The following is a 113,756-nucleotide window of genomic DNA, read 5'->3' on the forward strand; positions in this document are numbered from 1 at the left end:
GACCTTCATGCACGGCGCGCAGCTCCCCGATCCGGACAAGCTGTTCAACGACGGCCTCGCCGGCAATGCGCGCCGCGCGATCGATCTGTTCGAAGGCGACAAGCTCGACAAGCGGGCGTTGAAGAGTCTCGTGCGCGCGGCGATCGAATACAACCGTACCCATCTGAAGAAGAACGCACGAACCGGCGCGGGTGCGAAAGCGCGAGGCGACAAGGCGGCGTAACGCGCTCACGCAAAAAAGTTCATCGCGGATTGCCGGGGAGCGCGGGGAAGACCGTCGGCGTTCGGCCATCTTCAGCCGGTCACTCGCGCGCTCGGATGGGCACTCAAATGTCGGCTCTACGCATCACGATGGCCCTTCCCCTATCGAGCTCGACCAATCGCATCATCGGCCTTCGGATCGCTAACACTGACCTGCGTTAGCGACAATTTTCGGTTCGAGTATGGCGCGAATCTGGGAACTCTACGTCCTCCTTGATTTCCAGCGCCCTCGCGACGCCGCAGGGAATCACGTCGTCGAATCGAATGATCCCATCCTTTTTTCAAGTCACGCGGATGCGCAACGTCTGGCCATCCTGTGTAAGCAGAGATGATCTCGACGCCTCCAGGCACTTCGTATTGCACGGCACCCGGACAGCCCGCCGATCCGTCGCGGGCAACGCCGCCAGCTCGACAGAGCGTGGTGCTCCTGGAGACGCGAGATTCATCAAGCCCAGCGCAAACCAGAATCCCTTGACATTGAGAGCACATGCTCCTATATTTCGCTCAAGGGAGCATATGCTCTCACTTTCGAATGGAGCGAAGCGATGAACGAGGCTGAAATTCTTGTGAGCGGTGCAACCGGACGGACGGGAGGTATCGCTATCGACGAACTGCTCAAGATGGGCAGACGGGTGCGGGCGTATGTGCGCACAGATGACGATCGGGCGTCCGCGCTGAGGCAGCGCGGAGTCGACATTGCGGTCGGGGACTTTACCGACATCGATGACATCCGCGCAGCCATGGAAGGAATCCGCTCGGCCTATTTTCTTCATCCGATCGCGCCGGGGATCATCGGGGCGGCGGCTTATTTCGCTCAGGCCGCCAAGGAAGCGGGCGTCACGGCGATCGTCAACATGTCGCAGATTTCCGCGCGCCGGGAGTCGACGAGCCACGCAGCACAGGATCATTGGGTATCCGAACGGGTCTTCGATTGGTCCGGCGTTCCGACTACACATCTGCGGCCCACCTTCTTTGCCGATTGGCTCGTCTATCCGCATTTCGCGAAGGAGATCTGGGCCAGCAAGAAGATTGAATTTCCGTTCGGAAACGGCCGTCACGCACCCATCGCCACCGACGATCAGGGGCGGGTCATCGCGCATGTCCTGGCCAACCCCGAAGGTCACGAGGGCAAGACCTACGCGCTCCATGGCCCCGTCGAGATGAACCATACCGAGATCGCCGCCGCGATGAGCGAGGTTCTCGGCGCCCGGATCGAATACGCGCCGACTTCCATCGAGGCATTCCGGATCAAGATGGAAACCCTCTACAAGTTTCCGCCGTTCCTCACGCAGCATCTGGTCGAGGTCGCGCAGAACTACCGCGACGGTATCTTCTCGGGCACCAACGATGCCGTCGAGAAGATCACCGGAAAGCCGGCGCTTTCGGTCCAGCAGTTCGTCGCCAAGAATCGGGCCGCATTCGCATGAACCTGTCCTTAAGCGAATCGAGGTTTGAAAATGTCACACACACAAGATGAGCGTCACCCGTTTCTGGACGATCTGACGGACGACGCAGAGTTGATCAGCTCAGTGTTGCGCGGTCCCGTGATCGGGCGCGACGAAATCCGGCTCGCCGTCAACGCGGTCGGAACCTTCTACGCGTCGCAGTCGCCCACGTTTCTTCAGGCTGTCGGCTCGCGGCTCTTTCTTGAATACGCGGCCGTTCTGACGAGCGGCGAGAAGCTGAGCGCGGTCGTCGTCGTTGACCGCAACGCCGACGGATCGGTGCCGCGAGTCAGCGTGCGGATGAGCCCGCTCGGCGCCGTGCTGACGCTCGCCACCCATTTGCGGGAGGCGCTTTCGACGCAGTTGCCGGAAAAATTTTTTCTTTGAACCGAATGCCCGCAGGCCAGCGACGGAAGTTGAATCCCCCGGCATGCGGTTTTGGAAAAGGAGTTGGTCATGGATGTCAAAAACGCCACTGTCTTCATCACCGGTGCCAATCGCGGCCTGGGCCTGGCTTTCGCACGAGAGGCACGTCGGCGCGGGGCGGCGAAGATATACGCCGGCATGCGCAATACGCGTGATTTCAACGAGCCGGGCATTGAACCTGTCCGAATCGATGTCACGGACAAGGCGTCGATCGCCGAGGCCGCGAAGCTGGCAGCGGATACGACTCTGCTGGTCAACAACGCAGGCATCGCCGCGCTGATCGACGGGCCTCTGGCGGCGGACGTCGAAGCGCAATCAACCCGCCTGTTCGAGACGAACTACTACGGCGTAGTGCGCGTCACGCAGGCCTTCGAGCAGATATTGGTGGCCAAGCCGCATGCCGCCATCATCAACGTGCTTTCCGACATCGTGTGGCTCCCACGGCCCTATCTGACGCCCTATGCCGCGTCAAAGGCAGCAGCGTGGAGTTATACGAACCAGCTTCGCTTTCATCTACAGGCGCGTAGCATTCAGGTTCTCGGCCTGCACGTCGGGTTTGTGGATACTGACCTGACCAACGGCATTGACGTGCCTAAAGCCAGCCCGGAGGACGTCGTGCGACAGGCGTATGACGCCCTCGCCGCCGGCAAGAGCGAGATTATGGCCGACGCGGGGACAGCGGCGCTGAAGCGCACGCTTGCGGATGAGGTACCGGGCTACATCACGCCGCCGGCAGGGCTTTGAACACCGCCGATGACGAGAACCGGATTGGGGAGCCAGACATGAGGCGCGCAGATTACTCTGACGCCAGCGCTTTCGGTGCTGGCTTTCATCGAAAGATACCGGGGTACCCTCGCGTGACGCAATGCGCGTTGCGTTCTGACGATCAACCGAAATAAGGAGTGGAAAACAGATGTTGCCGGTCAACCAGCCGCTTGGCATCGATCAATGCAACTGCTTCGCCGTGAGGAAGGCGAGCAGGCAGATCTCCCGCCTCTACGATAGTTATCTTGAGCCCGCGGGCCTGCGCATCACGCAATTCCTCACCCTGGCGGCGCTGAATGAGGTGGGAAGTGCGGCAGTCAACGCCCTTGCCGAACGGCTCGATATCGAACGGACAGCAATGGGAAAAATGGTTGGCTTCCTGGAACGGGACGGCTTCGTCACGATTAAACCGTCGCCCGCGGACGGCCGAAGCCGCCTGATAGCACTTACCGAGGAAGGACGGCGCCTGCACGAAAGAGCGGCCCCGCTCTGGCGGGAAGCGCAACAGAAATTCGAGCAACTGAACGGTGTGGAAAATGTCACGACACTGCGGGAGGGACTGAGAGGGGTGGTCGTCGGCGACGTGACGATGCATTCATCCAAAGACTGAGCCTTCAGATGAATGGCGGCAACAGCATGAGATCGCGTCTGCCTCGGACGATACGACAGGTCACCGCTCATTCAGCTTCGATCGGATAAAAAGCCGTTCCCGGTCGGTTCGGCGTCGCTGTCGATTGCAAACGCCTGCCCGTGGTCAGAGTCCGTTGGACAGCCTCACGCGGCCATCCCGGTGCTGTATTGGCTAGTGGCGGCTGTGGATCGGCAAGCGACATCCACGAAATTCCACGAAGAACCCAAAAAAAAGCCCGACACGAGGTCGGGCATCCAAATCGGCCGCAACCGCCCGCGAGGCGGCTGCGGCACCTGCAACGGCCGCGCGCTTACGCTGCGAGCAGCGAGCGCAGCACGAACGGCAGAATCCCGCCGTGCTTGTAGTAGTCGACTTCGATCGGCGTATCGATGCGCAGCAGCACCGGCACGCGCTGCGTTTCGCCGTTCTTGCGGTGGATCACGAGCGTGACGTCCTGCTGCGGCTTGAAGTCGTCGCCGAGGCCTTCGATGTCGTACGTCTCTTCACCGGTGATGCCGAGTGACTGGACGCTGTCCGCGCCCTTGAACTGCAGCGGCAGCACGCCCATGCCGACCAGGTTCGAACGGTGGATGCGCTCGAAGCTGCGTGCGATCACCGCCTTCACGCCGAGCAGTTGCGTGCCCTTCGCGGCCCAGTCGCGCGACGAGCCCGTGCCGTACTCCTCGCCCGCGAACACGATGGTCGGCGTGTCAGCCGCGATGTACTGCATGGCCGCGTCGTAGATCGACTGCTGTTCGCCGCTCGGCTGGTGGATCGTCAGGCCGCCTTCGACGCGCGTGCCGTCCGCCTTCACCGGGATCATCAGGTTCTTGATCCGGACGTTCGCGAACGTGCCGCGCATCATCACGTCGTGGTTGCCGCGGCGCGAGCCGTAGCTGTTGAAGTCGGCCTTCTGCACGCCGTTCTCCTTCAGCCACTTGCCTGCCGGCGAGTCTTCCTTGATCGAGCCTGCGGGGCTGATGTGGTCGGTCGTGACCGAGTCGCCGAAGATGCCCAGTGCGCGCGCGCCCTGGACCGTCGGGATCGATGCAGCCGGCTCCATCGAGAAGTCGTTGCCGAAGAACGGCGGCTCGGCGATGTAGGTCGACTTCGGCCAGTCGTAGACCTCGCCCGATTCGCCCTCGATCTTGCTCCACAGGTCGCCCTTCTTGGTCAGCTTCGCGTAGTTGTCCTCGAACTTCTTCGGATCGAGCGCGAACTTGAGCAGCGCGTGGATTTCGTCGCTCGTCGGCCAGATGTCGCCGAGGTAGATGTCGCGGCCGCCCTTGCCCTTGCCGACCGGCTCGGTCATCAGGTCGCGCGTGATGTTGCCGGCGATCGCGTACGCGACGACGAGCGGCGGCGACGCGAGGAAGTTCGCGCGGATGTTCGGGTGGATACGCGCTTCGAAGTTACGGTTGCCGGACAGCACGGCCGCCGCGACGATGTCGTTCTTCGTGATCGCTTCGTTCAGTTCCGGCGTCAGGTCGCCCGCGTTGCCGATACAGGTCGTGCAGCCGTACGCGGCGACTTCGAAGCCGAGCTTCGACAGGTAGGGCAGCAGGCCCGTCTTCGTCAGGTACTCGGTGACGATGCGCGATCCCGGCGCGAGCGAGGTCTTGATCTTCGGATCGACCGTGAGACCGGCCTCGACCGCCTTCTTCGCGAGCAGGCCCGCAGCCAGCAGCACGCTCGGGTTCGACGTGTTCGTGCACGACGTGATCGCGGCGATCAGCACGTCGCCGTTCTTCACGTCGACGCCGTTGCTCGTCGTGTACTGCGTGTTGAGATCGTCCGCCTTCTTCGCGAAGCCGTTCTCCGCGACCGGCTTCGAGAACAGGTCGGTGAACGTCGACTTGACGTGGCCGATCTCGATGCGGTCCTGCGGGCGCTTCGGGCCGGCCAGCGACGGGGCGACCGTCGCCAGGTCGAGCGTCACCGTCTTCGTGTAGTCGATGTCGCCGGCCTTCGGAATGCCGAACAGCTTCTGCGCCTTGAAGTAGTTTTCGAACGCGGCGATTTCGGCCTTCGTGCGGCCCGTGCCTTCGAAGTAGTCGATCGTCTTTTCGTCGACCGGGAAGAAGCCCATCGTCGCGCCGTATTCCGGCGCCATGTTGCCGATCGTCGCGCGGTCCGGCAGCGACAGCGACTTCGTGCCTTCGCCGAAGAATTCGACGAACTTGCCGACGACCTTCTCCTTGCGCAGCATTTCGGTGATCGTCAGCACCAGGTCGGTGGCCGTCACGCCTTCGCGCAGCTTGCCCTTCAGCTCGACGCCGACGACGTCCGGCGTCAGGAAGTACACCGGCTGGCCGAGCATGCCGGCTTCCGCCTCGATGCCGCCCACGCCCCAGCCGACCACGCCGATGCCGTTGATCATCGTCGTGTGGCTGTCCGTGCCGACGAGGGTGTCCGGGTAGTACACGGTGTCGCCGCCGTCCGTCTTCTTGTGGACGCCGCGTGCCAGATACTCAAGGTTCACCTGGTGGACGATGCCCACGCCCGGCGGCACGACCTTGAACGTGTCGAACGCCTGCATGCCCCACTTCATGAACTGGTAGCGCTCGTTGTTGCGCTGGAATTCCAGCTTCATGTTCAGGTCGAGCGCGTCCTTCTGGCGGAAGTAGTCGATCTGGACCGAGTGATCGACGACGAGATCGACCGGGACCAGCGGTTCGATCTTCTTCGGGTTCTTGCCCGTGCGTTCGGCGACGCCGCGCATGGCCGCGATGTCGGCGAGCAGCGGCACGCCCGTGAAATCCTGCAGCACGACGCGCGACACGACGAACGGAATCTCGTCGACGCGCTTCGCGGTCGGCTTCCAGTTCGCGAGCTGCTCGATGTGCTCCTCGGTGATCTTCTTGCCGTCGTAGTTGCGCAGCACGGACTCGAGCACGATGCGGATCGACACCGGCAGGCGTTCGATCTTCGTCTTCAGCTCCTTGCCGAGTTGCGGCAGCGAGTAGAACTTGCCTTTGCCGGAACCGCTGTCGAATTCCTTGAGGGTCTTGTGGAGATTGTGGGCCATGGTGATTTTCCTGGGTTTAAGGCTAGGAAACAAAGAGTCCTGTAGATGACGGCTATATCACATACAAGTCGACGTACTCATCGACCGGCATCGCTTCGAGCTTTGCCTGGTCCAGCGACACGTCGAGAATCGCTTGTTGCTGCTTGGCCGGGAAACGGCGGGCGAGGTTGGTCCGGAATTTATCGACCAGCAGCGGGATGCCGTCTGCACGGCGCCGCCGATGGCCGAGCGGGTACTCGACCGCCACTTCGGCAAGCTTCGATCCGTCCGTGAACTCGATCGTCAGCGCATTCGCGATCGATCGCTTGTCCGGATCGTGATAATCCTTCGTGAACTGCGGATCCTCGACGCACACGGTTTTCGCGCGCAGCGCGTCGATGCGCGGGTCCGCCGCGGCCGAGTCTTCATAGTCGGCCGCGGTCAGCCGGCCGAACAGCAGCGGCACGGCGACCATGTACTGGATGCAGTGGTCGCGGTCGGCCGGATTGGCGAGCGGGCCCTGCTTGTCGATGATGCGGATCGCGGCCGCGTGCGTGCGGATCGTGATCCGGCTGATGTCGTCGGTCGTGCGGCCCGCCGCGGCGAGCTGCGCGTGCAGCTGCAGCGCGGCCTCGGCGGCCGTCTGCGCATGGAATTCGGCGGGGAACGCGATCTTGAACAGCACGTTTTCCATCACGTACGTGCCGTACGGGCGCTGGAAGCGGAACGGCTTGCCGTCGAACAGCACGTCGTAGAAGCCCCAGGTCCTGGCGGTGAGCGCCGACGGATAGCCCATTTCACCCGTTTTCGCGATCAGCGCGAGGCGCACCGCGCGGGACGTGGCGTCGCCGGCCGCCCAGGACTTGCGCGAGCCGGTGTTCGGCGCATGGCGGTAGGTACGCAGCGCATGGCCGTCGACGAACGCGTTGGACACAGCGTTGATCAGCTCGTCGCGCGTGAGCCCGAGCAGCCGGCCGACGACGGCCGTCGACGCGACTTTCACGAGCAGCACGTGGTCGAGCCCGACCGCGTTGAACGAGTTCTCGAGCGCGAGGCAGCCCTGGATCTCGTGGGCCTGGATCATCGCGACCAGCACGTCGCGCATCGGGAGCGGCTTCCGGCCGGCCGCGCGGGCCGTGCGGGAAAGCCAGTCGGCCGTCGCCAGGATCCCGCCGAGGTTGTCGGACGGATGACCCCATTCGGCGGCGAGCCAGGTGTCGTTGAAGTCCAGCCAGCGGATCATCGCGCCGATGCCGAACGCGGCCTGGACGGGATCGAGCTGGAAGGACGTGCCGGGCACCTTCGCGCCGTTCGGCACGATCGTGCCGGGCACGACGGGGCCGAGCAGCTTGGTGCAGGCAGGGTAGGACAGCGCCTCGAGTCCGCATCCGAGCGTGTCGATCAGGCAATGACGCGCCGTCTCCAGCGCGAGCGCGCTGTCGATACCGGCGTTCAGCACGTAGTCGACGATATCGACGAGTACCGTATCCGGAGCAGGGCGGACGTTGGAGACCGGGGCGGACATCGAGGGGCCGGGGGGAACGCGCTTAGTTCGTTGCCGGCTTCAGCTCGTTCGACTGCGTCGGTGCTGCCGTGCCTTGCGCCATTTCCGGCGTCACGCATTCGTCCGCGAGGCGCTCGCCGCCGTTTGCGTCGGAGAACAGCATCGCCTTGGTCGGGATCACGACCAGCTTGAAGCCTGCGGCCGGATCGTAGAACGTGTCGGCGCCCGTCGTCGTGGTCTGACGCGGCAGCTTGTAGTTCTTCTTCGCCCAGTGAACCGTGACGACCTGGTCGCGCTTCATGTCGCCGGCGAGGTCGAACGACAGACCTTCCTTACAGGACCACTTGACCGCGCCGTCCGGTACCGGATCGACCTTGGCCGCTGCGCGCGCCTGCGCCTTCTTGCTGCGCGGGATGATGCGCTTGGCCGGCGCCGGGCGCTTGGCCGTTGCCTTCTTCGCGGTCGTGGTGGCCGTACCCTGGGCAAACGCGCTCGGAGCCGACACCAGCATCGTGGCGGACAAGGCGCCGATGGCGGTAGCGATCAGGAGTTTCTTCATGGAGTCAGAACCTTTCGATAATCAGTTGACAAGGGCCGGCAATCGAAACTGCCGGCCGGTTTGAAACTGCACGCGCCCCGAAAGCGCGCAGCGGCCGCTATTTTCACCTATTTGGCCGCGCATATATCAGGTTTTCGGGCTCCGTTACGTTTTTTGTCGTTTCGCAAACCTCTGTCCGGCTTGCGTCCCGGCGAATGCATGAAACGCGTGTATCGGCCGGCGGCGCGCACTCACGGCGCAGCGCCCGCGGCGGCCGGGCCGAACAGCGGCGCGGCCTCGGCCGGTACGGGCTGGCCGGTGGCCTGCGCACGGCGCAGCACCGACCAGTAATAACGATAACTCGCGCGATCGTGCAGCGTATCACCGTGGCGCGTCGGGCCCCAGTCGGCGGCCTGCGCGGCCAGCAGGATCTCGGCGGCCAGCGTGACTTCGTCGGTACGCGGTGCGAACGCGTCGACGATCGGGCGGATCTGCGCGGGGTGGATGCTCCACATCCGCGTGAAGGCGAACTCGTCGCGCGCGCGGCGTGCGTCGCCGGCGACGACGTTCATGTCGCGCACCTCGGTCGTCACGTTGTGCGACGGCGTCTTGCCGTGCGCGTGACAGGCCGCGGCGATTTCCAGCTTCGCGCGGCGCACGAGCGGGTGGTCGAACTGGCCGGGCGAGCGCATCGCGGCATCGGGAATCGCGCCGTGGTGCGCGGAGACGAAATCCATCAGCCCGAAGCTCAGCGTGCCGACCGTCGGCAGCGCGGCGAGGGCGGCCGCCTGCGCGAGCGCGCCGTGCGTCTCGACCAGCACGTCGGCCGGAATTGGCTGCGCGATGCCGAGCTCGCGGCGCGTGCCTTCGATGAATGCGGTCATTTCGGCCGCGTCGGCGGCGCTCGCGACCTTCGGCAGCGTGATGTAGGCCGGTGCGCGCGCGGCGCGCAGCACGATGCGCACGTCGTCGCGCCAGTGGGGATGGGAAAAGTCGTGGATGCGGACGCCGACGCGGCCGAAGCGGTTCTCGGCGCTGCCGAGCAGATCGGCGACGAGCGCCGCGTGCGCGGCTTCCTGGCCGACGGCCGCGCCGTCCTCGCAGTCGAGCGTGAGGTCGAACACGGGACCCAGTTCGGCCTGCAGCGCGAGCGATTTGCGCATCAGCTTCTCGCTGCCCGCGTAGTGATCGCAGCAGGGCAGGATCGCGGGCGGTGACGCCCCGTCGTACAGCACTTGTGCAGGAGTGAGCGCGGCCATCTCTTCTACGTCAGGGAAGCGGGTCAACGTGGAGAAAATCGGATTCGGGCAGGTTCTGGGCCGGTGCGCGGCGGGCGCGGGGCGGCAAAACGTGCGCGGATCGGATCGATCGGCAGGGCCGGCGGCATGCCGGCCCGTGCCGAAGCCGGACGCCCCGAAGGCCGCCCGGCATGATGCGTGATGCTTAGTTCTTCAGCAGGTGGGCGACGCCATCGCGCTCTTCGAGCAGCTCGGCCAGCGTGCCGTCCATCTTCTCGCGCGAGAACGCGTCGATTTCCAGGCCTTCGACACGCTTGTACTCGCCGTTTTCGCAGGTGACCGGCACGCCGTAGATGATGTCTTCGGGGATGCCGTACGAGCCGTCCGACGGGATGCCCATCGTGACCCACTTGCCGTTCGTGCCGAGCACCCAGTCACGGACGTGGTCGATCGCCGCGTTGGCTGCCGATGCGGCCGACGACAGGCCGCGCGCTTCGATGATCGCCGCGCCGCGCTTGCCGACGGTCGGGATGAACGTGTCGCGGTTCCACACGTCGTCGTTGATCAGCTTCAGCAGCGATTCGCCTTCGGCGGTCGCGAAGCGGAAGTCCGGGTACATCGTCGGCGAGTGGTTGCCCCACACGGCGAGCTTCTCGATCGACGCGACCGGCTTGCCCGACTTGGCGGCGAGCTGCGACAGCGCGCGGTTGTGGTCGAGGCGCAGCATGGCCGTGAAGTTCTTCTTCGGCAGATCCGGCGCCGATTTCATCGCGATGTACGCGTTCGTGTTCGCCGGGTTGCCGACGACCAGCACCTTCACGTCGCGGCTCGCGACTTCGTTCAGCGCAGCGCCCTGAACCGTGAAGATTTCGGCGTTCGCCGACAGCAGGTCCTTGCGCTCCATGCCCTTCGAGCGCGGACGCGCACCGACCAGCAGCGCGACGTCTGCATCCTTGAATGCGACCTTCGGATCGTCGGTGATCACGACGCCGGCGAGCAGCGGGAACGCGCAGTCGTCGAGTTCCATCACGACGCCCTTGACGGCGCCTTGGGCTTGCGGGAGGTCGAGCAGTTGCAGGATGACCGGCTGGTCCTTGCCGAGCAGGTCGCCGTTCGCGATGCGGAACAGCAGGGAGTAAGCGATTTGACCTGCGGCGCCGGTGACGGCAACGCGCTTTGCGGGCTTAGCCATTGAAAATCTCCAGGACGGGTGAAGCGTTGGACGCGAGCGAAAACGCCATTCTATGCGCGTTGTGCGTAGCGTTGCATTGAAGCAGGGCGGAGGACTCGCGATGGCAGACGCGGTGAACCTGGAGACGGCCGTGGCACGTAGCCGGGGACGCGCTGTTGCACCCGCGAACCCTTGCTCGACCGGGAGTGTAGGAGCCGTCACGCGCAAAGTCAAACGGTATCATATGTCTTATATAAGACAGATGTTTTGCGGAAATTGAGTGGACGAAAAAGTGCGGTTTGTGATGAAATGCGCGCCATGACATCGAACCAGGCGAACACCGCGAATCAGACCGGCGCAGGCGGCCCAGGGCAGCCGGGCGCGGGCGATCCCGCAGCCTCGCCCGCGGCGTCCGCGTCGCCGACGTTCAGCCCGTTATACCAGCAGATCAAGTCATTGATCACGCAAAGTCTCGAATCCGGCGAATGGAAGCCGGGCGAGATCATCCCCAGCGAAGTGGAGCTCGCGGCCCGTTACAAGGTCAGCCAGGGCACCGTGCGCAAGGCGATCGACGAGCTGGCCGCCGAAAACCTCGTGGTCCGGCGGCAGGGCAAGGGTACTTTTGTTGCAACGCACAACGAGGATCGCGCGCAATTCCGCTTCCTGCGTCTGCTGGCCGACGACGGCGCCGAGCACCCGCACGTGAGCCGCCTGCTCGAATGCCGGCGCCTGCGCGCGCCGGCCGAGATCGCGCGGCAGCTCGACCTGAAGCCCGCCGATCCCGTCGTGCAGGTGCGCCGCCTGCTGGAATTCGACAGCGAAGTGACGGTGCTCGACGAGATCTGGCTGCCGGGCGCGATGTTCCGCGGGCTCACGTTCGAGCGCCTGAGCGAGTACAAGGGGCCGCTCTACGCGATGTTCGAGACGGAGTTCGGTACGCGGATGATCCGCGCGACGGAGAAGATCCGCGCGGTCGCGGCGGAGCCGGCGGTGGCCGACCTGCTGCACGTGCCGGCCGGCTTCCCGCTGCTGTCGGTCGAGCGCGTGTCCTATACGTACGGGGACCGGCCGGTGGAAGTGCGTCGCGGCTGGTATGTCACAACCGGGTACTACTATCAGAATGACTTGAGCTGACGACGTTCGGCTCAACCGCGTGCATTCGCGTTTCCCACGCTCGCGAAGCACGTTTCGGGCCGCCTTTGTTCTTGTTCGCGCAATTATCCAGAGCAGACTTTCGCTGCAGCGCGATATAAAAAGGCGCTAAAATCGCGGATTAGTGTGACAACATAGTAGGGGTCTAGCATGACTGACGCAGTAAGAAAGCCGAGGCCGGAATACCGGAACATCGGAATCGGCGACATCACGTTGAAATATCGCATGCCGCTGGCTGCGACATTGTCGATTCTCCATCGAGTCAGCGGCGCGCTGCTGTTCCTGTTCCTGCCGTTCCTGCTGTTCCTCTTCGACCAGAGTCTCACCTCCGAGCTCAGCTTCGAAGTCTTCAAGGCTTTCCTCTCCAACATCGTCGTCAAGCTGATCGTCCTCGCATTGTCGTGGGCCTTCTTCCACCATTTCTGCGCCGGCATTCGCCACCTGCTGATGGACGTCAACCACGACGCCGTCACGAAGGAAGGCGGCAAGCGGACGGCCGTCGTCGTCTTTGTCGTCTCGATCGCGCTGACGATCGCCATGGCACTCAAACTGTTCGGAGCATTCTAAGAAATGGCAGCCAATAACCGAATCGGCTCGAAGCGCCTCGTCGTCGGCGCACACTACGGCCTGCGCGACTGGCTCGCGCAGCGCGTCACCGCCACGATCATGGCGGTCTACACGGTCATTCTGCTCGTCCTGTTCTTCGGCGCGCACGATTTTTCGTACGAAGGCTGGGCATCGATCTTCGCCGCGCAATGGATGAAGCTCGCGACCTTCGTGATGCTGCTTTCCCTCTTCTACCACGCATGGGTCGGCGTGCGCGACATCTGGATGGACTACGTGAAGCCCGTCGGTGTGCGCCTGCTGCTGCAATCGCTGACCATCGTCTGGCTGCTCGCATGTGCGGGCTACGCCGCGCAGATTCTCTGGAGAGTGTAAAGAATGGCTGCAATCAAAACTTCCCTCCCGCGCCGCAAGTTTGACGTCGTGATCGTCGGCGCAGGCGGCTCCGGCTTGCGCGCAGCGCTGCAACTGTCGCGCGCGGGCCTGTCGGTCGGCGTGCTGTCGAAGGTGTTCCCGACGCGTTCGCACACGGTGGCCGCGCAAGGCGGTATCGGTGCGTCGCTCGGCAACATGAGCGAAGACAACTGGCACTTCCACTTCTACGACACGATCAAGGGCTCCGACTGGCTCGGCGACCAGGACGCGATCGAATTCATGTGCCGTGAAGCGCCGAACGTCGTGTACGAACTCGAACACTTCGGCATGCCGTTCGACCGCAACGCGGACGGCACGATCTACCAGCGCCCGTTCGGCGGCCACACCGCGAACTACGGAGAGAAGCCGGTCCAGCGCGCTTGCGCGGCCGCCGACCGTACCGGTCACGCGCTGCTGCACACGCTGTACCAGCAGAACGTCGAAGCGAAGACGCAGTTCTTCGTCGAATGGATGGCGCTCGACCTGATCCGCGACGCGGACGGCGACGTGCTCGGCGTGACGGCCCTCGAGATGGAAACGGGCGACGTCTACATCATGGAAGGCAAGACGACGCTGTTCGCGACGGGCGGCGCAGGCCGGATCTTCGCGGCATCGACCAACGCGTTCATCAACACCGGCGACGGCCTCGGCATGGCGGCGCGTTCGGGCATCGCGCTGCAGGACATGGAGTTCTGGCAGTTCCACCCGACCGGCGTGGCCGGCGCGGGCGTGCTGATCACCGAAGGCGTGCGCGGCGAAGGCGGTATCCTGCGCAACGCGAACGGCGAGCGCTTCATGGAACGCTACGCACCGACGCTGAAGGATCTGGCGCCGCGTGACTTCGTGTCGCGTTCGATGGACCAGGAAATCAAGGAAGGTCGCGGCGTCGGTCCGAACAAGGATCACGTGCTGCTCGACCTGTCGCACATCGGCGCCGAGACGATCATGAAGCGTCTGCCGTCGATCCGCGAAATCGCGCTGAAGTTCGCGAACGTCGATGCGATCAAGGAACCGATCCCGGTCGTCCCGACGATCCACTACCAGATGGGCGGCATCCCGACCAACATCCACGGTCAGGTCGTCGGCACGTCGCGCGATCACAAGGAACCGGTCAACGGCTTCTACGCAGTGGGCGAATGCTCGTGCGTGTCCGTGCACGGCGCGAACCGCCTCGGCACGAACTCGCTGCTGGACCTCGTGGTGTTCGGCCGTGCGGCCGGCAACCACATCGTCGAGCACGTGAAGAACCAGAAGGAACACAAGCCGCTGCCGGCCGATGCAGGCGAATACTCGCTGGCGCGCCTCGCGAAGCTCGACAAGTCGACGTCGGGTGAATACACGCAGGACGTCGCGAACGACATCCGCGCGACGATGCAGAAGCACGCGGGCGTGTTCCGCACGTCGGAATTGCTGAAGGAAGGCGTCGACCAGATGGCCGGCCTGGCGGCCCGCGTGGAAAACATCCACCTGAAGGACAAGTCGAAGGTGTTCAACACCGCGCGCGTCGAAGCGCTCGAGCTGGAGAACCTGATCGAAGTGGCCCGCGCGACGATGGTGTCGGCGGAAGCGCGCAAGGAAAGCCGCGGCGCGCACGCGCACAGCGATTACGAACACCGCGACGACGACAACTGGCTGCGCCACACGCTGTGGTACAGCGAAGGCGATCGCCTCGACTACAAGCCGGTTCAAATGAAGCCGCTGACGGTCGAATCCGTGCCGCCGAAGCCGCGCACGTTCTAAGCCGAGTCAAAGGAATCCGAAATGGCAAAACGCATTTTTGAAGTCTACCGCTACGATCCGGACAAGGACGCAGCGCCGCGCATGCAGACGTACGAGCTCGATATCCAGCATGAGCGCATGCTGCTCGACGCACTGGTCAAGCTGAAGGCCCTGGACGAGACGTTGTCGTTCCGCCGTTCGTGCCGTGAAGGCGTGTGCGGTTCGGACGCGATGAACATCAACGGCAAGAACGGTCTCGCGTGCCTGACGAACCTGAACGACCTGCCGCAGAAGATCGTGCTGCGTCCGCTGCCGGGCCTGCCCGTCGTGCGCGACCTGATCGTCGACATGACGCACTTCTTCAACCAGTACCACTCGATCAAGCCGTACCTGATCAACGACGCGCCGCCGCCGGAGAAGGAACGCCTCCAGTCGCCGGAAGAACGCGACGAACTCGACGGCGTGTACGAGTGCATTCTGTGCGCGAGCTGCTCGACGTCGTGCCCGAGCTTCTGGTGGAACCCGGACAAGTTCGTCGGTCCGGCCGGCCTGCTGCAGGCTTACCGCTTCATCGCGGATAGCCGCGACACCGCCACCGGCGAGCGTCTCGACAACCTGGAAGACCCGTACCGTCTGTTCCGTTGCCACACGATCATGAACTGCGTCGACGTTTGCCCGAAGGGCCTGAACCCGACGAAGGCGATCGGCAAGATCAAGGAACTGATGGTTCGCCGCGCGGTTTAAGGCCGGGTGCAATGAGCGACGATTCGCATCAATCCGACCCGCACCGCCGCGCGCGCCTTCGCTGGCGCGCGCGGCGGGGTCTGCTGGAAAACGACATCATTTTCGAGCGTTTCTTCGGCAGATACGAGCATGACCTCACCGATGCAGACGTAGGCGCGTTGTCGCGCCTGCTCGATCTGAGCGACAACGACCTGATGGACTTGCTCCTCGCGCGCAAGGAACCAGAGGGCGACCTAGACAGCCCGGAGATTCACCGGCTGTTGGAGATGCTGCGCAACGTGTAACGCCAATGTGTAACCCGTTGTGCCCGTTATCGAATCCCGTTTCTTTATTTCGATTGAGGATGTGCCATGACTCCGTCTGATGTTAAAGCCACGCTATCGTTCAGCGACAACTCGCCGAGCGTCGAACTGCCGATCTACAAGGGCACGATGGGCCCGGACGTAATCGACATCCGCAAGCTGTACGGCCAGACCGGCAAGTTCACGTACGACCCGGGCTTCATGTCGACGGCAGCTTGTAATTCGGCGATCACGTACATCGACGGCGACAAGGGCGAACTGCTGTACCGCGGCTACCCGATCGACAACCTCGCGCAAAACGCGGACTTCCTCGAAAGCTGCTACCTGCTGCTGAAGGGCGAACTGCCGAACGCCGCGCAGAAGAAGGAATTCGTCGACACCGTCACGAAGCACACGATGGTGCACGAGCAGATGCACTTCTTCTTCCGTGGCTTCCGTCGCGACGCGCACCCGATGGCGGTGCTGGTGGCGGCCGTCGGCGCGCTGTCGGCGTTCTATCACGACTCGCTCGACATCAACGACCCGCGTCACCGCGAAGTGTCGGCGATCCGCATGATCGCGAAGCTGCCGACGCTCGTCGCGATGGCGTACAAGTTCAGCATCGGCCAGCCGTTCGTCTATCCGAAGAACGAACTGTCGTACAGCGCGAACTTCATGCACATGATGTTCTCGAACCCGTGTGAAGAGTACAAGGTCAACGACGTGCTGGTCCGCGCGCTCGACCGCATCCTGATCCTGCACGCCGATCACGAGCAGAACGCATCGACGTCGACGGTCCGCCTGGCCGGTTCGTCGGGCGCGAACCCGTTCGCGTGTATCGCGGCCGGTATCGCGTGTCTGTGGGGCCCGGCGCACGGTGGTGCGAACGAAGCCGCGCTGAACATGCTCGAGCAGATCGGTTCGCCGGACAACATCCCCGAATTCATCAAGCAGGTGAAGGACAAGAATTCGGGCGTGAAGCTGATGGGCTTCGGTCACCGCGTGTACAAGAACTACGACCCGCGTGCGAAGCTGATGCGCGAAACGTGCTACGAAGTGCTGAACGAACTGGGCCTGCACGACGACCCGCTGTTCAAGCTCGCGATGCAGCTCGAGAAGATCGCGCTGGAAGACGAATACTTCGTGTCGCGCAAGCTGTACCCGAACGTCGACTTCTACTCGGGCATCGTCCAGCGCGCGCTGGGCATCCCGACGTCGATGTTCACGTGTATCTTCGCGATGGCACGTACGGTCGGCTGGATCGCACAGTGGAACGAAATGATTGCCGATCCGGAACAGAAGATCGGCCGTCCGCGCCAGCTGTTCGTCGGCGATACGCCGCGCGAAGCGAAGCCGCTCAACGCACGTTAAACCGTGTGCGGCGCGAACGGCCGGCAGGCCGCTCGCGTCGGGCAACGGCAACGCCACGACACCCCGACGGGTCAGCCCGTCGGGGTGTTTTCATTTGTGCGGCCGGCGTTGGCCCGATCCGGCGCGGGGCTCCAGCGACGGCGGCCGGGTGCCGAGCGCCGGCGCATCGTCGTCGGGTGCGCGGCCGTGCTGCTTGAAGAACTGCCGGTACGCGCCGGGCGTCGTGCCGCGCGCGGCGAGGAACTGACGATTGAAATTCGCGGCATTCGGAATGCCGCAGCGGGCGGCCACCGTCGCGATCGGCCAGTCGGTGCCGACGAGATGGCGGCAGGCGTGCGCGAGCCGCAGCCGCTGCACGTAGCGGCCGACGCTTTCGCCGAGATGCCGGACGAACAGCCGCTGCAGCGTGCGTTCGGACAGGTGCGCGACGGCGGCGAGTGCGTCGATGCGCAGCGGCTCGTGGAAGTGCCGGTCGATCGCGTCGAGCACGCGATCGAGGCGTTCGGCTTCGGGCGCGGCCGGGTCGGCGGGCGATGGGGCGCCGTCGGGCCGGTCGTACGCCTGCGCGGTGGCGAGCGGTTCGCCGCCGGCTTCCGCGAGATCGGCAAGCGTATCGAGCGTGGCCGCGAGCCGCACGCGCGGCCACGGATCGAGCAACCGCGGCAGTCGCGCACGCATCGCGCGGGCCGTCTCCACGTCGAAGCGCAGGCCCGGCGCCGCGCGCCGCAGCAGCGAGCGCAGCGGCGCGTATTCGGGACAGCAGTCGGCCAGCCGCCGCACCCAGTCTCCGTCGAACCAGACGACGAGCGCGACCTCGGGCGCGTCGCGATCGATGCGCGCGTTCGACGACCACGTATGCGGCAGGTTGGGCGGCACGAGCACGAGATCGTCGTCCGCGTAACGCGCGACGTGATCGCCGATGAAGCGCTGGCCGCGGCTGTTGAGCGTCAGCGTCAGTTCGTATTCGGGATGGCGGTGCCATTCGAACGGAATGCGCGCGAGCTGGCGGTGATAGACGCGGATCGAACAGCCGGACGCGAACGTCACGTGCTCGTATTGCGGTTTCATCGCGGCCTCCGGTAGGGGCGGGCAGCGCGTCGTGGCATGATCGTGAGCAATCATCACCACGGAGCGATGCCATGTTTTCACATGTTTGCGTGGGCGTCAGCGATACGGCGCGCGCCTACGATTTCTACGCGCCGCTGTTCGCGGAACTCGGGCTGCGCCTGAAATTCCGCGAACCGGACGGCTGGTCGGGCTGGATGCCGGCCGACGCCGAGCGGCCGCTGTTCTTCTTCGGCAAGCCGCTCGACGGCCGTGTGCCCGAACCGGGCAACGGCCACACGATCGCGTTCGATGCGCCGACCCGTGCGCACGTCGATCGCTGCCACGCGCTCGCGCTGCGACAGGGCGGTACCTGCGAAGGGCCGCCGGGCCTGCGGCCGCACTATCACCGCGACTACTACGGCGCCTATTTTCGCGACCCGGACGGCAACAAGCTCTGCGTGGTCTGCCATCGTCGCGAGTGACGCATGATTGTCAGGATTGTATCGATCATTGACCGGATAGTGGTGATAGCGGCGATGTGCCGGCCGTACGCTGACAGCACATCACGACACGCTTCAGCGAGGAGACGACGATGCAACTGACGATTGACGATCTGCCGGCCGCGATCCGCGCGGCCAAACGGGCGCTGCGCGCCGACTTGCCCGGTTACGCGGCCACGTTCCGCGAGCTGGAGGGCGACATCGCGCGGCAGGTCGACGCGATCCGCCGCGCGCACGCGCACGGCCATGACGTGATTCCGGTCGTGCCGTTCGCGGATATCGCGGGCGGAAAGGTCGATCCGCACGCGATTGCCGCGATCCGCACGCATGGCGCGGTCGTGATCCGCGGTGTGTTCGACGCGCGGCAGGTGCATGACTGGAACGACGAGATCGGCGCGTATCTGGATGCGAACCGTTTCACCGAGCGGCTGGATGCGCGCGCGGAAGACCGCTATTTCGGCAACCTCGCGTCGGGCAAGCCGCAGATCTACGGCGTCTACTGGTCGAAGCCGCAGGTGGCCGCGCGCCAGTCGCCGGCGCTCACGCAGGCGCGGGTGTTCCTGAATCGCCTGTGGCGGCATGCGGACGGCGCACGGACGCATTTCGATCCCGACCAGGTGCCCGCGTATGCGGACCGGATTCGTCGCCGGCCGCCCGGTTCGACGTCGCTCGGTTTGTCGCCGCACGTCGACGGCGGCTCCGTCGAGCGCTGGCTCGGCGCGAATTTTCGCCAGGTCTATCGCCATGTGCTGGCCGGCCGCTGGCGCGATTACGATCCGTTCGATGCGGCGTTCCGCCCCGACGTCGAGGAGATTCCGTCGCCGGCCGTATGCTCGATGTTCCGCACGTTCCAGGGCTGGACCGCGCTGACGCCGCAGGGGCCCGGCGACGGCACGCTGCAACTGATCCCGGTCGCGAACGCGATGGCCTATGTCGTGCTGCGTGCGCTGCAGGACGACGTCGCCGACGACGACCTGTGCGGCGCGCGTCCCGGCCGCGCGCTGTCGATCCGCCCCGAATGGCACGCGCTGCTGCTCGACGCGCTGGTGCCGATCCCGCACATGGCGCCGGGCGACGCGGTGTTCTGGCACGGCGACGTCGTGCATGCGGTCGAGGATGCGCATCGCGGCAGCGGCGACAGCAACGTGATGTACATCGCGGCCGCGCCCGGCTGTGCGAAGAACGACGCGTACCTGCAACGCCAGCAGCTCGCGTTCCTGCGTGGCGACAGCCCGCCCGATTTCCCGGCCGATCATTTCGAGGTCGATTTCGACGGCCGCGCGCGGGAGGGCGAGCTCACGGCGCTCGGCCGTGCGCAGATGGGATTCGAGCCCGGCGCGTAACGTGCGTGCGGCGAGTGAAACGGCCGTTCGCGAGACGGCGAGCGGCCCGTCTGCCGAATCCGCTGCGTGGTGCGCGCAATTCGACGCAATCGGCTGTCGGCGCCGCCGAAATCGACGCGAATTGCGCAATTTGGCTTCCGATAATGGTCCGGACACAACGCCGCCGGCCCGTGCGCCGCACGGAGGCGGCGCAGACCATGGAGGAGTCGATGCAATTCACGCAAGCGATCGTTCGCCGTCCCGCGCCGTCCTGCGGCGCGGGCCTGACCACCGCCGAACTCGGCGCACCCGATTACGACAAGACGCTGACTCAGTTCCACGCGTATTGCGACGCGCTGCGCGGGCTCGGCGTCGAGTTGACCGAGCTGCCGCCGCTGGACGCCTTCCCCGATTCGCATTTCGTCGAGGACGTCGCCGTCGTCACGCCGGAATTCGCGGTGATCACGCGCCCCGGCGCGCCCGCCCGGCGCGGCGAGACGGCTCATATCGAAGCGGCGCTCGCCGCGCATCGCGACCTGCTGCCGATGCAGTCCGGCCGCCTCGACGGCGGCGACGTGATGCTGGTCGGCAAGCGCTTCTTCATCGGCCTGACGAGCCGCACCGATGCGGAAGGCATCGCCGCGTTCGACGCGCTGGTGTCGCGCCATGGCTATTCGGTCGTCGCGGTGCCGGTCGGCGCCGGCCTGCACCTGAAATCGGTCGTCAACGCGCTCGGCGACGACACGCTGCTCGTGACCGATGCGCTGGCCGCGCATCCGGCGTTCGCCGACTATCGCCGGATCGCGATCGCGGCCGCCGACGAATACGCGGGCAACACGCTGCGCGTGAACGGTACGCTGATCACGCCGGCCGGCTATCCGCGCGTGCATGACGCGATCGCGTCGCTCGGCATGCCGCTGCACGTGATCGACACGAGCGAGTTCCGCAAGATGGACGGCGGCCTCACCTGCCTGTCGCTGCGGTTCTAGCCGATTGGCGCGCGGCCGCTTCGGCCGGATAATGTGGCCCCCGCGCGGTACGGCAGACGTTCCGCGCATGAGCCACGACCCGACCGGAGCGAACGCGGATGACCGACAAGAAGATGCAGCTCGACAAGATCGATCTCCGGATCCTCGACATCCTGCGTACCGACGGGCGAATTTCGTACCGGAAGCTGTCGGAGCGCGTGAACCTCACGCCGCGGCCGTGCCAGGCGCGCGTGGAGCGGCTCGAGGCGCTCGGCGTGATCGAAGGGTACCGCGCGGTGATCAAGGCGCCGCGTGCGACCAAGCCGATCGTCGTGATCGCGCAGATCGTGCTGGCCGACCACGGGCGTTCGCAGACGCCGTTCGAGGAGGAAATGCGCGCGAACCCGGCCGTGCTCGATTGCTGGCTCGTCAGCGGCACGTTCGACTTTCTCGTGCGGCTCGCGTGCGAGGATCTCGACGAGTACCGGCGGATCGCGAACGCGTGGCTGGAAAGTCCGCGGTTCCGGATCGAGAAGATCGTGACGACGGCCGAACTGCAGGCGATCAAGCGCAGCGTCGTGTGATACGGCCGGCCCGGCAGGGCCGGTTTCAACGCGAATGATCGGGTCAATCGATTTGCATTCCAAACCAAATCGGCGAGCCGGATCACAATCAGGGTGAACACTATGGATGCTATGCAAGCGGCAGCGGAGACGGCCGCGCCGTCCGGGGCGACGCTGAAGCGCCGTCTGCAGGGCCGCCACATCGCGATGATCGCGATCGGCGGTTCGATCGGCACGGGGCTGTTCGTCGCGTCGGGCGCGTCGGTCGCGCAGGCGGGGCCGGGTGGGGCGATCGCCGCGTATCTCGCGATCGGGATCATGGTCTACTTCGTCGTCACCGGGCTCGGCGAGATGGCTGCGCTGATGCCGGTATCGGGCTCGTTCGCGATCTACGGCGAGAAGTACGTCGACGAAGGCTTCGGCGTCGCGCTCGGCTGGACCTACTGGTACAGCTGGGCGGTGACGATCGCGATCGAGCTGGTCGCCGCGCAGATCGTGATGCGCTACTGGTTTCCATCGGTGCCGGGCGTGTGGTGGGGCGCGGGCTTCCTGGTGCTGATCTTCCTGCTCAATACGCTGTCGGTGCGCGGCTTTGGCGAATCGGAATACTGGTTCTCGCTGATCAAGGTCGTCACCGTGATCGCGTTCATCGCGGCCGGGCTGCTGATCGCGGCCGGCGTGCTGGGCGATGGGCATTCCGTCGGCTGGCGCAACTTCACGACCGGCGACGCGCCGTTCGTCGGCGGCGTGCACGCGATGATGAGCGTCGCGCTGATCGCAGGTTTTTCGTTTCTCGGCACCGAGCTGGTCGGCATCACGGCCGGCGAATCGGAAAACCCGCGCAAGACGATTCCGCGCGCGGTGAAGCAGATTTTCTGGCGGATCATGCTGTTCTACGTGCTCGCGATCTTCGTGATCGGCCTGCTCGTGCCGTACACCGATCCGAACCTGCTGAAGAGCGACGTGACCGACATCGGCGTGAGCCCGTTCACGCTCGTGTTCAGCCACGCGGGGTTCCCGCTCGCGGCCGGCGCGATGAATCTGGTGATCCTGACGGCCGTGCTGTCGGCCGGCAATTCCGGCACCTACGCGGCGACGCGGATGCTGTACAACCTCGCATCGGAAGGGCGCGCGCCGGCCATGTTCGCGACGCTGTCGCCGGGCGGCGTGCCGCGCAACGCGCTGTACGCGACGATGGCCGTCGGCGGGTTGTGCTTCCTCACGTCGTTGACCAACAACCAGCGCATTTATCTGTGGCTGCTCAATACGGTCGGCATCACCGGCTTTATCGCGTGGCTCGGCATCGCGGTCTGCCATTACCGGTTCCGCAAGGGGTTCTTGAAGCAGGGCTATCGGCTCGATCAGCTGCCGTATCGCGCGAAATGGTTTCCGTTCGGGCCGCTGTTCGCGATCGCGGTCTGCATCGTGATTTCGCTCGGCCAGGATTACCAGGCGTTCTTCGCGGCGCGCATCGATTGGATGGAAGTGCTGTCGATCTATGTGTGGATTCCGCTGTTCGTCGTGATCTGGTGGGCGTATCGCCGTGCGCGCAAGAGCCGGCTCGTGCGCTACGAGGAGATGGACATCGGGCCGTGGCTCACGCGCTCGGTCGAGGCCGTCGACGCGGCCGCCGCGCAGCACGGGCAGCCGCACTGATCGCCGGCGGGCGATGCGCGGTAACGGGAGCCGGCCGCATCGCATGGTCGGCTCCCGTTGAAACGAGCCGTGCCGCACCGCGCGTTCAGCACCCCTGCTGCAACTGCGCCTTCATGAAGTCCACCCACGCGCGCACTTTCTGCGGCACGTGCCGCGTCGCGACGTACAGCGCATAGACGTTCTGTTGCGGAAACCGGTACGCGGGCAGCGCGTCGACCAGCGCACCGCTGGCGAGATCGTCGTGCACGAGCCATTCGGGCAGCAGCGCGACACCGCTGCCCTGGCGCGCCAGTTCGCGCAGCACCGACGCGTTGTCGACGACGATGCGCGGCTTCGCGTGCGGCCGGAACGCATGCTCATGGCCGGCGCGATCGGTGAGCGTCCATTCCGCGATTCGCTCGAGCCGGCTGTGGCCGAGCTGCGGCAGGCGCGCGAGGCCGTCCGGCGACGCCGGTTGCGGAACGCCGGCCCGCGCGGGCAGGTCGGGCGCCATCACGGGCAGCACGTCGTACGTGCCGAGGCAGACGCCGCGATACGGCAGCTCGCGAAAGTGCTCGTGGCGCCCGAGCCGGATGGCGACGTCGAAGCGGTCGCGCACGAGATCGGCCTGCGACGTATGCGTTTCGAGCCGCACGCGCAATGCGGGATGCCGCGCGGTAAACGCATGCAGCGCCGGCGCGAGTACACGTGCCGCGTATTCGACCGTCGACGTCACGCGCAGGATGCCCTCCATCCCGCCATGCTCGCCGCGCACCTCGTCGATCGCGCCTTCGGCTTCGTCGAGCACGCGCAGGCAGCGCCGGTAGAAGCGCTCGCCGGCATCGGTCAGCTCGACGCGCCGCGTGGTCCGCGTGAGCAGCGTGACGCCGAGCTCGGCCTCGAGCTGCTTGTTGTTGAAGCTGACGGCCGCGCGCGCCTGGTTCAGCGCGGTCGCGGCGGCCGTGAACGAGCCCGCGTCGACCACGGCGCGGAAGACGACGAAACGATCGAGGCTCACCATGGTCGGGGCGCGGGTCCTGTCGGTGCGTGGAATCGCCCGAAGGGTACCCGAATGCGCGGCCGCGTGCGACGCGTCGAGCGTCGCGGCGGGGCCGGCGCGTGATCCGATTGTCAAAATTTTTCGACCGGACTGGTCGAATCCGGCCGCTTACCGGCCTGGCCGCCGGCCTCTACACTGCGGCGTTTCGTGATGCCCCGGCCGCTGCCATGCCAGACCGTTCCAGAATCGCCGCCGTCTATCTGCTCGGCTTCGCGATCGATCTCGCGAACATGTTCATGCTGAACGCCGCATATCCGGCGCTGCAGCGCGAACTGCATGCATCGGTCGCGCAGCTTGCGTGGGTCGGCAACATGTACGTGCTCGGCCTGACCGTCGTGATTCCGTTCGGCACGTGGCTCGCGCGGCGCTGCGGCGAGCGGCGCGTGTTCGGCGCATCGTTGCTGCTGTTCGGGGTCGGCTGCGCGGGCGTCGGCGCGTCGCCGTCGATCGACGCGCTGCTCGTGTGGCGGTTGGCCCAGGGGCTCGGCGGCGGGCTGCTGATTCCGGTCGGACAGACGATCGCCTATCGCGCGTATCCGCCGCACGCGCATGCGCGGCTCACGTCGATCGTGATGATGGTCGCGCTGCTCGTGCCGGCATTGTCGCCCGCGATCGGCGGCGCGATCGTCGATCGCGGATCGTGGCGTGCCATCTTCTTCGCGATGGTGCCGCTCGCGGCCGCGACCGGCGCGCTCGCGTTGGCATGGCTGCCGCGCGACGGCGCGCGCGAGCGGCCTCCGCGGCTCGACTGGCGCGGGCTCGGGCTGAGCGCGGCGGCGCTCGTCGCGTTGCTGCTCGGGCTGACCGCGGCGGGACAACCGGGCGGCGCGGCATTTCCGCTGGCGATGCTGGCGGTCGCGGTGGCAGCGGGCATCGGTTACGTGCGGCATGCGCGCCATGCAGCCGCTCCGGTGCTCGACCTGCGCCTGCTCGCGCAGCCGTTGTTGCGGACCGGTGCGGTGGTTTATCTGTGCGTGCCGGGCATCTTCACCGGCGTCAATCTCGTCGCGTCGCTCTACCTGCAGAACGCCCTCGGGTTGAGCGCCGCGCATGTCGGCGCGCTGATGCTGCCGTGGGCGATCGCGGCGTTCTTCGCGATCGCGACGACACGCCGCTGTTTTCCGCGCCATGGCGCGAAGCCATTGTTCGCGTGCGGAATCGCGCTCGATTGTGCCGGCATCGCGCTGCTCGCGACGCCGTGGGCGAGCGTCGAAGCCGTGCGCATCGCGGCGTTCGTCGCGATGGGGTTCGGCGCGAGCCTGTGCACGAGCACGTCGCAAAGTGCGACGTTCGCCGACGTGCCGGCCGACCGGATGGGCGATGCGAGCGCGCTCTGGAACATCAACCGCCAATTGAGCTTTTGTGTCGGCGTGGCCGTGCTCGGCAGTGCGCTGAATGCGTTGCTTGCATTCGATGCAGGCACGCCGTCGCCGGCCCCGTACCGCTGGTGCTTCGGGCTGGCGGTGCTGCTGACGTTGCTGCCGCTCGGCTTCATCGTGCGGCTTCCCGCGCATCGCAGGCCGGCCGTGCAACCCGTTTCATCCCGCTGTTGAGAACCTGAGAGACCCATGAATCTGCCGAATCCGTTTTTCACTGAAATCGTCGACGCGCACGTGGACATCGAACGCTGGCTGTCGGGCCGCGCGGAGCCCGGGAGGCTCGCGACGCTGATGGCGCGTTTTTCGCCGGGATTTTCGATGATCACGCCGTCGGGCACGGTGCTCGATTACGCGGGTGTCGATGCGCTGTTTTCACACGGGCACGGCGCGCGGCCCGGGCTCGTGATCGGCATCGACGAATTGCGCGCGCTTGCCGTGTGGTCCGACGGTGCGACGGTCGGCTATCGCGAGACGCAGACCGACGCACAAGGGCGGCGCACGGTGCGGCGCTCGACGGCGTTGTTGCGGCGCGAAGCGGACGGCGTGATCGTGTGGCGCCATCTGCACGAGACGCTGGTGGCCGCGTGAACGGCGAGCGCACCGGCGGCCGTTACGTGTCCAGCTCCGGATAGTGCCGGAAGATCCCCATGTCGTTGAACGGGATGCGGCGCTCCGACTCGAGGTAGCGCGCGACCGGCGGGTGCTGCGCGACGCGATCGTGCAGCGCGACGAGCGCCGCGACCTTGCGCTCCGCGCGCTTCATCGCTTTCGGGAACGCATAGCGCAGGCCCTCGATCAACTGGAACATCGTCAGGTCCGCATAGCTGAGCGCGCTGCCCGCGATATAACCGCGCTTGTGCGGGTTCTGTTCGAGCACGCGATCGAAGTAGCCGAGGAATTTCGGCAGCCGGTTCTCGAGGAAATCGGCCGCGCGCTCGGCGGCTTCCGCTTTCTGGTCCTCGTAGTACAGGCCGCTGCCGATCGGATGGTGCGTGTCGTGGATCTCGGTGATGAAATCGGCGGCGGTCAGCTGGATCTGATGGACCCACAGCCGGCCGGCTTCGTCGTCGGGCGCGAGCCCGAGCCGCGCGCCGAGAAACAGCAGGATGTTCGCGGTCTGCCCGACGACCACGTCGCCCGCCTTCAGGAACGGCGGCGCGAACGGCACGCATTCGGCCTTCGAGCTGTCCATCATGCGCATCATGGCGGACACGCCCATCCCGCGCCCCGATTCGCGCGCGACGTCGACGTAGTCGGCTTCAGCCGCCTCGAGCGCGAGCCGCACGTACTCGCCGCGGCCCTGGATCTCGGGCCAGTAATAGAGTTCATATCGCATGCTGTTCTCCTGTTCGTTGCATCGAATGCCGCCGGCTGCGTGACGGCGGGCGGCCGTGCGGCGCCCGCTGCGAATAGACAGTCTAGGAGATCGCCGGAAAAGTTCCGTGTGCGTCGTGCGTCGTGTGTCGTGCGTCACACGCCGCGTTCGCCGCCTTCGGGGCCGTAGAAGAACACCCACGTCGAGAAATCGTCGGAGAAGCCGGTGAAGCGATGCTCCGCGTGCGCGGGGACGAATAGCGCGTCGCCGGCCGCGACGTCGCATTCGCGCCCATCGACGACGAAGCGCGACGTGCCGGCGGCGATCACGTAGACCTCGTCGCGCACGTGCGGCGTTTGCCGGTCCTCGATGCGCGGCCGGTACAGCTCGACGTCGAGCGTGCCGTGGCGAAACAGCGTCGTGAACGGCGTGCCTGCGTCGTCGAGGCGCGCAAGCGATTCCTTCAGGCCGAGTTTCATCGGAGCCTCCGGGTCCGGATCACGGGAACGTGCGTTGCGCCATCGTAGCGCGCGCGTCGATACGTCGAAACCCCGCGCTGGCCACCGGCGAAACAAAAGTGCGATGCGCTCGCCACGGATGAAACGAATTCGTCCATCGGCGAAACGAAGCGGCGGCCGAACGGATTCGACCGGCGTTTTCACCGCAATTTAACCAACGCCGCCTACCATCGCGCTTCACCAGCCGGCGATGCGTCGCGATGCCGATGCGTGCGTGGTTGCCCGATGGACTTTCCCCTTGATCCCGCGAAATCCGGCGGTCGTGCCTGTCGTCAGGCGCGTTCGTCGTTCGCATCCTTTCGTCTCGCACTCATGAGTCAGCATGCTCCGGCTTCGTCCCGCAGAACGTTCCTCTCCGTCGCGCCGGCCGCCGCGGCGGCTTCATTGCTCGGCGCATGCGGCGGCGACGACGTCACGTCGGCGCCGATCGGCGACGCCGCGCTCGCCGCGCAGATGTCCGCGAAACTGAACGCCCAGCTCGGCGATGCGGCGACGGTCGATGCGATCGTGCCGGCGATGACCGATGTCGGCTTCACGTGGGCGCTGCCGACGGTGCCGGCCGCACAGATCGGCGCGATCGTCGCGTACAGCTTCGGCAACCGTCCGAACGCGGCGAGCGGCAATACGTCGAGCAGCGGCGGCAACCAGTCGGCGCTGCCCGATCCGGGGCCCGTCAACGAAGCGCTCGCGGACGCCGTGTACCGCATCCGCCAGTTGAAACCCGTCAAGGTCTACGCGCAGTGGGAAATCGCGCGCTTTCTCGTGTCGAAATACGGGCTGGGTGCCGACGTGCTGTCGTCGATCGAACCGGTGATCGCGAGCGACGGCTCGATCGTGTACCTGAGCACCGCGGGTGTCGCGGCCGTGGCCGTCTCGCGCGCGGGCGGCGCGGCGGCGATGGGCACGGTCGCGGTGGTCGGTCATCGCGATCATGCGAAGCGCTGCATCCAGACCTCGCAGCAGGCGGGCATGCACGCGGCTGCCGTCGCCGAGGTGCCGCTGCCGACGACGTACGACCCACAGTCGGGCCAGCCGTGGACGCGCAACCGCAGCCTCTATCTCGTGCACGACATGTATGCACAGATGCTGACGCGCGCGATGACCGCGACGATGCAGGCGTTCCCGAAGGGCTGAGGCCTTCCGTTGTTTCTCATTCGAATCCCGTGACCATGACGAACCGCCGCCATTTCCTGGCTTCCACTTCATTGCTCGCCGCATCGTGCGCCGCCGCTGCGCCCGCTTTCGCTGCCGACGCCCCCGTTTCCGACGCGGAACTGCAGCGTCAGATGCTCGGCAAGCTGACCAACGAACTGAACGATCGCGCGACCGCCGCCGACGAAACCGGTTACCTGCTCGACACGTTTTTCTCGTGGACGCCGCCGACCGTCGATGCTGCCGCCATCAACACGATTGCCGCGTTCGGCTTCGGCAGTCGCGCCGGGGCATCGGCCGCTGCGCCGGTATCGGGGCCCGTGAACGAGGCGATCGCCGATGCCGTGTTCCAGCTTCGGCAGAAGGTTGCGGCGCCGATCTTCGCGCAGCAGGAAGTCGCCAGCGTGCTCGCGTCGAAGTACGGACTGACGGCCGGCGTGACGTCGATCGCGACGCCCGCCGCGGCCGCCGGCAGCCCGATACCGACGCCCGACGGCGTGGCCGCCGCGATCGTCAGGCAGGCCGGTTCGGCCGCGGCGCTCGGCAAGGTCGGCGTGGTCACCCATCGCGATCAGGCGTCGATCGCCGTGCGCGTGTCGAACGCGGCGGGGATGCAGGCCGCGGTGCCGGCGGGACTGTCGCTGCCGGGCGCCTACGATGCATCGGCGCAGCAGCCGGCGATGCGACGGCGCGATCTTTACCTGATGAGCAACGCCGGCATGCAGCTCGCGATGCTGCGGCTCGACCTGATCAATCGCGAATATCCGAACGGCTAGGGCGCGGATACGGGCACCGCACGCGCGATCGTCGCGTGCCCCCGTTTTGCCGGGTAATGCCGATACAGGTATTGGCACTACCAGCCAAACCACTGTTTTTAATGGGTTTTTTCGCGTCCGGGCTGCGCCGTGGCGCGTTCTGCGTGGCATAATCGACCGCATCCGCAAGGCTTGTAGTCACAACGACCCCGCATACCCATGGCACAGACTCTCTACGACAAACTGTGGAACACCCACGTGGTCCACACCGAGGAAGACGGCACGACCCTGCTCTACATCGACCGTCAGCTGCTGCATGAAGTCACGAGCCCGCAGGCGTTCGAAGGGCTGAATGTCGCGCATCGTCCGGTGTGGCGCATCAGCGCGAACCTGGCCGTGTCGGACCACAACGTGCCGACGACGGACCGCAGCCACGGCATCGCCGATCCCGTCTCGAAGCTGCAGGTCGACACGCTCGACGCGAACTGCGACGCATTCGGCATCACGCAGTTCAAGATGAACGACGTGCGCCAGGGCATCGTCCACATCATCGGGCCGGAACAGGGCGCGACGCTGCCGGGCATGACGATCGTGTGCGGCGATTCGCATACGTCGACGCACGGCGCGTTCGGCGCGCTCGCGCACGGCATCGGCACGTCGGAAGTCGAGCACGTGCTCGCGACGCAAACCCTGCTGCAGAAGAAGAGCAAGAACATGCTCGTGAAGGTCGAGGGCGACCTGCCGCGCGGCTGTACCGCGAAGGACATCGTGCTCGCGATCATCGGCAAGATCGGCACCGCGGGCGGCACGGGCTACGCGATCGAATTCGGCGGCTCGACCATTCGCGCGCTGACGATGGAAGGCCGCATGACCGTCTGCAACATGGCGATCGAGGCCGGCGCGCGCGCGGGCATGGTCGCGGTGGACGACACGACGATCGACTACCTGAAGGGCCGTCCGTTCGTGCCGACCGGCGCGGAATGGGATCAGGCCGTCGCATACTGGCGCCAGTTCAAGTCGGACGACGGCGCGCAATTCGACCGCGTGGTCGAGCTGAACGCCGCCGAGATCGTCCCGCAGGTGACGTGGGGCACGTCGCCGGAAATGGTCACGTCGATCGACGGTCGCGTGCCCGATCCCGAGCGCGAGAAGGATCCGGTCAAGCGCGACGCGATGGAGCGCGCGCTGGCCTACATGGCGCTCGAGCCGAACACGCCGATCGAGTCGATCAAGGTCGACAAGATCTTCATCGGCTCGTGCACGAACGCACGGATCGAGGACATCCGCGCGGCCGCGTACGTCGTGAAGAAGCTGAACCGCCGCATCGCATCGAACGTGCGGCTCGCAATGGTCGTGCCGGGCTCGGGCCTCGTGAAGGCGCAGGCCGAGCGCGAAGGGCTCGACAAGGTGTTCATCGATGCGGGCTTCGAATGGCGCGAGCCGGGCTGCTCGATGTGCCTCGCGATGAACGCCGACCGGCTCGATCCGGGCGAGCGTTGCGCGTCGACGTCGAACCGCAACTTCGAAGGCCGGCAGGGCGCGGGCGGTCGCACGCACCTCGTGAGCCCCGCGATGGCGGCGGCCGCGGCGATCGAAGGTCACTTCGTCGATATTCGCCAGCTGGGGTAACGCGTGACGGCATCGAAGCTCATCGCGCGGCTGGTTGCCGCGCTGGCGCTGGCGGGGCTGGGCTTCGGCCTGGCCGGCTGCAATACCGTCCGAGGCTTCGGCGAGGACGTCCATGCCGCCGGCAATGCGCTGCAGCGCGCCGCGGACTGACGCCGCCCCGAGAATTTGTCGATGTGTGCCGGCCGCGTGCCGGCCCTTCAACCGGATAGACGGATCATGGAAAAATTCACTGTACATACCGGCGTCGTGGCGCCGCTCGATCGCGAGAACGTCGACACCGACGCGATCATCCCGAAGCAGTTCCTGAAGTCGATCAAGCGCACGGGCTTCGGTCCGAACGCGTTCGACGAATGGCGCTACCTCGATCACGGCGAGCCGGGCCAGGACAACTCGAAGCGTCCGCTGAACCCGGACTTCGTGCTGAACCAGCCGCGCTACCAGGGCGCATCGGTACTGCTGGCACGCAAGAATTTCGGCTGCGGCAGCTCGCGCGAGCACGCGCCGTGGGCGCTGCAGCAGTACGGCTTCCGAGCGATCATCGCGCCGAGCTTCGCGGACATCTTCTTCAACAACTGTTACAAGAACGGTCTGCTGCCGATCGTGCTGACCGAGCAGCAGGTCGATCACCTGTTCAACGAGACGGTCGCGTTCAACGGCTATCAGCTGACGATCGACCTCGACGCGCAGGTCGTGCGCGCGGGCGACGGCCGCGAGTATCCGTTCGAGATCGCCGCGTTCCGCAAGTACTGCCTGCTGAACGGCTTCGACGACATCGGCCTCACGCTGCGCCACGCGGACAAGATCCGCCAGTTCGAAGCGGAGCGGCTCGTGAAGCAGCCGTGGCTCAACACCAAGCTGGTCGGCTGATATCGCCTTCGAGGCGGGCGCGCGTTCCGCGCGTTCGCCGGCCTGCTTCCATAACCTACCCAGTCAGGAATTTCGCATGAAGATTGCAGTGCTGCCCGGCGACGGCATCGGTCCGGAAATCGTCAATGAAGCGGTGAAGGTGCTGAACGCACTCGACGAGAAGTTCGAACTCGAACAGGCGCCGGTCGGCGGCGCGGGCTACGAGGCGAGCGGCCATCCGCTGCCCGACGCGACGCTTGCGCTCGCGAAGCAGGCCGACGCGATCCTGTTCGGCGCGGTGGGCGACTGGAAGTACGACTCGCTGGAGCGCGCGCTGCGCCCCGAACAGGCGATCCTCGGGCTGCGCAAGCACCTCGAGCTGTTCGCGAACTTCCGCCCGGCGATCTGCTATCCGCAGCTCGTCGATGCATCGCCGCTGAAGCCGGAGCTCGTCGCGGGCCTCGACATCCTGATCGTGCGCGAACTGAACGGCGACATCTACTTCGGCCAGCCGCGCGGCGTGCGCGCGGCGCCGGACGGCCCGTTCGCCGGCGAGCGCGAAGGCTTCGACACGATGCGCTACTCGGAGCCGGAAGTGCGCCGCATCGCGCACGTCGCGTTCCAGGCCGCGCAAAAGCGCGCGAAGAAGCTGCTGTCGGTCGACAAGTCGAACGTGCTTGAGACGTCGCAGTTCTGGCGCGACATCATGATCGACGTGTCGAAGGAGTACGCGGACGTCGAGCTGTCGCACATGTACGTCGACAACGCGGCGATGCAGCTCGCGAAGGCGCCGAAGCAGTTCGACGTGATCGTCACCGGCAACATGTTCGGCGACATCCTGTCGGATGAGGCGTCGATGCTGACGGGCTCGATCGGCATGCTGCCGTCGGCGTCGCTCGACAAGCACAACAAGGGCCTGTACGAGCCGTCGCACGGTTCGGCGCCGGACATCGCGGGCAAAGGCATCGCGAACCCGCTCGCGACGATCCTGTCGGCCGCGATGCTGCTGCGCTACTCGCTGAATCGCGCGGAGCAGGCCGATCGCATCGAGCGCGCGGTGAAAACGGTGCTCGAACAGGGTTACCGCACCGGCGACATCGCGACGCCGGGCTGCAAGCAGGTCGGCACGGCCGCGATGGGCGATGCGGTGGTCGCCGCGCTGTAAGCGGACGGAAATGAAGTGCGGTAATTAATGTGGAAAAGGGCGCGAACGGGCCGCAAAATCGGCCGGTTCGCGCGCGGTTGGCCGTTGTGCGGGCCACCGGCTTTGTGTAGACTCGAACGATGGCGCTGATTTCCCTGATCTCCCCGGTCCTGAAACTCCACGGCAACACTGCCCGTGCGGGTGCGCGCGCCATCGTCATCACGAAAACCATTACCACGAAAACGATCATTAAACGCTGATCGCCGTCGTGCCCGCCTGTTTCCCCGCGCGGTCACGCGGGGACGGAAATGGCGGGGAAGCTCCATTCAAAGCAAAGGGTTAGTCATGAACGTAGGTCTCGTAGGTTGGCGCGGCATGGTCGGCAGCGTCCTGATGCAGCGCATGCAGGAAGAGGGCGATTTCGACCTGATCGAACCGGTGTTTTTCAGCACCAGCAATACGGGCGGCAAGGCGCCGTCGTTCGCGAAAAACGAGACCACGCTCAAGGACGCGACCAACGTCGACGAGCTGAAGAAGTGCGACGTGATCATCACGTGCCAGGGCGGCGACTACACGAACGACGTGTTCCCGAAGCTGCGCGCGGCCGGCTGGAACGGCTACTGGATCGACGCGGCATCGTCGCTGCGGATGCAGGACGACGCGGTCATCATCCTCGATCCGGTCAACCTCGACGTGATCAAGGACGCGCTCGTCAAGGGCACGAAGAACTTCATCGGCGGCAACTGCACGGTCAGCCTGATGCTGATGGCGCTCGGCGGCCTGTTCCGCGAGAACCTCGTCGACTGGATCACCGCGATGACGTACCAGGCCGCATCGGGCGCGGGCGCGCAGAACATGCGCGAGCTGCTGTCGCAGATGGGCACGCTGAACGGCGCGGTGCAGGAACAGCTCGCCGATCCGGCTTCCGCGATCCTCGACATCGACCGCCGCGTGCTGGCCGCGATGAACAGCGATGCGATGCCGACGAGCCACTTCGGCGTGCCGCTCGCCGGTTCGCTGATTCCGTGGATCGACAAGGATCTCGGCAACGGGATGTCGAAGGAAGAGTGGAAGGGCGGCGCGGAAACCAACAAGATCCTCGGCAAGCCGGCGATGGGCGAGCCGGGTTCGATCCCGGTCGACGGCCTGTGCGTGCGGATCGGCGCGATGCGCTGCCACTCGCAGGCGCTGACGATCAAGCTGAAGAAGGACGTGCCGCTCGACGAGATCAACGGCATCCTCGCATCGGCGAACGACTGGGTGAAGGTCGTGCCGAACGAGCGTGAAGCGTCGATGCGCGACCTGTCGCCGGCGAAGATCACCGGCACGCTGTCGGTGCCGGTCGGCCGCCTGCGCAAGCTCGCGATGGGCGGCGAATACCTGTCGGCGTTCACGGTCGGCGATCAGCTGCTGTGGGGCGCGGCCGAGCCGCTGCGCCGCATGCTGCGCATCCTGCTCGACAAGTAAGCACGCTGGCTGTCCGGCCCGCGGGCCGGGCTGCACGATACGACGCGCCGCGTCGGCCTTGGGATTCAGGGCCGGCGCGGCGCGTTTTTCATGCGCGGGTCAACGCAGGTTCAGCAGCGTCTGGTCGACGGCCTGCTGCGTCTTGATCGTCTGCGCATTCGCCTGGTAATTGCGTTGCGCGGTGATCAGGTTCACGAGCTCGGTCGTCAGGTTGACGTTCGAGTTTTCCAGCGCGCTGCCCTGCAGCGTGCCGTGGTTCGTGCTGCCCGGCGCGGCGATCTGCGGCACGCCCGACGCGGCCGTTTCTGCATACTGGTTGCCGCCGATGTTCACGAGCCCGTTCGGGTTGTTGAAGTTCGCGAGCGCGATCAGGCCGAGCACCGCGCTCTGGCCGTTCGAGTAGTTGCCGGTCAGCTTGCCGTCGGTGCCGATCGAGAACGTCGTCAGCGTGCCGCTCGCGAAGCCGTCCTGCGCGAGATTGTTCACGCCGTCCTTGCCGCCGTACTGCGTCGTGCCGCCCAGGTCGAGCGTCAGGTTCTGCGGATTGGCGCCGCCCGTCGTGTTCGGGATCGAGAACGCGAACTGGCCGAGGCTCGCGGTCGGCTGGCCGGTCGCGGCCGACGTCGTCGAGCTGATCCGGCCCGATGCGTCGAACGTGACGGTGCCGAGATTCGTCGGCGTCTGGCCTTGCACGCCCGCGTAGGCCTGCCACGTGCCGGCCGCGCTCTTCGCGAAGTACATCGTGACCTGCTGCGAGCCGCCGAGCGTGTCGTAGACCTGGATCGACGTGTTGTAGTTGTAGGTCGTGTTGTCGGTCGCGTTGAACGGCGTCTTGGTCGGCACCTTGTCCTGCGCGTTCAGGTTGAACTGGCCGGTGATCCGGTTCGTCGCGCGCGGCGCGATGTTGCTGGTCGGCGCCTGCAGCGGCACGGTCTGCGCGGTGTTGATCACGCCGCCGGCGCCTGCCGCATAGCCCATCAGGTTGCGGCCTTGCGCGTCGACGATCGCGCCGTTCTTGTCGCGGTGGAACGTGCCGTCGCGCGAGTACGTGGTCGCGCCGTTGCTCGACATCTGGAAGAAGCCGTTGCCGTTGATCGCGACGTCGAGCGACGACTTCGTCGAATTGATCGTCCCCTGGCCGAAATTCTGCTGCACCGACGCGAGCCGCGTGCCGATGCCGATCTGCGTGTTGACCGACGTCGCGACCGAATTCGCGTACATGTCGGCGAAGTTCGCGCGTCCCTGCTTGAAGCCAACCGTGTTTGCGTTCGCGATGTTGTTGCCGATCACGTCGAGATTGCTCGACGCGCCGGCCAACCCGCTCAAACCCTGCTGATAGCCCATGTTCGTCCCCGTAACGAGCTGGTGAGTGAATGCAGTCGTGCGACTGCGCGATGACCCTCCGGTACTTCACGGCATCAGCCTGGCCAAGCGCGCGCCCGCCTTTCCGGCATGGGCAAGCGCGAGGTCGAAACGTGCCGATTCCTGTTTGAAGACGATCGTATCGGCGGTAATTATTTAATCTGTGTAATTTTGTGTAATGGAATTGAATTGATGCAGAAACGATCGTTTTTGTATGAGCAATGGATCGTGTGGAAGGCGGCGAAAGCCTTACAGGGCGGGGATTTGGCGGTGTAAATTTTCATTTATTCGATAAGAGAGGGAAATTGCCTTCTTATCGACGAATTGGAATTGATTGGAGCGGGATTGATCGCCGGTCGGGATTTGTTTTGATTTCCGGCTGTTAATTCATTAACGGCGGGCGGGGTGGATTGTTGAGGGCGCGCTTGCGATTCTGTCGTCGCGATCCTGCGGCGTACACGCGGTGAACATCAGAAAGCCGCATCATTCGAACGGTGGGGCGATGCTGCTGCGAGACGGCTTTCGACTGCGCGAGCAGGTTCGCTTTGATCGATCGGAGGCGTGGGCTGCGGCAGGCGGACCCGCGCGACACGCGCGCCGGCCCGCGCCCGGTTGCACCTGCCGGCGACGAATTCGGCCGGAACCCGATCGCGTGAAGTAAACTACGCGGTTACGACGCACAGACCCGCCGAAAGCGTCGCGTTCCGCGCGACGCTTTTGCATTTCTGCAGCCACTTTATTGACGCTTCCAACCGCGAATCCGAGCCGCGCCCGCGCGCGGCGATAGAGCCAACGATGTCCCGAATTTTCTTGTTTCCGCGTCAGTCCCGTCTGTCGCGCGCCGTGCGTGGCGCGCTGGCGATCCTGGCGCTCGGCGCAGCCGCATCGGCGTGGGCGGTCGGCACCGGCGAACTGCGGGCGTCTGCTACCGGCGCCGCCGCTCCGCTTACCGTGACGGTCCAGCCGGGCCAGTCGCTGAACGACATCGCGAAAGCGGCCACGCAATCGCACGACCCGGCCGTGCTCGCGCGCGCCGGTCGCGCGCTGTTCGACGCCAATCCGCAGGCGTTCATGAAGCGCGACGCGAGCCGCCTGAAAGTCGGCGCGACGCTGACCGTGCCCGCGCTCGACGCCACCGGCGCGGCGCTCGTGCCGGCCGGCGCGTCCGCTGCGTCCGGTGCGACGGCCGCTTCCGCGCCCGCCGCCGCATCGGGCGGGGCGGCGAGCGCGCCGCATGGCGCATCCGCACCGTATCCCGGCTCGGCCGTGCAGTCCGCGCCGGTGGCGCCGGCCGTGCACGCGGCTCCGGTGAGCAGTGCGAGTGTCGCGACGGCGGCGGGGGCGGGAGCGTCGGCTTCGAGCGGTGCTTCGGCTTCGATCGGTGCGTCGGCCGCCCATGGCGCGTCGGCTGTCGACGGCATGCAGCCGGCAGCGCCCGCCGCCGGTGCAAGCGGCCCGCATGTGTGGAGCGGTGCGATCCAGCCGGCGCCGTCGTCCGCAAGCGAGGCCGCGGGGCAGTCGGCGCCGGGCAGCCCGGTTTCCGGCGTGCACGAACCGGCCGGCGCAGCGGCCGCCGTGGGTGCGTCGCAGCCGCGGCCGTCGAGCCTGCAGCAATTGCTGGCGTTGAAGAATCGCGTGCTGATGGAGTTGCAGAAGCACGGCATCGGCAAGCCGGCGACGACGACCGGCGTCGCGTCCGCACCTGCTCCGGCGCCCGCCGCGCCGCGTCCGGCCGCGAATGACGCTGGTGCGTCGGCCGCTGCATCGACGGCAGACGAAACCGCGTCGGGGGTGGCAGCCAGTGCGCCGCAACCGGCATCGGCTTCCGTGCAACCGGTCGCGCCCGTCGCGACACCGGCACGTCGTACCGAGCAAATGGACTGGCGACCGGCCGCCGTGGCCGGCGCTGCCGTGATCGTGCTCGCGGCCGGCTTCGCATGGCGCAAACGCCGGAAGGGTCGCCGCGCGGACGATGCGGGTTCCGCTGCGACTGCGGCCGCAGCAGGCGGCGCCGCGGCTGCAGAAGCGGAAGCCGCGCCGTCCGTCGAACGCGAACTGCCGATCACGCCCGAGATGCCGGTCGCACGCGATGCGGCGTCCGACATGAATCTCGCCGCGGCGGCTGCCGCTGCGACTGCGGCCGCAGCAGGCGGCGCCGCGGCTGTAGAAGCGGAAGCCGCACCGTCCGTCGAACGCGAACTGCCGATTACGCCCGAGATGCCGGTTGCACGCGATGCGGCGTCCGACATGAATCTCGCCGCGGCGACTGCCGCTGCGGCGGAGGCGGTCGAGCCGCCCGCAGCGGACACATCGCCCGCGCCCGAAATGACAGCGCCGCGCGACGAGTTGCCTGAGTCGTCGCCTGCTCACGCTGCGGAGCCGCCCGCGAACGTGGCGACTCCGGTTCCGACTGAGGCTCCGCACGATGCAGAACCGGCCGAAAAAGCCGCTGCCGCTGACCAGCCGACCGCCGCATCCGCCGCATCCGCCGCACCTTCGACAACCGAAGCGCAGCACGCGACGCTGATGCAGAACGCGATCAGCGCGCTCAACAGTCTCGACATGCCGTTGCCGCCGCGGGCGGCGGACGAGCCGTCGTTGACGCCGGAGGAAGTCGCAGCGCGGGCAACGCAGCCCGACGCCGATAAAATCGCAACTAACGGTCAAGCCGCCCAACACCCGCCGATGGGTTCGGGTGAAACGACACCGGAACATCCGGCCGACCAGGACGACGAGTTCGACTGGGATCCGGACGCGGCGACGCCCGCCGGCCAAGCGGGCAGCCCGCCTGCGACGACATCGCTGCCGCCGCTCGGCGGCGCGCAGTTCGGCGCGCTGAAGCTCGACTTCGATCTCGACCTGCCGTCCACGCCGGGCGCCGCGCTGCCTGCGCTCACCGCGGACGAGCTCGCGCGCATCGCCCGCAACAAGCTGGACCTTGCGGCCGAATACGTCGAACTGGGCGACCTGTCCGGCGCGCGGACGCTGCTGCAGGAAGTGGTCGACGCGAACGACGCCGCGACGCGCGACGATGCACGCGCGCTGCTCGCGAAACTGGCGGACGAGGCGTGATGCGGATCGCGCTGGGCATCCAGTACGACGGCGCGGCGTTCTGCGGCTGGCAGGCGCAGCCGCACGGCAAGACCGTGCAGGACGCGCTCGAGCACGCGCTCGGCGAATTCGCGTGCGTGCCGCTGCACACGACGGTCGCGGGACGGACCGACACGGGCGTGCACGGGCTAGGGCAGGTCGTGCATTTCGACACCGACCTCGAGCGCGAGGTGTTCTCGTGGGTGCGCGGCACCAACGCGTTCCTGCCGTCGACCGTTTCCGTGCAGTGGGCGAAGCCGATGCCGGACACGTTTCATGCGCGTTTTTCGGCGTTCGAGCGCACCTACTACTACGCGCTGTACGTGCATCCGGTGCGCTCGCCGATGCTGGCCGGCCGTGCCGGCTGGATCCACACGCCGCTCGACGACGACGCGATGCGCGCCGCCGCCGCGCACCTGATCGGCGAGCACGACTTCTCGTCGTTCCGGTCGTCGGAATGCCAGTCGAAGACGCCGGTCAAACACCTGTATCAGATCGACGTGCGGCGCGCGGGGCATTTCATCCATTTCCGCTTCCGCGCGAACGCGTTCCTGCATCACATGGTGCGCAACCTGATGGGCTGCCTCGTCGCGGTCGGGCGCGGCCGCTATCCGGCCGACTGGCTCGCCGACGTGCTGGCCGGGCGCGATCGCAACCTCGCGGCGCCCACGTTCATGGCCGACGGGCTGTATCTCGCCCACGTCGGCTACCCGGCGGAATTCGCCGTCCCGCCCGCGCAGCTCGGCAGCGTGCCGTGGAGCAGCGTCTGGGCCGATCTGGACCCACTATCATGACGGATCACGCCGTGCCTTCTTCGAGTTCCGCCGCGGCGGGGCTGCCGCCGCGCACGCGCATCAAGCTGTGCGGGCTGTCGCGCCACGAGGACGTGCTGCACGCGGCGGCGCTCGGCGCCGATGCGATCGGCCTCGTGTTCTACCCGAAGAGCCCGCGCGCGGTGACGATCGCGCAGGCGGCCGAGCTGGCGAGCCTGGCGCCGCCGTTCGTCTCGGTGGTCGGGCTGTTCGTGAATGCGACCGAAGCCGAGATCGAAGCCGTCGTGCGCGACGTGCCGCTCACGCTGCTGCAGTTCCACGGCGACGAGACGCCCGAGCAGTGCGATGCGCTCGGCCGCGCGGCCCGCCTGCCGTGGTTGCGCGCGGTGCGCGTCGGCCCCTCGACGCAGCCGCCCGATTTGGTAGAATCGGCACTTCATTATTCGAAAGCGCGCGGCCTCCTGTTCGACACCCTGGTGCCGGATTACGGCGGTAGCGGCAAGGTCTTCGATTGGTCTCTTATTCCCGCAGAGCTCGCGCGTCGGGCCGTTTTGAGTGGTGGCTTGAACGCGCAAAACGTCGGTGATGCGATCCGCCAGCTGCGCCCGTTTGCTGTCGATGTCTCGAGTGGCATCGAAGTGGAGGGCGCGAAGGGCGTGAAGGATCACGCCCGGATGGCGGCGTTCGTACGCGCGGTGCGCGAAGCGGACGCCGGGTGATGCAAGCCGGTGCGGCCTGACAAGCGGGCGCACCGACCGATCGAGAGAGACACCATGTACAACCTTCCTGATGATCGCGGCCATTTCGGCCCGTATGGCGGCACGTTCGTCGCCGAGACGCTGATTCACGCGCTGGACGAACTGCGCGCGGCGTATGAAAAGTTCCGGAACGATCCCGAGTTCGTCGCCGAATACGAGCGCGAACTGAAGTACTTCGTCGGCCGTCCGTCGCCGATCTATCACGCGCAGCGCTGGAGCGAGATGCTCGGCGGCGCGCAGATCTACCTGAAGCGCGAAGACCTGAACCACACGGGCGCGCACAAGATCAACAACGTGATCGGCCAGGCGCTGCTCGCGAAGCGCATGGGCAAGAAGCGCGTGATCGCCGAAACGGGCGCCGGCCAGCACGGCGTCGCGACCGCGACGATCTGCGCGCGCTTCGGGATGGAGTGCATCGTCTACATGGGTTCCGAGGACGTGCGCCGGCAGGCGGCGAACGTCTACCGGATGAAGCTGCTTGGCGCGACGGTCGTGCCGGTCGAATCGGGTTCGCGCACGCTGAAGGACGCGCTGAACGAAGCGATGCGCGACTGGGTCACGAACATCGAAAGCACGTTCTACATCATCGGCACGGTCGCGGGCCCGCACCCGTACCCGATGATGGTGCGCGACTTCCAGCGCGTGATCGGCGACGAGTGCAAGGTGCAGATGCCCGAGCTCGCCGGCCGGCAGCCGGACGCGGTGATCGCCTGCGTCGGCGGCGGGTCGAACGCGATGGGCATCTTCTATCCGTACATCGACGATGCCTCGGTGCAGCTGATCGGCGTCGAAGCGGCCGGCGACGGCCTCGACACGGGCCATCACGCGGCCTCGCTGATCGCCGGCAGCCCGGGCGTGCTGCACGGCAACCGCACGTACCTGCTGCAGGACGACGACGGCCAGATCATCGAGACGCATTCGGTGTCGGCGGGCCTCGACTATCCGGGCGTCGGCCCCGAGCACGCATGGCTGAAGGACAGCGGCCGCGCGCAGTACGTGCCGATCACCGACGCAGAAGCGCTGAAGGCGTTCCACGACTGCTGCCGGATCGAGGGGATCATTCCCGCGCTCGAGTCGAGCCACGCGATCGCGTATGGCGTGAAGCTCGCGCCGACGTTGCCGAAGGACAAGATCCTGCTCGTCAACCTGTCGGGCCGCGGCGACAAGGACATGCACACGGTCGCCGAGCGATCGGGCATCGAGCTCTGACCCCGACCGATGCGTGACCTGATCGAAGAGCCGGGCGGCGGCGCCGCGAGCGAGGCGGAGGCGGTTCAGCCCGCCGCTGCCGTGCCGCGCGCGCTGCCGCACGGTATCGAACTGCACAACCGCGATTTCCTGACCGATGCCGCGCACCTGCCGGACGCGTCGATCGACCTGATCGTCGCCGATCCGCCGTACGGGCTCGGCAAGGACTACGGCAACGATTCGGACAAGCGTTCGGGCGACGATTTCCTCGCGTGGACGCGCGAGTGGCTCGAGCTCGCGATTCCGAAGCTGAAGCCGAGCGGGTCGATGTACATCTTCTGCACGTGGCAGTACGCGCCGGAAATCTTCAGTTTCCTGAAGACGCAGCTCACGATGGTCAACGAGATCATCTGGGACCGGCGCGTGCCGAGCATGGGCGGCACGACGCGCCGTTTCACGTCGGTGCACGACAACATCGGCTTTTTCGCGGTTTCCAAGGCGTATTACTTCGATCTCGATCCGGTCCGCATCCCGTACGACGCCGACACGAAGAAGGCCCGCTCGCGCAAGCTGTTCGAAGGCAGCAAGTGGCTGGAGATGGGCTACAACCCGAAGGACGTCTGGTCGGTCTCGCGCCTGCACCGGCAGCACGCGGAGCGCGTCGATCATCCGACCCAGAAGCCGCTGGAAATCATCGAGCGAATGGTGCTCGCAAGCTGCCCGCCGGGCGGCCGCGTGCTCGATCCGTTCATGGGCAGCGGCACGACCGCGGTGGCCTGCGCACGGCAGGGGCGCGACTTCGTCGGCTACGAGATCAACGAAAGCTATTGTGCGATCGCGCACGAGCGCGTGAGCGCGCTCGCCGCGCCGGCGTGCGCGTGAATCGCGCCGCCGCATCGCCGAACGCACCAAGGAAAAAATTGCCATGTCCCGTATTCAGCAGACCTTCGCCGCGCTCGCCGAACAAGGCCGTAAGGGCCTGATCCCGTTCATCACGGCCGGCGACCCGGATCCCGCGAAAACCGTCGAATTCATGCACGCGCTCGCCGCAGGCGGCGCGGACGTGATCGAACTCGGCGTGCCGTTCTCGGACCCGATGGCCGACGGCCCGGTGATCCAGCGCTCGTCGGAGCGCGCGCTCGCGCGCGGCGTCACGTTGAAGAGCGTGCTCGCCGACGTGAAGCGTTTTCGCGAAACCGACCCCAAAACGCCCGTCGTGCTGATGGGCTATGCGAACCCGATCGAACGGATGGGCGTCGACGCGTTCGCGGCCGAAGCACACGCGGCCGGCGTCGACGGCGTGCTGGTGGTCGACTATCCGCCTGAAGAGGCGGGCGTGTTCGCGGAAAAGATGCGGGCCGCGCAGATCGATCCGATCTTCCTGCTCGCGCCCACGTCGACCGACGAACGCATTGCCGACGTCGGCAAGATCGCGAGCGGCTACGTGTACTACGTGTCGCTCAAGGGCGTGACCGGCGCCGGAAATCTGGATGTTTCCAGCATTGCGGGTAAAATCCCGGCCATCAAGTCGCGCGTGCCGGTTCCGGTGGGCGTCGGCTTCGGCATCCGCGACGCCGAAACGGCGCGCGCGGTGGCCGAAGTGTCGGACGCCGTCGTGATCGGTAGTCGCCTCGTGCAGCTGCTCGAAAGCGCTGCGCCGGACGCTGCCGCCGATGCGCTGAAGACTTTCATCGCCGAGCTGCGTGCCGCCCTGGACGGCGCGGGCAAGACGGCGCGATAAACACAACAGGAAGCGGGCGGGCCAAGCGGCCGGCCCGCCACGGAACAGGAAACCATACGATGAGCTGGCTCGACAAACTGTTGCCGCCGAAGATCAAGCAGACCGACCCGAAAAGCCGCAAGGGCATTCCGGAAGGCCTGTGGGTCAAGTGCCCGTCCTGCGAGGCCGTTCTCTATCGCAACGACGTGGACGCGAACCTGCACGTGTGCCCGAAGTGTGATCACCACATGCGCATCGGCGCGCGCGAGCGCCTCGACGGGCTGCTCGATCCGGAAGGCCGCTACGAGATCGGCCAGGAAATCGTGCCGGTCGACTCGCTGAAGTTCAAGGACAGCCGCAAGTACCCCGATCGTCTGAAGGAAGCGATGGACGAGACGGGCGAGACCGACGCGATGGTCGTGATGGGCGGGGCGATCCACACGCTGCCGGTTGTGGCAGCCTGCTTCGAGTTTTCGTTCATGGGCGGCTCGATGGGCTCGGTCGTCGGCGAGCGCTTCGCGCGCGGTGCGCAGAACGCGCTGGAACAGCACGTGCCGTTCATCTGCTTCACCGCATCGGGCGGCGCACGGATGCAGGAAAGCCTGCTGTCGCTGATGCAGATGGCCAAGACCACCGCGATGCTGACCAAGCTGGCCGAAGCGAAGCTGCCGTTCATCTCGGTGCTGACCGACCCGACGATGGGTGGCGTGTCGGCGAGCTTTGCGTTCCTCGGCGACGTCGTGATCGCGGAGCCGAAGGCGTTGATCGGCTTCGCCGGCCCGCGCGTGATCGAGCAGACGGTGCGCGAGAAGCTGCCGGAAGGCTTCCAGCGCGCGGAATTCCTGCTGACGACGGGCGCGATCGACATGATCGTCGACCGCCGCAAGATGCGCGACGAGATCGCGCAGTTGCTCGCGCTGCTGCAGCGACAGCCGGCCGACGCGCTGGCTTGACCGGCGCAAGGTCGTGACTCTGCGCGTCGCCTGGCTTCAGCGTCAGGCGGCGCGCTTCGTTTTTTGGCGTAGTGGCGGTACCGATCCAGATTTGATCCGATGAGCACTTTTCCCACTCTCGACGCGTGGCTTTCGCATCTCGAACGCGCGCACCCGGTCGGCATCGACATGGGCCTGACCCGCATCGGGCAGGTCAAGGCGGCGCTGCAGCTCGAATTCGCGTGCCCCGTGATCACCGTCGGCGGCACGAACGGCAAGGGCTCGACCTGCGCATTCCTCGAGACGATCCTCGTGCGCGCGGGCTACAAGGTCGGGTGCCACACGTCGCCGCACCTGCTCGAATTCAACGAGCGCGCGCGCGTGAACGGGCAGAACGTGACCGACGACGAACTGCTGCCGCACTTCGAGGCCGTCGAAGCCGCGCGCACGTCGCTGGCCGAGCCCGTGTCGCTCACGTATTTCGAATTCACGACGCTCGCGATCCTGCATCTGTTCGCGTCGCGCGGGCTCGACGCGGTGATTCTCGAAGTCGGCCTCGGCGGCCGGCTCGATGCGGTCAACATCATCGATACCGATTGCGCGATCGTCACGAGCATCGACATCGACCACACCGAATACCTCGGCGACACGCGCGAGAAGATCGCGTTCGAGAAGGCCGGGATCTTCCGCGCGGGCAAGCCGGCGATCTGCGGCGATCCGGCCGCGCCGCAGACGCTGATCGACCACGCCGAAGCGATCGGCGCCGACCTGTGGCTGGTCGGCCGCGATTTCCGCTACGAGGCGCAGGCGGGCGCCGAGCGCCAGCAATGGAGCTACCTCGGCCGCGAGAAGCGCTATCCGGCGCTCGCGTATCCGGCGCTGCGCGGCGCGAATCAGCTGATCAACGCATCGGCCGCGCTCGCCGCGCTCGAGGCGCTGCGCCCGGTGCTGCCGGTGTCCGCGCAGGACATCCGGCTCGGGCTGGCGAACGTCGAGCTGCCGGGGCGCTTCCAGGTGCTGCCCGGCAAGCCGGCGATCGTGCTGGACGTCGCGCACAACCCGCATGCAGCGGCCGTGCTCGAGCAGAACCTCGGCAACATGGGCTTCTTCCCGTACACGTACGCGATATTCGGCGCGATGCACGACAAGGACATCGACGGCGTGCTGCAGCACCTGAAGGGCGAGATCGACCACTGGTGCGTGACCGACCTGCCGCTGCCGCGCGCGGCCTCCGCGGAGCAGCTCGAAGCCGCGCTGCGCAAGGCCGGCGTGGAGGAGGGGCCCGATTCGAGCGTGACGCGTTACGCGTCGCCCGCGGAAGCATTTCGCGATGCACTAAAAAGAGCATCCGAGAATGATAGAATCGTGGTTTTCGGCAGTTTCCATACGGTCGCCGGCGTGCTGGCCTACCGTAAATCGCAGCAACACTGACTGACGGGCAGTTTCGGACTCAGCCATTCATGGGAATTTTCTCGTTCGGCAAGAAAGACGACGACGCGCCCCCGCGGCGCGGCGGTCGCACCGGGGCCTCCCGGAACGTGCGCACGGAGCGCACTGAACGCGTCGAGCGACGCTCGCGCCGCACCGAGCGTCCGGAATCGGACGCACTGCTCCTCGATCCGACCCTTCCAGAAAAGCAACGCGCGCGCCGTCGCCTCGTCGGCGCGATCGCGCTCGTCGTGGCCGCGGTGGTCGTGCTGCCGATGGTGCTCGATTCGCACCCGAAGCCGGTCACCGACGACATCGCGATCGACATCCCGAACCGACCTGCGCACCAGGCGGTCGCGCCGCGCGACGACGATGTGTCCGACGTGCAGGCGGGCGTCGCGCACGACGAACCGCCGGCCTCCGACACGGCCGTTGCGGCCGCACCGGCGCCCGCGCCGAAGGATGCTGCCAAGCCGGTCGCGAAACCCGATACGACCACCACCGCGAGCGTGACGCCGCCGAAGCCCGCGCCGAAGCCGGCTGCGCCCGCGGCGAAACCGGCCGCGCCGAAGCCTGCGCCCGCAACGGTCGCGAATGCCGGCGCGGCGAGCCCGGACAGCGGCGATGCATCGTCGCCGGCATCGCCGGCCGGTGCGCGCTTCGCGGTGCAGCTCGGGTCGTTCAAGGACGACGCGACGGCCCGTTCGTGGGCGACCAAGTTGAAATCGGCGGGCGTGCCCGCATATGTCGAGCATCGCAAGCAGGCAGACGGCAGCACGGCTACACTGTTGCGTGCAGGCCCGTTCGCGGATCGCTCGGCGGCCTCCGCCGCGATCGCGAAGGTGCGCGAAGCCGGTCTGACGCAGTAATGCCGCGATGCTGACGGCTTTCGACTACGCTGTATTGGCGGTGATCGTGTTGTCGGCGCTGCGCGGCGCGTGGCGCGGCTTCGTGTCCGAGATTTTCGGGCTGATCGGCTGGATCGCGGCGATCGTGATCGCGGGCCGCTACGTCGGGCTGGTCGTGCCGTATATCCCGGCGAACTGGCCGGGCGGCGCGCTGACGCAGTGGGTGATCGCCTTCGCGTTGCTCGTGATCGGCGTCGTGCTAGTCGCCGGCGTGGCGAACGCGCTGCTGTCGCGGATCGCGCAGGCGAGTGGCCTGGGCGGCGTCGACCGCTCGCTGGGCATGATGTTCGGGCTGGTGCGCGGCTGCGTGCTGGTGGTGCTGCTGGTCGCGGCGGCCGGGCTGACCGAACTGCCCAAACAGGATTTCTGGCGCAATGCGCTATTGCGTCCTTTTGCCGAACAGGGCGTGCACGAGCTGAAGCAGCTCCTGCCCGACGGCATGGCCCAGTACGTACGCGTGTGACGACGCGGTCGGGCAGGACGTAACCGATTTTGTCATCTTGAAGGACATGCCATGTGCGGCATCGTAGGTGTTATCTCCCAATCCCCGGTCAACCAGCTGATCTATGACAGCCTGCTGCTGCTGCAGCATCGCGGTCAGGACGCGGCGGGCATTGCGACGGCGGACGGCAGCAATTTCCACATGTACAAGGCGAACGGCATGGTGCGCGACGTGTTCCGCACGCGCAACATGCGCAGCCTGCCCGGCACCTACGGCATCGGCCAGGTGCGCTACCCGACGGCCGGCTCGGCGTCGAGCGAGGCCGAGGCGCAGCCGTTCTACGTGAACGCGCCGTTCGGGATCATCCTCGCGCACAACGGCAACCTGACGAACTGGCAGCAACTGAAGGACGAGATGTTCCGGATCGACCGCCGGCACATCAACACCAATTCCGACAGCGAAGTGCTGCTCAACGTGTTCGCGCACGAGCTGCAACTGTCGACCACGGGCCTCGAACTCGATCCGGCGTCGGTGTTCAAGGCGGTTTCTGGCGTGCATCGCCGCCTGCAGGGTTCGTATGCGATCGTGTCGCTGATCGCCGGCTACGGCCTGCTCGCGTTCCGCGATCCGTTCGGCATCCGCCCGCTGTGCCTCGGCAAACTCGAGACCGAACACGGCACCGAGTGGATGGTCGCGTCGGAGTCGGTGGCGGTCGAAGGTATCGGTTTCGAATTCGTGCGTGATCTGGAGCCGGGCGAAGCGATCTTCATCGACAAGGCCGGCAACTTCCACAGCCAGCAGTGCGCGGAGAACCCGACGCTGAATCCGTGCATGTTCGAATACGTGTATCTGGCCCGTCCGGATTCGTGCCTCGACGGCGTGCCGGTCTACAACGTGCGCCTGCGCATGGGCGACTATCTCGCCGAGAAGATCAAGCGCGAACTGCCGAACGTGCCGATCGACGTCGTGATGCCGATTCCCGATTCGTCGCGCCCGGCTGCGATGCAGGTCGCCGCGAAGCTCGGCGTCGAGTATCGCGAAGGCTTCTTCAAGAACCGCTACGTCGGCCGCACGTTCATCATGCCGGGGCAGGCCGTGCGCAAGAAGTCGGTGCGCCAGAAGCTCAACGCGATGAGCATCGAGTTCAAGGACAAGCACGTGCTGATCGTCGACGATTCGATCGTGCGCGGCACGACCTCGCACGAGATCGTGCAGATGGCACGCGATGCGGGCGCGAAGTCGGTGATCTTCGCGTCGGCGGCGCCGCCCGTGAAGTTCCCGAACGTGTACGGCATCGACATGCCGACGCGCGGCGAGCTCGTCGCGCACGGCCGCACCGATGAAGAAGTCGCGAAGATCATCGGCGCCGACCACCTGATCTACCAGGACGTCGACGATCTGCGCCGCGCGGTGCGCGACATCAACCCGAAGCTCGAGCGCTTCGAGGCGTCGTGCTTCGACGGCAACTACATCACCGGCGACGTGACGCCCGAGTATCTCGACAGGATCGAGCGCGCGCGCCTCACGCCGGCGTCGCAGGCCGATCGCGACACGGCCGGCGACACCGAGCGTTCGCAGATGAACCTGCAACTGTCGGTCGAGTAACGCCGGCGCACGCTTTTATCGAGGCGTGATAGGATGTGGCCTTGCGTCGATTTGATATCAGCTTGCGGACGCGGGGCAACTTCCCAAAACAGCTAAAGCGAAGGCCGGCGGCAGCCGGCCCGAGTCGATCGCTGTCGTACCGCACCGAAGCCCGCTGATGCCGACGCATAGCGGGCTTTTTGTTTTTTGGCCTCGGTTTTGACCGGGTCCGCGCCTCATGCATGACCGTCGGCGCGGCCATCGAATACGGAAAACGGAACATGGACGACTCCCTCAACTTCGACACGCTTGCCGTGCGCGCGGGCACGCTGCGCAGCGACTTCAACGAGCACTCGGAAGCGCTGTTCCTCACGTCGAGCTTCTGCTTCTCGAGCGCGGCCGACGCGGCCGAGCGTTTCGCGAATTCGGAAGAGTATTTCACCTATTCGCGCTTCACGAACCCGACCGTCACCATGTTCCAGGAGCGTCTCGCGGCGCTCGAGGGCGGCGAGGCGTGCATCGCGACGGCGTCGGGCATGGCCGCGATCATGTCGGTCGTGATGTCCGCGCTGCAGGCGGGCGACCACCTCGTCAGCTCGCGCAGCCTGTTCGGCTCGACGCTCGGGATGTTCTCGCAGATCTTCAGCAAGTTCGGGATCACGACGACCTTCGTCGACCCGACCGACCTGAACGCGTGGCAGGAAGCCGTGCGGCCGGAAACGAAGATGTTCTTCCTCGAGACGCCGTCGAACCCGCTGACCGAACTCGCCGACATCGAGGCGATCGGCAAGATCGCGAAGGCCGCGAACGCGCTGTTCGTCGTCGACAACTGTTTCTGCAGCCCGGTGCTGCAGCAGCCGCTGAAGCTCGGCGCGGACGTCGTGATGCACTCGGCGACGAAATTCCTCGACGGGCAGGGCCGCGTGCTCGGCGGCGCGCTGGTCGGCTCGAAGGAATTCATCATGGGCAAGGTGTTTCCGTTCGTGCGCAGCGCGGGCCCGACGCTGTCGGCCTTCAACGCGTGGGTGCTGCTGAAGGGGATGGAGACGCTGTCGCTGCGCGTCGAGAAGCAATCGGCGAACGCGCTGGAGATCGCGCGCTGGCTCGACTCGCATCCGGCGGTGGCGCGCGTGTTCTATCCGGGGCTCGAATCGCATCCGCAGCATGAACTCGCGAAGCGCCAGCAGAAGGCGGGCGGCGCGATCGTGTCGTTCGAGCTGAAGGGCGACACGCCGGAGCAGCAGCGCGCGAACGCATGGCGTGTGATCGACGCCACCAAGCTGGTGTCGATCACCGGCAACCTCGGCGACACGCGCACGACGATCACGCATCCGGCCACCACGACGCACGGCCGCATCACGCCGGAAGCGCGCGCGGCGGCGGGGATCACCGAGGGGCTGATCCGCCTCGCGGTCGGCCTCGAGCATGCAGGCGATATTCGCAACGATCTTGCGCGCGGTCTGGACGGCTGACCGATGCAGCCGGTTTTCGGATCGGCATGAATGAAACGGGCCGCTCGAGAGAGCGGCCCGTTGTCGTTTCGGCGCATGCCGTCGCGCGCGTGTTTTCCCGTTCAGCCGGCGGCGTGCCCGGGCGGTGCAGCACGCATCGCGTCAACCATCCATCGCAGCGTTTCGTCGAGCGGCGTGACCGGTAATTCGCCCACCGCGCGCCGCAGCTTGTCGCGCGACCCGCTCAGGCTTTTCACTTCGTTGTGTCGCACGAAGCGCGGATCGATCGTCACGTCGATCACGTAGCCGGCGATGCGCGACAGCATCGCCAGCACTTCCTTCAGCGAATACGCGCGCTCCGCGCAGACGTTGAACGTCTCGCCGGCCGGCGCGGCTTCGACCAGCTTCAGATAGGCGGCCGTCACGTCGCGCACGTCGGAGAAATCGCGGCTCACGTCGAGGTTGCCGAGCGAGATCCGCGGTGCGTTGCTCGCATAGTGCGCGACGAGCTTCGGCAGCAGATACGCATCGCTCTGGCCGACACCCGTGTAGTTGAACGGCCGTGCGATCACGATCGGCAGGCGGTCGGCCCAGAGCTTCGCTGCATATTCCATCGCGAGCTTGCTGACCGCGTAGTCGTTCGCCGGGGCAGGCGCGACGGTTTCGTCGAGCACGCCGGCCGTCGAATTGCCGTAGATGTTCGCACTGCTTGCCAGCAGCACCGCCGACGGACGGCGGTCGAGGCCGGCGAGCGCCGCCAGCAGGTTGCGCGTGCCGACGATGTTGACCGCGTAGGTCTGCGACGGCTCGTCCTGGGCGACATGCGCACGCGCGGCGAGATGCACGACCGCGTCGGGTCGTGCGTCGGCCGCGGCCGCGCGCATGGCCTCCGCGTCGAGCAGGTCGACGGGCAGCAGCGTGCAGTGTGCGAACGCCGGATCGGCGGGGCGGGGCGTGCCGGGCGCGACCGTGCCCCAGACGTCATAGCCGGCCGCCTGCAGGCGTTCGGCCATGTAGCGACCGGTGAAGCCCGTCAGGCCCGTGACGAACGCACGGCGCGACGGACGCCCGGTTTCAGAACGTGTCATGGTGTTGATTCCGCGTCAAATCCGCTTCGACCATCATCTGGCAAAGTTGTTCGAGCGTCGTCCTGGGTTCCCAGCCAAGTTTGCTTTTCGCCTTGTCCGCGCAGCCGATCAGCAGGTCGACTTCGGCCGGGCGGTAGAACTTCGGGTTCACTTCGACGAGCACGTTGCCGGTCGACGCGTCGAGGCCGCGCTCCTGCTCGCCCTTGCCGGTCCATTCGATCTGGTAGCCGGCCGCCGTGAACGCCATCCGCACGAAGTCGCGCACGGTTTCGGTGCGGTTGGTCGCGAGCACGTAGGTGTCGGGCTCGTCGGCCTGCAGCATCCGCCACATGCCTTCGACGTATTCGAGCGCGAAGCCCCAGTCGCGCTTCGCGTCGAGATTGCCCAGTTCGAGGCGGGTCGCCTTGCCCAGCTTGATCTTCGCGATCGTGTCGGTGATCTTGCGCGTGACGAATTCGCGGCCGCGCAGCGGCGATTCGTGGTTGAACAGGATGCCGCTGCTGCCGAACAGGCCGTACGATTCGCGGTAGTTCACGGTCATCCAGTGCGCGTACAGCTTCGCGACGCCGTACGGGCTGCGCGGATAGAACGCGGTGGTTTCCGTTTGCGGAATGGCCTGCACCTTGCCGAACATCTCGGACGTCGACGCCTGGTAGAAGCGCGTCTTCGGGCTCACGACGCGAATCGCCTCGAGCAGGTTCAGCGGGCCGATGCCGGTCACTTCGGCGGTCGTCGCCGGCTGGTCGAACGACACGCCGACGAAGCTTTGCGCGGCCAGGTTGTAGAGTTCGTCCGGCTGCGTGCGTTCGAGCAGGCGCAGGCTCGAACCGGCGTCGGTCAGGTCGTGTTCGACGAGCGTCAGGTTCGGGTGCGTGTCGACGCCAAGCTCGGCGATGCGCCAGAAGTTCACCGAGCTGGTGCGGCGGTAGGTGCCGGTGACCTCGTAGCCCTTGTCGAGCAGCAGTTTGGTCAGGTACGCACCGTCTTGCCCCGAAATTCCGGTGATGATGGCCTTTTTACGAGTTTGGCTCATGGCGTTGTCCTGGTAGAAGCGATGGATGATGAAATTCAGGCGGTCGTGCCGGCGGCGGCCGGCACCACGCGGCGCGCAGGCCCGCGCGTCAGGCGCCGTTCGAAGCCGTACCAGCTCAGGGTCGCGTAAGCGAGCGTGATCGCCAGCGCGAGCGCGGCCGTGACGAAGCGGTTCAGGTGCAGCGGCCACAGCGCGTACAGCACGCTCAGGTGGATCAGGTAGACGGTGTAGCTGACGGTGCCGACGTAGACGAGCATCGGGTTCGTCAGCACGCGCTGCACGAGGCCGCGGCCGCGCAGCGCGATCACGACGATCGACGTGCACAGCAGCAGCGAGATGCTGTAGAGCGCAGCGTTCGACAGCGGCGTGTTCGCGGCGCGAAAGCGCGGGAACGACAGGTGCAGCCAGCCGAGGATCGCGAGCGACACGAGCGCGCCGACGATCGCGAGCGGGTAGAACGGCTCCAGCGCGCGCCGGTCGCGGCGCAGCACGATCGCGAGCAATGCGCCGGCCGCGAGCAGGTCCATCCGGAACGGCGTCAGGTAGTAGATCGGCCAGAACGAATCGAACCACGGCGTCGCGATCGCGCGCAGCACCGGCGCCGCGACGATCAGCGCGGCGGCGACCCACAGCAGCGCGCGCTCCGAGCACCACAGCACGACGAACGGCCAGAAGATGTAGAACTGCTCCTCGACCGCGAGCGACCACAGCACGTTCAGGCTGTCATGGCCGATGCTGCCGAGCGACAGCCCGATATTGGTCGAGAAGAACGCGAACCACGGCCAGTGCGGCAGCCAGCTCGCACCGAACAGCAGCGTCGACACCACCAGCAGCAGCACGTACGGCGGCAGGATGCGGCGTACGCGGCGCGCGTAGAAGTGGCTGAAGTACGACTGCCCGCGCGCCTTGCGATCGAGCAGGATGCCGGTGATCAGCAGGCCGCTCAGCACGAAGAACAGATCGACGCCCATCCACAGCGGCGCCTTCAGCGCGTGCTGCAGGAATACGGCGCCCACCGCGATCGCGCGCAGCCCGTCCAGCTGGACGATGCGGCCGTGTTGCGGCGGGGCGAGGTCGGCGGGGCGCGACAGGGCCGTCATCGCGCGGCTCCTTCACGACCCGCATCCGATGCGTGTACGTATTGCATGCCTTTAAATGGAATAGGGAATCGAAATCGATTCTAGGGAAAAGAAATCGGTAAAAAAACGCGCGTCATTTATCCGTCGCCAAATATTCAAATGCCGATTATTGCGATCGCGAGATGAAAGGTTTGCGCCGGACGGGTGTGGCAGGCGGCGCGGAGCGGAATTTTCTACACGGCAGCGGCTGAAAGGCGGTCGTTATTGCCGTTTCCGGACGTCATTTACAGGCTGTTCCGGTTCGATATTTCAGGCAGAAACATCCCCAAATATTTCCAAATTTCTTGTGATTATTTTTGCTTGTAACCTGCATCGCGACGTTTGAAACCCATTTAGCGACAGGGCGCCGCCGCGGGCGATCCGTGGCGGCGCCGGTCGCTGTTGCATCGAGTCTGGAGAAGCGCATTGCGACGTCTGATTCTGGTTGGCATGACGGTAGGCGCGGCGCTGCTGACGAGCGCCGTGCCGGCCGAAACGGTGTTGCCCGCGACGACGTCGTGGATCGGCAACACGTTCGGCTATGGCGACGGCAGCTGGACGCAGATCGACATCCGCGCGATCGCGGTGACGCCCGAGGGCAAGGTGTATACGAATGCGCCGTGGGACGAGAGCGGCGCCGAGGCGAGCGTCTACCAGGACGGGAAGATGCTCGGCTTCGCCGGCGGCACGCACGGCTGGGGCAATCTCGGCGGCAACGCGATCGCGGTGAACAGCAAGTACGCGTACGTCGCGATCGGCGTCGGCAACGAGCGCGGCCACCTGCAGTCGCCCGGCATCTGGCCGGACAAGGGCAAGCAATGGTTCGGCATCTCGCGGCGCACGATCGGCGACATGAAGCAGCCCGCGCCGTTTCGCGCGGCGCCGCAGGTCGCACCGGGCGGGCGCGCCGATACCGGCCGCGCACGGATGGCCGCCAGCTTCATGATGATGAACGAGGTGCCGGCCCCCGCGCGTTCGGAAGTGGGCGAGGCGAAGGCAGAAGTGGGCGGCCTCGCGGCCGACGACAAGACGCTGTTCGCGACGAACCCGTCGCATGACGCGGTCGACGTGTACGACGCCGAGACGATGCAGCAGAAGGGCACGTGGAGCGCGCACGAGCCGGGCCGCATCGCGCTCGCGGGCGACGGCACGCTGTGGCTGCTGACCGATACGCTGGGCGGGCCCGCGCATCTCGTGCACGTGCGGGCCGACGGCCGCAAGCTCGACGACGCGCCGGCGCTGCCGGAAGGCACCGACGCGGTGGACGTGGCGGTCGACGCGAAAGGGCGCGTGCTGGTCGCGGACAACGGGCCGCGCCAGCAGATCCTGATCTTCTCGAAAGGCGGCAACGGCTATGCGCCGTCGGGCACGCTCGGCGAGCGCGGCGGCATCTTCGCGGGCCCGGTGCCGGGCCGGCCGGGGCCGCAGCGCTTCAACGGGCTGACGGGCGTCGGTGTCGACCGCGCCGGCAACATCTATGTGTCGATGAACGGGATCGGGCCGCGCCACGACACGATCGGCGCAGGGCTCGGCGCGGTGCTGGAAAGCTACACACCGGACGGCAAGCTGCGCTGGCAGGTGCAGGGGCTGCTGTTCGTCGACGGCGCGTGGCTCGACCCCGCGCGGCCGAACAGCGTGTACACGGGCAACAAGCGCTTCGAGCTCGACCTGTCGAAGCCGCCGGGCCAGGACTGGAAATACGTCGGCTTCCTGTCGAACCGCTTCAAGTATCCGGACGATCCGGTGTTCCACACGGACCAGTATCCGGGCATGCCGATCGCGCGGCGCGTCGACGGCCGTACGTTCCTGTACCTGACCGACATGTACGCCGATCACCTGAAGATCTACCGCTTCGACGCGAAGCGCGACGGCGAGGTCGCGATTCCGTCCGGCCTGATCGCGGGCCGCGCGCGGCCGGTCGACAAGGTGCCGAACAAGCCGCCGGGCGGCGACTGGCTGTGGCGCGACGCGAACGGCAACGGCCGGATCGATGCCGACGAGTCCGAGATCAACACGACAGGCAAGGCGAAGGCGGGCGGCTGGGGCTGGTGGGTCGACACGAAGGGCGACATCTGGCGCACGAGCGACGTGCGCGGCATCCACCGCTTCCAGTACGGCGGCGTCGACAAGGCCGGCAACCCGATCTATTCGTACGACAAGGTCACGACCTACCCGATGCCGCAGCCGTTCACGCAGCTGCGCCGCGCGATCTACGAGCCGCAGACCGACACGCTGTACGTGACCGGCTACACGGCCGACGCGCCGCCGCAGCCGGGCATCAACAAGGAAGTCGGGCGCGTGCTGGTCCGCTTCGACAAGTGGTCGACGGGCTCGCCAGTCGTGCGCTACCAGGTGGCGCTGCCGTGGAAGCTCGATGCGAAGCCGATCTTCGACCTGATCGGGATCACCGTCGAGGGCCGCTACATCTTCACCGTGGAGCCGGTCGGCAAGATCCACGTGTACGAAAAGGACACCGGCAAGGAAGTGGGCGTGATGAGCCCGGGCGCGGAGGTTGGCAAGGCGTCGGGCTGGGTCGACGTGCCGTTCGGCATCAGCGCATTCCGGCGCGAGAACGGCGAATACCTCGTGTTCGTCGAGGAAGACGCGCGCGGCAAGGTGCTGATGTATCGCTGGAAACCGTGACGGGCGGCGCGCCGTCGTCGACGTCACTCAAGGCATAAGCATGGACAAAGGCATACTCAAGAACGTTTCGATCAACTTCATCGGGCTGATCCTGCCGACCTTCGTGTCGCTGGTGACGGTGCCCGCGTATATCCACGCGCTCGGCGTCGAACGCTACGGCGTCGTCAGCCTCGTGTGGACGCTGATCGGCTATTTCGGGATCCTCGATCTCGGGATGAGCATGGCCGCGCAGAACCACATCTCGAAGGCGCTCGCGAGCGGCAACGCCGACGAAAGCGCGCGCGTGTTCTGGAGCGCGTTCTGGCTGAATCTCGGCACCGGCATCGCGGGCGGGCTGCTGATCTACTTCGGCGCGTTCGTCTACACCGCGTATTTCACGAAGGTGTCGGCCGCGATGCAGCACGAGGTGTATCTCGCGCTGCCGTGGCTCGCGCTCGCGATTCCGCTCGCGAACGTGTCGTGGGTGTTCGCCGGCGCGATCAACGGCGCCGAACGGTTCGGCGTGTTCAACACGAACCAGACGATCGGCACGTTCCTGTTCCAACTGCTGCCGCTCGGCGCCGCGTGGTGGATCGCGCCGAACCTGCAGACGGTGCTCGCTGCGGCCGTCGTCGCGCGGCTGATCGCCGCGGTGATGCTCGGTCAGGCCAGCATCAAGGTGCTCGGCATCCGCCGCATCGACCCGCCGCAGTGGGGCACCGCGAAGGGGCTGTTCAACTTCGGCGGCTGGATGCTGATCGCGAGCATGACGAGCATGATCGCCGACACGCTCGACCGCGTGATGCTCGGCGCCGGCATGGGCGCGAAGTTCGTCACCTACTACACGGTGCCGCAGAACCTCGTCACGCGCCTGAACATGCTGCCGAACGCGCTGGTGCGCACGCTGTTCCCGCGCCTGTCGGCGGTCGGCCGCGATCATGCGGATACCCTCGCGCGCCAGTCGCTCGAATTCCTGAACGGCGTGTTCACGCCGGTGGGCATCGTCGCGATCTTCGCGCTCGCGCCGTTCCTCACGCTGTGGGTCGGCGCCGATCTCGCCGCGCATTCGGCGCCGGTCGGCCGCGTGCTCGTGATCAGCGTGTGGCTCGTCGGCCAGGCGAGCGTCACGCGGATCCTGATCCAGTCGCAGGTCAACCCGGCCCGCGCGGCATTCGCCGGGCTCGTCGAGATGCCGTTCTTCGTCGGCGGCCTGTGGTTCGGCATTCATCACTTCGGGCTGATCGGCGCGGCGGTGGTCGTCGCGGCGCGCGCGCTCGTCGACTACGGCGTGCTGTTGTATCTGTCGGCGATCCGGATGCGCGCGATCGTGCTCGACATGCTCGCCCATCTCGCGTTCCTGCTGGCGAGCCTGTTCCTGGCGCAGGCATGGCCGGGGCTGGTCCAGTCGATCGGCATGTGCGCGGCCGTGCTGGTGCTGAATGTCGCGTGGTCGCTCACGATGACGCCGGGATTGCGCGCACTCGTGCGTGACCTGTTTGTCCGTCTCAATGCGAGGAGAACTGCATGAATCGCGATCTGGCGGAACACGCCGTCATGAATCTCGCCACGGCCGATGCCGCCGTGGCCCACCCGGGCGACGCCGCCGCGCTGCACCGCACGGTGCCGGCCGAACGGGCCGGCGCGCGGCAGCCGGCGCGTGCGCTGCGCGTGGCGATCGTCCACGACTGGCTCGTCACCTATGCGGGAGCCGAGCGCGTGCTCGAACAGATCGTCGCGTGCTTTCCCGACGCGGACCTGTTCAGCCTCGTCGATTTCCTCGACGATCGCGCGTTCGTGCGCGGCAAGCCGGTGACGACGTCGTTCATCCAGAAGCTGCCGTTCGCACGCACCAAGTACCGCAGCTACCTGCCGCTAATGCCGCTCGCGATCGAGCAGCTCGACGTGTCCGAGTACGACCTCGTGATCTCGAGCAGCCACGCGGTCGCGAAGGGCGTGCTGACCGGGCCGGACCAGGTGCACATCAGCTACGTGCATTCGCCGATCCGCTATGCGTGGGATCTGCAGCACCAGTATCTGGAACAGTCGAATCTCACGCACGGGCCGAAATCGCTGCTCGCGCGGATGATCCTGCATTACATCCGCAACTGGGACACGCGCACCGCGAACGCGGTGGACGGCTTCGTCGCGAATTCCGCGTTCATCGCGCGACGCATCAAGAAGGTCTATCACCGCGACGCAGCGGTGATCTTCCCGCCGGTCGACGTCGACGCGTTCTCGCTGAACGCGGTGAAGGAGGACTTCTACCTGACCGCGTCGCGGATGGTGCCGTACAAGAAGATCGACCTGATCGTCGAGGCCTTCTCGAAAACGCCCGAGCGCAAGCTCGTCGTGATCGGCGACGGCCCAGAGATGCAGAAGATCCGCGCGAAGGCCGGCCCGAACGTCGAGATCATGGGCTACCAGCCGTTCGCGGTGCTGCACGACCGGATGCGGCGCGCAAAGGCGTTCGTGTTCGCGGCCGAGGAGGATTTCGGCATCTCGGTGGTCGAGGCGCAGGCATGCGGCACGCCGGTCATCGCGTACGGCAAGGGCGGGGCGCTCGAAACCGTGCTCGACCCGCAATCGAACCTGAACCCGACCGGCCTCTTCTTCGACGAACAGACGCCGCACGCGATCGTCGCGGCCGTCGACGATTTCGAGCGCGCGCCGCAGCGCTTCACGCCGGGCGCGTGCCGCGCGAACGCGGAGCGGTTTTCCGCCGATACGTTCCGGCGGCGCTTCCTCGACTACGTGGAGCAGGCGCTGCCCGGCTCGACCGCGCAGCGCGGCATGGCCGCCCCGCTGCCGGCCGCGCGCGGCCCGGCGACGCTCGTGCTCGACCAGAGCGGCGTGCTGGGCGGCGCCGAGTTGTCGCTGCTCGAGATCATGAAGCACATGCGCGCGAACGCCGACGTGCTGCTGTTCGACGACGGCCCGTTCCGCGCGGCGCTCGACGAGATCGGCGCACGCGTCGACGTGGTCGAGCAGGGCGCACTCGCGGGCGTGCGCAAGCAGGGCGGCGTGTCGTTCGGCGCGGTGAAGCAGCTCGTGCGGCTGGTGCGCGACGTTGCCCGGCGCGCGCGCCGCGCCGAGGTGATCTACGCGAACACGCAACGCGCGATGGTGGTCGCCGCGCTCGCCGGGCGGCTCGCGCGCAAGCCGGTGGTCTGGCATCTGCGCGACATCGTCAGCACCGACCATTTCGGCGGCAAGCAGTTGCAGGCGATCAAGTACTGCGCGCGGTTCGGCGTCACGCGCGTGATCGCGAACTCCGACGCGTCCGCGCAGGCGTTCCGCGCGCTGACGGGCTTCACGCCGCAGCACGTCGACGTCGTGTTCAACGGCATTTCGGCCGAACCGTTCGATGCGCTGGAAGGCGTGAGCCAGGCCGCGCTGCGCGCGCGCCTCGGGTTGCCCAGCGACGCGTGGCTGGTCGGCTCGTTCAGCCGTCTCGCGCGCTGGAAGGGGCAGCACGTGCTGCTGGAGGCCGCCGCGCGGCATCCCGACATGCACGTGGTGCTGGTCGGCGCGCCGCTGTTCGGCGAGGACGACTATGCGGCGCAGCTGCACGAATACGTCGCGCAGCACGGGATGGACGAACGCGTGCATTTCCTCGGGTTCCAGCGCGACGTGGCCGCGTGCATGACGGCGGTCGACGTCGTCGCGCACACGTCGATCACGCCGGAGCCGTTCGGGCGCGTGATCGTCGAAGGGATGCTTGCGCGCCGGCCGGTCGTCGCGGCGCGTGCGGGCGGCGTCGTCGAGATCATCGAGGACGGCGACAACGGGCTGCTCTGCGAGCCGGGCAACGCGGCCGCGCTGGCCGATGCGCTGGCGACGCTCAAGCGCGACGGCGCGCTGCGCGAGCGGCTCGTCGCGAGCGGGCGTGCGACCGCGGTGCGCCGGTTCGGGACTGAAACCTACGTGGAGCGGGTCGAGAAGATCCTCGCGGATACGGCCAAGGCCGCGAAGGCGAAGAAGCGGTAGCCGGCGGCGGCCCGCGACGCGGGGCGTCGTGAACCGGCGGCAAACGGGCCCTCATGCGGTGTTGCGCTGCATGGGGGCTTCGTCTTTGGGGAGGTCTGTCTCGTGCGTTCAGCGCGGACTATTGCGGCAGGCCTGGATGAATTTCCGGTCGCGTTGGCTCGTTCCGTCGCCGCCGTCGATGCTCGGCTTGCCGGACGCCGCCGATGTCGATGCCTGGATGCTTGTTTCGTGGGCCCGGGATCGGAAGCGGTTCCATCGGGATCGCCTTGCGGACGCCAGGAGGTGGCGCAGTCCGATCGCGCAGGGAATCGGGTGGGGTGGCCGGGGCGACGGTAGCGCGGCCGCCCCGGCGGGCGCTACGCACGGCTGATACACGTCGGGACGTCGCACCCGCCGCGCCCAGCCGCGCAGCCGCATCCCCGCACCTGTCCCACTCATGAAAAAGCCCCCGCGCAACCAGACGCTGCACGGGGGCCGGGAGCGCCGGAACGGCGCGCTCAGGCAGTCTGTTCCGGTGCCGATGTTGCGACGCGGGCGGCGCGGGTCGGCTTGAAGCTGGCCGACCACATCATCGCCGGCCGTTCGAACATCCGGTAGAACAGGTACGCCACCGGAATCGCGACGGCCATGAACGCGAACGACGGCCAGATCGACAGTTGCAGTTCGGAGTGGAACAGCACCGAGCCGAGGCAGACGAACAGCGGCAGGTGGATCAGGTACAGCGAGTAGCTGAAGTCGCCGAACCAGCTCAGCACGCGCAGCGGCGGCGTCGGGCGCGGCGGGCGGGCGAGCGCGCGGTACAGGAAGCATGCGAAGCCGGCCGACCACAGCTGGAACGCGCCGTACTGGCCGAAATGGAACGCGCCGCAGCCGGCGGCCAGCAGCACGGCGGCCGCGACGTACCACGCGCGCGACGGCACGACGGCCGTGCCGCGCGACTGCTGCGCGCGCACGTCGGCGATCCATGCGCCGATCGTCCAGGACAGCCAGTACGACGTGAAGAACTGCAGGTCGTGCCGTTCGAGCAGCCACGCCGACGCGACGTTGACGAGCGCGACCGCGGCCACGACGGCCGGCATGCCGATGCGCCGGCGCAGCGCGAACAGCAGCGGGTAGATCGCGTAGAACTGCACTTCGAGCGACAGCGTCCACAACGCGCCGTTCGACCCGTACGTGTAGCCGGCGACGCCCTGCAGCGAGAACAGGTTCACGAGGAACGCGACGAGGCCGACGTCGCGGATCTTGTGGCTGACGGGCTCGATCTGCAGGCTGACCGCGTCGAGCGCGAGCGTGAACAGCAGCGCGGCGAGCAGCACCGGGTAGATACGCGCGAAGCGGCGCACCCAGAAGTTCGGCGCGTCGAGCCGGTACGCGGGATTGGCCGCGAGCTTGAGCGCCGCATTGCGGTGGATGCAGTAGCCGCTGATCACGAAGAAGATCGGTACGCCGGCGGAGCCCCATGCGAACGGGAAGGTCAGGTAGCCGGCGATCACGCCCGGGCTCAGTGCATGGCCGTAAGCCTGATGGAAGCTCTGCATGCCGACCCAGACGACCTGGCGGCAGTGGAAATAGGCGACGAGCAGCGCCGCGAAGCCGCGCATCGCGTCGATCACGTGTTCCTTGTGATCGGCGACGGGCGGCGCGGCCAGAGATGATCCGCTGAAAGCTTGCATGCGATTCGATTCCTTGCGACGGATGGACGGGAAGTTTCATCCAATCGTAATGCGCAAGAATTCGGTCAATGAATAAAAAAATACCGCCCGGAAATATCGGTATTCCACATCATGGATTTATCACGGCCTGAAAGCGGGTCCTCGAGGGGTTCCAATTATTTGCCGATTTTTTTCTGATAGTTTGAAGCTCCAGTTGATTGATGCAAGGAGCGGCAAGATGGACATGCATTGGATCGCGAGCGCTGCAGTACTGCTGGTCATGGCCGTGCTGTCGGCGTACCGTGAGGCGCTGAAGAACGAACCGATTCGTCCGGGCCTCGAGCGGGGCGGCGTGCCCTATATCGAGGAATTCGAATCGTAAGAATTTGTATCCGGAAAATCGGTAATTTGTTTCTGCTTCGGCAATCGGTTCGGCAATATCGACCGGCTTGAAACGATTATATTTTTTCTGAAATAATTGGGCAATCAGTTCATATCGAAAATGAACGGAGTGGAATTGGCAGTACCGTCGATTCTCGATATGCCGTTCGGAACACAATCGCGCCGGGTCGCGGGTCGACGCGGCGCAGTCAACGCTATCAGGATGCGAACATGTTGAAAGTCACCAGGGCCGTGTTTCCCGTTGCCGGTCTCGGAACGCGGTTCCTCCCGGCAACGAAGGCGAGCCCGAAGGAAATGTTGCCCGTCGTCGACAAGCCGCTGATTCAGTACGCGGTCGAGGAAGCGATCAACGCCGGTATCACCGAGATGATCTTCGTCACCGGGCGCAGCAAGCGCGCGATCGAGGATCACTTCGACAAGTCGTACGAGATCGAGGCCGAGCTCGAGGCGCGCGGCAAGGAAAAGCTGCTCGAGCTCGTGCGCGGCATCAAGCCGAGCCACGTCAACTGCTTCTACGTGCGCCAGCCGGAAGCGCTCGGTCTCGGCCACGCGGTGCTGTGCGCGGAGAAGCTCGTGCACGGCGAGCCGTTCGCGGTGATCCTCGCCGACGACCTGCTGCACGGCGAGCAGCCGGTGCTCAAGCAGCTCGTCGACGTGTTCGACCACTATCACAGCTCGGTGATCGGGGTCGAGACGATCCCACGCGAGGACAGCCGCTCGTACGGCGTCGTCGAAGGCCGGGAGTGGGAAGAGGACATCATCAAGCTGTCGGGCATCATCGAGAAGCCGGCGCCGGAGGATGCACCGTCGAACCTCGGCGTGGTCGGCCGCTACGTGTTCATGCCGACGATCTTCGATCATCTGCGCAAGCTCAAGCCGGGCGCGGGCGGCGAACTGCAGCTGACCGACGCCGTCCAGTCGCTGCTCGCGAACGAACAGGTGCTCGCGTATCGCTACTTCGGCACGCGTTTCGATTGCGGCAGCAAGATCGGCTATCTGAAGGCAACCGTCGAGCTTGCGCTCCAGCATCCGGAAGTGAGCCGCGAATTCGAGGCGTACCTGCGTACCTGCTTGCCCGCGCTGGCTGCTGTCGCATAAGCAGCCGCACTGCTCCGCTGTTTCAGGTGGTGGTTGTTCCGTTGGCCCCGGCTGCCTTGTGCGCCGGGGCTTTTTTGCGTGCGTGCGAGGCGGGGGCGCGCGGCGTGGCGGGGTGATCGGTCGTGCCGCATCCGGGCGGGTTCGAACGGATGCGTGCGCAGTGATTCCGGCGTGACGCGGGGCCGTGGTTCGATTACCGGCGTGCGGCGTGCGGCGTGCGGCGTGCGATACCCGGGCGGCCGTGGCGATCAAACCGGTGCCGACGTGCCGGTCGCGTGCGGCCTGATCGACGATTGCGCGACGCGATAGCCGTCGATGCTCGACCGGCGTCGATTCGCAATGGACGTCGCCGACGCACCCCGATGCCTTGCGCGGACTTCCATCCGCCGACGCAGCATGTGTTGCGGATAGAGAAGGGGCTGGCGCCGCACCGTTTCGGTGCCCGGCGTCGCCGGTGCGCCGCGCATTGGCCGGCTGCGTCGCATCCGTGCCGGTGTCTCGCTCAGCGCGGCGACGCGCTCGGCTGTGCGGCGAAGTACCGGGCCAGCATCGCGGCGATCGGCTTCTTGAAGTCGAGCAGCCGCTTTTCGAGATAGCGCCAGGACAGGTGCGCGAGCAGCACGGCGAGCGCGAATTGCAGCATTTCCGGCAGCGCGTCGCGGACGATGTCCGGCATCGGCACGTGCGCGAACGACGCGGGCAGCGCGCCGAAGCGCGCCGGAATCAGGTTGTGGAACAGGTAGAAGCCGTAGCTGATCGTGCCGAGATAGGCGAGCGGCGCCCAGTCGAGCAGCGCGACGACGGGATGCTCGGGCTCGTTGACGATCCACAGCATCAGCGCGCCGAGCGACACGGACAGGCCGAGATCCGCGAGCCCCGCGACCGCATCGGGCAACGCCGTGCAGGCGGGCAGCACGAGGAAGAAGGCGACGCCGGCCGCGCCGAGCCAGCCGGGCGGCACGCGGCGCGCGGCGGCCGCGCCGCGATCGGCGAGCGCCATCGCGCCGACGCCGCCGAGCGCGATCAACGCGAAATTCCACGGGGAAAACGCGTAGATCAGCACCGGCGACGCGTCCGACAGGTAGAGCGCGAGATGCGCGACCGCGCACAGCACGACGGCCGCGACGCCGAGCGCGACGTGTCGCGCGGCGGGCACCGCGAGCAGCGCGAGCGGCGCGATCAGATAGAACTGCTGTTCAACGGCGAGGCTCCAGAAGTGCGACGTGGAGCCCGGCCAGCCGTCCTTGACGACGCCGATCCAGTAATTCGACAGGAACGCCGCGTGCCATGCGAGCCCGAGGTTGACGCCGCGCTGGTAGAACAGCGCGTGCGCGATCGCGAGCGCCGCGAGCAGCAGGTAATACACGGGAAAGATCCGCAGTGCGCGCTTCGCGAGGAACAGCGCCAGCGCGTGGCGGCGCGTCAGGGTGCCGCGCTCGACCGCCTGGCGGTTGCGATGCAGCTCGCCGACGATCAGGAATCCGCTGATGAGGAAAAACGTCCACACGCCAAGCTTGCCGACGTCGACGGCAAGGACATGGCCCTTGTGGGACAGGAAAACGAGGATGACGGCGAGGGCTCGCAGGCCGTCGAGTCCTTTGACGTATCTGACTTCGCGCATGGAGGCATCCGGGCATTGAGCGAGCCCAGTATAGGTGCGCAAATATCGAACGTAATTCGCGTTCGGGCTCGTTTGAGCCCATACGTGAAGGCGTTTTTTGATGCTCGAGCGTCGATGAAGTCGGTCGCGCGCAACAAAACCTGCGGGAAACCCCGTGAAAACGCATAAAAGTACTGCACGAAGCGTCAAGGCGCTTGTAGAATCCGGCGTTGAAGCGCGCGCGTTGCACGCTTCGTGTATCCAACGACCACACCTGGTAGGAGAAACATGGCGACTTCCGCAAAAAAGGTGGCCAAGAAGGCTGCCGCACCGGCCACCAAGAAAGTGGCTGCCAAAAAGGCTGCGCCCGCGAAGAAAGTAGTAGCCAAGAAGGCTGTCGCGAAGGCAGCACCGGCTGCTCCGACGCCGCTGAAGGACAAGTTCACGAAGGCATCGCTCGCAACGCACATCGCTGAGCGCGCAGCTGTCGAAGTGAAGGCGGTCAAGGCAGTGCTCGTCGCACTCGAGAACGTCGTGCTGGGCTCGGTTCACAAGAAGGGCGCAGGCGAGTTCACGCTGCCGGGTCTGCTGAAGATCACGGCACAAGTCGTGCCGGCGAAGAAGAAGCGCTTCGGCAAGGATCCGTTCACGGGCGAAGAGCGTTGGTTCCCGGCGAAGCCGGCCAGCGTGCGCGTGAAGGCACGTGCGCTGAAGAAGCTGAAGGACGCGGCAGCGTAATGCCGTGCAACGACTGCCGAATGCATGTCGGCAGCCGTTGCGATGTCCCGAGATCCCCGTACGCGAAAGCGTGCGGGGATTTTTATTGCGCCGCGCAAAGCGCGCGGCAGCGAAGACGCCGATGGGTTCGCGATGTCCGGTGCGCTCGATGCCCGCGAGCGACGTATCGCGCACGGGTAACGCCGAATGACAATCGTCGTTCGTGCCGGCCGTTTTCCGTCGCCGCGAGTCGCACGTGCCGCGCCTGTTGTGCCTGTTGCGTGCAGATCGCGACACCTGCCCATCGTGACTGAATTCATCTCGGAAGAGATCACGGTCCAGGTCGCCGCCGCACGCGCTACGATCGAGCGGCAGCTCGGCGCGACGCTGGAAGCCATCCATCTGTTCGGATCGGCGCTCGACGGCGGCCTCAAACCGCGCAGCGACCTCGACTTGCTGGTGACGGTGACGACACGGTCCGACGAAACGGTGCGGCACGCGTTGATGTGCGACCTGCTCGGTGCGTCGGCGCCGCCCGGTTGCAGCGGCGGCATGCGTGCGCTGGAGGTCACCGTCATCGCGCACGGCGACGTGGTGCCGTGGCGTCATCCGGCGCGACGCGAGCTGCAGTTCGGCGAATGGCTGCGCAGCGATCTGGAAGCCGGCATCGTCGAGCCGCCACGGGTCGATCATGATCTGGCCATCCTGCTGACGAAGGCGCGACAGCACAGTGTCGCGCTGGTCGGGCCGACCGCGGACGTGCTGTTCGAGCCGGTGCCCGCGCGCGACTTCGCCGCCGCGCTGCTCGCGACCGTTGCACAGTGGGAGGCCGAACCGGACTGGCGCGGCGACGAGTGCAACATCGTGCTCGCGCTCGCACGCATCTGGTACAGCGCCGCGACCGGCAGGATCGCGCCGAAGGACGTCGCCGCGACGTGGGTGCTGGAGCGCTTGCCGGACGCACACCGGCCGGTTGTAGCGGCTGCGCGTGCTGCCTATCTCGATGGCGAAGCGGGCGCGGCGATCCTGTCGGGCGAACCGCTGGCCGAATTCATCGGCTACGCGCGGCGCACGGTCGAGTCGATGCTGTCGGCGTCGCAACGGGCGCCGACGAAGCACGCTACCGGCTTACCGGCCGGCCAGGGATAGCGAACGCTTGCGAGCCGGCCCATGCGCAAACCGTCGAGCCGGGTGCATGCAGGCGACCCGGCGCGGCGTCACGCAAGCGCAGCCCGACGCTTATCGTCAGCCCGCCGTGCCCGCAAAAGCGGCCTTCAGCGCGGCGTCGTCGAACTTGGTCATCTGCATCATCGCGGCGGCCACGCGTCCCGCCTTGACCGCGTCGCGGTCGGCCATCATCGGGATGAGTGCTTCCGGCACGATCTGCCACGACACGCCATAACGGTCCCTCAACCAGCCGCAACCGTCGGCGGTGCCGCCGTTGTCGAGCAGGGCGCTCCAGTAGCGGTCGAGTTCCGCCTGGTCCGCGCAGCTGACGAGCAGCGAGATCGCGTGGTTGAACGCCTCCGTGCGCGGGTGGCTCATCGCAAGGAAGGGCTGCCCGAACAGCTCGAATTCGACCATCCGCGTGCCGTCGGTGCCGGGCACCGCCGTGACGCGCACGATGCGCGAATCCGGAAAGATGCCGGCATAGAAGGCCGCTGCTTCTTCGGCTTCCGTCGAATACCAGAGAAAAGGCGTGATCTTCTGAATCGTCATGACGAGTCTCCTGTCTGTATGGGTCCGGGGCAAACCATGTGCCGCCATCGATACGACGGACGACGCCTGCCGGAATCGACACGCGGCGCAAACAAATTCCGCGTCGACCCGCATCGATTGAGCCGGGCGGCACCGGCTGTGCGGATGGTAGTCGTCCTACGGAGAAACGGCGACCTCTCCGGGCATCGGAAACGGTGTTGCGGGGGCATTGCAGCCGCCAGGCGCCGCTGCCGGCTCACCAGCCTATGTCGGGTCCCGGCTTTGGGGCGGAGGCCCTGCAGGCGATGTCGGCCCGGCCTGCCGGAGACGGACGAAAAAAAGCCAGCCGCGGTCGAAACCGGGGCTGGCTTTCCAGGTCGGCGGCGGGGCGTCGGAGACGCCATGCACGCCGGATACTTCGTTTTTAGAACTTGTGACGCAGGCCGAGCGCGACGATTTCCTGCGAGCTCTTGCCGGCGATGCCGTACGAACCGACCGACGCTTGCGCATCGCTGCCGTCGGCGTTCTTGCCGCTTGCGTGCTGGTATGCGCCAACCAGGTAGATATCCGTACGCTTCGACAGCGAGTAGTCCGCGCCGAGCGAAACCTGGTGGTACTTGGCGTTGTTGTCGCCGCTACCCTTCGTGTAGATGTAGCCGACGCCCAGCAGCAGCGGTGCCGATGCCTGGTACGTGACGAATCCGCGACCCGTGTTGTACTTCTGGTTCGTACCGAACGTCGAGGCGCCGTCCGACTTGTACTGAGCGTTGCTGTAGCCGGCACCGACCGTCACCGGGCCGAATGCGTATTGGGCGGCCACTTGCGCGATGCCGATCGACGTCGACGACGTGAACGCGTTGTTGATGAAGGTCGTGCCCGTGTCGCCGTCGAAGATTGCGTCGGACGTACCGGTCCAGCCGGTGCGCTTGCCGGCCGTGAGCGCCGATGCGTTGTTCGCGTGGAAGTAACCTGCGGCCACGCCGAGCGGGCCATTGTTGTAGGCTGCGGCTGCGGCCCACGTCTGACCCTTGCCGGTCGAGCCGGCGACGCCGCCGAGTGCGTACAACGCTTCGACCTGCAGGCCTGCCCAGACCGGCGACGTGTACTTGATCGCGTTGCTGACGCGCAGGCTGTTGTCGTTGTTGTCGACGTCGCCCGGCGTGGCGAACACGCTGCCGAAGTAGTTGTCAGCCGTGACTGCCTGAACCAGGTCGACGAGCGGGTCGTACTGGCGACCCAGCGTCAGCGTACCGTATTGATCGCTTTGCAGGCCGACGAAAGCCTGGCGACCGAACATGCGGCCACCCTGGCCCAGCGTGCCCGATGCCGAGTTGAAGCCGTTTTCCAACTGGAAGATCGCCTTCAGGCCGCCACCGAGGTCTTCGGAACCCTTCAGGCCGAAGCGGCTGCCTTGCAGGTTGCCGCTACCCATCGACCACGAATTGTTACCTTGACCGGCGTTACCGTGAACGTACGTGATCGACGTGTCGATCACGCCGTAGAGCGTCACGCTCGACTGAGCCTGAGCAGCACCAGCGGCGCCCAGCAGGGCGAGCGAGAGGGTCGAGAGAGCAAGTTTCTTCATCGTTGAGTTTCTCCACGCAAGTGATTCATCGTTATTTGTTGCGGATTGGAGAATAGCTCAGTGCCATACACGCAAGAAAGCTTAAAAAATAAAGTGTCTCGAAAAGGTAACAGCGGGAAAAAGTCTATATATATCAAGCACATCAGAAACTGTTCCTGTTTTTGAAATAGTTGACAATTGCTGCGCCGCGATTGTTTCAATAGTTGACACGCATGTCGGTAGATCTCCTGTTTCGGCCCGTTGCAGCAGGGAAACGAGGGTGTGCAAACGTTTGCGGTTGCAGGTGCTTGCGCGCCGACGTGTCAAGCAAGCGCCGACGCCGCGCGAAGGCGCGGCGGACAGCGGGGTTGCAAAGGTGCGGGGGGTGTGCCGGGCGCGCGCGAGATCGATGCGCGGCCGTTTTCAGCGGGCGGGTCAATCAGTCGTCGCGCGGGCGATTCTCGGCTTGACCGGCTTGATCGGCTTGATGAGCGGCTTGAGCGGACGTGGTCGGCGCCGAATGCTCGGCCGTCCGATGCGCGTTGCCGCGGGCCGCCGCGAATTCCGCGCCGAGCAGCAGCACGAGCGCGGAGAAGTACAGCCACATCAGCAGGACCGCGAACGATCCGGCCGCGCCGAACGCACTCGCGGTGCCCGCACGCGCGAGATACAGCGCGAACAGCTTCTTGCCGCCGGAGAACAGGATCGCCGACACGATGCCGCCGATCGCAGCGTCGCGCCACGCGACGCGTGCATCGGGCAGGAATTTCATCAACGATGCGAATGCGGCCGCGAGCACCGCGATGCCGACGAAGAACTGCACGAGGTTCGTGACGACCACGTACGGCGAATCGCCGAGCAGCCAGGTGCCGATGAAGGTGATCGCGGTGTCGAGCACGAGCGACACGATCAGCAGGAACGCGACGCCCAGCACGAGCCCGAACGAGATCAGCCGCACCCGCACCAGCCCGAGCATGCTCGACCAGCGGCTTTCGGTGGCCGGCCAGATCACGCTGAGCGCCGCGCTGAGCGACGCGAACGTGGCCGACGCGCCGATCGCGAGCGCGGCGAACGAGATCAGCGTGGCGAGGCCGCCGCGCTCGCCCGCGCGGTGCGCGTTCTGCACGATCGTCTGGATGCTGGCCGCCGCGTCGTCGCCGATCAGCTGGTGCGCCTGTTCGAACACCTGGCCGCGCGCGGCGTCGTCGCCGTAGAACCAGCCGGCCACCGCGATCACCATCACGAGGGTCGGCGCGAGCGAGAACGCGGAGAAAAACGCGATGCCCGCGGCCATCGCGGAGCAGCGGTCGGACGAGAAGCGCTTGAATGCGGTGAGGGCCCAGTTGGCCTGCTGCTGGGCGAGACGGGTGGCTTCGGAAGTGATCTGTCGTTTCATGACGGTTCGGTTGCGCGCGGAACGCGGATCATCGCAGAGTTGATCACACAAATCGGTATTGATCCGAGGATTCGATCATAGTTGCCTGAACTGTCTATAATTCCTTTCAGTTGCACCCACCCCACAATAACGCCGAGACCGCCATGCTACAAATGTCCCGGCGCCAGTTCCTGAAGGTGACGGCCACGTCGCTTGCCGGATCGAGTCTTGCCCTGATGGGCTTTTCTCCGTCCGAAGCGCTGGCCGAGGTCCGACAGTACAAACTGGCGCGCACCGTCGAAACGCGCAACACCTGTCCTTACTGTTCAGTAGGTTGCGGCATCCTGATGTACAGCCTCGGCGACGGCGCGAAGAATGCGCAGCCGAGCATCATCCACATCGAGGGCGATCCCGACCACCCCGTCAATCGCGGCACGCTGTGCCCGAAGGGCGCGAGCCTGATCGACTTCATCCACAGCCCGAACCGCCTGACGCATCCCGAGTATCGTGCGCCCGGCTCGGACAAGTGGGAACCCATCTCGTGGAACGACGCGCTCGACCGCATCGCGAAGCTGATGAAGGCCGACCGCGACGCGAATTTCGTCGAGACGGCCGAAGACGGCGCGAAGGTCAACCGCTGGCTCACGACCGGCATGCTGGCCGCGTCGGCGGGCAGCAACGAGGTCGGCTACCTGACGCACAAGACCATCCGCAGTCTCGGGATGCTCGCATTCGACAATCAGGCGCGTGTCTGACATGGCCCGACGGTGGCAGGTCTTGCCCCGACGTTTGGCCGTGGAGCGATGACGAACCATTGGGTCGACATCAAGAACGCGGACGTGATTCTCGTGATGGGCGGCAATGCAGCCGAGGCCCATCCGTGCGGTTTCAAGTGGGTGACGGAGGCGAAGGCGCACCGCAAGGCGCGGCTGATCGTCGTCGACCCGCGCTTCACGCGTACGGCCTCGGTGGCCGATTACTACGCGCCGATCCGCACCGGCACCGATATCGTCTTCCTGGGCGGCATCATCAATTATCTGCTGACGAACGACAAGATCCAGCATGAGTACGTGAAGAACTACACGGACTTCTCGTTCATCGTGCGCGAGGATTTCGCGTTCAACGACGGCATCTATTCCGGCTACGACGCCGAGAAGCACGCGTACCCGGACAAATCGAGCTGGGACTACGAGCGCGGCGACGACGGGTTCGTGAAGGTCGATCCGACGCTGCAGCATCCGCGCTGCGTGTACAACCTGCTGAAGCAGCACTACGCGCGCTATACGGCAGATATGGTCCAGCAGGTCTGCGGCACGCCGAAGGACAAATTCCTGAAGGTGTGCGAGATGCTCGCGACCACGGCCGTGCCCGGCCGCGCCGGCACGATCCTGTACGCGCTCGGCTGGACCCATCACTCGGTCGGCGCGCAGATGATCCGCACCGGCGCGATGGTGCAGCTGCTGCTCGGCAACATCGGCATCGCCGGCGGCGGGATGAACGCGCTGCGCGGTCACTCGAACATCCAGGGGCTGACCGACCTCGGGCTGATGTCGAACCTGCTGCCGGGCTACATGACGCTGCCGATGCAGGCCGAGCAGGACTTCGACGCGTACATCAAGAAGCGCGTGCAGCTGCCGTTGCGGCCGAACCAGCTGAGCTACTGGAAGAACTACAAGGCGTTCCACGTCAGCTTCATGAAGTCGTGGTGGGGCGATGCGGCCACCGCCGAGAACAACTGGGCCTACGACTACCTGCCGAAGCTGGACAAGCAGTACGACCTGCTGCAGGCGATCGAGCTGATGAATGCCGGCAAGATGAACGGCTACATCTGCCAGGGCTTCAATCCGCTCGCGGCGGCGCCGTCGAAGGTGAAGACGGCGGCCGGCCTCGCGAAGCTGAAGTGGCTCGTGATCATGGATCCGCTCGCGACCGAGACGTCCGAGTTCTGGAAGCATCACGGCGACTACAACGACGTCGATGCATCGAAGATCCAGACCGAGGTGTTCCGTCTGCCGACCACCTGCTTCGCGGAGGAAAACGGCTCGCTCGTGAGTTCGAGCCGCGTGCTGCAGTGGCACTGGAAGGGCGCCGAGCCGCCGGGCGAAGCGAAGAGCGACCTCGAGATCATGTCGGGGCTGTTCCTGCGCATGCGCAAGCTGTACCAGAAGGACGGCGGCAAGTATCCGGACCCGATCGTGAACCTGACCTGGCCGTACGCGAACCCGGAAAGCCCGACGCCCGAAGAACTGGCGATGGAGTTCAACGGGAAAGCGCTCGCCGATCTGCCCGATCCGAAGGATCCGGCGAAGACGCTCGCGAAGAAGGGCGAGCAGCTCGCCGCGTTCGCGCAACTGAAGGACGACGGCACGACCGCGAGCGGCTGCTGGATCTTCTGCGGCGCGTGGACGCAGGCCGGCAACCAGATGGGACGGCGCGACAACTCCGACCCGACCGGCATCGGCCAGACGCTGAACTGGGCGTGGGCGTGGCCGGCGAACCGGCGGATCCTGTACAACCGCGCATCGTGCGACGTCGCCGGCAAGCCGTTCGACCCGACCCGCAAGCTGATCGGCTGGAACGGCAGCGCGTGGAAGGGCGTCGACGTGCCGGACTTCAAGGCGGACGAACCGCCCGAAAACGGGATGGGGCCGTTCATCATGAACCCGGAAGGCGTCGCGCGCTTCTTCGCCCGCGCGGGGATGAACGAAGGTCCGTTCCCCGAGCACTACGAGCCGTTCGAGACGCCGCTCGGCGCGAACCCGCTGCACCCGAACAACCCGCAGGCGCTGAACAACCCGGCCGCCCGCGTGTTCCCGGACGACCGCGCGTCGTTCGGCAAGGTGGCGGAATTCCCGCACGTGGCGACGACGTACCGGCTGACCGAGCATTTCCACTACTGGACCAAGCATGCGCGGCTGAACGCGATCATCCAGCCCGAGCAATTCGTCGAGATCGGCGAAGACCTCGCGAAGGAAGTCGGCGTCGCGCATGGCGAGCGCGTGAAGGTGTCGTCCAAGCGCGGCTACATCGTCGCGGTCGCCCTCGTCACGAAGCGGATCAAGCCGCTGACGGTCGACGGCAAGAAGGTCCAGACGGTCGGCATCCCGTTGCACTGGGGCTTCAAAGGTCTGACGAAGCCCGGCTATCTCGCCAATACCCTGACTCCGTCCGTGGGCGACGGCAACTCCTATACACCGGAATTCAAGTCGTTCCTGGTGAAGGTCGAAAAGGCGTAAGGGGAAAGAGATGGCATTGCAATCGCTGGATATCAAGCGCGTCTCGGCCACCACGACGCCACCGCCCACGGTGCGCGAACCGGTGACCGGGAGCGTCGCGAAGCTGATCGACGTATCGAAGTGCATCGGCTGCAAGGCATGCCAGACGGCATGCATGGAGTGGAACGACCTGCGCGACGAAGTCGGCACCAACGTCGGCGTGTACGACAACCCGGCCGATCTGTCGGAGCACTCGTGGACGGTCATGCGGTTCTCCGAATACGAGAACCCGGCGGGCGACCTCGAGTGGCTGATCCGCAAGGACGGCTGCATGCACTGCGAGGATCCGGGCTGCCTGAAGGCGTGTCCGTCGCCCGGCGCGATCGTGCAGTACAACAACGGGATCGTCGATTTCCACGAGGAGAACTGCATCGGTTGCGGCTATTGCGTGACCGGTTGCCCGTTCAACGTGCCGCGGATTTCGAAGAAGGATCATCGCGCGTACAAGTGCACGCTCTGTTCCGACCGCGTCGCGGTCGGCCAGGAACCGGCCTGCGTGAAGACCTGCCCGACCGGCGCGATCGTGTTCGGCACCAAGGAGGACATGAAGCAGCACGCGGCCGAGCGGATCGAGGACCTGAAGGAGCGCGGCTTCGAGCATGCGGGGCTGTACGACCCGCAGGGCGTCGGCGGCACGCACGTGATGTACGTGCTGCATCACGCGGACAAGCCGTCGCTGTACCACGGGCTGCCCGACAATCCGTCGATCAGCCCGATGGTGAAGCTGTGGAAGGGCATCGCGAAACCGCTCGCGGTCGCGGGCCTCGCGCTGACCGCGCTGGCCGGGTTCTTCCACTACGTCCGCGTCGGTCCGAACGAGGTGAGCGACGAAGAGGAATCGGCCGCGCGCGACGAAGCGCGACGCATCAAGGAGGACGCGAAATGAACCACGACGACCCCAACCTGATCGTCCGCTACACGCCGAACGAGCGCACGAACCACTGGATCACCGCGATCACGTTCGTGCTGCTCGCGCTGTCCGGGCTCGCGCTGTTTCATCCGTCGATGTTCTGGCTCACCGCGCTGTTCGGCGGCGGCCAGTGGACGCGGATCCTGCATCCGTTCGTCGGCCTCGTGATGTTCGTGTCGTTCGCGATTCTCGTGGTGCGCTTCTGGCACCACAATGCGCTCGATGCGGACGACCGGCAGTGGCTGAAGCAGATCGGCGACGTGCTGACCAACCAGGAAGACAAGCTGCCGCCGGTCGGGCGCTATAACGCCGGGCAGAAGCTGCTATTCTTCACGCTGGTGGCGTGTCTGCTGCTGCTCCTGCTGTCGGGAATCGTGATCTGGCGGCGCTACTTCTCGTTCTACTTCCCGATCGGGGTGATCCGCGCGGCCGCTGTCGTGCATGCCGTGGCGGCCTTCGTGCTGATCGCGAGCATCATCGTGCACATTTACGCGGCGTTGTGGGTGAAGGGTTCGATCGGCGCGATGGTGCGCGGCACCGTCACGCTGGGCTGGGCCCGCAAGCATCACCCGAAGTGGTTCCGTGAAAGCGTGAAGTAACGCAGCGGAGCGGGGCGGTACGCCGATTGCGGCGGGCTGCCCCGTCAGCCGTCGGAACCGCCCGAAGCGCCGACTTGTCGGCGCTTGTTTTTTTGGAAGATATTTTCGTGACACAACGCATTCTGGAGCCGACCGAGATCTCGGCACTCGATCATTCGGCCATTCCGCGCTTTCGGCTGCCGGAGCGCGCGACCGCGTTCGCGGCGCGTGCCGCACGGCTGCGCAAGCTTGCCGACCTGAACCCGATCAGCGGCTACCTGCGGCTGATGGCCACCGTCGCCGACGCGCAACACGCGACGCTGCAGACGCTGGAGCTGCCGCTGCCGTCGAAGGAAGCGATCGCACGCGCGCAGGAACATTCGATGCCGCTCGTGCCGGCGCTCGACGGCGAGCGCGATGCGCGCTGGCGCGCCGTGCTGTATGAACTGCTCGATCGCGTCGAAAGCGCCGGGCTCGTCAATCCGCAGCTCGCGAAGCTGCTCGACCGGCTGCGCCTCATGGCGCCCGCCGAGCTCGACGCGCAGGCCGATGCGATCCTCGCGCTGCGCTTCGCCGAGGTCGACCCGGCCACCGCGCCGTTCCTGATGGCCGCGCTGCAGGTCGCGTGGACGGACCTCGCGAGCCGCGTGACGCCGGCCGATGTCCCGTATCTCGACCAGCCGGGGCTGTGCCCGGTGTGCGGCACGCATCCGGTCGCGAGCGTCGTGCGGGTCGGCGGCCCGTACCAGGGCTACCGTTTCCTGCAGTGCGGGCTGTGCACGACCGAGTGGCACATGGTGCGCACCAAGTGCTCGCACTGCGATTCGACGAAGGGCATCGCGTATCACGGGATCGAAGGCGGCAGCGAAGCCGTCAAGGCCGAATCGTGCGACGAATGCAAGACCTATCGCAAGATCGGCTATCAGGAGAAGGACTACGAGTTCGAGCCGCTGGCGGACGATCTCGCGAGCCTCACGCTCGATCTGCTGATGAACGAGGCCGGCTACCAGCGTAGCTCGCCGAACCCGCTGCTGTGGCCGGACGTGTCGCGGGAAGCGGATTGACGGCACGGGGCCGGGGCGGTGCGCGAGCGCGGCCCCGGCCGACTGCGAAGCATGAGACTGGAGCCACAACGACGTGACCGAACCGGGTGTGAATGAATTGAATGCGGTGCTGGCGCGCGTGCCGTCGGTCGAGCGCGTGCTGTCGTCGGCGCCGTTGCAGCCGCTCGTCGCGGACTATGGCCGCACGCGCGTGCTCAATGCCGTGCGCGCCGAACTGGAACGCTGGCGCACGGCCGCGCAGCACGATCCCGCGGCGGCCGAGCCGCTCGACGAGCCGCGCATCGCCGCTGCCGTCGCGCACACGTTGGCCGCGCAGAGCGCGGGCGCGGTGCGGGCCGTGTTCAACCTGACCGGCACCGTGCTGCACACGAACCTCGGGCGCGCGCTGCTGCCCGACGACGCGGTGCGTGCCGTGGTCGACGCGCTCACGCGGCCCGTCAACCTCGAATTCGATCTCGCCACCGGCCGCCGCGGCGATCGCGACGACCTGATCGATGCTCTGCTGTGCGAACTGACGGGCGCGGAAGCCGCGACCGTCGTCAACAACAATGCGGCGGCCGTGCTGCTGACGCTGTCGGCGCTTGCGACGAAGCGGGAAGTGATCGTGTCGCGCGGCGAGCTGGTCGAGATCGGCGGGGCGTTCCGCATTCCCGACATCATGAGCCGTGCCGGCGCGAAGCTGCGCGAGGTCGGCACGACCAACCGCACGCATCTGCGCGACTACGCGGACGCGATCGGCCCGCGCACGGCGCTGCTGATGAAGGTGCACTGCAGCAACTACGCGATCAGCGGCTTCACGAAGGAGGCGACGCTCGCCGAACTCGCGCCGCTCGCGCGCGAGTGCGGCGTGCCGGTCGCCGTCGATCTCGGCAGCGGCACGCTGGCCGATCTGTCGCAATGGGGCCTGCCGCATGAGACGACCGTGCAGGAAACCGTCGCCGCCGGCGCAAACGTTGTCACGTTCAGCGGCGACAAGCTGCTCGGCGGCCCGCAGGCCGGCCTGATCGTCGGCGACCGCGCGCTCATCGCGAAGATCAAGAAGCATCCGCTCAAGCGTGCGCTGCGCGTCGGCAAGCTGACGCTCGCGGCGCTCGAACCCGTGCTGCGCCTGTACCAGTCGCCCGAATTCCTGCGCGAACGCCTCACGACGCTGCGCTTGCTGACGCGCCCGCAGCGCGAGATCGCCGAAGCGGCCGAACGTGTGCGTCCTGCGGTGCAGGCTGCGTTCGGCAGCGGTTTCGACGTGACGGTCGAGCCGATGTTCAGCCAGATCGGCAGCGGCGCGCTGCCGGTCGACCAGTTGCCGAGCGCCGGGCTCGTCGTGCGCGCGTCGGACGGCAAGCGCAGCGGCCGCGCGCTCGCGCAGCTCGAGAAACGGCTGCGCGAATGGCCGCGCCCGGTGATCGGCCGCATCGCAGACAACGCGCTGCGGCTCGACCTGCGCTGCCTCGAAGCGGCCGACGAAGCGGCGTTCGTCGCGCAATGCGTGCCGCTCGCGGGGCCGGCCGCATGATCGTCGGGACCGCGGGGCACATCGACCACGGCAAGACCACGCTCGTGCGCGCGCTGACGGGCGTCGACACCGATCGCCTGAAGGAAGAGAAGGCGCGCGGCATCTCGATCGAGCTCGGCTACGCGTATACGCCGCTCGACAACGGCGACGTGCTCGGCCTGATCGACGTGCCGGGTCACGAGAAACTGATTCATACGATGGCGGCCGGTGCGTGCGGCATCGATTTCGCGCTACTCGTGATTGCCGCCGACGACGGCGTGATGCCGCAAACGCGCGAGCACCTCGCGATCCTGCAACTGCTCGGCGTCACGCATGGCGCCGTCGCGCTGACGAAATGCGATCGCGTCGATGCCGCGCGCGTTGCCGAGGTGCGCGACGAGATCGCCGCGTGGCTGCACGACTCGACGCTGGCCGGCGTGCCGATCTTCGAAACGCGTGCGACGGTGTCCGACGATCCGGGCGTCGCCGCGTTGAAGCAGCACCTGGCCGACGCGGCGATCGCGTGGCGCACGCGTCGCGACGACGGGCTGTTCCGGCTCGCGGTCGATCGCGTATTTACGCTCGCCGGGCAGGGCACCGTCGTGACGGGTACCGCGTTCGCGGGCCGCGTCGCGACCGGCGACACGCTCGCGATCGTGCGCACGGGCGGCACGGCACGCGTTCGTAGCATCCATGCGCAGAACCGGCCGGTCGAGGCCGGCCGCGCGGGCGAGCGTTGCGCGCTGAACCTGGCCGGCGTCGACAAGACCGACGTCGAGCGCGGCGACACCGTCGCCGATGCGCGGCTCGTCGCGACGTCGCCGCGTCTGGACGTCGAGCTGACGCTGCTCGTGGACGCCGGGCTGACGCTGACGCACTGGGCGCCGCTGCACGTGCATCTCGGCACGCTGCATCGTGTGGCCCATGTTGCGCTGCTCGACGGCGACACGCTCGCGGCCGGCCAGCGGATGCGCGTGCAACTGGTGTTCGACGAGCCGGTGTTCGCGCTGCCGGGCGACCGCTTCATCGTCCGTAATCCGCAGGCGACGCGTACCGTCGGCGGCGGCCGGGTGCTCGATCCGTTCGGGCCGGCCCGCAAGCGCCGAACGCCTGCGCGCCGCGCGTGGCTCGATGCGCTCGCGGCGTGGCTCGACGAAGGGCGCATCGATGCGCTGCTCGCGCAGGCGCCGCTCGGCATTGCGCGCGCGACGCTCACGCATCTGACGGGATACGCACCCAATGCGCTGGCGTTGCCTGGCGATGCGCTGGCAATCGGGCAACGCGATGCCGCGGCGAACGAAGGCGCGGTGATTTCGCATGCGCACTGGCGTGCGTTGCAGACGCGGGCGATCGAGACGCTGCGCGCGTACCACGAGCGCATGCCCGACGAGCAGGGGCTCGACGCCGCACGCCTGCGGCGGATGGCTGCGCCGCTCGTCGGCGATGCGCTGTGGCGCGCGCTCGTCGAGGCGCTGGTGGCGGGCGGCGAAGTCGCGCGCAGCGGGCCGTGGCTGCATCTGCCGTCGCATTCGGTGAGCCTCGAGCCGCGCGAGGAAGCGCTGGCGCAGCAACTGCTGCCGCTGATCCACGCGGGGCGCTTCGATCCGCCGTGGGTGCGCGACCTGGCCCGCGACACGGGCGCGGCCGAGGACGCGGTGCGCACGCTGCTGCGCAAGCTCGCGCGGCGCGGCGACGTGCACCAGGTCGTGCGCGACCTGTTCTATCACGCGGACGTCGCACGCGAACTGGCGGAACTGGTCGCGCATCTCGCGCCGTCGCGCGGCGGCGGGCTCGATGCGGCGACGTTCCGCGACGCGACGGGGCTCGGTCGCAAGCGCGCGATCCAGATTCTCGAGTTCTTCGATCGGGTTGGGTATACTCGCTTCCACCGCGATCTTCACTACCTGCGGCCTGACAGCGGTTGGGTGGGTATTCAGGCGTAGGCGCTCGTTGTTCTTCGGTTTCTTCTCCCACGGAAGGCATTCGTATCCGGTGGTACGGCTGGACTTCAAATCCAGTTGGGGGTGTCAGACACTCCCGGGTAGGTTCGACTCCTGCTGCCTTCCGCCACACAAGGGTTTCCGGGCATTCCGCTAACGGATCGCGGACATGTTTGAATCATGGCCCTCAAGACAGGCTTGCCCTTCCTTGCGCAAAGATCCTGTCAGGTGACGCAATTCGTCCAGCAGTTTGACGGCGGGCGCGGGTAGCGTGCGTCGCCGGCGCCGGAACGCCGTCAAAGTGCGTTGCGCATCCAGGCCTTCAATATCCAGGGCGTCGATGACGCCGGCTTTGCTTTCAGTGTCGTACGTCGATTCAGCCATCCACGAGACAAAGCCGCATCGCGCTACGAGGCTTTTGAGCACGGTCGCTGCGGCCCGCTCCCGTGCTGGCGCTCATTTCGGCTCTCTACAGATCGGCAACTCGATTTCGAATGTTTTCGACGCGGTATCGGCCGCTACATCGCCGCTCCATACAGATGATGTGCGTCGGTCAGTGCATCCGCGACGAGTTCCAGGCCGTCCCGGCATTGCTCCCGGTCCTGCGGCCCGCCGAGGCAGATGCGGATCGCCGCCGGCGGGTCGCCGTCCGTCGAAAATGCCGCGCTCGCCACGGCGGCGACGCTCCGACTCCGCAGATGCTGCGCCAGATCCGGTGCGGTCCACAGGCACTCGCGCGGAATCGGCAACCAGAGATGGAAACCGTCGGGGTGCGCATCGAAAGGCCATGCGCCGAGAACCCGGCCTGCAATCGCCTGCCGTGCATGCGCCTCCGATCGAATCGCGGTCAGCATCTCGCTCGCCGTGCCGTCGTTGATCCATTGAGTGGCCAGCAGCATCGTGAACGGGCTCGGCATCACGGTCGTGGCGCGCAATGCGCCGGCGACACGCTGTGCTTCGCGCACCGTCGGCGCCAGCAGGTAGGCGATGCGCAACCCGGCGCCGAAGTTCTTCGACATGCCCGTCACGTAGTAGGTCAGTTCGGGCGCCAGCAACGCCAGCGGTGGCGGCGCGCTCTGCGGCAGCATCGCATAGGCGTCGTCCTCGATGATGGGCACGTTGTAGCGCAGCGCGATATCGGCCAGTGCTTCGCGGCGTCTGAACGGTATCGTGAGCGTGCTCGGGTTCTGCAGCGTGGGGTTGCAGTACAGCGCGGCAGGCCGTCCGCTTTTGCAGAGCGATTCGAATGCGTGCGGCAACGGACCGTCGTCGTCCCGTGGCAACGGCTGCAACTGCACGCCCAGTTGCGATGCAATTGCCTTGATGCCGGGGTAAGCGAGCGAATCGAGGCAGATCGCGTCGCCGCGGCGCGCAAGCGTGGAGACGAGCGCGACGAGGGCGCTGTGGATGCCCGGGCAAACGAGCACGGTATCGCCACTGCATCCGGGCAGGCGATTGGCCAGCCACGCGCGGCCGGCGGCGCGATCAGCCGGTGTGCCGCCGAAATCCTGGTATCGCATGAGCTGGTAAGGATCGGCGCCATTGAACAATGCCGCTGCCGATTGTTGCAGCCGCCTGGCCATCTCGGGCGGCTCGGGCGGCATGTTCATCGACATCTCGATGCTGCTCCCGCCCGACAGCGGAATCGTTCGCGTCGGGCCGCGCACGAACGTGCCGCTTCCTGCGCGCGTATCGAGCAAGCCGCGTCGGCGGGCTTCCGCATAAGCGCGGGCCACCGTCGTGTAGTTGAGGTTCAGCGCACCGGCGAGATCGCGCAGCCCGGGCAGGCGCTCGCGTGGTTTCAGACGGCCCGCGGCGAGATCTTCCTCGATGAGGTCGGGGATCAGCAGGTACGCCGGTTTCCTGCTTTCCAATAGTCGCTTCGACCAATGATGGATGGCGTAATCCATACCTGTTTCCATTTGACGGTTCATCAAAACGTTAGCATCACGCATTAATAGAAAAATATAGATATCGCCGTTTTGCAGCCGGATGATCGCATTGATCGCATCGTGTATCGGATTGATGCATCGATGCACGGTCGATGCGCACGAACCCCTGCCTGCTGCATCAGTCCGGTGCGCTGGACGGTCGTTTCCCGTCCGAGCCCGATCCGGTCACGCAAGGATCGGACCGACGGAATCGGCATTGATCGATTGAATGATTGGAGAGTGATTGCATCGGGTCGAGGCCTGGTTGGCATATGCGTTGCGTTGATGAGTTCGCCCGGATTCGAGAGCGTTCGGGAACATCACTCAACTCATTCTCAAACGGAGCGTGCCATGCCCGCAGTCAATCAGCCTCTGCACAAGAAAGGAGATTTCCTCGTCGATTACGAGGAAAAAGTGTTCGAAGACGTCAAGGCGGAACCGGGCGAGAAGGCGCTCGTGACGTTCCACACGGTTGCGTTCGAGGGATCGATCGGCTTCGTGAACCTGCTGCAGGCGACGCGCCTGCAACGCAAGGGGTTCGACACGTCGGTGCTGCTCTACGGCCCCGGCGTGACGCTCGGCCTGCAGCGCGGGTTTCCGACGCTCGGCGACGAGGCGTTTCCCGGTCACCTGAACTTCAACAAGCAACTCGTCAAGTTCATGGAAGAGGGCGGGAAGGTCTACGCGTGCCGCTTTGCGCTGCAGGCGCTGTACGGGCACGGCGAGGCGTCGCTGATCGAGGGCATCCGACCGATCAATCCGCTCGACGTGCTGGATATCCAGCTGCTTCACCGCAAGGAGAACGCGCTGGTCATCCATACCTGGACCGTTTGATCGAATGACGGGTGCCATCATGTCCGACAAACGCATCGTCCGGGCGGCAGCCGTCCAGATCGCTCCCGATCTGGAACGGGCCGGCGGGACGCTCGACAAAGTCTGCGCGGCGATCGACGAGGCCGCCGGCAAGGGCGTCCAGCTGATCGTCTTTCCCGAAACATTCGTACCGTACTACCCGTACTTCTCGTTCGTGCGGGCGCCGGTCGCGTCCGGCACCGATCACATGCGGCTCTACGAGCAGGCCGTCGTGGTGCCCGGCCCGGTGACGCATGCGGTCGCCGAGCGCGCACGTCTGCACGGCATGGTGGTCGTGCTTGGCGTGAACGAGCGCGACCACGGCAGCCTGTACAACACGCAGCTGATCTTCGACGTGGACGGACGCCTCGCGATGAAGCGCCGCAAGATCACGCCGACGTTTCACGAGCGGATGATCTGGGGACAGGGCGACGCGGCCGGGCTCAAGGTTGCGCAGACCGGTGTCGGACGGGTCGGTGCGCTCGCCTGCTGGGAGCACTACAACCCGCTCGCCCGTTATGCGCTGATGACGCAGCACGAGGAAATTCATTGCAGCCAGTTCCCCGGCTCGCTGGTGGGCCCGATCTTCGCGGAACAGATCGAAGTCACGATCCGCCACCACGCGCTGGAATCGGGCTGCTTTGTCGTCAACGCGACCGGCTGGCTGACGGATGCCCAGATCGAGTCGATCACGGACGATCCGAATCTGCAGAAGGCCCTGCGCGGCGGATGCAATACCGCGATCGTGTCCCCGGAGGGCCAGCATCTGGTCGAGCCGTTGCGCTCGGGCGAAGGGATGGTGATCGCCGATCTGGACATGTCGCTGATCACCAAGCGCAAGCGAATGATGGATTCGGTCGGCCACTATGCCCGTCCGGAACTGCTGAGCCTTGCCATCAACGATCGGCCGGCGACGACGGTGACCCCGATGGGGATCAGCGGGTCGGCCGCCCGCGACTTCGAGGGAAACTGCCATGAGCGCGAACGCGAAACCGTCGGTGCAGAGCCGGCAATTGATGACTGAACTGCAGTCGGTCGGGCTGCGCCTCGCGGACCCGCGGGTTGGCGCCGCGAGCCGGCGCGGCGGCGCGGGGCCGTCCGATCACAAGGCCGTGACGGTCGACGGCGTGACCATCATGGTCCCGGTGCACACGAGCACCGCGTGGGAGTCGCCGTTCGTCGCGGCGGAGCCCGACGCGGCGGGCGTCAGCCTGCTCTCGCGCGGCACCATCCCGATCGCGAGCATCAGCTTTCCGTCGAACCCGCGCTTCTACGCATTGCAGACACTGGAGGGCGTACCGTATTCGCACATCGCGACGCTGCATGGTGCCGACGTGCTGGCGACCACGGTGTTGCAGACCTGCATTCGCTACGAGAGCCGGCGCAAGACCTGCCAGTTCTGCTCGATCGGCCAGTCGCTGGCAGCCGGCCGGACGATCGCCCGCAAGACGCCTGAACAACTCGCGGAGGTGGCGCGTGCGGCGGTCCTGCTCGACGGCGTCAAGCACATGGTCTTGACGACCGGCACGCCGCCGACGCCGGATCGCGGCGCCCGCGTGCTGTGCGAAAGCGCGTTCGCGATCAAGGCGGCCGTCGATCTCCCGATCCAGGCGCAATGCGAGCCGCCCGACGACGACGGCTGGTTCGACCGGATGAAGGCAAGCGGGATCGATACGCTGGGCATGCATCTGGAGGCCGTGACGCCGGCCGTGCGCGAACGGATCATGCCGGGCAAGGCGAGCGTGCCGTTGTCCCGGTATATGGCGGCATTTCGCGCGGCCGTCGCGGTGTTCGGCCGCGGACAGGTCAGCACGTACATCCTCGCCGGGCTGGGGGACAGCGAGGCTGCGATTCTGGACATGTCGCGCGAGCTGATCGGCCTGGGCGTGTATCCGTTCGTCGTGCCGTTCGTTCCGATCAGCGGCACGCCGCTGGAGAGCCATCCTGCACCGTCGCCGGACTTCATGCGGGCGGTGCTCGCGCCGCTCGGCGCCATGCTGCGCGACGCCGGCATGCGTTCCGCCGACATCAAGGCCGGGTGCGGAAAGTGCGGCGCCTGCTCGTCGCTGTCGACCTACGAGGCGTGACCATGTACTGCGTAGAGATGGGGCTGGCCGACAGCCGCGACACCTACCGTCCTGCCGAATACCGGATCAAATGGGCGGAGCTTCCGTGGGAAATCGATGAAGCACACAAGCTGCGCCGGGCCGTATTCTGCATCGAGCAAGGGATCTTCGTCGGCGACGATCGCGACGATATCGATCGCCACGCGCAATTGCTGGTCGCGGTCAGTTGCTGCGCCGGGCTGCCGGAGCAGGTGGTCGGCACGGTGCGGATTCATGAAACCGTGCCCGGAACCTGGATGGGTTCGCGGCTCGCGGTGCATCCGGCGTTTCGCAGGCAGGGCAGGATCGGCTCGATGCTGATCGCACTGGCCGTCAGCAGCGCCCATGCCGAAGGTTGCGGGACCTTCGTCGCACACGTGCAATCGCAGAACGTGCCGCTGTTTCGTCGGCTTCACTGGGATGCGCTCGGCGAAGAATCGTTATTCGGACGTCCTCATCAACTGATGCAGGCCCAGCTTGCACACTATCCGCCGTGCGGCACGCCGTTCGAGGGTTTCGTCCTGCGGTCGGAGGGGCGGCCATGAATGTCGAGGATCGCATCGCCACGCTGCGCGCAAGCCGCGGCTTCCAGCACAAGCACGACATCTCCGGCGTGGTGGCGTCGCTCGCGGCGGCATTGCCGAATGGCGAACGGGATCTCGCACAGGCGGTGGCACTCGGTGACGACTGCGCGGCGATCCCCGACGCGGACGGCTACCTGCTGTTTGCGATCGAGGGCATGGTCGGCGATTTCGTCGAGTCGATGCCGTGGTTCGCCGGGTACAGCGGCGTGATGGCGAACGTCAGCGACATCTACGCGATGGGCGGGCGGCCGATCGCCGTCGTCGACGCATTGTGGAGCGACGGAATCGACGCCGCGCGGCCGGTGCTTGCCGGGATGGCCGCGGCTGCGTCGGCGTATGGCGTGCCGATCGTCGGCGGCCACAGCAACACGCGCAGCGCGCAGCGGCAACTGGCCGTATCGATCCTGGGCCGGGCGCGCGCGCTGCTGTCGAGCTTCAGCGCGCGGCCGGGCGATCGCCTGATGATGGCGGTCGACCTGCGCGGCGCATTCGAGGAGCCGTATCCGTTCTGGAATGCGTCGGTCGGCGCGCCGCCGGCCCGGCTGCGCGGCGATCTCGAGATGCTGCCGACTTTGGCTGAAGACGGGCTGTGCGATGCCGCGAAGGATATCTCGATGGCGGGCGTGCTCGGTACGGCGCTGATGCTCGTCGAATGCTCGCGCGTCGGCGCGCGGATCGCGCTCGACGCGATCCCGCGTCCTCCCGGCGTCGACTTCGATCGCTGGCTGACGGCCTTTCCGAGCTACGGGTTCCTGATGGCAGCGCGGCCCGCGCATGCCGACGCGATCGTGGAACGCTTCGCGGCGCGCGGACTCGCGTGCGCCGTGATCGGCGATATCGACGCAACGCGCGAGGTCGTCGTCGAAGAGGCGGGCGAAACGGCGGTGCTGTGGGATTTCCGGATCGAGCCGTTCATGACCGGCGTCGGCGGAGGCGTCCGATGAGCGGCGATACGTTGCGCATCGCGCTGCTGACCCACTCGGTCAATCCGCGCGGCGGTGTCGTGCACGCACTCGAACTCGCCAGTGCGCTGCACGAAGCGGGAAGCGACGTCACCGTGTTCGCGCCGGCCGCGCCGGGCGAGACGATGTTCCGCGATGTCCCGTGCCGCGTCGTGCTGGCGCGCGTCGATGGCCATCCGCGCGGCGTCGCGGAAATGGTGCGTGCGCGGATTGCCGCGATCAGGCACGCATTGCTGGCGCACGATGCGGGCGGCTTCGACGTTCTGCATGCACAGGACAGCATCACGGGCAATGCGCTGGCCGAGCTGAGGCAGTCAGGCGCAATAGACGGATTCGTACGGACCGTGCATCACCTCGACGTATTCGACGATCCGCAACTCGAACGCTGGCAGGAACGCGCGTGGCGAGCGGCGGACCAGGTGCTGTGCGTGAGCGCTGCGTGGGCGGCCGCGATGCACAAGACGTTCGGCGTCGACGCAAGCGTAGTGCCCAACGGCGTGGACGTCACCCGGTTCGCTCGCGTGGGCCAGGCGGACATGCAGGCGGTGCGGCAGCGGTTCGGCCTGCACGGCGCGCCGGTTGTCCTGGCGATCGGCGGGATCGAGCAGCGGAAAAACTCGATCGCGTTGCTCGAGGCGTTCGCCCGGCTGCGCGGCACGATGCCCGACGCACGGCTCGTGATCGGCGGCGGCGCGAGCCTGCTCGATCACGACGCCTATGCGCGCCGCTTCGTCGCGCGCGCCGCCGCGCTCGGGCTGGGGATCGGTTTCGACGAACCCGTCGTGCCGACGGGGCCGCTCGACGATGCGGCGCTGGTCGCGCTGATGCACTGCGCCGACGTGGTGTCGATGGTGTCGATCCGCGAGGGATTCGGTCTGGTCGTGCTCGAGGGGCTTGCTTGCGGAAAGCCCGTCGTCGTGTCCGAAATCGAACCGTTTACCGAGTATCTGGACGAGCACGCGTGCGTGTGGGCCAATCCCGCCGATGTGGATTCGATCGCCGACGCGCTGCGCGACGCGCTCTCGCGACGGCGTGCTCCCGATTTCGCCCATGCGGTCCCCGCACTGCTGAACCGCTTCACATGGGAAGCGAGTGCGCGCAAACATCTGGACATCTACCAGGACAGGCTGGCGCAGCGTGCGCGAGCATCGTCCGCCGAGTAAGGAGGCATCATGCCGGTCATGCATTTTCGGGTCCGTTGGCCCGACCAGTCGGAAACCCATTGCTATTCGCCTTCGACCGTGGTGTCGGAATTTTTCACGCCGGACACGCAATACGCGCTCGACGACTTCGTCGAGCGAGCGCGGCGCGCACTGGGTATCGCGTCCGATCGCGTACGCGAGAAATACGGGTTCGCGTGCTCGGCCGCGATGGACGAGCTGGCACGGATCGAAGCGCACGCGGAACGATTTGCGCCGCAGGGCGATGCGACCGTGACCGTCATCGAGCTCGTTTAGGGCGCCCGGCACGCAAGAATCTACTGTCGTCTTCAACCAACATTCAGGAGTGCATCATGTCAAGCGAACCCGTTGTTTCATCCAGCCTCCCGGATATCGATGCCCATCTCGGCGTAGCCGTCATCGGCGGCGGGCAGGCAGGACTGTCGATCAGCTATTACCTGAAGCAGGCAGGTATCGGTCATCTCGTATTCGAAAAGGAGACCGTGACGCACACGTGGCGCAAGCAGCGCTGGGACGCGTTCTGTCTCGTGACACCGAACTGGCAGTGTGCGCTGCCGGGCTATCCGTATCGCGGCGCCGATCCGCACGGCTTCATGACGAAGGACGAGATCGTCGAGTATCTCGACGGCTTCATTCGCAGCGTCGATGCACCGGTGCTGGAACATACCGCCGTCGAACGTGTGACGCGCGACGCGGACGGACGCTATCGCATCGCGACGTCGCGCGGCGCGTACACGGCGGATCGGGTCGTCGTTGCATCGGGCGGCTACCATCGGCCGATCGTGCCGCGGATGGCCGAGCGGTTTCCGGCAACGATCGTGCAGATCCAGTCGTCGGAATACCGGAATCCGGCTGCGTTGCCGGACGGGCCGGTGCTCGTGGTCGGATCGGGACAGTCGGGTGCGCAGATCGCGGAAGACCTCCACCTCGCCGGGCGAAAGGTGTTCCTCGCGGTGGGCGAGGCACCTCGCTGTGCCCGTTTCTACCGGGGCAGGGACGTCGTCGACTGGCTGGCTGACATGCAGTACTACGACATGCCGGTCGATGCGCATCCGCTGCGCGAAGGCGTGCGCGACAACACCAACCACTATGTGACCGGCCGCGACGGCGGGCGCGACATCGATCTGCGCCGCTTTGCCGTCGAAGGGATGGAACTGTACGGCCGGCTGGAGGATTTCACGAACGGGCAGCTGCGATTCTCCGCGGATCTGTCGACGCAGCTCGACAGCGCGGACGATACGTACAACCGGATCAATGCCGGCATCGATGCCCATATCGAGAAGAACGGGATCGCGGCGCCGCCTGCGACGCGCTACGAACCCGTGTGGCGTCCGGCCGGCGAGCGCGCGACGCTCGATCTCGCGGCCAGCGGCATCGCATCGGTCATCTGGTGCATCGGCTTCACCCCGGATTTCAGCTGGCTGGATGCGCCGGTCTTCAACGGTCGCGGCTATCCCGCGCACCGGCGCGGCGTGACGCCGGTTCCGGGGCTCTACTTCGTCGGGCTGCCCTGGCTGTACACGTGGGGTTCGGGGCGATTCTCCGGCGTGGCGCGCGATGCCGCCCATATCGTCGATCAGATCCAGACCGAGATGACGGCCGCGCGGTGCTCGGCCGACAGCCTGGCCGCCTGACGCCGATGCATACCGCCATCCATCGCTATCGGGCCGGCATGCCGCAACTCGCGCACACGGGGCTCGCGGAAAACTGGTTGCTCAAGGAGTGCGGGCAACGTCACTGGGACGCGCTGGCCGCGCATAGCGGCCGCGACGTCCCCGAATTCTTCGACGACGAGGGGCGGCGTGCCTATGCGTCGTTCGTTGCGGTGCGCGTCGACATGAACCGCCGTCACGCGATTCGCGAGAACGACACGTTCGCGCTTCATGTCGCGCTTCACCGGGTCGGCCCGATTCGCCATTTCAGCGAACAGCGGATCCGGTACGGCGACGACGAAGCCGGTATCGTGCGGATGATGTCGACGTTCGTGACGCGCGAGCACGCCGGCAGTAACCGCTCGGTGGTGAAGGCGCGAATGACCGGTGTCGACGGCCGCACCGGACCGGTCCCGGCCGACGCGCTGTCGATGGCGGAACGGGCGAAGAAGCTGCGGGTGCGGGATGCGTCGATCGTGCCGGCGCTCGCCGGCCTCGCGGAGGACGATGGCGCAAGCGTCTCGTTCCTGCCGTGCCCGAACATGGATTTCAATGGTGCGGACCTGCTGTACTTCGCCAGCTTCCAGGCATTCGTCGACCGCGCGGAATGGCAGCATTACCGCTTCGCGCACGCACCGGTGCTGGCGGCGCGTCAACTGTACTTCCACGGCAATCTCGACATCGGCGATGCGTTGACCGTGCGTTTCGTGCGGGCCCGACCCGATGCGGATAGCCTGCTGCACTGGAGCGAAATCGTGCGCGACAGCGACGGGACGAAGATTGCCGACGTGATCACGCAAAAGCGCTGGAGTCGGGCATGAACGAAGCGGCAATCAAGGCGCCGGGCGCCGACGTGGAGAACGTCGCGCGGAACGATCGAGGCGCGCGCACGGTGCCGCTGCGGACACTCTACACGCCGCGCGATCTCGAAGCCGTCGCACACCTCGACGGCATGCCCGGCGCGTGGCCCTATGTACGCGGGCCGTACGCGTCGATGTATACCGATCGTCCATGGACGATCCGGCAATACACGGGGCACGCGGACGCAGTGGATTCCAATCTCGCGCTTCGCACGGCGCTCGAGCAGGGCGCGCAGGGACTGTCCGTGGCATTCGACCTGGCGACGCAGCGCGGCTACGACTCGGATTGCGCCGAGGCGCGGGCCGATGTCGGCGTGGCCGGCGTCGCGATCGATACGGTCGAGGACATGGCGCGGCTGTTCGACGGTATCGCGCTCGACCGCACGACCGTGTCGATGACGATGAATGGCGCGGTCCTGCCGATCATGGCGGCATTCGTCGTGGCCGCCGAGGAGCAGGGCGTGCCGCCCGAGCGGATCGGCGGGACGATTCAGAACGACATCCTGAAGGAGTATATGGTCCGCAATACGTGGATCTTCGAGCCGGCGCCGTCGATGCGGATCGCCGCCGACGTCGCGTTGTGGCTGGCGCGGCATGCGCCGCGCTTCAATGCACTGTCGGTGTCGGGATATCACTTCCAGGAAGCCGGCGCCGATGCCGTGCTCGAACTCGCGTTGACGCTGTCGAACGCGCGGGCGTACGTCGACACGCTGGCCGCACGCGGCATGCCCGCGGATGAAGCCTGCGCCCGTCTGAGCTTCTTCTTCGGCGTCGGCAGCGATTTCTATACGGAAATCGCCAAGCTGCGCGCGGCGCGCCTGCTGTGGGCGGAGATCGCACACGCGTGCGGCGCGCGTTCGCCCCGGGCATGCGCACTGCGCATGCATTGCCAGACATCGGGCTGGTCGCTGACGGCACAGGAGCCGGAAAACAACATCGTTCGCGTGACGGCGCAGGCGATGGCCGCGGCGTTCGGCGGCACGCAGTCGCTGCACACGAATGCGTACGACGAAGCGCTTGCGCTGCCCTCCGCGGCGGCGGCGCGCCTCGCGCGCAACACGCAGCTGATTCTGCAGCACGAAACGGGACTGTGCGACACGGTCGATCCGTGGGCCGGTTCGTACATGATGGAGTCGCTGACGGACGGCATCGCAACCCGCGTGCGCGCTGAGCTGGCTGCGATCGACGCGCAAGGCGGCGTGATCGCCGCGATCGAGTCCGGCTGGGTCAAGCGGCGCTTGCTGCATGCCGCGGCCGCGACGCAGGCGCAGGTCGATTCCGGGCGTCGGACCGTGGTCGGCGTGAACCGTTTCGTCGCGAGCGATCCGACGGACGCGTTCATGGTGCGCGAGACGGACGGCCGTCATGTTCGTGCCGGGCAGGCGCGCCGAATCGCAGCCGTCAAGGCCGCGCGCGATCCGGCGCGGGTGGCGACGGCGTTGCAGCGGCTGGCCGACGCGGCGTGCGACGGCACCGGAAACCTGCTCGCACTGGCGATCGACTGCATGCGGGCACGTGCGACCGTCGGGGAGTGTACGCGCGCGCTGGAATCGGTATGGCCGCGGCATGCCGCGGCGGTGCAAGCGTACGGGGAGGGTGTATACGGCGACCATCGGCGAGGCGATGCCGCATGGCGGGCGGCGAAGGGCCGCGTCGACCGGCTGGCGAAGCGTGCGGGACGCAGGCCGCGCATCGTGATCGCCAAGCTCGGCCAGGACGGACACGACCGCGGTGCGGCCGTCGTCGCTGCCGCGCTCGAGGACGCCGGATTCGACGTCCTTCGCCTGCCGCTTTTTCAGCAACCCGCATCCGTGGCGGCAGCCGCGCAGGCGCATGGCGCCGATATCGTCGGCATTTCGTCGTTGTCGGGCGCTCACCTCGAGCTCGTCGACGGGCTGCTCGACGAACTGGCATTGCATCGCGCCGAGATTCCGGTGGTGCTGGGCGGCATCTTTCCCGCCGCGGATGCGCGACATCTGAAAGCGAAGGGCGTCGCGGCGACTTTCGGACCGGGCACACCGCTCGACGCAATCGTCGAAGCGCTGTGTGCATGTATCGAGCGGGCTCGGTGTGCACATACGGCGGACGGCGCGAGCTGACGCTGGTCGGCCGGCCGTTCGTGCGACAGTAATCGCATCGCGCGAACGAGCGGCTGGGCGCCGCGTCACGCGATTACGGCGACGCCGCCTGCCGCCCGCACGCCTTGGCCGGCATCGAGCACGAACAGCGGATTGATCTTGGCTTCGACGAGCCGCGCGCCGAGCCGAGGCGCCATCCGCGAGAACACGACGAGTGCCGCGGCGAGCGAACGACGCGGTCATCCCGGGTGCGGGCGTGCAGGCTGCCGTGCCGAGGTCGATTCCCCCGTTGATCCCTTTCGAAGCGGCGCCGTGCCGCCGGTCGTCGACGTGACCGGACTGCTTCGCGCGTTGATCCGTTCGTCTTGAGCTTTCCTCGTCGGTACGTCGAGCTTCGCGCAGCCAGCGGTGACGGCGAGACGGGGTACGCGTCGCGTGTCCCGAGCGAGGAAAATCCATCCCTGCCGTGACGGGTCCGCAGAATTTTTCCGATTCGTATCCCGAAGTAAAGACTGGGAATCGCCGAGGCCCGGATCTGGAAGGCAGGAGTATCTTTCGTGCGCGTTGAGATATGTCCCGATTATGCGGCGCGGAAAATTATCCGGATCGCATTATCCAGATGCGATGATTCTTGCGTCGAAACGATATGCCTTGATAATTGAAGAAGTGAAGATTATTGCAATCAAAACGCTGCTGTGGATTGTGCGATTTTCGGAAACGATCAAACTGATTTTTATCTCGTCTTGAGGGTGAAGCGGGCTTGTCAGCCTATCCGGGCGCTGTATCAGGCATCGAGTGGGTGGGCCGCCAGCACCCTCGCACCGCGCGTGACAAGCTATTCGACCCTTAAGTTTTCCCTGCAATCCGTCGAAAATGTAAAGCATTGCAATGTGAAATCGCGGGCTGATTATTTCGGTTGCTGTGCGCGGTTTTATTTGGCAGGATTTTCATCACGTTGCTCGGCGCCAAAAAACGACGCGGTCGATAATTCAATTAACGTAAATGGCACGCTCCGGATGAGCAACGGTTTGACGGAAATATGACAAAAAAGGTGGCGAGGCGGCGAACAGGCGACATCGTTCGCAATTGGTGAATCAATCGCTTGCCCGGCAGCGTCGATGCATCACGCCATCGATCCGGGCGATTCCGACACGGGGCGGTCATGGCGATACTCAAGAACGATGCTTCCGGAGAAGCGTGCCTGCTGCGCGCATATCACGTGTTCGGCCGCGATCCCGCGCGGTGCGACACGGTCATCCGGGACGCCTCGGTGTCCCGGGTCCATGCCCATATCCGCTGGAGCGGCGGGCTGTGGGAACTGCACGATCACAGCAGCAACGGCACGTCGGTATCGGGCGTGCCGTTGCGCGACGGCGAGCACGCGGTGCTGCGACCCGGCGACGTGATCCGGTTCGGCCGGGCCGGTATCGCGCCGTGGCGTGTCGATGTGCTCGACGATCCGGCCGATACGCTGTGGCCGATCCGCGGCGTCGCGCCGCCGATCGTGCTTGCGCCGCGCCAGAGCCTGCCTGCCCGTGCCGCACAACCGGTCACGATCGTCCGGTCTGCGTCCGGCGAATGGCTGTGTGACGACACGTTGCCGCCGCGCGCGCTCCATGACGGCGACGAAGTGTCGACCGGCGAGTGCACGTGGCGCGTGACGCTCGTGAGCTGCGGCTCGACGATGATGCTCGCCGCGCCCGCCGATCCTGCCATCCCGGCGCAACTGCTCGAATTCTTCGTCAGCCGTAACGAAGAGCACGTGCGCACGCTGTTGCACGTGCGCGGCGGCGTGGTCGACCTCGGCGAGCGGGCTCATCACTACAGCCTCGTCACGCTTGCGCGCGCCCGCTCGGCCGACATGCAGGCCGGCTACGACGCCGCCTCGCAAGGCTGGATCGACCTCGACCGGCTGGCGCACATGCTCGGTATCGATGCGTCTCATGTCAACGTGCAGATTCATCGCGCGCGGAGCCAGTTCGCATCGCTGCCGGGGCTCGACGCGGGCCAGCTCGTCGAGCGCCGGCGCGGCAGCGTCCGCTTCGGCGATTTTCCGTTCCGCATCATGCGCGGCGAGCATCTCGAATGCCAGTCGGTGCCGGGCGCGCTGCGTATCGGCGCACCTCGTCCCGCGTCGGGCCCGGTCGTCCATTACTCGTGAGGACGGGAGAACCGGCCGTGTTGCCGACCGTGCTCCGCGCGCCCGTCGTGCCGGGCGCGTCCGAATCGCGGCGGCCCGTCGCGCCGTTCGCCGAGCTTGCCGGCAAGCGGCGCTACCGGCTCGGCCCGCTGCTCGGCGAAGGCGGCAACGGCGTGGTGTTTCGTGCGACCTGCGGAGAAACGGGGCAGGCGGTCGCGATCAAGCTGATGCGCGACGATGCCGCGCGGACCGCCGCGGAGCGCGCCCGCCAGCGTGCGCGTTTTCGGCGCGAGACGAGCCTGTGCGAAGCGCTGCGGCATCCGAACATCGTGGCGCTGCTGGACCAGGGGGAAGCGCCGGACGGGCGGCTGTTCGCGGTATTCGAACTGGTGCAGGGCCGGACCGTGCGCGACCGGCTCGCGGCGGAGGGGCCGCTGTCGGCCGTCGACACCGGGCGCCTGATGACGGAAGTGCTCGACGCACTGGCGGCCGCGCATCGGCGCGGCATCGTGCATCGGGACCTGAAACCTCAGAACATCGTGATCGCGATGGCCGATGACGGGCCGCACGCGAAGCTCCTCGATTTCGGCATCGGCGCATTGCTGCCCGGCGCGGAAGACATCGCGCGACAGACCGCGACGCTGGCGACCGAGGTGCTCGGCTCGCCGTCCTATTGCGCACCCGAGCAATTGCGCAACGCGCCGCCGACGCCGAAAAGCGACCTCTATGCATGGGGCCTCGTCGTGATCGAGTGCCTGACGGGCGATGTCGTCATGCACGGCACCAGCGTGGCCGAGATTCTCTATCAGCAGCTCAGCCCGGTGGATGTCGCGCTCCCGCCGTCGATCGCGTCGCATCCGCTCGGCTCGGTGCTGCGGCGCGCGCTGAACAAGAATCCGGAGCAGCGCGCCGCGTCGGCCGACGAACTGGCGGAGCAGTTCCGCGCGCTGAACTTCGCGGCGCTCGTTGGCCAGTTCGACGCAAGCCGCGCCAGCCGGCAGCGGCGCCCGCACCCGTTCGCGCCGCGTGGCGACACGATCGCGGCGGCCGGCGAGTACCGGCAGGTCACCACGCTGTGCTGTTGCGTGACGATTGCCGGGGAGGGCAGGCAACGCCACGCGGGAACGGATCATGGCGACTTGCTCGACGGCTACCAGGAGCAATGGCTGACCCAGTGCGCCGACATTGCCGTCGGCTATGGCGCGCACGCGGGCGGGCGGCTCGGCGACACGCTGCTGTTCCATTTCGGGCTGCAGGGCGACATCGACCGGCCCGCCCGCCGCGCGGCGCGCGCGGCGCTCGACATGGTGCGGGTGGCTGGGCGCGCGCGGCTGCCGGTGCCGGCGACGGTCGGCGGCATCAGCGGCGGCGGCGAAGGCTGGCGCGTCGAAGTGGCCGCTGCGATTCACGTCGGGCAGGTGCTCGCGCATGCATCGCACATGTCGGGCGTATCGACGCCCGCCGCGGCGTCACGATTGCTGAGGCTTGCCGGACCCGGGCAGATCCTGATCAGCGACGATGCGCGGCTCGCGCTCGAACGGCATGCCGACCATCGGCCGACTGCGCTCCGACTGCCGCACGCGGGCCTCCTGCCGCAGCCGGTTCATGAATTGTTCGGCGAGCGGCGCGCCGATACGCCGTTCGATTCGCTCGACACCGGCGTGCGGGTGCCGCTGGTCGGCCGCGCGCGCGAACTCGACGCGCTGTTGCGCCACTGGCAGGAGACGCTCGCACGCTATCGTCGCGCGATGCGCGGCGAGCCTGCGCCGCACGGCGTGCCGCGGCTCGTCGTCGGCGAAGCGGGAATCGGCAAGTCGCGCCTCGTGCACGAGCTGTGCGGGGCCGTGCGGAGCCAGGGCCACGCGTTCGCGCATTGCGGGTGCCTGCCGGAACGCGAGAACCATGCGCTGTTTCCGATCCTGCGGTTCATCGGCGCGCATTGGCATATCGACGCCGACAGCCCGGCAGGCGGCGCACTCGACGCGATCGACGCGATGATCGCACCGCTCGAGTGCGACCATGCGGTGGCCCGCGCCGCGCTCGCGACCTGGCTGGGGCTGCCGTGCGATGCGAAGGGGTTCCTGTGGTCGAGCGCACGTGAACGGCACGCGCTGTTCGACGTCCTCGAGCAATTGATCGCGTCGCTCGGCAACGGTGCGCCGGTGCTGCTCGTCGTCGAGGACGTCCAGTGGATCGACCGCTCGACCGAGGATTTTCTCGCGTACCTGCAGCGCTCGCCGCGCGCGGCGGCGCTCGCCGTCGTCTTCACGTCGCGCCCCGACAAGCTCGGGCGCTGGCGCGGTGCGACCGAGCGCCTGGTGCTGCGCCGCCTGCCGCGCGACGATGCGCAGCGCCTGATGTCGGCGTACCTGGGGCGGGGCGCGCCGGATCCGGCCTGGCTCGACCTGCTTGCCCGTCGCACGGCGGGCATCCCGCTGTTCATCGAGGCCGTCGCGCGCGAGCTGACGACGAGCGGCGCGGACGGTTCGCTCGCGGGGCTGCGGGCAGCGGATCCTTCTCCGCTGCCGCTCAGTCTCGGCGGCATGCTCGGTCTCGCGTTCGACCGGATCGACGGCGCGCGCGACACCGCACAGCTCGCCGCGACCATCGGGCTCGAGGTCGATGCGCAACTGCTCGCCGACGCGTCGCCGCACGATCGGACCACGCTCGACGGGCATCTGCGGCTGCTGCTCGAGGAGCGGATCGTGTACGCGCAGCATCGGCGCGATCGCGTGTTCTATGCGTTCCGCCACGCGTTGATCCGCGACGCCGCCTATGAATCGATGCCGCCCGCCATGCGGCGCGGCAACCATGCGCGGGTCGGCCGCGCGCTGATCGCGGAAGCCGATCGGGGCGCCGGTGCGCACACGTTCGGTATCGCCGGGCACTTCGCGCGCGCGGGCGCCCTGGCCGACGCGATCGCGCATGGCATCGACGCGGCGCGCCGTGCGCTCGAGGGCGCGCGGTACGACGACGCGATCCGCTACGGGCAAGCCGTATTCGAATGGCTCGGCCACGCCGACTACGCGCAACGCGAACACGACAGCGCGCGCATCCGCACGACGTTGACGCACGCGACGATGGCGCGGTTCGGCTGGGCGGACCCGCAGGTGCGCGAGCATGCGGAGCAGCTGCTGCGGCAGGTGCAGACGCTCGGCGACCCGGCGCTCGAGATCAGCGCGCTATGGACCTTGTCGACCTACTACCACGTCGCGGGCGACCGTCCCACCGTGCGCGGGATCGGCTTGCGGCTCGACGCGCTCGCGACCGCGCGCGGCGATGCCGGCGTTCAGGTCGCGGCGGACGCGATGCGCGGCATGAGCCTGTGGGTCGACGGCCACTATGCGCGCGCCCGCGCCGCGTTCGAAGCGGTGCTGGCGGGCTACGACGTGCGGCGCGACGCGAGCCATCGCCGCATCCTCGGGCTCGATACGCGTGCGTGGACGATGGCGTCGCTCGCGAGCGTGCGCTGGTGCATGGACGAGGATCCGCGGGCCGCGCTCGCGATGGCGCACGACGCGGTGTACTGCGCGACCTGCCTCGACCATTTGCCGACGCTCGGCGTCACGATGATGTACCTCGCGCGCACGTACCAGCTTGCAGGCGATCGCGACGCGGCGCTCGCGCTGTCGGAAACGATTCTGCGCCTGTCGGAAATCCACCGGCTGCGCGCGGTCGAGCACTACGCGGCGATCATTCGCGCGTGGGCGCACGGGGATCGCGCGGGTGTCGTCGAGCATCTCGATGCGCAGCGGCAGTCGGGCGGACTGCTCGGGCTGACCTACTACGCGTCGCTGCTGGCGGAGCTGGATGCCGCGCGCGGCGAGCACGGCGCCGCGCTTGCCCGGATCGAAGCATGCCTTGCCTGGTGCGAGTCGACCGGGGAGCGATATTACGAAGCGCAACTGCTGATGAAGAAGTGCGAGTACTTGCGCCTGGCCGACCCGCGGTGCGGCGGCGTGGCCGCGCTGGACGCGTGCCGGCGCGCGGTCGAAGTTGCAACGACGGCGGGCATGGGCCGCATCGCCCGGCTCGCCGGGACGCTGTTGCAGTCGTTGCCGTAAGTGGTTCCATTCGTCAATCAGGAGAACAGAGAGATGAGCAAGGATCTTCGATTACCGACGTACGAGCAGTTTCTCGAATACCGCGCCACCGTCATCCGGGCAATCGCGCTGGCGTGGCATTCGCCGCCGTTTCTCGACGAACTCGAGGCCGACCCGATCAAGGCGCTGCGCGAGCATTTCGACTATCACTTTCCGTTCCGGCTCGACCTGAAGGTGCAGCCCAAATCGTCCGAGTGGACGCCGACCGTCAACGGCGACTGGACGGCCGGCCGGCGAAACAAGCTCACGCTGTACCTGCCGCCCGCACCGGCGGACGAAGCGCAATTCGCGCAGGCGCTGGCCGCCTACAACGCGAACCACATCACCATCATCGAATGACCGCGGGGAAACCGACATGGCAAACAACAACGCGAATCCGACGCTCGAATCGATGCTGGAGTTCCAGAAGGTCTATCTGCGCGCGATCGCGCTCTCGTGGCGGAATCCGGAATTCAAGGGCGAGCTGCTGGAGAAACCGCTGGAGACGCTCGCGAAATACTTCGGTTACCAGTGTCCGTGGATCGTCGACGTCGAGATCGTCAAGACGCACGGCGATCATGGCTGGCAGCGCCACGGCGACGGCAGCGGGAGCTGGCACCTGCCGCGCAACGTGATGACGGTCGGCATACCGGAGCAGCCGGTGAGCCTGGACGAGGAGGCCGTTGCGCTCGCGGCCTACTGCGACGCCGGGCCGAGTTACCTGTTCACCTGCTGCTGACGCGGCGCGTCCGCGTCCTGCACCGTCGCGCGGCCCCGGGGCCGCGCGACGTTCGTTTACCCGCCGTATGGAACCCGACGATGCTCGATGACCTGTCGCGCGTGTTGCGCTTCAAACCGCATTTGCTGGTGCTCGATGCCGGGCCCGAGACCCTGTTCGTCGTCGACGAATTCAAGCGCGTGATGCTGTCCGGCGCGATCTTCGTGCAGATCGCGGCGTGCCTGCGGGCACGGATGACGATTGCGGAGATCGTGACGTCGCTTGCCGGTGCGTTCGGCGAATGGGACGTGCTCGCGCGTCTCGATCAACTGGTGCGGCGCGGGTACGTGCGTGCGGACCAGCCGCACGACGACGATGCGGCGCGCGGCTTCTTCGAGCGTGCCGGGCTCGACGGCGACGCGGCCTGCGCGCACGTCGCGCAATTGCGTGTCGCGGTCGAGCGGTTCGGTGCCGACGATACGGCGCTCAGGCGCGCGCTCGATGCGGCCGGCATCGACGTCGTGACGGAGGCCGGGCTGACCGTCGCGATCGCCGATACGCACGATCGCGACGATCTCGCCGCGTGCGCCGCCCGCGTCGCGGCGCGCGGCGGGGCGTTGCTGGTCGTGACGACGGGCGGCATGCAGACGCTGATCGGGCCGTTGCTGGTCGGTGACGACGCGCTCGCCGACGCGCCGTGCATCGAATGCGTGCGCTACTGGATTCGCGTCAACCGGCCCGTCGAAGCACTGCTCGCACGCCATCACGGCAGTGACGCGGTGCGTCTGCCGCAGGCGGCGTCGCGTGCCGCGGCCGCCGCCGCGGCGGCACTCGTGGCGGCAACGGTCGAGCAGATCACGGTCAACCCCGCGGCATCGGAACGGGCGCAGGGGCATATCGTGGCGCAGCGCATCGATACGCTGGCCGCCGAGCGGCACCGCGTGGTGAAGCGTCCGCAATGCCCGTGCTGCGGCAATCCCGCGTGGATGCGCGAACAGGCGGCGCGCGCGCCGCGTCTCGCGGATCGTGCGCCGCTGGCGCGTGCCGACGGCGGCTACCGTACCGCCGATCCGCAACTGGTGTTCGCGCGTCATGCCCATCTGGTGTCGCCGATCAGCGGCGCGATCGCTTACCTGCACCCGATGCCGAAGCGGCACGCGGGCCTGCGCAAGGTCTACGCGTCGGGCTTTCTCGTGTGCCCGGCGGCCGTGCCGGGCAGCAACCGCTTCGACAGGATCTGCTCCGGCAAGGGCCGCACGGACGAGCAGGCCCGGGCGAGCGCGCTGTGCGAGGCGCTCGAGCGATTCAGCAGCGTGTACCAGGGGGACGAGGCGACGCTGACGGGAAGCATCGAAAGCCTGCTCGCCGATCCCGCCTGCGACGCCGCGCCGATCCATGTGAACGACCTTCAGCAGTTCAGTGAACGGCAATTCGACGCGCGCGACGCGATCAACGCGCTGACCCGCGATGTTCGCAAACAGGTGCCGCCGCGCTTCACCGCGCGCGACGTCATCGACTGGACGCCGGCCTGGTCGCTCGTGACCGGCCGGCGCCACCTCGTGCCGCTGAGCTACTGCTATGCGGAAACGCTGGACAGCGCGCGGGCGCCGGCCGCCTGCGTGCACAACCCCAACGGCTGCGCGGCGGGATCGAGCGTCGACGAGGCGATTCTGCAGGGCATGCTCGAATTGATCGAGCGCGATGCGGTCGCGATCTGGTGGTACAACCGGATCGCGCGCCCCGGCATCGAACTGTCGAGTTTCGACGATCCGTATTTCGATGCGCTCGTGCGCGAATACGCGACGCTCGGATGGCGCTTGTGGGCGCTCGACCTCACCGCCGATCTCGGCGTGCCGACCGTGGCCGCGCTCGCGGAAAATCCGCAGGATGGGCGCTTCTCGATCGGCTTCGGCTGTCATCCGGACGGCGCCGTCGCGGTGCAGCGGGCGCTGACCGAAGTCAACCAGTTGCTCGACGTCGCGGCCGACGCGCCGCACCCGTGGGATCGCGACAAGCTCGCGGACACCGGCTTCCTGTATCCGGCGGCCGATCTGCCCCGCACGACCCGCTCGACGTGGCCGCCGATCGGCGCCGCGTCGCTGCCGGCGGCGATCGAGCAGGGCGTCGGACGCATCGCGGCGGCCGGCATGGACGTGCTCGTCGTCGACAAGACGCGGCCCGACCTCGGCCTGTCCGTCGTGCAGGTGATCGCGCCGGGGCTGTGCCATTTCTGGCCGCGCTTCGGCGCGCCACGGCTCTATTCGGTTCCCGTTCGAATGGGCTGGCGCGGGCAGCCGCGCCGCGAGACGGAGCTGAACGAGGCGCTGCTGTTTCTCTGACGCGTCGGTCGCCGCGGTCGGCCGGCCCGGCACCGCATCGACTGGAGTCGCGCGGCGGCCTCGGCCGGCTTGCCCGAGCGCCGCCGCGCGGCGCGGCTTCGATGCCGGATCGTGCCGCGACGATCGGGACGCGGGCCGGAGGCAGACGGTCGTGAACGGTAAAACTTGATCGGCAAATGCCCGGGGGCGCAGCGAATTATTTTCCGGCTATAGTGGAACGACTGGCGGTAGACGCGGTGCTGTTTGCGAGTGCCGGCCAGGTCATGACTGGACTGTAGACGGGTGCTGTATGAAACATAAAACCGACAAGACCGCCGGACCGATCTGGGGCGTGGCAGCAGGATTGCTTCTTGCTGGCGCGGGATTGAGTCTCGGTATTTTCCCGGCGGCGCTGCGCGGCGCGGGAAGCGCAAACGACTTCATGGCGTCCGGCGTCACGATGCTGGGCATCTTCCTCGTCGTCTATTCCACGCACGAACTGCGAAGAAAGCGCTCGTACTGAGCGTTCGCGCACCGCTGATTCACGACGATCGACTCGAGCCGGCCGACGGCTCGGGATGCGCTACGTCTTGCGGATTTCGTGGTTGTAGACGAGTTCGACGATGCGCTTCGTCGGAATACTCGTGCGCAGACGGTCGACACCGTCGATCGGAAACCACTTGCATTTCTCGATCTCGTTGTTCGCTTGCGGCGTCTGGTCCGGCCCGACTTCCGCGAAGAACACGTGATGGACCTTCGCGAGCCCGGTGAACTGCATCGAGTACACCAGATGCTGGCCGGTCATGCCGGTTTCTTCGCACAACTCGCGATGCGCGGCTTCGAGCGGGGTTTCCCCGCGCTTGATCGTGCCGCCGGGAAGGGCCCAGCGCGACGCCGCACGCGTGACGAGCAACACGCGCCCGTCGCGATAGCAGACGACGGTCGCGCGTTCCTTGATCGGAACGGCAATCGTTTCGGGGGTGTTGTCGGGCGCGAGGATCGGGGGCATGCCGTGATTCTAACCAGCACAAATCGATCGGCCAAGGCAGCCTGACCGGGTTTGACGATTGATTGCCGCCGATGCGCGGTCGGCACGCTGCGTGACACGCCCAAAGCACAAGGCCGGTGGCAGGGCCGTGCGCCGGGCCCCTGATGCCGTTTGGCACGACGACCGACGCGGCCCATCCCACGCGCCACGTTGTCGTGCGGTTCGCACCGCGATTGCTTTTACTTCTTTTCCGGCAGGAACCAGTTCATCACGAGCGCGCAGATGCCGCCCGTCGCCACGCCCGATTCCAGCACGTTCTTCAGTGCATGCGGCAGGCTGTTCAGGATGTCCGGCACCTGCGACACGCCGAGGCCGAGCGCCAGCGACACCGCGATGATCAGCAGCGCGCGACGGTCGAGGTGGACGCCCGCGAGGATGTTGATGCCCGACGCGGCCACTGCACCGAACATCACCATCGCCGCACCGCCGAGCACGGGCTCCGGCACCGCCTGCAGCACGCCGGCGACGACCGGGAACAGGCCGAGCACCACCAGCATCCCGGCGATCCAGATACCGACGTGACGGCTCGCGACGCCGGTGATCTGGATCACGCCGTTGTTCTGCGCGAATACCGAGCTCGGGAACGTATTGAACACGCCGGCCAGCAGCGAGTTCGCGCCGTTGACGAGCACGCCGCCCTTGATGCGCTGCATCCACACCGGCCCTTCGACCGGCTCGTTCGAGATCTTGCTGGTGGCCGTCACGTCACCGATCGCTTCGAGCGACGTGACGAGGTAGATGATCAGCATCGGCACGAACAGCGCCCACGAGAAGCCGATGCCGAAGTGCAGCGGCGTCGGCACCTGGAACAGCGCGGCCTGGTGCATGCCGGTGAAATCGAGGCGGCCGAGGAACGCGGCCGCGAGATAGCCGATCACAAGTGCGATGACGAGCGCGGTGCTGCGCACCCAGACGACCGGCACGCGGTTCAGCAGGATGATCGTGCCGAGCACGAGGCCCGACAGCGTGAGATTCTCGGCGCTCGCGAACGTGCCCTTGGCCATCGCGCCGTAGCCGCCGCCCATGCTGATCAGGCCGACCTTGATCAGCGTGAGGCCGATCAGCAGCACGACGATGCCGGTGACGAGCGGCGTGATCAGGCGCTTCACGAACGGCAGGATGCGCGACACGCCCATCTCGATGAACGACCCGGCGATCACGACGCCGAAGATCGCGGCCATCACGGTCTCGACCGGCGTGCCCTGCTTGACCATCAGGCTGCCGCCGGCGATCAGCGGGCCGACGAAGTTGAAGCTGGTGCCCTGGACGATCAGCAGGCCGGCGCCGAGCGGGCCGAAGCGCCTGCACTGGACGAAGGTGGCGATGCCGGAAATCACCAGCGACATCGACACGATCAGGGTCGTATCGCGGCTGGACACGCCGAGCGCCTGGCAGATCAGCAGGCCCGGCGTGACGATCGGCACGATGATCGCCAGCAGGTGCTGGAGGGCGGCAACGAAGGCGACCATCGGCGCCGGCCGGTCGTTCGGGCCGTAGACGAGGTCGCGGGCCGCTTCTGCGGCGTCGGCGCCGTGGGAGGCGGTTTGGGCGGAGGAGGCGGGTTGCATGGCGAGCGGGCCGGACAAGGTGGAAAGTGCGGCATTTTAGCCGAAGGGCCCGCCGGCGCCGCCTGGCCGGGCCGCCTACGCGGCGCGTGCTCCCTTGCCGCGCGCCGCTGCGCGTGGCGGGCGGGAATCCGGATACGCGCGCTGGCAGACGGCGATGACCGTGTCGCGCAGGCGGCGATGCACGGGGTCGCCGTGCATGCGCGGATGCCACAGCGCGGACACGAGGATCGCCGGCAGGCGGACCGGGATCTCGAAACTGCGTAGCCCGAGGGCTTCGGTGAGCCCGGGCGAGCACGCGTTGCCGAGGCTCGAGCGCGGCACCAGCGCGATCAGGTCGGTGCTGGCCGCGACACGCATCGCGTCTGGATAGCCCGGCACGACGACGTGTACGGCGGGGCCCGGGCCGGCCTCGCCGGTCGAGTCGTCGGCCGGCCCGCCGAAATCGCCGAGCTGGGCCGCCATGACGTGCCGGCAGGCTGCATAGCGGGCGGGCGTGATCCGGGCCGACGCGAACAGCGGATGCGCGGCGCGCGCCACCGCGACGTGCCAGTCGTGAAAGAGCATCCGCGTGTGCAGTTCGGGCGCGTCGTCGCCGCGCTTGCCGATTTCCAGGTCGACGGTGCCGTCGCGCAGCGCTTGCGGATCGCGGTCGAGCTTCGGGACGAAGCGGATACGCACGTGCGGCGCGACGTCGGCCAGGGCGGCGACGACCGGGCCGGCCAGCATTTCCATGAACGATGCGGCCGCCCGGATGGTGAACGTGGCCGTGAGTGTCGCGAGGTCGACGTCGGCGGTCGCCGGCCGGAGCACGGCGCGCGCGTCGCTCGCGACGGCATGGACGCGGTCGCGCAATGCGGCTGCGTGCGGCGTCGGCACGAGCTTGCGCCCGGCGCGCACGAGCAGTTGGTCGCCGGTGGCGATGCGCAGCCGCGTGAGCGTGCGGCTCATCGCCGACGTGCTCAGGCCCAGCCGGCGCGCGGCGCCGGTCACGCTGCCTTCCGACAACAGCACGTCGAGTGCGGTGACGAGGTTCAGGTCGATGTCTTCCATGCGGACAGGATACGCCACTGTGCAGTTTGGCAAGGCGTTGGATGCAATGATGGATTGCATTCGGTGCGTCTGGCGCCTGTCGTGGTGCGCGCCTATAGTGGGTGCATGACGAAACACGGCAAAGGCGAAAAACCATGCAATCGACCGAATCGAATCGACGAAACGTTCCCGCGATCCTGCTCGTTGCGGCGTCGCGCGGCCTCGGGCTGGCGATGGCGGAGGCATTCCTGCACAAGGGCTGGCACGTGACGGGTACCGTGCGCGAAGGATCGGGACGCACGAAGCTGCACGACCTGGCCGACCGGTTCGACGGCCGGCTCGAGATCGGCACGCTCGACATCTGCGCGCCCGAGCAACTGGCCGCGCTGCGCGAGCGCCTGTCGGGCCGGCGCTTCGACATGCTGTTCGTGAATGCGGGCACGACCAACGATCCGAATGAAACGATCGGCGAAGTGACGACCGACGAATTCGTGCGCGTGATGATCACGAATGCGCTGGCGCCGATGCGCGTGATCGAGACGCTGCAGGATCGGGTGACCGACGATGGGCTGATCGGCGCGATGTCGTCGGGGCAGGGCAGCGTTGCCAACAACGTCAGCGGGATGCGCGAGGTGTATCGCGGCAGCAAGGCCGCGCTGAACCAGTTCATGCGCAGCTTCGCCGTGCGTCAGGCCGATACGCGCCGCGCGCTGGCGCTGATGGCGCCCGGTTGGGTCCGCACCGAACTCGGCGGGTCCGACGCACGCCTGACCATCGATGAAAGCGTGCCGAGCCTCGTCGACGTGCTGCTGGCGAAGCGGGCGCGGCCCGGGCTCGAATACCTCGACTATCTGGGGCGGACGGTGCCGTGGTGAACGTGTGGCTTGCCGCGCGCGGTCAGCCTGGAAATAACGTTGCGTACGCAACGATTGAGCGGCGCGACGACGTGCCGCTCGCTGCATCGCACAACCGACCGTGCTTGACACCGGCGCGCTGCCCGCCGTAAATTGCGCAGGCAGATCTAGATAAGAGACTATCTGTAAGATGGTCTCTCCATGCGTCGATCGCATCTGCAATGTCGAGCCTCTTACAGAACAAATATACGGAGGCCGATTGTGCAAACGATCGCGGTCAAGCTTCATGGCATTGAAGACGTCATCTCCTTTCTCGACACGCGCCCCGGTATCGCGGGCAGGGCGGGACTCGTCTGGTGGCTGTCGCTCGGCGGGCTGTTTCTCGACGCATTTTCCAACTCGGCATTGAGTGCCGGCCTCGGGCCGATGACGCGCGAATTGCATCTGTCGGCCGCGCAGGTCGCATGGATGACGTCGTTCGCGTCGTGGGTCGCGATCGCATTCAACCCGATCGGCGGCTGGATGGCCGACCGCTGGGGGCGCGTGCGGCCGCTGATCGCCGCGAAGCTGCTGTCGGTGATCGGCGCGCTGCTGGTGGTGTTCGCGCCGGATTTCAATACGATTCTCGCGGGCCGCTTCTTCGTCGGGATGGCGTACGGCATCGACTTCGCGATCGCGATGGCGATGCTCGCGGAGTTCACGCCGGGCCGCCTGAAGAGCCGGCTCAACACCTGGCAGGGCATGTGGTACACGGCCGTGTGCCTGAACCTGCTGCTCGCGCTGCTGTTTCATGCATGGCAGGTCGGCGATTCGATCTGGCGCTACTCGGTGGCGGCGACTGCCGTGTTCGGCGTCGCGATCCTCGCGCTGCAATGCGCGTTCCTCGTCGAAAGCCCGATCTGGCTCACCCGGAAGGAGCGGCTCGACGATGCGGCGCGCGCGATGACGCGCGTCTACGGGCAGCCATTCGTCGCCGCGCCCGCACATGAACGTACACCGGTCGTCAATCCGGCGACGCGCGGCCTCGCGAACGTGCTGCTGATCTTTCGCGGCGTCTACCTGCCGCGCACGATCCTGGCCGCGACCGTGCAGATCGGCCAGTCGATCGAATACTTCGCGATCGGCTGGTATCTGCCGCTGATCAGCGCGGCGCTGTTCGGCAAGGACTTCGTCTACGCGACGCTCGGCGCGCTCGTGTTCAACCTGTTCGGGATCGTCGGCGGCTTCTCGTCGTCGGCGGTCGGGCGCCGTGTCGGCCTGCGTCGCGCGTCGGCATTCGGTTTCGCAGCGGTCTGCGCGATGCTGGTCGCGCTCGGGCTGTTCCAGGCACGCATGCCGCTGTGGCTGTCGGTCGTCGTGCCGTCGCTGTTCATCCTGTTCCACTCGGCCGGCCCCGGCGCGAACGGCAAGAGCCTGTCGTCGCTGTCGTTTCGCGGCGAGCTGCGCGCGGGCGCGAACGGCATCGTCGGTGCGCTCGGCTCGATCGGTGCGGCGCTCGGCCTGCTGGTCTTTCCGCTGTTTCGTGCGCGTTACGGCCTCGAACACACGTTCCTGATCCTCGCGATCGTGCCGTGCGTGGCCAGTGCGATCTGCTTCGCGATCCGCTGGGACCCGACCCGCACCCCCGTCAATCCCGACAACGAACCCGACGCGCCGCACTTCGGCGACGACGCGCGCCCCCCGTCGGCCTTCCTGAAACCCGCCCTCGAGAAAACGCAGCGATGACCGAATCCCGAAACGCCATTCTCGCGATCGACGAAGGCACGTCCGGCACGCGCGCCGCGCTCGTCGACGCGAGCGGACACGTGTCGTGCCTGGAATACCTGCCGCTGTCGGTCGAGAGCCCGCGGCCCGGCGTCGTCGAACAGGACGCGAACGCGATCCTCGACAAGACGCTCGCCGTCTGCCGCGCAACGCTTGCACACGCGCATGAACAGGGTATGCGCATCGTCGCGCTGGCGCTCGCGACGCAGCGTGCGACGGCCGTGCTGTGGGACACGCGCACCGGCCGGGCGCTCGTGCCCGCGATGGTCTGGCAGGACACGCGCCATGCCGCCGAGCTCGATCGGCTCGCGGCCGACTGGGACCGCGTGCTGGTGCCGCAGGTCGGCCGGCCGGCGGGCGTGCGCTCGCCGTATCTGTGGGCCGTGCACCAGTTGCGCACGTCGCGCGCGGTGGCCGACGCGCATCGCGCCGGCTGTCTCGCGTTCGGCACGATCGATACGTGGCTGCTGTGGCATCTGTCCGATGCACGCACGTGCGTGACGACGCCGACCAACGCGACGTCCGCCAGCGCGTATCTGCTCGGCGAGCATCGCTATTTCGATCCGTGGCTCGACGCGCTCGGCTTTCCGCGCGAACTGCTGCCCGCGCTGCGCGAGGACGCCGACGCGTTCGGCCGCACGCGCGAGGACGTGCTCGGCATCGACGTGCCGATCCTCGCGTGCGCGGGCGACCAGTTCGCGGGCGCGGTCGGCCTCGGCTGCGTCGAACGCGGCCAGGCGATGTGCGTGCACGGCACCGGCAGCTTCGTCGACCTGCTGACGGGGACGGCGCGCCCCGACACCGGATCGCATGCGCAACCCGGTCACGCGCACGACGGCACGCTGGCGATGACCGCGCGGCGGCACGGCGGCGTGTCGCATTACTCGCTCGAAACCTTCGTCGCGACGACCGGCTCGGCGTTGCGCTGGGTCTGCGAAAAACTGCGCTGGTTCGACGATCCCGCGCAGATCAGCGCGCTGGCGGGCACCGTGCGGTCGGCGCGCGGCGTGACCTTCGTGCCGGCGCTCACCGGCCTGCGCGTGCCGCGGATGGAGCCGAATGCGCGTGCGCTGCTGTCCGGCATCTCGATCGCGACGACGCAGGCCGAGGTCGCCCATGCGGTGCTCGAAGGCATCGCGCATTCGGTCGCGTCGTGCATGGAGGCCAATGAGGCGGTCGCGCGGGCCGGCGTGTCCGAGCTGATCGTCGGCGGCGGCCTCGCGGGCAGCGACACGCTGCTGCAGATCCAGGCCGACGTGAGCGGCGTGCCGGTGCGGCGGATGCGCGAAGGCGATCGCGCGAGCCTGCGCGGCGCGGCGTTTCTCGCGGGCGCGGCGGGGCTGCTGTGGGAATCGCTCGATGCGGCCCGCGCGACGCTCGTCACCGACGCCGTCTTCGAACCCTCGATCGATGCGGACAGCCGGCAGCGCCGGCGCGCGGCCTGGCATGCGCGGATCGCGTCCGAGCTCGCGCACGCGGCCGATTTTTCTCATGCGTAAGCACGGAGAACGACCAGCATGATGTTTTTGCCATCCAGAAAACCCCGGACGGACCGGTCCGGCATGACGGCCACCGAGCCGTTGCGCGTGAACCGCGACGAGCATCTGGCGCGACTCGAGGCCGATACGTTCGACGTCCTGATCGTCGGCGGCGGCGTAACGGGCGCCTACGCGGCGTTTGACGCGAGCCTGCGCGGGCTGCGCGTCGCGCTCGTCGAGAAGAGCGACTTCGCGTCGGGCACGTCGTCGAAGTCGTCGAAGATGGTGCACGGCGGGCTGCGCTACATCGAGCAGGGCAATCTCGGGCTCGTGCGCCATTCGCTGCTCGAGCGGCAGCGGTTGCGGCGCAACGCACGCCATCTCGTGCAGCGGCTGCCGTTCCTGTTCCCGGTGATGGAGCGCGAAGGCGTGTTCGACCGGCGTCTTGCGAAAGCTTTCGAAAGCCTGTTGTGGACCTACGACATCGCCGGCGGCTGGCGCGAGGGCATCCTGCACCAGAAGCTGACCAAGGCCGAGGTGCTGTCGCATTGCCCGACCTTCAATGAAACCTACCTGACGGGCGGCTTCCTGTACTTCGATGCGCGCGTCGACGATGCGCGCCTGACGCTGAACCTCGTGCGCACGGCCGCGTTCCATGGCGCGGCGGTGGCGAATCACGCACGCGTGGTCGAGCTGACGCGCGACGGCCACGGCACGGTCGACGGCGCGATCGTGCACGCCGACGGCCGCGAGCGGCGCGTGCGGGCGCGCGTGGTCGTGATGGCGACCGGCGTATGGCTGCGCGACTGGACCGGCGCGCGCAAGGGCGACACGTCCGCGTTGCAGGTGCGGCCCGCGAAGGGCGTGCACGTCGCGATTCCGTGGCTGAAGATCCGCAACGACTGCACGGTGACGATCCCCGTACCGGGCCGCAACCGCCGCGCGACGATCACGCGCTGGGGCAACGTGTCGTATCTCGGCACGACCGACGAGGACTACGACGGCGATCTCGACGACGTGCACTGCACGCGGCAGGAACTCGATTTCCTGCTGGAAGGCGCGCGCTCCGCGTTGAAGGTCGACCTGAGTGCTGCCGACGTGGTCGGCAGCATCGCCGGATGCCGGCCGCTGGTCGGGCCGCCCGGCGGCAAGACGATCGAGATGAAGCGCAATCACGAGATCCATGTCGCGCCCGACGGGCTCGTGACGATCGTCGGCGGCAAGCTGACGACGTCGCGGCACATGGCCGAGCAGACCATCGATACGGTCGGCAAGCTGCTCGGCCGCCGCACGCGCTGTCGCACGAAATCGGCGTACCTGCTCGGCGCGGCCGGCTACGACCCGCAGGCGATCGTCGCATCGGGCGGGCTCGCCGCGCATCTCGGCGAGCGCTACGGCACCGAGGCGCGCTTCGTCGGCGACCTCGCCGATGCGACGCCGTCGCTGCTCGCGCCGATCGTCGAAGGGCTGCCGTACAGCGAAGCGGAAGTGCTCTACGCGGTGCGCCACGAATTCGCGCGCAGCGTCGACGACGTGCTGTCGCGCCGCACCCGCGCGCGGCTGATGGCGCGCGACGCATCGGCACGCGCCGCGCCGCGCGTCGGCGCCATCCTCAAGGCGGAGCTCGGCTTGTCCGATGCGGCCGTCGCCAGCCAGGTGCGCGACTACGTCGCCGCCGTCGCACTCGAAAAAGCCATCCTCATGGGAGAACACGGATGATCAGCAAGGAAGCCATCAAGCGCGGCTATAACCGCGGCAACTACGTCGTCGGCGCGCATACGCCGCCGCCCTACGCGCTGAACCTGCCTGCGGCAGGCGGCGCGCCGGTCGAGGCCGGCATGCAGCGGGCGCCGGTCGCGGTATCGCCGCAGCAGGTCGACGCGCTGCGCGCGGTGGCCGACGAGGTGCTCGTGCAGCCGGCCGACGTCGTCGCGTGGACGCGCGACTGGTGGGCCGCGTCGATGGTCGCGGAAACGGGCGGCCGGCCCGCGACGCCGCACGCGGTCGTCGTGCGGGTGTCGACGGTCGAGCAGGTGCAGGCCGTGATGCGCATCGCGCACGCGGCGACGCTTCCGGTGACGGCGTCGGCCGGCCGCAGCAACGTGACGGGCGCGGCGCTGCCGGTGCGCGGCGGCATCGTGCTCGACGTGTGCGGGCTGAACCGGCTGATCGGCGTTGACGCCGAGAGCCAGATCGTCGACGTCGAAGCCGGCATGTTCGGCGACGTCTTCGAGGCAACGCTGCAGCGCGAGCACGGGCTGACGATGGGGCACTGGCCGTCGTCGTTCGGGATCAGCACGGTGGGCGGCTGGATCGCGTGCCGCGGCGCGGGGCAGTTGTCGACGCGCTACGGCAAGATCGAGGACATGGTGTTCGGGATGGACGTGGTGCTCGCGGACGGCAGTCTCGTCACGCTCGGCGGCTATTCGCGCGCGGCGGTCGGCCCCGATCTGCAGCAGTTGTTCATCGGCAGCGAAGGCACGCTCGGCATCATCGTGCGTGCGCGCCTGAAGCTGCATCGGCTGCCGGACTACGGGCGCGCGATCGCGTACGGCTTCGACACGTTCGCGGCCGGCCTCGACGCTTGCCGCGAGATCCTGCAGCGCGGCGCGAATCCGGCGGCGCTGCGGCTCTACGACGCACTCGAAAGCGGCGTGCAGTTCGGCCTGCCCGACACGAACGTGCTGCTGATCGCCGACGAAGGCGCGCCGGAGATGGTCGACGCGGTGATGGCGATCGGCGCGCGCGTGGGCGACGCAAGCGGGCGCCGGCTCGACGGCGACGCGATCTTCGAGAAGTGGCTCGACACCCGCTACCTGACCGGCAAGAGCGCGGAAGGCTTCAAGCGCAGCCCGGGTTTCGTCGCCGACACGCTGGAAATGTGCGGCCGCTGGCGCGACCTCGCGGCGATCTATCGCGACGTGGTGGCCGCGTTGCAGGCGGTGCCGGGCACGCTGGCCGGTTCCGCGCACCAGTCGCATGCGTACGCGGACGGCGCATGCCTGTATTTCTCGCTGCGCGGCGACGTCGCGGTGGCCGAGCGGGCCGCGTGGTACCGCGCGGCATGGGACGCGGCGAACGCGGTGCTGATCCAATACAATGCGGCGTTGAGCCATCACCACGGTGTCGGGCTGTTGCGTGCGCCGTACCTGCGCGATTCGCTGGGCACCGCGTTCCCGGTGCTGCAGGCGGTGAAGCGTGCGCTCGATCCGACGCATATCCTCAACCCCGGCAAGCTCGGTCTCGGCGACGAGACCGGCCCGCACGTCGACCGGTAAACGTCATGGACAAGTCGCTGGGCGCGCGTCTCGCCCGTCATCCCGTCATCGCCACGCTGTACGGCGTCGAGCAGGCCGACAGCTTCATCGACAGCGCGGCGGAGGTCGGCATCGTCGCGAACGTCGACCTGCGGCGGTTGCAGGCGGTGGTCGCGGCGCTCGCCCGGGCCGGCAAGTTCGTGATCGTCAACATCGACAGTTGCGATGGACTGTCGCAGGACAAGGGCGGCGTCGAGTATCTGGCCGATATCGGCGTCGCGAGTGTCGTGTCGACGCGCGTCGCGACGATCCAGCGCGCGAACCGCGCGGGGCTGATCACGATGCAGAAGGTGTTCGTGACCGACCGTTCGACGTGGCCGCGCAGCGTGAAGGCGATCGAGCAGAGCGACCCGAACCTCGTGCAGCTGATGCCGGCGCCGATGCTCGCGCACCTGAGCGAAGCCGACCGGCAGGCGCTGCCGCCGATCGTCGCGTCCGGTTTCGTCGGCAACGCGGACGACGTGCGCAGCGCGCGGCGGCACGGCGCGGTCGCGGTATCGACGAGCGACAGCGCATGGTGGAATTTCGACCCGTCGTCGTGACGGGCTTGTATCGAACCTGGAGCGCAACATGAACGAACCCTATCTGCAGGTGATCGCGCATTACTTCGCGAAGCCCGGCAACGGCGACCGCGTGGTCGAACTGCTCGCGGAACTCGCGCCGGCCACGCGGGCCGAGCCGAAGAACCTCGACTACGCGTACTTCCGGTCGCCGGAGCACCCCGACCACATCGTGATCCTCGAGCGCTACCGCGATGCGGACGGCCTCGACGCGCATCGGGAAACGCCGCATTTCCAGCGGATCGGAATCGGGGCGATCATTCCGTTGCTCGATCGCCGCGACGTGTCGCGCTACATGGTGCAGCCGGACACCGGCACGGCGACGCCACCGGGAGGCACCCGATGAACCCGTTTCAATTCCGTACCGTTCCGACGCAGATCGTCGAATTCGGCGCCGCGCGCCGGCTCGGCGCGCTGTTGCGCGAACGCTTTCCGGCGCTCGCGCGGCTGTGCGTCGTCACCGATGCGTTCCTGCATCGCAGCGGCGTGCTCGCGCCCGCGCTGGAGAGCCTCGCCGCGCACGGCTGGCAGGTCACCGTGATCGACGACGTGATCGCCGATCCGCCCGAGCACGTGGTGCTCGAAGCGACCGCGCGGGCCGTCGCGGCCGATGCCGAGATCGTGCTCGGCCTGGGCGGCGGCTCGTCGATGGACGTCGCGAAGCTGATCGCGGTGCTCGCGCCGGGGCAGCAGGCGCTGGCCGACATGTACGGCGTCGACAAGGTCGCCAGCGCACGGCTGCCGCTCGTGCAGATGCCGACCACGGCCGGCACCGGCTCCGAGGTCACGGCCGTGTCGATCGTCACGGTCGGCGAGGCGCGCAAGATGGGCGTCGTGTCGCCGCACCTGTTCGCGGACGTCGCGATCCTCGACGCGGAACTCACGCTCGGCCTGCCGCGCGCGGCGACGGCCGCCACCGGCGTCGACGCGATGGTGCATGCGATCGAGGCGTACACGTCCGCGCGGCTGAAGAATCCGGTGTCCGACATGCTGGCCACGCACGCGCTGACGCTGCTGTCGCGCAACCTGCTGGCCGCATGCGACGACGGCCGGAACCGGCACGCGCGCGAAGCGATGCTGGTCGGCGCGATGTTCGCGGGGCAGGCGTTCGCGAATGCGCCGGTCGCGGCCGTGCATGCGCTGGCCTATCCGGTCGGCGGGATCTTCCACGTGCCGCACGGGTTGTCGAATGCGCTGGTGCTGCCGCACGTGCTGCGCTTCAATGCGCCGGCCGCCGCGCCGCTGTATGCGGAGCTGGCGGCGATCGTCGCGCCGTCGGCCACGGGCAGCGACGA

General features: G+C 66.9%; 98 protein-coding genes, 1 tRNA gene and 2 pseudogenes (2 of these 101 cut by a window edge). 77 read left to right on the plus strand and 24 right to left on the minus strand.

What is annotated here, in order from left to right; genetic code table 11:
* The 5 genes from HWX03_RS02380 to HWX03_RS02400 form a co-directional block, all read left to right on the plus strand.
* Positions 1-223, plus strand: the 3' portion of a protein-coding gene (locus tag HWX03_RS02380; RefSeq protein WP_175870097.1) for a DUF1801 domain-containing protein. 212 nt of this gene lie to the left of the window's left edge; only the last 223 of its 435 coding nucleotides appear in the window; its start codon lies beyond the left edge, outside the window; it ends in the stop codon at positions 221-223.
* A 583-nt stretch (positions 224-806) separates the two neighbouring features.
* Positions 807-1,688, plus strand: a complete 882-nt coding sequence (locus HWX03_RS02385; protein ID WP_175870098.1) for an NmrA family NAD(P)-binding protein — start codon at positions 807-809, stop codon at positions 1,686-1,688.
* Positions 1,689-1,718: 30 nt separating this feature from the next.
* A complete protein-coding gene (locus HWX03_RS02390) occupies positions 1,719-2,093 on the plus strand; it encodes a hypothetical protein (protein ID WP_175870099.1) in 375 nt (124 codons plus the stop codon).
* Positions 2,094-2,162: 69 nt separating this feature from the next.
* The gene (locus tag HWX03_RS02395; protein ID WP_175870100.1) at positions 2,163-2,876 is read left to right on the plus strand and encodes an SDR family oxidoreductase; all 714 of its coding nucleotides are present in this window, start codon (positions 2,163-2,165) and stop codon (positions 2,874-2,876) included.
* 169 nt (positions 2,877-3,045) lie between these two features.
* Complete coding sequence (locus HWX03_RS02400; RefSeq protein WP_175870101.1) at positions 3,046-3,507, plus strand: MarR family transcriptional regulator; 462 nt, start codon at positions 3,046-3,048, stop codon at positions 3,505-3,507.
* A gap of 331 nt (positions 3,508-3,838) precedes the next feature.
* On the opposite strand, the gene acnA is transcribed toward HWX03_RS02400, so the two are convergent.
* The 5 genes from acnA to HWX03_RS02425 form a co-directional block, all read right to left on the minus strand.
* Complete coding sequence (gene acnA, locus HWX03_RS02405) at positions 3,839-6,556, minus strand: aconitate hydratase AcnA (RefSeq protein ID WP_175870102.1); 2,718 nt, start codon at positions 6,554-6,556, stop codon at positions 3,839-3,841.
* A 52-nt stretch (positions 6,557-6,608) separates the two neighbouring features.
* Positions 6,609-8,060: a bifunctional 2-methylcitrate dehydratase/aconitate hydratase gene (locus HWX03_RS02410; protein WP_175870103.1), complete on the minus strand. Its 1,452-nt coding sequence runs from the start codon at positions 8,058-8,060 to the stop codon at positions 6,609-6,611.
* Between the two features lie 22 nt (positions 8,061-8,082).
* Positions 8,083-8,598: a hypothetical protein gene (locus HWX03_RS02415; protein WP_089427962.1), complete on the minus strand. Its 516-nt coding sequence runs from the start codon at positions 8,596-8,598 to the stop codon at positions 8,083-8,085.
* A 230-nt stretch (positions 8,599-8,828) separates the two neighbouring features.
* On the minus strand, positions 8,829-9,836 hold the full coding sequence (locus HWX03_RS02420) for an aldolase/citrate lyase family protein (RefSeq protein WP_175870505.1): 1,008 nt from the start codon (positions 9,834-9,836) through the stop codon (positions 8,829-8,831).
* Between the two features lie 184 nt (positions 9,837-10,020).
* Positions 10,021-11,007 carry a malate dehydrogenase gene (locus HWX03_RS02425; RefSeq protein WP_006479357.1) on the minus strand — a complete coding sequence of 329 codons (987 nt, stop codon included), beginning with the start codon at positions 11,005-11,007 and terminating at the stop codon, positions 10,021-10,023.
* Between the two features lie 288 nt (positions 11,008-11,295).
* Between HWX03_RS02425 and HWX03_RS02430 the strand changes: the two genes are divergently transcribed.
* From HWX03_RS02430 to gltA, 7 genes are all read left to right on the plus strand, one after another.
* Positions 11,296-12,120 (plus strand): GntR family transcriptional regulator, encoded by an 825-nt coding sequence (locus HWX03_RS02430; protein WP_174390595.1) that lies wholly within the window; start codon positions 11,296-11,298, stop codon positions 12,118-12,120.
* A gap of 168 nt (positions 12,121-12,288) precedes the next feature.
* Entirely contained in the window at positions 12,289-12,705 is a 417-nt protein-coding gene (gene sdhC, locus HWX03_RS02435) for a succinate dehydrogenase, cytochrome b556 subunit (RefSeq protein WP_175819206.1), read from the plus strand.
* A gap of 3 nt (positions 12,706-12,708) precedes the next feature.
* A complete protein-coding gene (gene sdhD / locus HWX03_RS02440) occupies positions 12,709-13,077 on the plus strand; it encodes a succinate dehydrogenase, hydrophobic membrane anchor protein (RefSeq protein WP_006487767.1) in 369 nt (122 codons plus the stop codon).
* A gap of 3 nt (positions 13,078-13,080) precedes the next feature.
* Entirely contained in the window at positions 13,081-14,856 is a 1,776-nt protein-coding gene (sdhA, locus tag HWX03_RS02445; protein ID WP_175870104.1) for a succinate dehydrogenase flavoprotein subunit, read from the plus strand.
* A gap of 21 nt (positions 14,857-14,877) precedes the next feature.
* Positions 14,878-15,579, plus strand: coding sequence for a succinate dehydrogenase iron-sulfur subunit (locus HWX03_RS02450; protein ID WP_059237255.1), 702 nt, complete (start codon positions 14,878-14,880; stop codon positions 15,577-15,579).
* An 11-nt stretch (positions 15,580-15,590) separates the two neighbouring features.
* The gene (locus HWX03_RS02455) at positions 15,591-15,863 is read left to right on the plus strand and encodes a succinate dehydrogenase assembly factor 2 (protein WP_006754979.1); all 273 of its coding nucleotides are present in this window, start codon (positions 15,591-15,593) and stop codon (positions 15,861-15,863) included.
* Positions 15,864-15,929: 66 nt separating this feature from the next.
* Positions 15,930-17,231: a citrate synthase gene (gene gltA, locus HWX03_RS02460; RefSeq protein WP_174433532.1), complete on the plus strand. Its 1,302-nt coding sequence runs from the start codon at positions 15,930-15,932 to the stop codon at positions 17,229-17,231.
* Between the two features lie 90 nt (positions 17,232-17,321).
* Here the strand turns inward: gltA and HWX03_RS02465 are convergent, their stop codons facing one another.
* On the minus strand, positions 17,322-18,299 hold the full coding sequence (locus tag HWX03_RS02465; protein WP_175870105.1) for an AraC family transcriptional regulator: 978 nt from the start codon (positions 18,297-18,299) through the stop codon (positions 17,322-17,324).
* A 71-nt stretch (positions 18,300-18,370) separates the two neighbouring features.
* Between HWX03_RS02465 and HWX03_RS02470 the strand changes: the two genes are divergently transcribed.
* The 5 genes from HWX03_RS02470 (at position 18,371) to HWX03_RS02490 (ending at position 23,287) form a co-directional block, all read left to right on the plus strand.
* Positions 18,371-18,760, plus strand: a complete 390-nt coding sequence (locus HWX03_RS02470) for a VOC family protein (protein ID WP_175870106.1) — start codon at positions 18,371-18,373, stop codon at positions 18,758-18,760.
* Positions 18,761-18,870: 110 nt separating this feature from the next.
* Positions 18,871-20,121, plus strand: a complete 1,251-nt coding sequence (locus HWX03_RS02475; RefSeq protein ID WP_175870107.1) for a DUF1479 domain-containing protein — start codon at positions 18,871-18,873, stop codon at positions 20,119-20,121.
* Positions 20,122-20,330: 209 nt separating this feature from the next.
* Positions 20,331-21,089, plus strand: a complete 759-nt coding sequence (locus HWX03_RS02480) for an arginine deiminase family protein (protein WP_175870108.1) — start codon at positions 20,331-20,333, stop codon at positions 21,087-21,089.
* A gap of 98 nt (positions 21,090-21,187) precedes the next feature.
* Positions 21,188-21,652 (plus strand): Lrp/AsnC family transcriptional regulator, encoded by a 465-nt coding sequence (locus HWX03_RS02485; protein ID WP_175870109.1) that lies wholly within the window; start codon positions 21,188-21,190, stop codon positions 21,650-21,652.
* Between the two features lie 102 nt (positions 21,653-21,754).
* Positions 21,755-23,287 (plus strand): amino acid permease, encoded by a 1,533-nt coding sequence (locus HWX03_RS02490; RefSeq protein WP_175870110.1) that lies wholly within the window; start codon positions 21,755-21,757, stop codon positions 23,285-23,287.
* A gap of 85 nt (positions 23,288-23,372) precedes the next feature.
* Here the strand turns inward: HWX03_RS02490 and HWX03_RS02495 are convergent, their stop codons facing one another.
* Positions 23,373-24,287 (minus strand): LysR family transcriptional regulator, encoded by a 915-nt coding sequence (locus tag HWX03_RS02495; protein ID WP_175870111.1) that lies wholly within the window; start codon positions 24,285-24,287, stop codon positions 23,373-23,375.
* Between the two features lie 206 nt (positions 24,288-24,493).
* Between HWX03_RS02495 and HWX03_RS02500 the strand changes: the two genes are divergently transcribed.
* Both HWX03_RS02500 and HWX03_RS02505 read left to right on the plus strand, forming a co-directional pair.
* Entirely contained in the window at positions 24,494-25,879 is a 1,386-nt protein-coding gene (locus HWX03_RS02500; RefSeq protein WP_175870112.1) for an MFS transporter, read from the plus strand.
* Positions 25,880-25,894: 15 nt separating this feature from the next.
* Complete coding sequence (locus HWX03_RS02505) at positions 25,895-26,293, plus strand: DUF4440 domain-containing protein (protein WP_175870113.1); 399 nt, start codon at positions 25,895-25,897, stop codon at positions 26,291-26,293.
* 22 nt (positions 26,294-26,315) lie between these two features.
* Here the strand turns inward: HWX03_RS02505 and HWX03_RS02510 are convergent, their stop codons facing one another.
* Positions 26,316-27,041: a glutathione S-transferase gene (locus HWX03_RS02510; protein WP_175870114.1), complete on the minus strand. Its 726-nt coding sequence runs from the start codon at positions 27,039-27,041 to the stop codon at positions 26,316-26,318.
* Positions 27,042-27,175: 134 nt separating this feature from the next.
* Entirely contained in the window at positions 27,176-27,499 is a 324-nt protein-coding gene (locus tag HWX03_RS02515; protein WP_175870115.1) for a cupin domain-containing protein, read from the minus strand.
* Between the two features lie 351 nt (positions 27,500-27,850).
* Between HWX03_RS02515 and HWX03_RS02520 the strand changes: the two genes are divergently transcribed.
* From HWX03_RS02520 to asd, 8 genes are all read left to right on the plus strand, one after another.
* Positions 27,851-28,672: a hypothetical protein gene (locus HWX03_RS02520; protein ID WP_174433544.1), complete on the plus strand. Its 822-nt coding sequence runs from the start codon at positions 27,851-27,853 to the stop codon at positions 28,670-28,672.
* Positions 28,673-28,707: 35 nt separating this feature from the next.
* Entirely contained in the window at positions 28,708-29,466 is a 759-nt protein-coding gene (locus tag HWX03_RS02525; protein WP_175870116.1) for a Tat pathway signal protein, read from the plus strand.
* A 198-nt stretch (positions 29,467-29,664) separates the two neighbouring features.
* The gene (gene leuC, locus HWX03_RS02530) at positions 29,665-31,074 is read left to right on the plus strand and encodes a 3-isopropylmalate dehydratase large subunit (protein WP_175870117.1); all 1,410 of its coding nucleotides are present in this window, start codon (positions 29,665-29,667) and stop codon (positions 31,072-31,074) included.
* Between the two features lie 3 nt (positions 31,075-31,077).
* Positions 31,078-31,224 (plus strand): entericidin A/B family lipoprotein, encoded by a 147-nt coding sequence (locus tag HWX03_RS02535; RefSeq protein ID WP_174390580.1) that lies wholly within the window; start codon positions 31,078-31,080, stop codon positions 31,222-31,224.
* Between the two features lie 66 nt (positions 31,225-31,290).
* Positions 31,291-31,941 (plus strand): 3-isopropylmalate dehydratase small subunit, encoded by a 651-nt coding sequence (leuD, locus tag HWX03_RS02540; RefSeq protein ID WP_175870118.1) that lies wholly within the window; start codon positions 31,291-31,293, stop codon positions 31,939-31,941.
* A 76-nt stretch (positions 31,942-32,017) separates the two neighbouring features.
* The gene (gene leuB / locus HWX03_RS02545; RefSeq protein WP_011548096.1) at positions 32,018-33,085 is read left to right on the plus strand and encodes a 3-isopropylmalate dehydrogenase; all 1,068 of its coding nucleotides are present in this window, start codon (positions 32,018-32,020) and stop codon (positions 33,083-33,085) included.
* Between the two features lie 119 nt (positions 33,086-33,204).
* Complete coding sequence (locus HWX03_RS02550) at positions 33,205-33,324, plus strand: hypothetical protein (RefSeq protein ID WP_006756675.1); 120 nt, start codon at positions 33,205-33,207, stop codon at positions 33,322-33,324.
* An 85-nt stretch (positions 33,325-33,409) separates the two neighbouring features.
* Entirely contained in the window at positions 33,410-34,531 is a 1,122-nt protein-coding gene (asd, locus tag HWX03_RS02555) for an aspartate-semialdehyde dehydrogenase (protein ID WP_012338485.1), read from the plus strand.
* Positions 34,532-34,630: 99 nt separating this feature from the next.
* On the opposite strand, the gene flgE is transcribed toward asd, so the two are convergent.
* Positions 34,631-35,875 carry a flagellar hook protein FlgE gene (gene flgE / locus HWX03_RS02560; protein WP_175870119.1) on the minus strand — a complete coding sequence of 415 codons (1,245 nt, stop codon included), beginning with the start codon at positions 35,873-35,875 and terminating at the stop codon, positions 34,631-34,633.
* Between the two features lie 813 nt (positions 35,876-36,688).
* Between flgE and HWX03_RS02565 the strand changes: the two genes are divergently transcribed.
* The 12 genes from HWX03_RS02565 (at position 36,689) to HWX03_RS02620 (ending at position 50,188) form a co-directional block, all read left to right on the plus strand.
* Positions 36,689-38,965, plus strand: coding sequence for a FimV/HubP family polar landmark protein (locus HWX03_RS02565; protein ID WP_175870120.1), 2,277 nt, complete (start codon positions 36,689-36,691; stop codon positions 38,963-38,965).
* Complete coding sequence (truA, locus tag HWX03_RS02570) at positions 38,965-39,777, plus strand: tRNA pseudouridine(38-40) synthase TruA (RefSeq protein ID WP_174433551.1); 813 nt, start codon at positions 38,965-38,967, stop codon at positions 39,775-39,777. The genes HWX03_RS02565 and truA overlap by 1 nt, the downstream gene beginning before the upstream one ends.
* Positions 39,774-40,475 carry a phosphoribosylanthranilate isomerase gene (locus HWX03_RS02575; RefSeq protein ID WP_175870506.1) on the plus strand — a complete coding sequence of 234 codons (702 nt, stop codon included), beginning with the start codon at positions 39,774-39,776 and terminating at the stop codon, positions 40,473-40,475. The genes truA and HWX03_RS02575 overlap by 4 nt, the downstream gene beginning before the upstream one ends.
* Before the next feature lie 54 nt (positions 40,476-40,529).
* Positions 40,530-41,723 carry a tryptophan synthase subunit beta gene (gene trpB, locus HWX03_RS02580; RefSeq protein WP_175870121.1) on the plus strand — a complete coding sequence of 398 codons (1,194 nt, stop codon included), beginning with the start codon at positions 40,530-40,532 and terminating at the stop codon, positions 41,721-41,723.
* A gap of 9 nt (positions 41,724-41,732) precedes the next feature.
* Entirely contained in the window at positions 41,733-42,584 is an 852-nt protein-coding gene (locus HWX03_RS02585) for a site-specific DNA-methyltransferase (RefSeq protein WP_175870122.1), read from the plus strand.
* A 43-nt stretch (positions 42,585-42,627) separates the two neighbouring features.
* The gene (trpA, locus tag HWX03_RS02590) at positions 42,628-43,443 is read left to right on the plus strand and encodes a tryptophan synthase subunit alpha (protein WP_174433554.1); all 816 of its coding nucleotides are present in this window, start codon (positions 42,628-42,630) and stop codon (positions 43,441-43,443) included.
* Between the two features lie 59 nt (positions 43,444-43,502).
* Positions 43,503-44,375, plus strand: a complete 873-nt coding sequence (gene accD, locus HWX03_RS02595; RefSeq protein ID WP_006755101.1) for an acetyl-CoA carboxylase, carboxyltransferase subunit beta — start codon at positions 43,503-43,505, stop codon at positions 44,373-44,375.
* A gap of 99 nt (positions 44,376-44,474) precedes the next feature.
* Entirely contained in the window at positions 44,475-45,785 is a 1,311-nt protein-coding gene (gene folC / locus HWX03_RS02600; protein WP_175870123.1) for a bifunctional tetrahydrofolate synthase/dihydrofolate synthase, read from the plus strand.
* Positions 45,786-45,814: 29 nt separating this feature from the next.
* A complete protein-coding gene (locus HWX03_RS02605; RefSeq protein WP_175870124.1) occupies positions 45,815-46,651 on the plus strand; it encodes an SPOR domain-containing protein in 837 nt (278 codons plus the stop codon).
* Positions 46,652-46,658: 7 nt separating this feature from the next.
* Complete coding sequence (locus tag HWX03_RS02610) at positions 46,659-47,153, plus strand: CvpA family protein (RefSeq protein WP_027782633.1); 495 nt, start codon at positions 46,659-46,661, stop codon at positions 47,151-47,153.
* A 51-nt stretch (positions 47,154-47,204) separates the two neighbouring features.
* Positions 47,205-48,737 (plus strand): amidophosphoribosyltransferase, encoded by a 1,533-nt coding sequence (gene purF / locus HWX03_RS02615; RefSeq protein ID WP_175819227.1) that lies wholly within the window; start codon positions 47,205-47,207, stop codon positions 48,735-48,737.
* A 260-nt stretch (positions 48,738-48,997) separates the two neighbouring features.
* Positions 48,998-50,188, plus strand: coding sequence for an O-succinylhomoserine sulfhydrylase (locus HWX03_RS02620; RefSeq protein ID WP_175870125.1), 1,191 nt, complete (start codon positions 48,998-49,000; stop codon positions 50,186-50,188).
* A 101-nt stretch (positions 50,189-50,289) separates the two neighbouring features.
* Here the strand turns inward: HWX03_RS02620 and HWX03_RS02625 are convergent, their stop codons facing one another.
* Genes HWX03_RS02625 through HWX03_RS02635 form a run of 3 tightly spaced genes read right to left on the minus strand, consistent with a single transcriptional unit; the run spans position 50,290 to position 53,388 of the window.
* On the minus strand, positions 50,290-51,255 hold the full coding sequence (locus tag HWX03_RS02625; protein ID WP_174434169.1) for an NAD-dependent epimerase/dehydratase family protein: 966 nt from the start codon (positions 51,253-51,255) through the stop codon (positions 50,290-50,292).
* Positions 51,242-52,288, minus strand: coding sequence for a GDP-mannose 4,6-dehydratase (gene gmd, locus HWX03_RS02630; protein ID WP_175870126.1), 1,047 nt, complete (start codon positions 52,286-52,288; stop codon positions 51,242-51,244). Before gmd ends, HWX03_RS02625 begins: the two co-directional genes overlap by 14 nt.
* A gap of 35 nt (positions 52,289-52,323) precedes the next feature.
* Positions 52,324-53,388, minus strand: coding sequence for an acyltransferase (locus HWX03_RS02635; RefSeq protein WP_174434167.1), 1,065 nt, complete (start codon positions 53,386-53,388; stop codon positions 52,324-52,326).
* Positions 53,389-53,856: 468 nt separating this feature from the next.
* Between HWX03_RS02635 and HWX03_RS02640 the strand changes: the two genes are divergently transcribed.
* The 3 genes from HWX03_RS02640 to HWX03_RS02650 are packed head-to-tail and all read left to right on the plus strand — an operon-like array spanning position 53,857 to position 60,015.
* A complete protein-coding gene (locus tag HWX03_RS02640; RefSeq protein WP_175870507.1) occupies positions 53,857-56,049 on the plus strand; it encodes a hypothetical protein in 2,193 nt (730 codons plus the stop codon).
* A gap of 40 nt (positions 56,050-56,089) precedes the next feature.
* Positions 56,090-57,556 (plus strand): flippase, encoded by a 1,467-nt coding sequence (locus HWX03_RS02645; protein ID WP_175870127.1) that lies wholly within the window; start codon positions 56,090-56,092, stop codon positions 57,554-57,556.
* Positions 57,553-60,015, plus strand: coding sequence for a glycosyltransferase family 4 protein (locus HWX03_RS02650; RefSeq protein WP_175870128.1), 2,463 nt, complete (start codon positions 57,553-57,555; stop codon positions 60,013-60,015). The genes HWX03_RS02645 and HWX03_RS02650 overlap by 4 nt, the downstream gene beginning before the upstream one ends.
* A 497-nt stretch (positions 60,016-60,512) precedes the next feature.
* On the opposite strand, the gene HWX03_RS02655 is transcribed toward HWX03_RS02650, so the two are convergent.
* The gene (locus tag HWX03_RS02655) at positions 60,513-61,688 is read right to left on the minus strand and encodes an acyltransferase (protein ID WP_175870129.1); all 1,176 of its coding nucleotides are present in this window, start codon (positions 61,686-61,688) and stop codon (positions 60,513-60,515) included.
* A 217-nt stretch (positions 61,689-61,905) separates the two neighbouring features.
* Between HWX03_RS02655 and HWX03_RS02660 the strand changes: the two genes are divergently transcribed.
* The gene (locus HWX03_RS02660) at positions 61,906-62,049 is read left to right on the plus strand and encodes a hypothetical protein (protein WP_006479318.1); all 144 of its coding nucleotides are present in this window, start codon (positions 61,906-61,908) and stop codon (positions 62,047-62,049) included.
* A gap of 230 nt (positions 62,050-62,279) precedes the next feature.
* The gene (gene galU, locus HWX03_RS02665; RefSeq protein WP_006754479.1) at positions 62,280-63,167 is read left to right on the plus strand and encodes a UTP--glucose-1-phosphate uridylyltransferase GalU; all 888 of its coding nucleotides are present in this window, start codon (positions 62,280-62,282) and stop codon (positions 63,165-63,167) included.
* Positions 63,168-63,669: 502 nt separating this feature from the next.
* Here the strand turns inward: galU and HWX03_RS02670 are convergent.
* Both HWX03_RS02670 and HWX03_RS37300 read right to left on the minus strand, forming a co-directional pair.
* Positions 63,670-64,788: an acyltransferase gene (locus HWX03_RS02670; RefSeq protein ID WP_175870130.1), complete on the minus strand. Its 1,119-nt coding sequence runs from the start codon at positions 64,786-64,788 to the stop codon at positions 63,670-63,672.
* A gap of 116 nt (positions 64,789-64,904) precedes the next feature.
* Positions 64,905-65,084 (minus strand): annotated as a pseudogene (locus tag HWX03_RS37300) (acyltransferase); the annotation flags it as partial.
* On the opposite strand from HWX03_RS37300, the gene HWX03_RS02675 reads away from it, so the two are divergent.
* A complete protein-coding gene (locus HWX03_RS02675; protein ID WP_011548077.1) occupies positions 65,056-65,505 on the plus strand; it encodes an HU family DNA-binding protein in 450 nt (149 codons plus the stop codon). The pseudogene HWX03_RS37300 and the gene HWX03_RS02675 overlap by 29 nt on opposite strands.
* A gap of 285 nt (positions 65,506-65,790) precedes the next feature.
* The gene (locus HWX03_RS02680) at positions 65,791-66,633 is read left to right on the plus strand and encodes an AadA family aminoglycoside 3''-O-nucleotidyltransferase (RefSeq protein ID WP_244132564.1); all 843 of its coding nucleotides are present in this window, start codon (positions 65,791-65,793) and stop codon (positions 66,631-66,633) included.
* A gap of 96 nt (positions 66,634-66,729) precedes the next feature.
* On the opposite strand, the gene HWX03_RS02685 is transcribed toward HWX03_RS02680, so the two are convergent.
* From HWX03_RS02685 to HWX03_RS02695, 3 genes are all read right to left on the minus strand, one after another.
* The gene (locus tag HWX03_RS02685) at positions 66,730-67,203 is read right to left on the minus strand and encodes a VOC family protein (RefSeq protein ID WP_124481285.1); all 474 of its coding nucleotides are present in this window, start codon (positions 67,201-67,203) and stop codon (positions 66,730-66,732) included.
* 403 nt (positions 67,204-67,606) lie between these two features.
* Entirely contained in the window at positions 67,607-68,767 is a 1,161-nt protein-coding gene (locus HWX03_RS02690; RefSeq protein WP_175870132.1) for a porin, read from the minus strand.
* A gap of 418 nt (positions 68,768-69,185) precedes the next feature.
* Positions 69,186-70,142, minus strand: coding sequence for a YihY/virulence factor BrkB family protein (locus HWX03_RS02695; protein ID WP_175870133.1), 957 nt, complete (start codon positions 70,140-70,142; stop codon positions 69,186-69,188).
* Positions 70,143-70,285: 143 nt separating this feature from the next.
* Between HWX03_RS02695 and fdnG the strand changes: the two genes are divergently transcribed.
* From fdnG to HWX03_RS02730, 7 genes are all read left to right on the plus strand, one after another.
* Positions 70,286-73,357 carry a formate dehydrogenase-N subunit alpha gene (gene fdnG, locus HWX03_RS02700; RefSeq protein WP_175870134.1) on the plus strand — a complete coding sequence of 1,024 codons (3,072 nt, stop codon included), beginning with the start codon at positions 70,286-70,288 and terminating at the stop codon, positions 73,355-73,357.
* 10 nt (positions 73,358-73,367) lie between these two features.
* Entirely contained in the window at positions 73,368-74,282 is a 915-nt protein-coding gene (fdxH, locus tag HWX03_RS02705) for a formate dehydrogenase subunit beta (protein ID WP_174434158.1), read from the plus strand.
* The gene (locus HWX03_RS02710) at positions 74,279-74,905 is read left to right on the plus strand and encodes a formate dehydrogenase subunit gamma (protein WP_027805740.1); all 627 of its coding nucleotides are present in this window, start codon (positions 74,279-74,281) and stop codon (positions 74,903-74,905) included. The genes fdxH and HWX03_RS02710 overlap by 4 nt, the downstream gene beginning before the upstream one ends.
* Positions 74,906-75,012: 107 nt before the next feature.
* Entirely contained in the window at positions 75,013-75,948 is a 936-nt protein-coding gene (gene fdhE, locus HWX03_RS02715) for a formate dehydrogenase accessory protein FdhE (protein ID WP_175870135.1), read from the plus strand.
* A gap of 73 nt (positions 75,949-76,021) precedes the next feature.
* Positions 76,022-77,461: an L-seryl-tRNA(Sec) selenium transferase gene (gene selA, locus HWX03_RS02720; RefSeq protein ID WP_175870136.1), complete on the plus strand. Its 1,440-nt coding sequence runs from the start codon at positions 76,022-76,024 to the stop codon at positions 77,459-77,461.
* A complete protein-coding gene (gene selB, locus HWX03_RS02725) occupies positions 77,458-79,383 on the plus strand; it encodes a selenocysteine-specific translation elongation factor (protein ID WP_175870137.1) in 1,926 nt (641 codons plus the stop codon). The genes selA and selB overlap by 4 nt, the downstream gene beginning before the upstream one ends.
* A gap of 31 nt (positions 79,384-79,414) precedes the next feature.
* Positions 79,415-79,510 (plus strand) — tRNA-Sec (locus tag HWX03_RS02730).
* A 23-nt stretch (positions 79,511-79,533) separates the two neighbouring features.
* Here the strand turns inward: HWX03_RS02730 and HWX03_RS02735 are convergent.
* Positions 79,534-79,815: pseudogene (locus HWX03_RS02735) on the minus strand (hypothetical protein); the annotation flags it as partial.
* 83 nt (positions 79,816-79,898) lie between these two features.
* Positions 79,899-81,290, minus strand: coding sequence for a PLP-dependent aminotransferase family protein (locus tag HWX03_RS02740; RefSeq protein ID WP_175870508.1), 1,392 nt, complete (start codon positions 81,288-81,290; stop codon positions 79,899-79,901).
* 372 nt (positions 81,291-81,662) lie between these two features.
* Here HWX03_RS02740 and HWX03_RS02745 point away from each other — a divergent pair, with 372 nt between their 5' ends.
* The 16 genes from HWX03_RS02745 (at position 81,663) to HWX03_RS02820 (ending at position 101,366) form a co-directional block, all read left to right on the plus strand.
* Positions 81,663-82,145, plus strand: a complete 483-nt coding sequence (locus HWX03_RS02745) for an MSMEG_0572/Sll0783 family nitrogen starvation response protein (RefSeq protein WP_059708432.1) — start codon at positions 81,663-81,665, stop codon at positions 82,143-82,145.
* A gap of 19 nt (positions 82,146-82,164) precedes the next feature.
* Positions 82,165-83,187, plus strand: a complete 1,023-nt coding sequence (locus HWX03_RS02750; protein ID WP_175870510.1) for a Nit6803 family nitrilase — start codon at positions 82,165-82,167, stop codon at positions 83,185-83,187.
* Complete coding sequence (locus HWX03_RS02755) at positions 83,180-84,250, plus strand: MSMEG_0568 family radical SAM protein (protein ID WP_175870511.1); 1,071 nt, start codon at positions 83,180-83,182, stop codon at positions 84,248-84,250. Before HWX03_RS02750 ends, HWX03_RS02755 begins: the two co-directional genes overlap by 8 nt.
* A gap of 2 nt (positions 84,251-84,252) precedes the next feature.
* Positions 84,253-84,813 (plus strand): MSMEG_0567/Sll0786 family nitrogen starvation N-acetyltransferase, encoded by a 561-nt coding sequence (locus tag HWX03_RS02760; protein WP_175870509.1) that lies wholly within the window; start codon positions 84,253-84,255, stop codon positions 84,811-84,813.
* Positions 84,810-85,796 (plus strand): sll0787 family AIR synthase-like protein, encoded by a 987-nt coding sequence (locus HWX03_RS02765; protein WP_175870138.1) that lies wholly within the window; start codon positions 84,810-84,812, stop codon positions 85,794-85,796. The genes HWX03_RS02760 and HWX03_RS02765 overlap by 4 nt, the downstream gene beginning before the upstream one ends.
* Positions 85,793-86,977 carry an MSMEG_0565 family glycosyltransferase gene (locus HWX03_RS02770; RefSeq protein WP_175870139.1) on the plus strand — a complete coding sequence of 395 codons (1,185 nt, stop codon included), beginning with the start codon at positions 85,793-85,795 and terminating at the stop codon, positions 86,975-86,977. The genes HWX03_RS02765 and HWX03_RS02770 overlap by 4 nt, the downstream gene beginning before the upstream one ends.
* Before the next feature lie 9 nt (positions 86,978-86,986).
* The gene (locus HWX03_RS02775) at positions 86,987-87,271 is read left to right on the plus strand and encodes an MSMEG_0570 family nitrogen starvation response protein (protein WP_175870140.1); all 285 of its coding nucleotides are present in this window, start codon (positions 86,987-86,989) and stop codon (positions 87,269-87,271) included.
* 56 nt (positions 87,272-87,327) lie between these two features.
* On the plus strand, positions 87,328-88,629 hold the full coding sequence (locus tag HWX03_RS02780) for an MSMEG_0569 family flavin-dependent oxidoreductase (RefSeq protein WP_175870141.1): 1,302 nt from the start codon (positions 87,328-87,330) through the stop codon (positions 88,627-88,629).
* A 5-nt stretch (positions 88,630-88,634) separates the two neighbouring features.
* Positions 88,635-89,468, plus strand: a complete 834-nt coding sequence (locus HWX03_RS02785) for a Pnap_2097 family protein (protein WP_175870142.1) — start codon at positions 88,635-88,637, stop codon at positions 89,466-89,468.
* A complete protein-coding gene (scpA, locus tag HWX03_RS02790; RefSeq protein ID WP_175870143.1) occupies positions 89,465-91,606 on the plus strand; it encodes a methylmalonyl-CoA mutase in 2,142 nt (713 codons plus the stop codon). Before HWX03_RS02785 ends, scpA begins: the two co-directional genes overlap by 4 nt.
* A 1,141-nt stretch (positions 91,607-92,747) precedes the next feature.
* Positions 92,748-93,746 carry an FHA domain-containing protein gene (locus HWX03_RS02795; RefSeq protein WP_175870144.1) on the plus strand — a complete coding sequence of 333 codons (999 nt, stop codon included), beginning with the start codon at positions 92,748-92,750 and terminating at the stop codon, positions 93,744-93,746.
* On the plus strand, positions 93,743-97,789 hold the full coding sequence (locus tag HWX03_RS02800) for a TOMM system kinase/cyclase fusion protein (protein ID WP_175870145.1): 4,047 nt from the start codon (positions 93,743-93,745) through the stop codon (positions 97,787-97,789). Before HWX03_RS02795 ends, HWX03_RS02800 begins: the two co-directional genes overlap by 4 nt.
* A gap of 33 nt (positions 97,790-97,822) precedes the next feature.
* Positions 97,823-98,167 (plus strand): BMA_0021/BMA_0022 family TOMM bacteriocin, encoded by a 345-nt coding sequence (locus HWX03_RS02805; protein WP_174434338.1) that lies wholly within the window; start codon positions 97,823-97,825, stop codon positions 98,165-98,167.
* Between the two features lie 16 nt (positions 98,168-98,183).
* Positions 98,184-98,546, plus strand: a complete 363-nt coding sequence (locus HWX03_RS02810) for a BMA_0021/BMA_0022 family TOMM bacteriocin (RefSeq protein WP_175870146.1) — start codon at positions 98,184-98,186, stop codon at positions 98,544-98,546.
* 80 nt (positions 98,547-98,626) lie between these two features.
* A complete protein-coding gene (locus HWX03_RS02815; RefSeq protein WP_175870147.1) occupies positions 98,627-100,864 on the plus strand; it encodes a TOMM precursor leader peptide-binding protein in 2,238 nt (745 codons plus the stop codon).
* A gap of 289 nt (positions 100,865-101,153) precedes the next feature.
* Positions 101,154-101,366, plus strand: a complete 213-nt coding sequence (locus HWX03_RS02820; protein ID WP_175870148.1) for a hypothetical protein — start codon at positions 101,154-101,156, stop codon at positions 101,364-101,366.
* A 60-nt stretch (positions 101,367-101,426) separates the two neighbouring features.
* Here HWX03_RS02820 and HWX03_RS02825 read toward each other — a convergent pair whose 3' ends face one another.
* The 3 genes from HWX03_RS02825 to HWX03_RS02835 all read right to left on the minus strand — a co-directional run bounded on the left by HWX03_RS02825 (position 101,427) and on the right by HWX03_RS02835 (position 104,509).
* Positions 101,427-101,852 (minus strand): NUDIX hydrolase, encoded by a 426-nt coding sequence (locus HWX03_RS02825; RefSeq protein ID WP_175870149.1) that lies wholly within the window; start codon positions 101,850-101,852, stop codon positions 101,427-101,429.
* A 218-nt stretch (positions 101,853-102,070) separates the two neighbouring features.
* Positions 102,071-103,459: a nucleobase:cation symporter-2 family protein gene (locus HWX03_RS02830; RefSeq protein WP_175870150.1), complete on the minus strand. Its 1,389-nt coding sequence runs from the start codon at positions 103,457-103,459 to the stop codon at positions 102,071-102,073.
* Positions 103,460-103,534: 75 nt separating this feature from the next.
* Complete coding sequence (locus HWX03_RS02835; RefSeq protein WP_175870151.1) at positions 103,535-104,509, minus strand: LysR family transcriptional regulator; 975 nt, start codon at positions 104,507-104,509, stop codon at positions 103,535-103,537.
* A 134-nt stretch (positions 104,510-104,643) separates the two neighbouring features.
* Between HWX03_RS02835 and HWX03_RS02840 the strand changes: the two genes are divergently transcribed.
* From HWX03_RS02840 to HWX03_RS02875, 8 genes are all read left to right on the plus strand, one after another.
* Positions 104,644-105,363, plus strand: coding sequence for an SDR family oxidoreductase (locus HWX03_RS02840; protein ID WP_175870152.1), 720 nt, complete (start codon positions 104,644-104,646; stop codon positions 105,361-105,363).
* A gap of 240 nt (positions 105,364-105,603) precedes the next feature.
* Positions 105,604-107,067: an MFS transporter gene (locus HWX03_RS02845; RefSeq protein WP_175870153.1), complete on the plus strand. Its 1,464-nt coding sequence runs from the start codon at positions 105,604-105,606 to the stop codon at positions 107,065-107,067.
* Positions 107,064-108,605 (plus strand): FGGY family carbohydrate kinase, encoded by a 1,542-nt coding sequence (locus HWX03_RS02850; protein WP_175870154.1) that lies wholly within the window; start codon positions 107,064-107,066, stop codon positions 108,603-108,605. Before HWX03_RS02845 ends, HWX03_RS02850 begins: the two co-directional genes overlap by 4 nt.
* Positions 108,606-108,623: 18 nt before the next feature.
* Complete coding sequence (locus HWX03_RS02855) at positions 108,624-110,303, plus strand: glycerol-3-phosphate dehydrogenase/oxidase (RefSeq protein ID WP_175870155.1); 1,680 nt, start codon at positions 108,624-108,626, stop codon at positions 110,301-110,303.
* Complete coding sequence (locus tag HWX03_RS02860; protein WP_175819264.1) at positions 110,300-111,862, plus strand: FAD-binding oxidoreductase; 1,563 nt, start codon at positions 110,300-110,302, stop codon at positions 111,860-111,862. The genes HWX03_RS02855 and HWX03_RS02860 overlap by 4 nt, the downstream gene beginning before the upstream one ends.
* A gap of 5 nt (positions 111,863-111,867) precedes the next feature.
* Entirely contained in the window at positions 111,868-112,443 is a 576-nt protein-coding gene (locus tag HWX03_RS02865) for a glycerol-3-phosphate responsive antiterminator (protein WP_175870156.1), read from the plus strand.
* A gap of 28 nt (positions 112,444-112,471) precedes the next feature.
* A complete protein-coding gene (locus HWX03_RS02870; RefSeq protein WP_059237196.1) occupies positions 112,472-112,807 on the plus strand; it encodes a putative quinol monooxygenase in 336 nt (111 codons plus the stop codon).
* Positions 112,804-113,756: the 5' portion of an iron-containing alcohol dehydrogenase gene (locus HWX03_RS02875; RefSeq protein WP_175870157.1), read on the plus strand. The gene runs 205 nt beyond the window's last position; the window shows 953 of its 1,158 coding nt (coding positions 1-953); it begins with the start codon at positions 112,804-112,806; its stop codon lies beyond the right edge, outside the window. Before HWX03_RS02870 ends, HWX03_RS02875 begins: the two co-directional genes overlap by 4 nt.

The sequence above is a fragment of the Burkholderia sp. BCC0397 genome (genome assembly GCF_902832865.1).
GTDB lineage: Bacteria > Pseudomonadota > Gammaproteobacteria > Burkholderiales > Burkholderiaceae > Burkholderia.

What these genes read in the sequence shown, in the direction of transcription:
- HWX03_RS02385 (WP_175870098.1), top strand. Translation starts at nt 807, where the DNA reads ATGAACGAGGCTGAAATTCTTGTGAGCGGTGCAACCGGACGGACGGGA.
- HWX03_RS02390 (WP_175870099.1), top strand. Translation starts at nt 1,719, where the DNA reads ATGTCACACACACAAGATGAGCGTCACCCGTTTCTGGACGATCTGACG.
- HWX03_RS02395 (WP_175870100.1), top strand. Translation starts at nt 2,163, where the DNA reads ATGGATGTCAAAAACGCCACTGTCTTCATCACCGGTGCCAATCGCGGC.
- HWX03_RS02400 (WP_175870101.1), top strand. Translation starts at nt 3,046, where the DNA reads ATGTTGCCGGTCAACCAGCCGCTTGGCATCGATCAATGCAACTGCTTC.
- acnA (WP_175870102.1), bottom strand. Translation starts at nt 6,556, where the DNA reads ATGGCCCACAATCTCCACAAGACCCTCAAGGAATTCGACAGCGGTTCC.
- HWX03_RS02410 (WP_175870103.1), bottom strand. Translation starts at nt 8,060, where the DNA reads ATGTCCGCCCCGGTCTCCAACGTCCGCCCTGCTCCGGATACGGTACTC.
- HWX03_RS02415 (WP_089427962.1), bottom strand. Translation starts at nt 8,598, where the DNA reads ATGAAGAAACTCCTGATCGCTACCGCCATCGGCGCCTTGTCCGCCACG.
- HWX03_RS02420 (WP_175870505.1), bottom strand. Translation starts at nt 9,836, where the DNA reads ATGGCCGCGCTCACTCCTGCACAAGTGCTGTACGACGGGGCGTCACCG.
- HWX03_RS02425 (WP_006479357.1), bottom strand. Translation starts at nt 11,007, where the DNA reads ATGGCTAAGCCCGCAAAGCGCGTTGCCGTCACCGGCGCCGCAGGTCAA.
- HWX03_RS02430 (WP_174390595.1), top strand. Translation starts at nt 11,296, where the DNA reads ATGCGCGCCATGACATCGAACCAGGCGAACACCGCGAATCAGACCGGC.
- sdhC (WP_175819206.1), top strand. Translation starts at nt 12,289, where the DNA reads ATGACTGACGCAGTAAGAAAGCCGAGGCCGGAATACCGGAACATCGGA.
- sdhD (WP_006487767.1), top strand. Translation starts at nt 12,709, where the DNA reads ATGGCAGCCAATAACCGAATCGGCTCGAAGCGCCTCGTCGTCGGCGCA.
- sdhA (WP_175870104.1), top strand. Translation starts at nt 13,081, where the DNA reads ATGGCTGCAATCAAAACTTCCCTCCCGCGCCGCAAGTTTGACGTCGTG.
- HWX03_RS02450 (WP_059237255.1), top strand. Translation starts at nt 14,878, where the DNA reads ATGGCAAAACGCATTTTTGAAGTCTACCGCTACGATCCGGACAAGGAC.
- HWX03_RS02455 (WP_006754979.1), top strand. Translation starts at nt 15,591, where the DNA reads ATGAGCGACGATTCGCATCAATCCGACCCGCACCGCCGCGCGCGCCTT.
- gltA (WP_174433532.1), top strand. Translation starts at nt 15,930, where the DNA reads ATGACTCCGTCTGATGTTAAAGCCACGCTATCGTTCAGCGACAACTCG.
- HWX03_RS02465 (WP_175870105.1), bottom strand. Translation starts at nt 18,299, where the DNA reads ATGAAACCGCAATACGAGCACGTGACGTTCGCGTCCGGCTGTTCGATC.
- HWX03_RS02470 (WP_175870106.1), top strand. Translation starts at nt 18,371, where the DNA reads ATGTTTTCACATGTTTGCGTGGGCGTCAGCGATACGGCGCGCGCCTAC.
- HWX03_RS02475 (WP_175870107.1), top strand. Translation starts at nt 18,871, where the DNA reads ATGCAACTGACGATTGACGATCTGCCGGCCGCGATCCGCGCGGCCAAA.
- HWX03_RS02480 (WP_175870108.1), top strand. Translation starts at nt 20,331, where the DNA reads ATGCAATTCACGCAAGCGATCGTTCGCCGTCCCGCGCCGTCCTGCGGC.
- HWX03_RS02485 (WP_175870109.1), top strand. Translation starts at nt 21,188, where the DNA reads ATGACCGACAAGAAGATGCAGCTCGACAAGATCGATCTCCGGATCCTC.
- HWX03_RS02490 (WP_175870110.1), top strand. Translation starts at nt 21,755, where the DNA reads ATGGATGCTATGCAAGCGGCAGCGGAGACGGCCGCGCCGTCCGGGGCG.
- HWX03_RS02495 (WP_175870111.1), bottom strand. Translation starts at nt 24,287, where the DNA reads ATGGTGAGCCTCGATCGTTTCGTCGTCTTCCGCGCCGTGGTCGACGCG.
- HWX03_RS02500 (WP_175870112.1), top strand. Translation starts at nt 24,494, where the DNA reads ATGCCAGACCGTTCCAGAATCGCCGCCGTCTATCTGCTCGGCTTCGCG.
- HWX03_RS02505 (WP_175870113.1), top strand. Translation starts at nt 25,895, where the DNA reads ATGAATCTGCCGAATCCGTTTTTCACTGAAATCGTCGACGCGCACGTG.
- HWX03_RS02510 (WP_175870114.1), bottom strand. Translation starts at nt 27,041, where the DNA reads ATGCGATATGAACTCTATTACTGGCCCGAGATCCAGGGCCGCGGCGAG.
- HWX03_RS02515 (WP_175870115.1), bottom strand. Translation starts at nt 27,499, where the DNA reads ATGAAACTCGGCCTGAAGGAATCGCTTGCGCGCCTCGACGACGCAGGC.
- HWX03_RS02520 (WP_174433544.1), top strand. Translation starts at nt 27,851, where the DNA reads ATGAGTCAGCATGCTCCGGCTTCGTCCCGCAGAACGTTCCTCTCCGTC.
- HWX03_RS02525 (WP_175870116.1), top strand. Translation starts at nt 28,708, where the DNA reads ATGACGAACCGCCGCCATTTCCTGGCTTCCACTTCATTGCTCGCCGCA.
- leuC (WP_175870117.1), top strand. Translation starts at nt 29,665, where the DNA reads ATGGCACAGACTCTCTACGACAAACTGTGGAACACCCACGTGGTCCAC.
- leuD (WP_175870118.1), top strand. Translation starts at nt 31,291, where the DNA reads ATGGAAAAATTCACTGTACATACCGGCGTCGTGGCGCCGCTCGATCGC.
- leuB (WP_011548096.1), top strand. Translation starts at nt 32,018, where the DNA reads ATGAAGATTGCAGTGCTGCCCGGCGACGGCATCGGTCCGGAAATCGTC.
- HWX03_RS02550 (WP_006756675.1), top strand. Translation starts at nt 33,205, where the DNA reads ATGGCGCTGATTTCCCTGATCTCCCCGGTCCTGAAACTCCACGGCAAC.
- asd (WP_012338485.1), top strand. Translation starts at nt 33,410, where the DNA reads ATGAACGTAGGTCTCGTAGGTTGGCGCGGCATGGTCGGCAGCGTCCTG.
- flgE (WP_175870119.1), bottom strand. Translation starts at nt 35,875, where the DNA reads ATGGGCTATCAGCAGGGTTTGAGCGGGTTGGCCGGCGCGTCGAGCAAT.
- HWX03_RS02565 (WP_175870120.1), top strand. Translation starts at nt 36,689, where the DNA reads ATGTCCCGAATTTTCTTGTTTCCGCGTCAGTCCCGTCTGTCGCGCGCC.
- truA (WP_174433551.1), top strand. Translation starts at nt 38,965, where the DNA reads ATGCGGATCGCGCTGGGCATCCAGTACGACGGCGCGGCGTTCTGCGGC.
- HWX03_RS02575 (WP_175870506.1), top strand. Translation starts at nt 39,774, where the DNA reads ATGACGGATCACGCCGTGCCTTCTTCGAGTTCCGCCGCGGCGGGGCTG.
- trpB (WP_175870121.1), top strand. Translation starts at nt 40,530, where the DNA reads ATGTACAACCTTCCTGATGATCGCGGCCATTTCGGCCCGTATGGCGGC.
- HWX03_RS02585 (WP_175870122.1), top strand. Translation starts at nt 41,733, where the DNA reads ATGCGTGACCTGATCGAAGAGCCGGGCGGCGGCGCCGCGAGCGAGGCG.
- trpA (WP_174433554.1), top strand. Translation starts at nt 42,628, where the DNA reads ATGTCCCGTATTCAGCAGACCTTCGCCGCGCTCGCCGAACAAGGCCGT.
- accD (WP_006755101.1), top strand. Translation starts at nt 43,503, where the DNA reads ATGAGCTGGCTCGACAAACTGTTGCCGCCGAAGATCAAGCAGACCGAC.
- folC (WP_175870123.1), top strand. Translation starts at nt 44,475, where the DNA reads ATGAGCACTTTTCCCACTCTCGACGCGTGGCTTTCGCATCTCGAACGC.
- HWX03_RS02605 (WP_175870124.1), top strand. Translation starts at nt 45,815, where the DNA reads ATGGGAATTTTCTCGTTCGGCAAGAAAGACGACGACGCGCCCCCGCGG.
- HWX03_RS02610 (WP_027782633.1), top strand. Translation starts at nt 46,659, where the DNA reads ATGCTGACGGCTTTCGACTACGCTGTATTGGCGGTGATCGTGTTGTCG.
- purF (WP_175819227.1), top strand. Translation starts at nt 47,205, where the DNA reads ATGTGCGGCATCGTAGGTGTTATCTCCCAATCCCCGGTCAACCAGCTG.
- HWX03_RS02620 (WP_175870125.1), top strand. Translation starts at nt 48,998, where the DNA reads ATGGACGACTCCCTCAACTTCGACACGCTTGCCGTGCGCGCGGGCACG.
- HWX03_RS02625 (WP_174434169.1), bottom strand. Translation starts at nt 51,255, where the DNA reads ATGACACGTTCTGAAACCGGGCGTCCGTCGCGCCGTGCGTTCGTCACG.
- gmd (WP_175870126.1), bottom strand. Translation starts at nt 52,288, where the DNA reads ATGAGCCAAACTCGTAAAAAGGCCATCATCACCGGAATTTCGGGGCAA.
- HWX03_RS02635 (WP_174434167.1), bottom strand. Translation starts at nt 53,388, where the DNA reads ATGACGGCCCTGTCGCGCCCCGCCGACCTCGCCCCGCCGCAACACGGC.
- HWX03_RS02640 (WP_175870507.1), top strand. Translation starts at nt 53,857, where the DNA reads ATGACGGTAGGCGCGGCGCTGCTGACGAGCGCCGTGCCGGCCGAAACG.
- HWX03_RS02645 (WP_175870127.1), top strand. Translation starts at nt 56,090, where the DNA reads ATGGACAAAGGCATACTCAAGAACGTTTCGATCAACTTCATCGGGCTG.
- HWX03_RS02650 (WP_175870128.1), top strand. Translation starts at nt 57,553, where the DNA reads ATGAATCGCGATCTGGCGGAACACGCCGTCATGAATCTCGCCACGGCC.
- HWX03_RS02655 (WP_175870129.1), bottom strand. Translation starts at nt 61,688, where the DNA reads ATGCAAGCTTTCAGCGGATCATCTCTGGCCGCGCCGCCCGTCGCCGAT.
- HWX03_RS02660 (WP_006479318.1), top strand. Translation starts at nt 61,906, where the DNA reads ATGGACATGCATTGGATCGCGAGCGCTGCAGTACTGCTGGTCATGGCC.
- galU (WP_006754479.1), top strand. Translation starts at nt 62,280, where the DNA reads ATGTTGAAAGTCACCAGGGCCGTGTTTCCCGTTGCCGGTCTCGGAACG.
- HWX03_RS02670 (WP_175870130.1), bottom strand. Translation starts at nt 64,788, where the DNA reads ATGCGCGAAGTCAGATACGTCAAAGGACTCGACGGCCTGCGAGCCCTC.
- HWX03_RS02675 (WP_011548077.1), top strand. Translation starts at nt 65,056, where the DNA reads ATGGCGACTTCCGCAAAAAAGGTGGCCAAGAAGGCTGCCGCACCGGCC.
- HWX03_RS02685 (WP_124481285.1), bottom strand. Translation starts at nt 67,203, where the DNA reads ATGACGATTCAGAAGATCACGCCTTTTCTCTGGTATTCGACGGAAGCC.
- HWX03_RS02690 (WP_175870132.1), bottom strand. Translation starts at nt 68,767, where the DNA reads ATGAAGAAACTTGCTCTCTCGACCCTCTCGCTCGCCCTGCTGGGCGCC.
- HWX03_RS02695 (WP_175870133.1), bottom strand. Translation starts at nt 70,142, where the DNA reads ATGAAACGACAGATCACTTCCGAAGCCACCCGTCTCGCCCAGCAGCAG.
- fdxH (WP_174434158.1), top strand. Translation starts at nt 73,368, where the DNA reads ATGGCATTGCAATCGCTGGATATCAAGCGCGTCTCGGCCACCACGACG.
- HWX03_RS02710 (WP_027805740.1), top strand. Translation starts at nt 74,279, where the DNA reads ATGAACCACGACGACCCCAACCTGATCGTCCGCTACACGCCGAACGAG.
- selB (WP_175870137.1), top strand. Translation starts at nt 77,458, where the DNA reads ATGATCGTCGGGACCGCGGGGCACATCGACCACGGCAAGACCACGCTC.
- HWX03_RS02740 (WP_175870508.1), bottom strand. Translation starts at nt 81,290, where the DNA reads ATGGATTACGCCATCCATCATTGGTCGAAGCGACTATTGGAAAGCAGG.
- HWX03_RS02745 (WP_059708432.1), top strand. Translation starts at nt 81,663, where the DNA reads ATGCCCGCAGTCAATCAGCCTCTGCACAAGAAAGGAGATTTCCTCGTC.
- HWX03_RS02750 (WP_175870510.1), top strand. Translation starts at nt 82,165, where the DNA reads ATGTCCGACAAACGCATCGTCCGGGCGGCAGCCGTCCAGATCGCTCCC.
- HWX03_RS02755 (WP_175870511.1), top strand. Translation starts at nt 83,180, where the DNA reads ATGACTGAACTGCAGTCGGTCGGGCTGCGCCTCGCGGACCCGCGGGTT.
- HWX03_RS02760 (WP_175870509.1), top strand. Translation starts at nt 84,253, where the DNA reads ATGTACTGCGTAGAGATGGGGCTGGCCGACAGCCGCGACACCTACCGT.
- HWX03_RS02765 (WP_175870138.1), top strand. Translation starts at nt 84,810, where the DNA reads ATGAATGTCGAGGATCGCATCGCCACGCTGCGCGCAAGCCGCGGCTTC.
- HWX03_RS02770 (WP_175870139.1), top strand. Translation starts at nt 85,793, where the DNA reads ATGAGCGGCGATACGTTGCGCATCGCGCTGCTGACCCACTCGGTCAAT.
- HWX03_RS02775 (WP_175870140.1), top strand. Translation starts at nt 86,987, where the DNA reads ATGCCGGTCATGCATTTTCGGGTCCGTTGGCCCGACCAGTCGGAAACC.
- HWX03_RS02780 (WP_175870141.1), top strand. Translation starts at nt 87,328, where the DNA reads ATGTCAAGCGAACCCGTTGTTTCATCCAGCCTCCCGGATATCGATGCC.
- HWX03_RS02785 (WP_175870142.1), top strand. Translation starts at nt 88,635, where the DNA reads ATGCATACCGCCATCCATCGCTATCGGGCCGGCATGCCGCAACTCGCG.
- scpA (WP_175870143.1), top strand. Translation starts at nt 89,465, where the DNA reads ATGAACGAAGCGGCAATCAAGGCGCCGGGCGCCGACGTGGAGAACGTC.
- HWX03_RS02795 (WP_175870144.1), top strand. Translation starts at nt 92,748, where the DNA reads ATGGCGATACTCAAGAACGATGCTTCCGGAGAAGCGTGCCTGCTGCGC.
- HWX03_RS02805 (WP_174434338.1), top strand. Translation starts at nt 97,823, where the DNA reads ATGAGCAAGGATCTTCGATTACCGACGTACGAGCAGTTTCTCGAATAC.
- HWX03_RS02810 (WP_175870146.1), top strand. Translation starts at nt 98,184, where the DNA reads ATGGCAAACAACAACGCGAATCCGACGCTCGAATCGATGCTGGAGTTC.
- HWX03_RS02815 (WP_175870147.1), top strand. Translation starts at nt 98,627, where the DNA reads ATGCTCGATGACCTGTCGCGCGTGTTGCGCTTCAAACCGCATTTGCTG.
- HWX03_RS02820 (WP_175870148.1), top strand. Translation starts at nt 101,154, where the DNA reads ATGAAACATAAAACCGACAAGACCGCCGGACCGATCTGGGGCGTGGCA.
- HWX03_RS02825 (WP_175870149.1), bottom strand. Translation starts at nt 101,852, where the DNA reads ATGCCCCCGATCCTCGCGCCCGACAACACCCCCGAAACGATTGCCGTT.
- HWX03_RS02830 (WP_175870150.1), bottom strand. Translation starts at nt 103,459, where the DNA reads ATGCAACCCGCCTCCTCCGCCCAAACCGCCTCCCACGGCGCCGACGCC.
- HWX03_RS02835 (WP_175870151.1), bottom strand. Translation starts at nt 104,509, where the DNA reads ATGGAAGACATCGACCTGAACCTCGTCACCGCACTCGACGTGCTGTTG.
- HWX03_RS02840 (WP_175870152.1), top strand. Translation starts at nt 104,644, where the DNA reads ATGCAATCGACCGAATCGAATCGACGAAACGTTCCCGCGATCCTGCTC.
- HWX03_RS02850 (WP_175870154.1), top strand. Translation starts at nt 107,064, where the DNA reads ATGACCGAATCCCGAAACGCCATTCTCGCGATCGACGAAGGCACGTCC.
- HWX03_RS02855 (WP_175870155.1), top strand. Translation starts at nt 108,624, where the DNA reads ATGATGTTTTTGCCATCCAGAAAACCCCGGACGGACCGGTCCGGCATG.
- HWX03_RS02860 (WP_175819264.1), top strand. Translation starts at nt 110,300, where the DNA reads ATGATCAGCAAGGAAGCCATCAAGCGCGGCTATAACCGCGGCAACTAC.
- HWX03_RS02865 (WP_175870156.1), top strand. Translation starts at nt 111,868, where the DNA reads ATGGACAAGTCGCTGGGCGCGCGTCTCGCCCGTCATCCCGTCATCGCC.
- HWX03_RS02870 (WP_059237196.1), top strand. Translation starts at nt 112,472, where the DNA reads ATGAACGAACCCTATCTGCAGGTGATCGCGCATTACTTCGCGAAGCCC.